The organism is Glaciecola sp. SC05 (genome assembly GCF_041380235.1).
GTDB lineage: Bacteria > Pseudomonadota > Gammaproteobacteria > Enterobacterales > Alteromonadaceae > Glaciecola.
Genome location: NZ_JBGIYY010000007.1, coordinates 1 through 115,343 on the forward strand (window position 1 = coordinate 1; position 115,343 = coordinate 115,343).

Below are 115,343 nucleotides of genomic sequence, written 5' to 3' on the forward strand. Positions count from 1 at the left end.
CAAAGAAGTATATCGCGGTGTCTTCAATTAAGTGCATCAATTAGCTCAGTTATTAATACGCAAAACGGCAATCCATAAACCAAACAGTGCAATGTATGAAACTTAATGTACTAGAGCCCGAGGACGATATTGAGGACCACCAAGCCCAACATTGTCAGAAAGTCAAAATCATCGTTTTCCTTTTTCATTTTATAAAGCGCAAGGTATTGATGCTTTCTCAAAGAGTGCTTGGACTGCGTTAACGCTTGGAATTGCCATTTTTCTTCGCTCATTTTCACAACCCAAATTGCAATGCATTGCATCATATGGCGCGATGTTCTATTCTTTTAGAAGATGTTTACAGTAGCTGAGTTACTTGAATGAGAACGCAATAAATATCGAGAAATAAAATGAAAGTGGTAAACCAAAATAATGCAAAAGTAGTCTTTGGCAACTGCTCATTTAATGTGGATTCTGGGGAATTTTCAGATGGAACACAAACAGTCCGTCTCGAGCCTCAAATCGGCAAATTGTTAGTATATCTTTACTGTAATCAGAACAAGGTGATAAGTAAGAACGAGTTAATTGAATCGCTTTGGGAGAGTCGCGTAGTATCAGACCACGCGTTCAATCGCTGTCTATCTTTATTGCGGCGCACACTCAATCAAGACAACCGCGACGCTTATATAAAAACCGTACCTAAGCGAGGTTACATCGCTTCATTTCCGCTTGCTAATGAAGACTCCACAAGGCTCGACACCATTGATAAGGCAATACACTCGCATTCAAAACGAATGAGTTTGCGCAAGGTATCTGTAGCGATTATCAGCATGTGTATTTTGTCCTTTGCCGCAATATATGTTTTACAGCAACACACTGAAGACACAGTGCATACTAGTTTATCGCCGAGCTCCCAGAGTCAGGTAGCTTATGTTCCTACAGAAAACATGACTGCTTATCGCCTTTATCGCGATGCCTTGTACCAAGTTGAGCAAGAAGGGCTGAGTATGTCGTCTCCTGAATATCTTAACATGCTTGAAGAAGTGGTGAGTATAGACCCCAACTTTGTAAGAGCAAAATCTGAACTCGTTGCGCTTTACAGCTATTTGGACTTTAAAAGATCACCCAAGCGGTATGTTGAAAAAGCCGAAGCCGGACTAGCGAAAATTGCGAGCCTATCGCCTAATTCTGCAGACTTTTATTATGCTCAGGCCGCCTATATTTACTACATCGTGGAGGACTTTAATAAAGCATATTCGATTATTAATTTGGCTGAAAGCTTAAATAATGACGATATTCGCGTGCTGAAGATGAAGTTGTATATTGAACGTCGACTCAATAACTATGAAGCACTCATCAGAACATTAAAAGCAATCAGGATATTAGAACCAAGTAACCCTAAATGGACGGAGGGAATTTTACGTGCCTTGTCGGTTTTACAAGACTACGACGCAATGCAAATTGAAATAGAAACTTATCATGCGCATGCTGTGCTTCAAACCGGTGAAATCGATTTTTATCATCATTTGTTGGACTTTCGTTATCATCGAGACTTGTCTATATTTCAAAGTGCGACAGCACGCTCATGTCAGCACGCAAATCAGATACACTGCGGGTGGATAGCGCATATCGCTAATCGTGATTACCAACAAGCGTTGGCGCTTTTTAAAGACATCGATTTAAACATACCTTTTTATAAATTTCGTTCTTCTCATAGGCTAAAAATGTTTACACTTTGGCTGAAAGACCAAGATCACTACTTAGATGGCTTTATTCCGATATGGTTATCAGAATTTGAAAAGTTTCATCAGGGCAATCAATTTAGAGTTAACGCACCTCTTCGTACTGAAGATATGGTGTTGCTAGCAGTGAGCGGTAGACAAGAATTGGCATTAAAGTCAATTGACCAATACTTTCAACAATTCCCTATCGACTGGGCTGAACGAATTATATCCCGTAGTGAAATTTGTAGAATACTGGGGATGATGGGCGATAGCGAAAAAACGGTACAGTGTATTGAAGAAGGTATTGAGCAGGGGAGTTTAATTTATCCCTTTCTAGAACACTATTTGCCCTTTTACGACGCAGTCAGAGACACGCCAAGGTTCATGGCGATGGTGCAATACATCGACGGTGATGCAATGAAAAATGACGCGATAGCCTTGACTAAATAGAACAGAAACAAGTCCTTTTGTTACTGTTTATTGTGTAAACAAGTTAATGTTTAAACGACTAGGGAACTGTTTATCGTTATCTTCGAGTACGGTTAAATAAAAATGCACATGCAATTAGCATCAAACCAATAACCCCCGGTGAAGATGCCTGAACAATAACTCTATCGACAATATCTAGGGTGACGGAATTTTCAAAAACAGTATCCAGTGATCCGCCCATAAATGTGTCGGTGACGCCATTTCTTCCTACCAAAAACCCAATTATTTCAAAATTTGATTTCACAGAGCCTTGCAAGAAAAAGGTGCCATCATCTTCAAATCCATTTACCAATACCACATAGGTTGGGGGCAGCGCTAAACCAAAGTGCTGATTAATAAAGTCATCTTCGAATACGGATGTAAAAGTACCGCCACTACCACCATAGGTATTGTTATATAAGACCTGAGCAACACCGCTTGGACCTGCTCCTTGGATAATAAAATCGCTACCCTCGTTGCCATAGCAAACGGTCATAAAAAAACCATCGTCTCTGGTCGATGTGCTGCTTGCGTCAGCATCATCACACGACACTAAACTAGCATTCGACATGAGGCTAATACTTAAACTCAGTGCAACTATTGCGCTTTTCAATATATTTTTCATAAATTTCCTTTTTTGTTTTTTATACTGCTCGCGCACCTTACATTTAGCGACCGGTAAAAAACTTATGAAAACTTGATTTTTGTCTGATTTTACCTTGATTGTTGGTTTTTTAGTCCCTAATGCTTAGCGTCAGCCATGCCTTATATGCATTGGGAAGGTGGAAGCGTATTTCAGAGGGCCTGCTGATAAACCCTCTCATCGAAAACAAATGTATGCGTCTACCTAAGCACCACAAGCGGCAGTTGCGTGTAGCCGAGCATTTTTAAGGTATTGCTGCCTAAAAATACTGTCGCCAGTTTAGAGTGAGAAAACGCACCCATTACTACCATGTCGACGTTTTGCTCTTCTTTGTAGGCAGATAGGCTGTCAAAAATATTCCCTTCTAGGTAACTCGCCTTTACCTCAAAGCCATGCTCTTGCAGCATCGCTTCGGTGCGCTTGAACTTCTGTTGTAAGTCACTTTCATTGTTTTTTACGGTCACTAAGTGGCAGGTCATATTATGCAGTAATCCGCCTTCTATAATCCGCCGCACCGCTTTGTCGGCGGTCTCTCTGCCGTCGTAGGCAAGCATAAAACTTTTGGGTTCGGTAAACCCTCTATTTACAATTAACACCGGTGTATGCACGCGGCGAATGACTTGTTCAATATGTGAGCCTAGTGCTTCGAAGTCTTCAGGATGGCCTTCGCCAGCGCGTCCTATCACAATAAAACGGGCGTCTGATTCGAGGTCGCAAATGGCTTCAACAATGCCGCTGTGGCGTTGAGTTTTTTCTATGTTCGCGCAGTTCTTACTAATGGCTATTTCATGCGCATGTTCTAACAGCTCTTTACCATAGGCTAAGGCCATTTTTCCGCGCTGTTCATCAAGTGATGCCATTTCGTTCAATAAGGCAGAGCGGGCACCCAAGCCAATTGCACCACTCAAGTCTTGGTTAGACGGGCAATTGGTTTTTTCAATGGCGTGCAATAATAGTAAGGTCTTATCGAGTTTTTTGGCTGCCCAAACACCTGCGTGACATACGTCTTCTGAAATTGCTGAGCCATCTATACAAGTAATGATTTTATTCATGATGATTTCCTTAGTGGCCGCCCATTAGCTTTTCGACTTCTTTGGGATCGTTGTGAACACCAAACTTATCGACGATAGTTGAGGTAGCTTCGCCCATCCCTATAATTTCAACCTCGGCGCCTTCACGTTTGAATTTAATCACAACTTTGTCTAGTGAAGTGACCGCCGTAATATCCCAAAAATGTGCATGAGTCAGGTCAATAACTACCTTATCAACCGCTTCTTTAAAGTCAAACGACTGGATAAACTGCTCAGATGAAGCAAAGAAAACCTGCCCAACCACCTCATAAACACGTTCATTTTCATTTGCTCTTTGGGTTTTAACCACCATAAAGCGTCCAATTTTGTTGGCAAAGAATAGGGTTGCTAGCAGCACGCCAACAAATACGCCTATGGCTAGATTATGGGTAGCGACTACAACCGCAACGGTTGAAATCATCACAATATTGGTTGATAGAGGGTGATTTTTTAAATCTCTCACGGATGTCCAAGAGAAGGTACCAATAGACACCATAATCATCACTGCCACCAAAGCAGCCATAGGAATTTGTTTGATCCAATCACCTAAGAACACCACCATGATGAGTAGGAAAACACCTGCAACAAAACACGATAAACGCCCACGCCCGCCCGACTTTACGTTGATGATAGATTGACCAATCATTGCGCATCCAGCCATGCCGCCCATCAGGCCGGCGCCAATGTTGGCGATTCCTTGACCTTTGCACTCTTGGTTTTTATCACTCGATGTATCGGTTAAATCATCGACAATGGTGGCGGTCATCATTGACTCAAGTAAACCCACCACAGCGAGCCCAAGCGAGTAGGGTAAAATGATCATTAGCGTTTCAAAGTTTAAGGGGACTTCAGGCCATAAAAATATGGGAAGGGTGTCGGGGAGTTCGCCCATGTCGCCTACGGTGCGAATGTCTAAACTTATGAACATCGCAAAGCCAGTTAGCACCACAATACAGACCAGAGGCGATGGAATAGTCTTTCCGATAACAGGTAAATATGGAAAGAGGTAAATTATGCCTAAGCCTGCTGCAGTCATCGCATACACATGCCAAGTTACGTTGGTGAGTTCTGGCAGCTGTGCCATGAATATTAATATCGCCAGCGCATTCACAAAACCGGTGACCACCGAGCGCGACACAAAGCGCATTAAGCTGCCCAGCTTTAAAAAGCCCGCAAGGATTTGAAATACTCCGGTCAGCAGCGTGGCGGCTAAAAGATACTCAAGTCCGTGCTCTTTAACCAAGGTGACCATCAGCAGCGCCATCGCGCCGGTGGCAGCTGATATCATGCCTGGGCGCCCGCCGACGATGGCGATAATGACCGCAATACAAAAAGAGGCATACAGACCAACTTTAGGGTCAACCCCTGCAATAATTGAGAACGCAATGGCTTCGGGTATTAAGGCTAGGGCAACTACGAGCCCCGCGAGTAAATCCCCTCTAATATTAGAGAACCATTCGAGTTTCATTTTTTCGAGCATAACGAACCTTATTTGATAATGCTGCTGAGCATATGCGCTTAATTTACCTTAACTATAAAACTAGCTTTTATAGTTGAGATAACTTTGTGCTGAATGCGCACTAGATAAATTCACAAGCATTTTTTGAGAAAAACAACTGTCGCAAAGACAGGATAAAAGGGGTGTCACAATTGCGTCTGTGAACCATTGGTGAGTCAAGCTATGCTTGCGTCAAAGGCAAAAAATTTCTTCCCAACTTGTACGGGCGACATTTTACACTGATCAGTGATACTCGCAAGCCCCTATAACTCGCATTTACAGGCAAACAATCGCATATACCCCTTGTTGAGCTATGGTTAAAAGTAAAACTAAAGCGTGTAGTCAAAGGGTGCTTGATGAGGCCAATGCCGTATCCTCAATTAAAACAAACGAGGATAGGGCGCCAAAAGCCTCAGCTATTGAACATCTTTAACAACCTGTATATTCTTTGGCTACGCAATATTTGCGACCTCCTTTAACTATATGGAAACCATATGTTTAACTCACTTAAACCTAAGCGTCTGATTACCCTAACGCTTGCGATATTTTCTTGCATGATAGTGTCTTCTGGCTATGCGGCAGCAGATGACCACGACTCCAAAGGCACAGCATTAATGCGCTACGCCGATATTCATCAGAATCAACTTACCTTTGTTTATGCAGGGGATATTTATACCGCAGACATCAATACCGGTGTATCTAAGCGACTAACGTCGCATGTTGGCTTTGAAACCTTTCCTAAGTTTTCTAGAGACGGCAAAAGAATTGCCTTCTCGGCAGAATACAGCGGCACGCGTCAGGTATATGTGATGGACGTGGATGGCGCTAATTTAGAGCAGTTAACGTGGTATAACGACGTGGGCCCAATGCCGCCCAGAGGCGGGTTTGATTACCGCATTTTTGATTGGTCTCCCGATAATAAAAAGATATTGGTACGCGCTAACCGCTTGGCTTGGGGCGAACGTATGGGGCAACCGTATTGGGTGTATGTAGATGGCGGTATGGAAGAGCCTTTAGCGGTGCCTGAAACGGGTGGCGGCATGCTGTCGCCTGATGGCAGTAAGTTTGTATACACACCCATTGATAGAGAATTTAGAACGTGGAAGCGCTCACGCGGCGGCCGCGTTCAGGACGTGTGGATATATGATTTGGTTAACAATACCAGCGAACAAATTACAACGAACTTTGCTACCGACCATCAGCCTGTCTGGGTGGGTAACGACATCTTTTTTATAAGCGACCGTGATTACCAACTGAACCTGTATAAATACGTGCAAGGTGGTGAGCCAATTAAGGTAACGCACCATGATACTTATGACTCACTATGGGCATCGGCCGGTCCTGATGCGGTTGTATATGAAAACGGCGGGTATTTATGGCGATATGATCCAGCGAGCAATACCAGTACACAGCTAGTCATTCACATTAGCGCGAATCAAGAAAATTTGCTTGCGCAGCGCAAAAACGTCAAGTCTTTTATCGAATCGATGGATATTTCTCCTAACGGAAAGCGCGTGGCTATTGCCGCTCGAGGCGAGTTGTTTTCGGTGCCTGCAAAAACCGGCGAAATTATTAACTTAAGCAACACGCCAACGGTTAGAGAAATTGACGTCACATGGTCGCCCGACGGCATGCACTATGCTTATTTAAGCGATGCTTCGGGTGAATACGAGGTGTATGTTAAGCATACTGCATCGGGGGAAGTGACGCGTATTACTAATGATGGCAGCATGTGGCGCTATGCTCCGGTATGGTCGCCTGATAGCAAAAACATTGCTTACAGCGACACTAATCAAACCTTATGGTCGGTCAATGTTAAAAGCAAAAGAAGCACTAAGTTAGACCGTTCCACACGCAACGACATTGATGACTATAGCTGGTCGCCCGACAGTAAATATGTGGTATATACCAAAACCGAGGTAAGCGGCTACAGCTCTATTTTTGTGTATAGTTTTGATGATAAAAACGTACAGCGCTTAACTAGCGAAGCGTTCAACGATTTCTCACCGGTATTTGACCCCAAAGGTAACTACCTGTTCTTTTTGTCTAACCGTGATTACAATCTGTCGTTTAGCAGCTATGAGTTTAACTACCTGTATCACCAAGCGACTAGAATGTATGTAGCTCCATTAAACAACAGTGTGCCACCGCTCTTTCCATTTGAAAACGATGGTTTGACCAAGCCCGCGGCTAACGATGCTGATAGTAAAAAAGAAGGCAACAAAGCAGTAGAAATCAACTTGCAGGTAGCCGGATTTGACCAGCGCGTAATGGCCCTGCCCGGTAAGTCGAGCAACTATAGCGACTTGCAGACTAATGGTGATGCACTATTTGTAATGGAAAGAGCCGCTAGCGGCAGTACGATACAAATACTCGACCTTAGCAAAGATGAAGCGCCCAAAACGGTATTAGCAGGCGCAAGTGCTTACATGCTAAGTGCCGATGGCGCACATATGCTAGTAAGGCAAGGTGCAGACTACGGCGTGATTGAGGCGAAGGCCGATCAAAGCATGGTCGACAATACCCTTGATCTGACCCACCTAACGCTAAAAATAGACCCTAAAGTAGAATGGCGCCAAATGTATACCGATGCATGGCGCATATTGCGCGATTGGTTTTACGACCCAGGAATGCACGGCAACGATTGGCAAGCAATTCATGATAAGTATTTACCCATGGCTGAAGCCGCCACACATAGAACCGATTTAGACTATGTGTTTGGTGAAATTGCAGGAGAGATGAACGCTGGTCATATTTACGTGAACTCAGGCGATCAGCCAAGCGTTGAACGAAAGCAAAATGGTTTATTAGGGGCTGAATTTAAAAAGCACGAGAGCGGCTACTTTGAGATCACGCGTATTTTCAAAGGCGAAAATTGGACACCAGCACGGCGTTCGCCGCTCACAGAATCTGGCGTAAGAGCACAAGTCGGCGATTTAATACTCGCGATAAATGGCCAAAGCACGCAAAGCGTTAAAAACATTTACGAATTATTGGAGCATACCGCAGACAGAACTATCACGCTTAGCATGAACGACAGTGCTAAAGGTAAAGGAGCATGGCAGGCGCATGTTAAGCCGATTACCTCTGAAGGCGAGCTAAGATATTTAGCCTGGGTGGAAGAACGCAGAGCCATGGTCGACAAGCTGTCAAACGGTCGTATTGGTTATGTGCATCTGCCAAACACGGCTGTAGATGGCAATCGTGAGTTATTCAAGCAAATGCTGCCGCAAATTAATAAAGATGGTTTGATTATCGATGATCGCTACAACGGTGGCGGTTTTATTCCCGACCGAATGATTGAGCTTTTGTCACGCAAAACCATGAACTATTGGAAGCGCAGAGGCCTAGACTTAGACAGCAATGCCACACCGCTAATTGCGCATGACGGCCCTAAAGTGATGTTGACAAACGGGCAGTCGAGCTCAGGTGGTGACGCTTTACCTTATTACTTCCGCAAAGCCGGCTTAGGTAAGATCATTGGCACGCGCACGTGGGGTGGATTAATCGGAATCAGTGGCAATCCGTCGTTAGCCGACGGTGGCTCAATTATCGCCGCGACATTCCGCTTCTTAGACACTGAGGGCAACTGGGCAGTCGAAAACGAAGGTGTCTCGCCCGACATTGAAGTGATTGACCGACCTGAGCTTGTCGCTCAAGGCATCGACCCATCTATTGAACGAGCGGTTCAGGAGCTGATGAAGGATTTACCGGTCAATCCGCGTAAATTAATCACATCGCCGCCCGCGCCGTCAGAGTTTTGATGGGCGCGCCGCGTAAATAGAAGCACTTCTTTTTAACGGCATAGCACTTACTGGATGATGATCGTAAGCGCTATGCCAGTTGATTATTTGACACTGTCTTTTTCACTGCGCATAGAAGAGCCGCCAGTCACAGCAATACGCATAGCGGTCTCTACATCTATATCAAGAGGCTGGATTTTATCTGCCGGCACGTAAATCGTGTAGCCGCCAATTTGATAACTCAAGGGCATGTAGACTGGCTGTTTGTTCTGGTCGGGGAACAGTTTATCTGCCACGCTAGTGCTGGTAATAAAACCAATCACGTGAACATTCGGGCCTATTTCAACTGACACAGGTTTACGGTCGCTTGGCTGATCGCTTCTTTTGAATAACTCCACCGCATCAGTGATTGCGCCATACAAGGTTTTGATAAACGGCAGTCGCTCCATAAAGCGATTGCTGTATTCGAGCAATACTCTCACGACATATGCATTTACCACTAGGCCAACTGCCGCCAAGACAAGCAAAGTGGTGACGATCCCCAAGCCAGGAAAATAATAATCAGATTTAAAATAAGCCGCTAAGGTGACCTCTACCGTAGTCACTAACCAATACAAAAAATACAGCGTTAAGGCCAGGGGCAAGACGGTTAACAGTCCTTTTAAAATGAGTATTAAAAAACGATTTAGCATGAGGTATTTGGCCTTTATCAACAATGTAGCAATACTAGCAGGTATATTGCAGCGACTTGAATAAATTCAACGAGGATCAGTGTGAATAAATTCAGCGAGGATCAGCGTGAATAAATTTAATCCTAAAAAATTGCTAAATAGCAAATGGACGGCAGTAAAGCCTACAAACAAAGAGCGCCATTTTATGATCACGAAAGTGAAATTTGACGATGAGGGCGAAATCGAAGCTTGTGTGATTGAAGCTCTGATGTCTAAACGAAGCAATGATATTGACTACAATGAATTAAAAGATAGCGATAGATGGTTGCAGGGCTGGCAGTAAATGTCGCACAAGTCAGCCCGCGATGGCGATCATGTTGATTATCCATGAGGCGCGGTTTCTATGGGGCACTAATATAGGCTAACTCGCATAAGGCTTAAGCCAATTTGCGATCGCATTAAAAACATCGGGGTCGCTGAGCATTGCATTGTGACTGAGATTGTATTTCAGCCATTTATGATGTTCAGGGATAGCCAGTGTTTTGCTAGCCTGCTTGCTGATACCGAACGCACTGTTCAGCGTGACTAAGCCATCTCCAATGGTTTGTTCGGATACTTTATTGGGCGTTTTATTCAATACGCCAGCGAGGGCATAAAATCGAATATTATCAGGTATAGGTGTGAACGCGTCTTGCGATGCGCTTATTTTGCCGTGTCGCAAGTCTTCTATGCCTTGGCTTCGAATGCCAGTTAAGCGAGTAAACGGCGCTGCATATGGACTGAGTGTGAGCAATGAGTCTATGACTGCGCCGCCTTTCTCTAGCATGGCACCGGTATGAGGCGTGCCAATTGAAATGATGCTAGTTGTCTTAGTCAACCATTTTTTGTGATGCTGCGTACCATAAAAATGCGCACTGCGCGCTACAAGGCCACCCATACTATGGCCCACTAAGGTTAGATCTGTAATGGATGTTGGCCACTCTTCTATCAGCATGTCTAATTGCTGTGCCAACATCTCGCCATTGCTAGCAATCGATTTGCCGGTGTTGTAATGCAGGTAAATAGGCGTAAACCCGAGTGCTTTTGCGAGTTGTTCACTTTGATTGGTATCGTTTGCTTCCCAGCCATAATGGCTCATGCAAAGCCCATGAATAAAGAGCATTATTTTATTTGAACCCGAGCTCTGCCCTTGGAGTTTTAAGGGGCTTTCGGCTTTATTAAATTGCAAAGGTTGTCTGTCAAATATAAAGCGCATGTCTATCGCTAAAGCGTTATTTTGCTCTACTAGTTTGTCGCCATACACTCCATTGATCACTGACAAAAACACATCATGAGTAGGAGATGATTGCGTTGAATCACCTAGAAAAGGCGCAACCGCTTGCATAGCAAGGTCAAAACTTGTACCGACAGTTTTGCTTGTACTACGAATGGTTTTATAAACTAAGCTGCTTATACCAGAAGTGCTGGTGGCCTTTGATTCCCCTATGGGCGGGTGCACCCGCTCAATAGTATTGTGCATGGATTCAACTAGCTTGCTAGTGCCTAGTGTTGAGTTGACTATTATGGCTGTTAAACCTCTCAGATCTTCTAAGGTTTGTCTACTTGGCTTTGCCATTAATGTTAGCTCATATTTTTAATCCAGTTACCTAGTTATACATAGGTTTTGTTAAATAAGGTAGGGCGACCATGGTGACAAGAGCGCGATCGCTAAAAATTAGGGTAAAAGCAAGCTAGCGATCAGATGAATCGTTTAAAAAATGTATACCAACAATAAAGAATCATACTTCTAATTAGATTTTTCAAGTCCACGGCGGAAATACTCAACGAAATCAGAAGTAAAGTATCATACTTTTTTTCAACTGACAGGCCGTTTTGGGCAGTTAGGCGACGTAGAGGTTTTCTTGTATTTGGTATCGAGATAGTAAAAAGGTGATACTATTTTCAATGATATCTGAGATGACCTTACTGTTATTCAAAAATTGATGATCAAACTATTTTTCTCGATAGCTGACGTTCAATAACTAACGCTTTACCAATGGACTGCCGCAGCGGAGCGTAGGCAGTCCCGTGGAAGCCACGCAGGTCGTTGCTGGAACGCAATTTAATAACTTGTTAGGCATTTATTACCACGCACCTTCGTGAAAAAAGGTACCTTTGCACTCTGACGGTACTGAATTGTATCGCCATGAGTTAACAATGCTGCTAGAAGGCTTAGTAATAAGTACCCAATGACATGTGGATTTACTTCCAGTAGCACTAGTTTCGTAGTCCGTAGATATGAAATATTCCCTATGTTCATCATCAAGTTCTACGACTTTCTCTAATTTAACATATGGGTAAGTAGTATATTTTTCGGCATCTAATCCTACTATTCTATCAGCATACTTTTTGAAGCCTTCCTCATAGAATAAAGGATTTAAAAAAGAGCAGCCAGATAAGAAAATCACCAAACACAACACTGAAATTTTCAAATAAACTCTCCTAAATGCCTAACACCTTACATAATCGGTTTGGTGGCGCTTTTCCACCAAATCCGTCTTAATGTTTTTGTTAGGTGTCGCGTTCAAAACATCATTCATCTTTTTTATTCATTGAACAGTTTTTTATTGAGCTTTATTGCTAGATAAACAAACGATACAGGTATCCCAAGAATTACCAGTAGCACAAATAAAAAAAAGCCCCATTCAAGTAAGCCTCTTATAATATTAGAACTGAATAGCGCTGTCACTAATCCAAATGAAGAGAAAACAAAAAGAAACAAATAGCGCTTAAATGATTCAGACTTTTTACGCTTTTTATAAATTGACACGAGGCTCCATACGAAAGCTATCGGAATTAAGCCAATCGTTATAGGGAAAAAAAGAACTAATATTTCGCTACCCATAGACACCTAACAGTTCAGGTTATGTGGTGAAGTACCGCTAGGTACTTTGTCCACATCAACAGGTTGTTCTGTGGCTACGTGATATGCACTATCCATGTTACTCATAAACCTTATTCGTTAACCATGTGATCTTTAAATGTTTATCTTATACCCCACGGGCTTAATTCGATGTTTGACTCTACACTTTAAGCTTCTGCGGTATCCGCCTGTAAACTCCGTTTTCTGCGTGTACCGCAGAAGCTTAAAGCGTACGTAAAAAGCTCAAACTTTTCTACTGGACCTTTTGACAGATCTCGATGCTTGCATACATCCTTATTCAAAATGTTCAGTGCCCGTGGCACAGAACGCCCGCAGCTGCGGGCGCCTTGTAGCGACGAAGGCGCGGAAAGGCGCTCCGACAGACTGCGTTTGTGTACGCCCAGCATGGGCATGAACTAATGAGGTGAAAGTCCTCTGTAGGAAAGTCACCGTTTACTTAACTTATTGGTTATTAGACGATAACTACTAGCGAATGGCAAGGGCTAAACCGCGAGGGATAGTCTGAAGGAAGCCGGACGCAAATCTGCGAGCTGATGAATAAGAACATCATATGAGGCGTAGGCTGGAGGCGAGTTGGCACAAGACAACGAAGCCATGTGACTTAACGGCCACCGTAAATGATGCAGCAGTGCAGGGAAAGTTCATGCTCTTATCTGGGGAGATCTGCTTAACAAGCGATCGGTAAACCACCAGTCAGGCTCTGGTATATAAGTGCCTTGGCCTTTGAGTCTCATCAACTCAAAGGAGCGAATTTGATGAAAACCGACAGCGCTTTCAGGGGCAACCTTGCAAGTGATTAAGCAGAAGTCAGCAGACGGCATAGTAGCCAAACGCCCATCGTAATGGTTGGGACACGGTGAAGTCGGGGCCCGACCCGCCATAAACATTTAGAACAAAGGAGGAGCCTTATTGAACTTGAATACACGAATACCGACCGGTAATGACGTGACTCAGCGTATTGATGAGCAGCCAGCCTTTAGTGCAGATCTACTTGGACTCGCACTTCAATCAGCCAATATTATGGCTGCATGGAAACGAGTTCGAGCCAACAAAGGGGCCGCTGGCATTGATGGCATGTCCATTGATGACTTCCCCGCTTGGGCGAAAGCGGGTAACTGGAAGCGTATTATGGCTGAGCTTCGCTCAGGACAATACCAACCTTCGCCTGTTAGGCGTGTGGAAATTGATAAACCCGATGACGGTAAACGCCAGCTGGGCATTCCCAACGTTGTCGACAGGGTTATCCAACAAGCTATTGCTAAAGTGTTAACGCCCATTTTCGACCCAACCTTCTCAGAGAATAGTTTTGGGTTTAGGCCATATCGAAATGGTCAACAAGCGGTGAAGCAGGTACAAGACATCATTAAAACGGGACGCCGTTTTACTGTGGATGTCGATCTGTCTAAGTTCTTTGACCGCGTTGATCACGATTTACTCATGACCTACCTTGGCTATAAAGTGAAGGATAAGGGACTGCTTAAACTGATTAAACGTTATTTGCGAGCTGGGGTTATCGATAACCAGTTTTATAGTGAAAGTCGAGAAGGTGTTCCTCAAGGCGGGCCTTTATCGCCTTTATTGGCGAACATCATGCTCGACCCTTTGGACAAAGAGCTTGAGAAACGAGGTCACAAGTTTGCTCGCTACGCGGATGACTTCACCATATTGGTAAGCTCTCCTCGTGCGGGAGAACGTGTGCTGAGCAGTATCAGCAGATTCCTGAGTCACCGCCTGAAACTGATCGTTAACTCGGTCAAAAGCCACGTCGTTAAGACCAATGAAAGCAAATTCCTTGGATTCACATTCAAAGGAGGACTCATTCACTGGCACCCGAAGACTGTGCAGAAGTTTAAGCAACAAGTCAGACGGTTAACGAATCGCAATTGGGGCGTATCGATGCGTTACCAGCTCTTTAAACTCAGCCAATATTTACGTGGTTGGATAAACTACTTTGGGATTGCTAGTGGGTATCAACGATGTGTAGATCTAGATCATTGGATCAGGCGCAGAGTACGAATGGCCTATTGGCGACAGTGGCGAAAGCCGCGAACCAAAGTGAGTAGTTTATTGAAATTGGGCGCGAACATACATGCCGCAGTAACGAGTGGCACCACCAGTAAAGGGCCATGGCGCAGCGCTAAATCACCAGGGATTAATCAGGCATTATCGCTTGATTACTTAAAGTCTGAGGGGCTTTATTCGCTAAGTGATGGTTGGATCGCGCTTCACCATCCTAAGTGAAACGCCCTGTGCGGAGCCGCATGCAGGGTGTTGTGAGGGCTGGAGGTTAGAGACCTCTGGCTACCCGATTATGTTTCATTCTACAATAGACACCATAGTTTTAAATGAACCAAAGTCATAGTATTTAGTTGGCATACTAGCGCATTTATATCGAGCTCCAACATGCAAATCATAATTACTTAATGGATCAAATATAATGTAAGAGGAGTAGAGTTCAATAGCCTCTGAAGTATTCGCCAATTCGCTACGCAAAATAAGCATGTCATCTGCTAGCAACATTGTTTCAATAGCAATGATACTGCATTTCTCTACTTGGTATGGAACGCTAATTTGAAAATTACCTTCAAAATTCTCCTTCACTGTCAAACCAAACTCTTCCAAATCTTCTGATGATAGTTTTGAAACAACAGAGCCCGCTATGCAAAACACAGTGACAAAGCTTAAACCTAAAAAAAGCAATGGCCGCAATTTATTCATCTTGAAACATAACGCAAAGCTTTGCGGCAATTTTGGAGCCGCGAAGCGGTGGAAAAATTGTCCGCCAACAGCGTCTTGTTAGGCATTATTGGGCCCACATAAATCGTGTTCGTTGAATAAAATGGCCAGTTTTTCGAAAGATTTCTGATAGCTGACATCTCCGTTATCCAACAGCGCTCGGACATCATCTATAAAGTCCCATAACACTCGCCTCCAGCTGAAAGAGCTGTGATTCAACGAATCCTGAAGAATCAGCGTAGAGGTCAAAATAGTGTTTGAGATCACCGTGATCTGTGAGGGAAACCTAGGCGATGGCTGAAGCTTTGTAATGGTGTAAAAGTTTTGCTCACCATCATTGGCCATAGGATGGACGTGGGTTGAGGCATAGTCGTAGCCGTATTTGTATAGAAATTCCATTCCCATGTCTTTAGCGACATCCTCCGCCTTCGGGCGCCGCCACTTAGGCTTATCCTTTTCGAGAGCTTTGATGCGTGCCTTTTTCTCATCACTAATTTTATATACCCAGCCTACAGCCTGATCCTTGAAAAGGTCATCGCTTTTTACACGGTTTTGGCTCTTGAATTGTTCGAAAAACGACCAGTCATCGAAGGCTTGAAAGTCGTCATTCACTCCGAGGCTGTGCAAATGAAACATTCTATCAACCAAGGCTCGATGTATAACCCAGGCATTTTGAGTGTCACCGTTATCCCAAAGAGAAAAAACGCTTCTAAGGGTCATGGCTGAGCGGGCAACGAAGTTCCTGATAATTACGTTCTTTGTGTCACAGTCGTGTTTGGCGAACGAGAAAAGCACCATTCCACTAACCGCATAGAGTGCATCTGCAGCAGCTCGGTAAACCTCAATGGTTTGATACTGCTTCTCAGCCATATCTTTGCCTAACTTATTATTATGCAGACCGCATTGTAACAACGAGATAGTTTCATTTCACACAGCCCTCATACTTGATTATTTTCAATAGCTTACTATTTTTTCGGTGATAATTTCTACAACTTTTTATGCGTTTACGATGCATGCATAGTAACCCCGCTTGTCGCTTACTAAGAAATACAATAAAAACAATAAGCTAGACTAAAGTAGCAACTAAATCAGTGTGGTTACTATGCGTGCATCGTAACCACATTATGCGTAAATACGGCGAATACAGGCCCTGTCTGAACAACAGGCTTATTCTACCTTTTGTGAAATGTAGATTACTATGACGGGTGTTTAGACGAATGACCGCTTTCCCAGTTAACATGGTGGTATTCCGGCTCAAAAATTTTTTTAAAATTCAAACAGGATTAGTACTTTAAAAGCCTATGTAGTAATGAGCGGCATACGGCCGCTTATGCCGTATTCCCGTCACTTCCCAACCAAAGATTTCAGAGCTTGTTAGTATGATCTTTATTGTCAATCTACAAAACATAGCATTCAGAGTGCAGTAAACTCATTGTTGTCTTTTGTTTTCGTATTTTTTCCGAATCATTTTTATCCGACTACTATCTGTGTCCTTGTGAGGTATCTTTACCGAGGGCAGTAAAGCCAAAGCTATCAATACAATTGAACTGATTATTCCTATGATGCCCAGTACCTCGGTAATTAACCCATGTTTTTGGTAAAGTTTATAAGCATTAAAACCAAGTAGTAATGATAGCAAGGTCACTAAAGTAGCGAAGCCGTATGTTATTATATTTTTCATTAGCATTCTCAATAAAACGGGCGCCTCTACACATCAAAGGCGCTCGCTTTCAAAGCCCAGCTTAGTGCTGACTAGATATTGTAAAATAAAGTGTAAACGCGGCAGCACCGGTTCCAAATCAAGCGCCGAAGCCTTTTGCTGCTATTACGAGCAAGGGTGCAATCCCACCACTGACATTTTCTACTTCATTTGTGTTTATTTCGGTCATAAAATTTTCCTTGTATTATCTGAGTTTGTGCATCGCCATATGAGCGATACCCATTGCAGCGATTAAGCCCACATCTATTGCAATAACTCCCACAATAAATGGCACAACTCCTCCATTTACATCTTGAACTTCTGTCATATTTAACTCTTTCATATCTTCTCTCCTTGAGATAGTTTTGAATATTTTTAGAGGGATGACTCCTCAATGTATTGATACCCTGCTGCTTGAACTTGATCAGGTTGTGGGTATTTACTCAATTGCCATTTTTACTTTATTAATCGCCTCTATCACGAAAGGCACTTCGTTTGCGCTTATATTCAGAAGGTTAGCAGACATATACTCGGGACTGTCATAAAGCTCGCGTATTGCTGCGTCGACAGTTTGTATGAACTTCTTCGACGCTTCATTTTTATTGCACATCATATACACTTTTATTACAGGCTCGATACCTGCAATTCGATATGACACTAAGCCCATACTCCTTAAATTACCTTCAATATGAGCGAGCTCCGCCGGCGGCATAATGGCGAAGTCTGCTCTAGAATGAACGACTAATTTTGCCAAGTTAACATGCGAGGTCATTCCCTGAACAAATGCCTTGTTCTTGTAAGCTACCTTATTTAACGCGTTATCAAGATAATCACCGTGACTAATATTTTCCCAAAGTATTATTTTAGCCTCGGGATAAAAATCAAACAGTGCTGGTATTTGTTTTACCTCCCCTTCTTTATTGAGAAGAGAAGGATGCAGAGGCTCCATATCTTCCCTTAAAAAGAGTCTATGGGTTTGCATAAAACCAATTGGTAGCGAAAAATAGTACTTTGATTCGCGCTCTGTGGACTTAAGTTTAAACAGCGCACATACTGAGCTTTTTGTCTCTTCTTCAAATTTTATGTTTAAGCGAGCAGTGGGCAAGAATTCAATATTTACGTTGCTAGGCAGTCGGTTAGCTACTGCAAGCATAGCTGCAGATATTGCATTCTTTGGGTCTTGATTTGTATATGCTTCTGTAAAGTAGATGTCTTCATAATAAACATGCATAGGCGTGTTCGATACTGAGTCACTAGCATTTGATTTATAGGCAATGAGGTTTATGGCGCATATAGCGGCGCACAGCAGCTTTTTTTGTATGAGTCTGGTCTTCAATATAAACCCTACGTTTTTTCACCAATGTTTTTATAAATATCGGCAATTAAGTTCGATACCTGCGTGTCATCCTATGATATTTTTAGCCTTAGTATCCATGTTTTCTCATAGACATCATAATGCAGCAGTAACGGTCACTTCTACCAGAATAACGTCTCTTGCCATGGTAGCCTGAACACACGAACGAGCAGGAGCTTGTCCTTCAGGTATCCAATCACTCCATAGCTTATTAAATAATGGCACGTCGCTATTATCCTTTACATGAATAAGGGCATATAAAATCTTTGACTTGTCGGTGCCGGCTTCGGCTAAGTGCTCGTCTATTCGCGCAAATACTGACGTGGTTTGACCGGCCATATCTTCAGTTAAATCAAGGCCTACTTGTCCACACAGATACACCGTTTCGTTATGGATGACGATTCTACTTAACTTTTCACCGCTGCGTTTACGAACAATATACATCGAATACGTCTCCCATCTTATTTAAGGTAATACACCTTTTTTGCTAGTTTAGTAGAGGGATAGGAAAAAAACGAATTGAAATAGACAAGTTGAAATTAGTATCCGATTCATCTTGTTTAGAGGAACCGTGATTAGGCTTAAACATGTAGGGTGCAAACTGTTTTTTAATGAGTTCAAATAAATAGTTTGATTAGGTTATGGCTCGCTTATTAACAATCTCGAAGATGATATCGACCGCTGATTTTGTATGCGTGATAAATAAGATAGTGCTACTCTGATGCCGTGGATTCTTTAAAGTTAGAAATTTTAACTTCATTAATAATAAAAATAACATGTCAGTTTGTATAAGGAACTTACCTATGAAAAAGGTTTTACAGTGCATTAGCGCCGGTATACCTCTGTTGATGACGAGTGTTGTCGCTCTCGCTTCCCCGACTAAAATGCTTGAACAACCCGACCTTTCTGCGCAGCATATTACCTTTGTGTATGCCGAAGACATTTGGCTCGCCAATCGTGACGGCAGCAACGCCAAACGCCTTACCGCCGACAGCGAAACTCAAATGCGACCGCACTTTTCGCCAGACGGCAAGCAAATAGCCTTTACTGCGAACTATGGTAACAACGAAGATGTGTATGTGATTTCTATCGATGGTGGCGAAGCCACAAGGCTCACGTGGCATCCAAGTGACGATGTCGTCGAGGGTTGGTCTAACGACGGTAAACGAGTGGTGTTTACCAGCATGCGAGAAGTGAATCACAACCGCTCCCCACAAATGTTCGAAATAAGCGCTGAGGGCGGTCATCCTGCTAAGATAATGGAAGCCCGCGCGGTAGATCCTGTATGGGCGCAAGATGGAGAAACCATCGCCTATCGGCCTTTTCATAAGGCGCATCGAGGCGCCAGTGGCTGGCGTCAACATCGCGGAGGCACTTCACCCCCTGTGTGGATTTACAACACCAAAACTCATCAAACCACCGAAGTGCCCAAACCTAACAGTAACGACTTTGAACCAATGTGGGTAGGTAGCGACCTGTATATATTATCAGACCGCGACGGCTCGGTTGCGCTGCATCACTACACCCAAAATGGCGAAGTTAAGAAAGTGTTAGACACCAAACCTTGGGATATCCTCAGCGCCAATGCTCATGGCCCTGAAATTATTTTTGATGCCGGGGGCGAACTGCTAATGCATGACACCCGCACCACGCAAACCCAAACCTTGGCAATTAACATCAATCCTGATTTACCTCAGCGTCGAGCGACTTGGAAGGATGTAAGCGGCAACATTGAATTTGCTGCTTTATCACCTACCGGAAAACGTGTTGCCATAACCGCTAGAGGTGAAGTGTTCACCGTTCCCCTAAAAGACGGCACCACTCGCAATGTGTCGCAAAGTGATGGGATAAGAGAAATGACCGCAATTTGGTCGGCCGACGGCAGTACCATTGCCTATTTATCAGATGCCTCTGGCGGATATCAATTGGTGCTTAGCGATCAATTTGGTAAGCAGCAAGATCGTAGCTTTGCCATGACCGATGTAAAAACCAACTACTTTGACTTAGTGACCTTTGCTGACGACGACAGCAAAGTGGTATATCGCGATAGCCATCTAAATTTGAAGTACTTTGATTTAGACAAAAAACGCTCTTATGTAATTGGCACCGATCCTGTGCGAAAAGGCTTTGTAGAAGGGTCTCAACAGGTTTCCATTTCGCCTGACAGTAAATGGATCGCTTATTCGCTAATCGGCCCAAGCAACAACCAGATATTGTACCTCCATAGTTTTGAATCAGGTAAATCTACCGCCGTTACCGATGGTATGAGTGACGCGGGTCAACCCGCATTTTCGGTGGACGGCGAGTACCTATATTTTTCAGCTTCGACTAACCGAGGTCCAACGGCAGCCAATATAGATATGTCTCAGCAAGAAAGGCCTTACCGAGCCGCCTTGTATGCTCTGGTTTTATCATCGGAAGGTAAATCGCCTTTGCTGCCAAAGTCAGATGAAGAGAGTGAGCTTAGTGAAACGGCCAACTCAGATAAAAACAAAGATGATGAAGCAAAAGCTACGCGTATCGATTTAGGCGGCATAATGGAGCGAATTGTAGCCTTGCCCTTAGCTGAGAAAAACTATAGCAGTCTTGCTGTCGGGCACGACGGCGCTTTGTATTATATTGAAAAGCCTCAGCCCGGCTCTGGTTTATCGCCCACAGGCCAAATCCCTGACAAAAGTAATTTACTGCGTTTTGACATGGCTGAAAAGTCTGCAGCGCAGGTCGTCAGTGATGTTGAAGACTTTATTTTTAGCCATGATGCCAAGACAATGCTCTATGTCGCTTCAAACGGCCAATGGCAAAGTGCTGACGTAGGAGAGAAAATCGAAGGGAAGGCACTCAATACCTCAGAGTTAAAAATGCGCATTGATCCCGCAAAAGAATGGGCACAAATATTTGAAGATGCTTGGCGCATGCAGGTTGATTATTTTTACGCTGAAAATTTACACGGTATCGACTGGCAAGGTGTATACAAACAATATCGTCCTTTGCTTGAGCATGTGGGTACACGCGCTGATTTAAATAAACTCATTGTGGCGATGATTGCTGAGCTTCAAGTGGGTCATAATCGTGCCTATGGCGGCGATTACTATCGGCCCTCAGCGGTGAATGTTGGTTTACTTGGCGCCGATGTGCGCTTTGAAAACGGCGCTTTCAGATTAGCCAACATTTATACCGGCGAAAAATGGAATCCGTTCTTTGATGCGCCTTTAGGTATCCCAGGCATTGACATTAATCAAGGAGATTACATTCTAGCGGTGAATGGTAAGACCTTTGCTGCGGGTGACAATTTTTTTGCTGCCTTTGAAAATACCGTAGGTAAGCAAGTGAACTTGTTAGTGAGCGCAGATGCCAAAGGCAAAAATGCAAAAGAAGTAACCGTTGTGCCTATGGGCAATGAGCGTAATGCAAGGCTATGGTCATGGATTGAGGCAAACCGTAAATATGTAGATGAGCAGTCTGACGGGAAGGTGGGCTACGTATATGTGCCCAACACCGATAGTGCAGGCTTTACGTTTTTCAATCGTATGTTCTTTTCGCAGTTGGATAAAAAGGCCATCATTATTGATGAACGCTTCAATGGCGGCGGGCAAATTGCAAACTACATCACTGATGTACTTTCAAGCACCTATTTAGCCGGCTTTAAAGACCGCGATGGTAAAATATATGGCTCGCCAGTAGGAGCGTTAGATGGCCCTAAAGTAATGTTAATTGACCAAGATGCAGGCTCTGGTGGTGACTTTTTACCCTACGCGTTTAAATACGAGGGTATTGGTAAACTGATTGGCACGCGCACTTGGGGGGGCTTAATCGGAATTTCACACAACCCACCATTTGTAGATGGCGGATACATGTCGGTACCCTTCATTCGAATCTTTGATACCAAAGGTGAGTGGCTGGCTGAAAATACCGGTATTGCCCCTGATATCGAAGTAAAATTGATGCCAGCAGATGTGAATAAAGGCAAAGATCCTCAACTCGACAGAGGCATTCAGCAGATGATGGAGGAGCTTAAGACCTTTACACCTATTCGCCCCAAAGAGTCACCGAAGATTCCAACAGAATTGGGATTGTAAGTGACGCTTTCGATTTAAAAAAGCAGGTAGTACTCTATCATCATATGCTACCTGCTTTACTTAGCCGACTGCTAATGTGTATTGTTGGCGGCTTCAATCTCTGCATTTAATACATCTTCGCGCTGGTAAACGGGAAGCAGCTGTTGATTGTACTCAGGGTGTGGGTCTTTGCTATGCAAGCCATCATCCGGGCATGGAAATTCATGCTCGGATGAGGTCATGCATAAACCTTGAGTTTGCGCGTCTTGACTCACTAAGTTGTTATAATTAGCGCAAGCAGAGTTAAGCAATACGCATGCGATCATGGTTAATTTAGCCGCTTTAGCTTGTATTTCTTTTAAGTGTGGCACGTTTATTTCTCTCTATTTTTGGACATTTAGATACCACTTAAAACGTCTTTTAAGAACTTCGTTTTGCAACATAACACAATCTTCAATTTATGCAGCTCAAAATAGGATGAGCTAGTTAGAAGTGTCTAAAAATTTTACATGTTTATAAATGCTAAGGCTTCAAAGATTTTAATTTATTGAAATCTATATAAAAAAAATTTAGGCATGATTTGTGCGATAAGCTAATTTAAAGAGCGTTATTTAGACAGTGTGCGCGTCATCCTTGCAGGATAGCTACCGCGTGTCTTATGCGAATATGAGTACTTAAATACTCATGGTTAGATGAAAAGTGTTGTATGCGATAGGGAGAAGTATATGTCTAGTGAGCTTGATTTTGATTATCTGAGCAAGTTGTACCAAACAGACCCAGAAAAATTTGAAGAGTTAAGAGCAAAAGAAATCGAAGCGCTGATTGAAAGCGCTTCGAGCAAATCGCAAACGCGCCTAAGAGGTCTTCAATTTCAAATTGATGCACAACGCGAGATCCACAAAAACTCATCTTTAGGTGCCTGTATAGCAATCAGTAAAATGATGCATGAATCATTTGAGGAGCTGAGGTTTCATCTTAATGAAGCGGCTAACATTAAAGACCCGCTAAATCATCAGCCTTTGCAATATGAAGCAGGAGCATCCGTCGATGCTAGTTCAGCTAAAGTGCTGCAATTCAGCAGATAATTTAAAAAGCACCCATACATAACATGTGTGGGTGCTTTACTTCTTATTTAAGACGATTTGACCTTCGCAATATACGCTTCTACTCGCTTGTTCAGCAATGGCATAGGCATTACTCCTGCACCAATTAGCACTTCATGAAAATCTCTTATATCGAACTTTTCACCAAGAGCTTGCTTCGCTTGGTCGCGTAGATCGAGCATGGTATTCATACCAATTTTGTAGCTAAGCGCCTGCCCAGGTAATACAAAATAACGCTCTACTTCGGTGATAATATCTAGTTCGGATATAGGGGTGTTTGTTGCAAAGTAATCGATAGCTTCTTGTCTTGTCCATTGTTTGTGATGAATGCCTGTGTCGACCACTAGGCGCACTGCTCGCCATAATTCACTTTGCAACCTACCGGCATTATAAAGGGGCTCTTCACTCATGCCCATCTCACTAGCAAGGCGCTCTGCGTATAAGGCCCAGCCTTCAGTGAACACTGCTAAACCGCCAAATTGACGCATTTTAGGCACGTTCTCAAATTCTTGGGTTCTGGCGATCTGAAAGTGATGGCCGGGTACACCTTCATGAAAGGTAATACTGCGAAATACATACTTTTGTACGCTGGCCATGTCGGCTAAGTTAGCGTAGTAAATGCCAGGGCGAGTGCCATCTTGTGATGGGCGATTATAAAATGCGATGCTGGTAGAGTTTTCACGCCATGGTTCTACTCGTTTGACTTCAAACTCTGCTTTTGGAAGAGTATGAAAGTATTGATCGGCAATCGCAAAGATCTTATCGGTATCGTCTCTGGCCTGTTGTAAAAATGCCTCGCGGCCTTCATCTGTGTTTGGATAGTAGTTATTTGGGTCGTTTCGAATGAATTCAAAAAAGTCTTGGAGAGAACCCTCAAATTCGATAGTTTCCATTATCTCGCGCAGCTCAGCGTGAATGGTCTCAACGTCGGCTAAACCAATATTATGGACTTCTTCAGCACTTAGATCGAGAGTGGTGAAGCGTCGAACTCGCATATCATAGAAGTTTTTTCCATCGGGCAAAGCCCACACGCCGACATTTTTATCCTGCATACTTTGCTGCTTTAATGTCTCATCTAAAACTGCTTGATATCCTTCAGCGAAAGGCCCTTTGAGTGCATTGACAGCTTGCTCAATAAGTGTGTCCTTTTCGCTTTGTAAAATGTCTAAGTCAGCCACTTTATCCTTAAAATCGCTATATAAAGGATGCATCGCTTCGCTGTTATCAAGCGGTTGACCTGCTAGCACGCTGCCAATGTCTTTGACCATGTCAGGAAAAGAAAATGCCGGCGGTATTACACCAATCTCGGCTCGGTCTTGCATGCGAGCGGTCATGTCCATCATCAACGGCTTAATACCTTTGAGACGAGCGATATAGTTATTCGCATCCTCAACCGACTCAATCGTATGATTATTTTTTAATAGAGTAATTGGACCCATATATTGGCCATAAAATTGGTCGGCTACATACACATGGCGATTAAACAGCATTTCGTTTATATCAGCTTCAAATTTGGCAAGTGCGATATCGTAGTTAAGCTGTCCTTCAGTGCTAAGCTTGCTGCGATCAAATGTGTCGACAAGCGCCGCTTGGTCGCTTTGCATTTGCGCGATCCTCTCAGCTCTCGCTGCATCGGAGTTGTCGGTCCATTTGTCGAGACCTCCCAAATCGATTCCCAGCACCGACTGATAGTTGGGACTTTGTTTAACGTTCCGGTCAAATATGTCATCTAAAAAAGTAACTAGTCGCGCATCCTCGGCTTGCTGCGCTGCTACTTGAGATGTCTGTTCAGTAGCAAGGCTTGTATTTTGGGGCTGGCTGCAGGCAGCCAAACCTATACACATTGTTGCTATAGTTGCTAAGTATGTGAGTTTGTTCATTGTATGTGTCACCTTATTTAGTTGTTATTTTGCACATGAACTTTTAATGCACCCCATACTACTTGATTAGCAGACAAAACCAAAGAGGCCTGAATCAACGTATAACAGCTAAAATTACATCGAGTTAAGGCGTAATAGGCACCACGCAATTGTTTAGATTCGAGTCTATTTAGTGATACGCAATTGTGCATAGGCCGCTAATGCCGTACTTATTTTAATTGCTACTTAAGAGAACACATATGTCTGCTGCCAGCATAGATTTACCCGTCGATAAGCTCAAATATTGGACTGAGAACCACCCACAGCGCGAGGTGTTATTTCAGCCTAAAGATGGCAATGTTACGGCATTCACGTGGCAGCAAATCCATGACCAAGCAAATGCTGTAGCGAGTCAGTTAAAGGCGTTGGGTTATGTGCAAGGTGATAAAATTGCAATACTCTCTAAAAATTGTGCGCAGTGGTTTATTGCCGATTTTGCCTTAATGATCGGGGGCTATATCAGTATTCCGATTTACCCTACCGCAAATGCTGAAACTATAGAGTTTGTGTTGCAACACGCTGAGTGCAAAGCTATTTTTATCGGTAAGCTAGATGACTTTGCAACTCAAGAGCCCGGCATAGTCTCAGGCGTTAAGCGCATTGATATGGGTTATCCAACCATGACGGTTGAGCACACTTGGCAGGACTGTATTTCATGTGAACTAGATGCTATTAAGGCGGATATTACACCTGATAGTGTGATGACTATATTATACACATCAGGCAGCACCGGACAGCCAAAAGGAGCGATCCATTCTTATCGCAGCTTTGTTAATGTGGGGCTGCATTTGGGACAACGTGTGGGTACCACGCAAGATGATCGCTCCTTGTCATATTTGCCCTTAGCACACTGCACAGAGCGAGCCTATGTTGAATCGACGTTTTTGAGCTTTGGCGCACAAATTTATTTTGTAGAGTCTTTAGATACTTTCAGTCGTGATCTGCAGCGCTGCTCACCTACAGTATTTGGTTCAGTGCCAAGGTTATGGACCTTGTTTCAAAAAGGTGTGCTGCAAAAAATGCCGCAGAAAAAACTCGACCTGCTGTTAAAAATTCCATTTGTTAACTCAGCCGTGAAAAAGAAAATTAAAGCGGGTTTGGGATTGGGCGATGCAAAGGTATTTTTGAGTGGTTCTGCACCCATTTCTGAGAAGATTTTGGAGTGGTATCAAAAGTTGGATATCAATATTGGCGAAGGTTGGGGAATGACCGAAACGTTTGCTGCGGGCACCACGCCTAAAATGGATAGACCGATAAAGTTTGGCACTATATCGCTGCCAACAGAAGGTGTTGAATTGCGTATTGCAGGAGACGGTGAAATTTTAATGAAGACCGACTCGAATATGCTTGGCTACTACAAAGACGATGCCAAAACACAAGAAACGCTGATCGATGGCTTCGTGCAAACTGGGGACTTAGGGGAATTAGACGGAGAAGGTTATGTCAAAATTACGGGCCGTAAAAAGGATATTTTCAAAACTGAAAAAGGAAAATACGTTGCACCGGTGCCGATTGAAAAGCTATTTGCAGAAAACGAATATATTGAACAAATGTGTTTAATGGGCACAAGCTTAAAACAACCGGTATTGATTGTGAATTTAAGTCAGCATGCAAAAACGCAAAGCAAAGAGCTAATTACAGAGTCGCTTGAAGCAACCCTTCAACATGTAAACACATCATTAGAAAAGCATGAAACCGTAGGACATATCATTGTTGCAAATTCAGACTGGACGCCAGAGTCTGGCGAGCTAACGCCCACTTTAAAAGTAAAAAGGCATGTAATTGAAAAGGCGTTTTTAAGCCGAGCACAGCAGAGCCACACTTATAAAGTCGATTTTATGTGAATGCTGACACCCCATATTAAATTGCTTATTTCGAGCAATGTTATTATGAAAGTGCCAAATCAAGCTATCAAAGTAAAACTCACCATCCTTTATGTAAAGCACGCTTGACATCTCATGCAAGGAGAGTATGCTCTCTTGAAAGTAAAGTAAACCATACATTATATCAAGGTGAGTATACAAATGAGCAATCTAAATATGTCTGATAATAATCTCAAAAATCGTATGAAAAAAAGTGCATTTCAATTGATGATCTGGACCAGTGCATGGGTCATCAGTTTGGCCCTTGTCGCATTTGGACCCAAATTTATTTGGGATTTCAATACCGCGGCTACGACTGTTGCCATTTGCGTCAATGTGTTAATGGGTATGCAAATGATCATCGCCAATAAACGGCATCTAGAAGATATGGATGAAATGCAACGTAAAATCCAATTTAACGCTATGGCGATTTCTTTGGGCACCAGCATGGTGTTTGGTGCTGTTTATGGCTTGTTAGAGACGGTTAAAATAATCAGCCATGCGCCTAACCCGTCTAACATATTGTTTGTTATGGGTATCAGTTACGGCATTGCAATATTTTTCAATTATAGGAAATATCTATGAAGAATAGGCTTAAAGTATTGCGCGCTGAACGCGATTGGACACAAGCCGATTTAGCCGATGCGCTTGATGTAACTCGGCAAACCATCAATGCTATCGAAAAGGGTAAGTTTGACCCAAGCTTACCGCTCGCATTTAAAGCAGCAAGATTATTCAAAATGCCAATCGAAGATATTTTTGATGACGAGCAAGGATGAAATGACAGAAGAGCAGCGGGTGGAATAGAGTACCGTGGATGACAATAAATGGTATGTGTAAGTCGAGCGAGACTTTGGATTAAAAGCCAGATAGCTAAACCTTGTTTCAAGCCGCACACAATATTGCTTTGATGTTAAAACGGTGTGCGGTAAGGTAGCGCCTGATTATCTAATAATGTTGGTTTTATCATGAATATAAAGTCACTTGCCACATATTGCTGTTGGCTTGCATTAGTTACGTTTGTCAGTGCATCAGTTTTCGCCGACGACCATGACGCAAAGCACTCTGAAAAGCACATCACACCTGAAGATTTATGGCAGCTTAAGCGCATTAGCCCCATCGGTCTTGACCACTCTCGCAGCCATGTATTTTACCGCGTCACCATACCGAATATCGAAAACAATGGCTTTGATAGTAAGGTCTATAAAGTGTCGATAAATGGCGGGCATAGCCAATTAGTTGAGAGCTATCAAGGCTTGGTGCCTGATAAGAATCTATCTCCCGATGGTACAAAAAAGTTGTTTCATGAAGCGGTTAAAATAGACGCAGTTTTAGGTACCGACCGCTACCAACACTTAACGGCATCAGATGCCTACGTGTTTGATGACTTAAATTATCGCCACTGGGATACGTGGAACGACGGTAGTTTTAAACATGTGTTTTATCAAGACTTAGTCAGCGAAGAAAAAACCGACATCATGCTCAACCAGCCATACTCTTCGCCGCAATCTCCCTTTGGTGGTGACGAAGACTACATATGGGGCCCAGAAGGCAAGCATATATATTATGTGAGCAAAAAAGTGCAGGGCGTGGAATACGTTACCAGCACTAACACCGACATCTATCGTTACAGCCTTGCAAGCAAAGAAACAGTCAATTTGACTGCAGATAATCCTGGCTATGATAAGGAGCCTGCCTTTTCATCTAAAGGGCAACTAGCTTGGTTACGCATGAAAACGCCAGGTTATGAGGCCGATAAAAACGACATTATGATCATGGTCGGCAACACGCCCGTGAATATTACTGGCCATTGGGATGAAAGTGTACAAAGCTTTTTGTGGAGCAATGATGCGAGCCGAATTTATTTTACGGCTGCCACTGCTGGCACCATTCAGTTATTTCAGGTTTCACTGCCTAATAAATTAAGCGCTAAAACTGATAGCAAAGCGTTTGCAATAGAACAACTCACCCAAGGTCAATTTGACGTTAACAGCATAGTGGCTGAAGTAGATGGTAAGTTGATAGTAACGCGCAATAGCATGAATGCCGCAAGAGAGATTTATACGTATCATTTAAAAGAAAAATCCTTGCAGGCGCTTACCACAGTCAATGATGCGTTTTATGCTTCTAAAGAGCTACCCACCGTTAAGAAACGTACGGTGAAGACGAAAGACGGTCAAGATATGTTGGTGTGGGTAATTTATCCTCCAGGGTTTGATGAAAGCAAAAAGTATCCAACGCTCCTTTATGCCCAAGGTGGTCCGCAGTCTCCCTTATCGCAGTTCTATTCCTTTCGCTGGAACTTTCAATTGATGGCGTCGCAAGGTTATATCGTGGTTGCCCCTAACCGTCGTGGCATGCCCGGTCATGGCGTAGCGTGGAATGAAGCGATTAGCAAAGACTGGGGCGGTGGCGCCATGCAAGACTATCTCGATGCTATTGACGATATCTCTGAAGAATCGTACGTTGATAATGAGCGACTTGGTATGATTGGTGCGAGCTTTGGGGGGTACTCGGTATTTTATTTGGCGGGTCATCATGACAAACGCTTCAAAACCTTTATTTCACATGATGGTGTTTTTGATTTCAGGAGTATGTACGGCACCACCGAAGAGCTGTTTTTTGTGAACCACGATATAGGCGGGCCATACTGGGACAAAGACAACGCCGCCGCACAAAAGTCTTACACAGACTTCAATCCAAGTAACTTTGTGCAAAACTGGGATACACCAATGCTGGTGATCCACGGGGGTAAAGATTACCGAGTGCCAATCGGGCAGGGCATTCAAGCCTTTCAAGCCGCACGTTTGCTGGGCCTTAAAAGCCGCTTGCTGTATTTCCCAGAAGAAAACCACTGGGTGCTGACTCCGCAAAACGGCCTAGTTTGGCAGCATGAGTTTTTTAAGTGGTTAAAAGAAACATTATAGTTTTTATTGGGCGCACCCTGTTATCGGGTGCGCGCCAGTTAATTACTGCATAAACTGCAAATGATTTTTAAAAAGCTGAGTTAAACAGCGTTGACTTATATGCAAATGAGCAGTTTGTTCATCAATTCATACGTTCGTGAAATGAGCATTAAAATCAAGTTTTTGAGGTTTAGTATGGCAACATCAAGACGAGCTATTTTTGTTGCCGAACTTACTATCAAAACTTTGCGCGCCTTCTCATGCTTATACCCAAAAATGACAACAATACCAAACTTGCTATAGATGGCGCACTAACAGGGGTGACTGGTGTCCCAACAAACATCTGTGCATAATCGAATCCTCCACCCGACTGCACCACATACTCAGGCAACCAATTCCCATTGGCGTCAAATACGCTGGCACGAGTGATAATTGTATTGCTCAAGTCATTTGTCATCCTTAAATCAATTGAACCGGCATCTATGCCCTCTATTTCAACATTGAACAATTCACTGTAAGTCCAATCAAAAAATATAGCAGAGCCCTTCCACAAAAGATCTTCAAACACAACACTAGCATTCAAATTGGCGAATTCGTCTACGTTGCTGCCAAATACGCCGTTTGAATGGTAACTTGAGGTACTCTCGACTTGCCATTCTTCACTCGCTTGTGCCCGAGAATTCGCAATACGCGAAAAAAACGAAGAATCTGTAAAATAATTGGCTGTTGTTGCGCCACCTTGGCTTGGGTCCAGATAGTTTACGGTATTGAATAAGTCGCCCGTTAAATCGACTTGAAAACGCACATACAGATTCGTGGGAACAGGATCCTGACTGGGCACGAGACGGCGCACCGTGATGGTGTCATCGTAAGAGATAGTGCTTTGCATATCGACGTTTAAGTCTGTAAAACTAGGACTATTCATAAAATCGTGTTTTATGCTCAAATCTGCGTAGGTCTTGAGTCTGCCCTGATCAATGTTTACTTGCCAAAATGCAGAGGCATTATCAATGCCTTTGTCAGCCAGTTCGAAATCAAACTCAGAGGTACCACCGGTATTACTGCCATTATAAGAGGTGCTTAAATCTTTGCGTGGATCCGGCACGTTTGGGGGATTCAAAGGAATGTATTTACCGCTGACATTGACACTTTGGTTAGATGTAATTACCAGAGCAGCATTTGACACGCTGATGACGCTCAAAAACAAAAAAGCGAGATAGAGGGTTTTGTAGCTTATGATTTTCATTTTCAAATCCTTTTAATATCTAAATTTTTACTTTAGTGAGATTAAAACTAGTCAACAAAAATGGCGCATTGTCTTTTTTGATTGACTCCTATATTTGAATAACGAAAAACACCTAAAAAAACGGACATTTTTTGTAAGAAAGGCCTAAGAACAGCCAACCCATTGGGAATAGCTTGGCCTTTCACATGTTGTTGAATACGACGCAGGATCATGGGCTTACTTCTTCATCTTCTAAATAATAGAGGGTGATAGGTTTAACACAAGAGCCGTAGATTTCTTGGCGGCTCTGATATTCCTGTGCGAGTGACTCGCGTAATGCCGGCTTGTCATTTTCATCAACAACAAGGCCAATGGCTTCTATTTGCCAAACAACCTGGCCTGCTATTGCTTCCATCAAAAAACTTTTTTCATCTAACTCTGAAATTATGTCGAAGTAGCGCAAGCGTTCGCTTTTAGATAGTTCAATGTTTTGTCCTAGTACTTTAAAGCGTGCTTGTAATGTTTGTATTTCACCTTCAAGCGTTTCGAGGTCTAAAGTTTGTTTAAACATTACATCAATTTGATTTTTGCGATCGTTATCCATCAAATTAAAGGTGCCGCGGGCCAGTTCGGCATTCCAAACGCGTGAACCCCAAATTCGGCTCGGCGAGCGTAAAACGGGTTTGAAAGCGCGTTGCGATGAGTTTTGGTCATCGCGAAAAAATGGTGTCCAAGATTCATCAAATGCTAGGAGTTGTTCATCCAAATTACGCAACTGCTCAATCCTGCAATCACTAAAAGCCACACGCTCTTTTGCGAAGAAGTAATTATTGCTTAAATCAATTTGCAAGGCAGATACCGCTCTAGCTAGTTCTTTAAGCCCTTGGCGCTCTTCACTCCAATTAGTGATTTGAAAGGCAATGAGAATACCGGCAACAACAATGACGAAATCAATGCCAACGGCAAACCAGTTCTGATCTTTAACATGTTTTGTGATGCGGCGTAAGATCATGGGTTTGAATCCTCTAACATAAGTGTAAGATTAACATTAGGAAGAGTAATCGGTGCAAAGCAATCTCCATAGGCAAGGGGATCATTCGCGTTTGCAACACGTAAACGGTCATAAAATTCAGACAAAGTGTCAGGTGCTATTTTCACCATTGTTCTCCTTTGTTAATGAGGAATAAAAGTCAATATTTTGGACACCGTACACGCTACATGTGAGGGCGTTCTAGCACAATAGCCAAATATTTTATTAACGCTTTATTAACGCTCTATGGATTCTGTTACCCTATCATTGCGTGTATGCTGTTAGAAATTCAAGAAAAATGTGTATTTGAATGCAATCCAATGCAACTATCTCAAGTGAAAATGTAAACCACGCATCTTCGAATGACACGAGTTTTTTTGGCCATCCAAAAGGCCTAGCTTATCTTGCCTTTACAGAAATGTGGGAACGCTTCTCATACTATGGCATGACCGCATTGCTTGTTCTTTACATGGTGCAAGAACTGTTATTGTCCGGCCATATTGAGAATGTGGCTGGCATGGCTGTGCTTCGTGGCACGCTTGAAAGTGCGTTTGGTGCGCTTTCAACCCAGGCGCTGGCGAGCATGGTTTTAGGGCTTTACGGAGGACTTGTGTACTTGACTCCGATCATCGGTGGATGGCTATCAGACCGATGGTTTGGCGCTAAACGCATGGTACTTATCGGCGTATTTTTAATGACAGCAGGCCATGCTGCTATGGTATTCGAGCAGAGTTTTTTAGTCGCTCTACTACTCTTAATTTTAGGCTCGGGTGCACTCAAAGGTAATATTGCAGCGCAGGTAGGGCAGCTGTATGCACCCAACGAAGAATCTAAACGATCACGCGGATTCACAATATTCAGCACCTTTATCAATGTTGGCGCGCTTACTGGGCCACTTGTGTGTGGCCTGCTTGCGCAAGTTTATGGTTGGCACTACGGGTTTGGCGTTGCTGGATTGCTTATGCTCGTCGCCTGCACGGTCTATCTTAAGGGTGCAAAGTACCTTCCGGACGAGCGACCCAAAGGCCTTGAAAAAACGATTTATCCACCTCTTTCTGCTAAAGAACGAGTCACCATATTACTCATACTGCCTATATTTTTGGTCAATGTGCTGGGCCATGCTGTTTATTTCCAGAGTATTAACGTAGGTCTTATCTGGATTTCTGAGCACGTTCACCTCGACACTTTTATGGGTGCAGTACCAACGCCATGGTTTTCATCTGTTGATCCCCTTGCGGGCATAATTGCCGCGCCAATTCTTGTTATTTTATGGCGAGCGCAGTCTCTGCGTGGCACCGAGCCAAGTGATCTTGGCAAAATCGGTATTGCCATGGTCTTTATGGCATCCGCCATGCTGGTATTCTCAATCGGTGCTCACTTAGCGGGAGATAGCAAAACATCGATACTATGGCCAGTGATTGCCTATATATTCTCGGGTGTTGGCTTCTTGTGGTATTGGCCGACTACTTTGGCCTTTGTGTCGCGTAGAGCCCCCAAATCGATAAACGCAATGATGCTAGGTATTATCTATCTCTCATTGTTCTTCGCCAGTTTCATCTCAGGATACATAGCCACTTTCTATGAAAGCTTGGGCCCAACAATGTTTTTCTTAATCAATGCGGCACTACCTTTTGTAGCCGGACTGTTTATTCTTCTATTTGGAGGCAAGTTAACGCGCGCGTTTGATGCAAACAAACAGGAATAGACACCGATTGTTTTAGTTGCGACTCAAGACGCTGAGAATAGGATGAATAAAAACTATAGACTGTGTCCGACGATAACAATGTTTGATACTTTTAATCGGTAAAAAAGCTGTGAGAATTTATACTCACATGATTGAAAAGTGACAATTGCAGTCGTAAAAGCATAGCAGTTTTCAACACAACCTAGGTCATTCCTGGGGGCGGCCAGAAGGGCTAGACGAAAAAAGCCTTCATTGGGCAAATTTAGCGCAGTAATCAGACTTAGCCTGCATGGCGTCTCTCATTGATTGAGCTTCGCGAATGGCTATTAATACTGGAGAGTCTTTATGGGGGATATCGGTAACCTTGCTGTTTATATCAAGCAAGTCTATGTCATGCATTAAGTTGCGAAGCTCAAGGTTTGCAATTTTAATGGTTTGTCGCTGTCTTCGGTTGGGCGCTTTGAATAGTACATTAATGTCGCCATCGCGCTCATACCTTTGACCATGCGCAGCGTAGCCTCTACTTTTTAGATACTGCAGGGTTTCTATAATTCGGCTGTTTAAACGCGCTGAATCGCGCCCCTCAATGTCATCTTCAGCGATATTCATGATCGCAATATCCATTCCGGTAATGATGCCTATTTCATTGCTTGGCATGACTCCATAATTAGCAAGCGTTTTTAGTGCAGCAGTATTATGAGTCGCTGCCGCTAAGTCGGCTAGGTTTTCAAAAGAGTCATGTATACCTTGGACAAATACTGGCATTGCATCGAGTCCTTGAGTATTGGCAAACAAGGGGGCTAGATACTCTATTGGTAAGTCTTGCAAAATACCGATCGCTGCATCGTCGACCGTAAATGCTCGAGAATAGACAGCCTGCGTAAACTCTTTAGCACTTAATACCTGTGCAGACATCACAAACAAAATAGAGGGAGAAATGACATTACTTATTTGAAGTCGTACTAACGATTCGAGATAGGTGTGAAAATTGTCATTGTTGTCTAAAAGCGCATATACGTCTTGTTTATTTATGGTGTCTTTTAGTGTGAGCGGTATCCCCGAGGGACTGTCGAGTTCATTGAACTTCAGCAAAGTATCCACAAGCATATCGATAGAAAAATTGCTGGGTAAGTCAATAACTGAAAGTCCGTTCCAGTTGCGCAGTTCATTGGGTGACGACACAAAACGGTATCTATCACGCTCAATGTTGATTCGCGCACGTAGCAGTAAATCGTCAAAGCCAGCATAGAAGGCTTTATATTGTGTTTGATAGCCTAAAAGTGCTCGTTTGCTTTTACCTTGTCTAATCGCCTTCTCTAGCGCGCTTACTATCACGTTGTTAACGTCGGCCACCTGTCGGTTGAAGTTATCGGTGCGCCTTTGGCACTGTGCGGGAGTATATGCTTCAGCTTGGTTGTCCTGCTCAGGCACTGCGCTAATCAAGGGCATATTGATTGGTGGCTCTGAAAAATCCGCTGGAGTGCTTGGCGCCTTGCCATTAAATTTTGTGTTTATTGATGATTCAGCAGGCAATAGCATCAGATAAACGAAGTATGCAAGCAAAGTAACCATAATAAGTAGTGCAGACGTCTTTTTCATATGGGCGTTGTTCTCCTTGCTTGCTTTTAATGTCTTATCCTTGCCATGCAGTTAAATGATTGTTTGCTTTATTATTCTATCTCTACTTGCTAATTGAAGCCGACCATTGAATTAGTGTACTCGCCATCTTTTTATCAGAGCGTATTACAAGCGCTTGTTTAACACTAACATCAATACATAAGCGAAGGCTCCAAACAACGCTCCGTAAAGAGCAAATTGAATGTATAGAAAGGGCAAAGTTACAAATATCAATCCTGATGCTTCGAGCGGCCCATAACTTACAACTTGCAAAGCTAATAGGGATAAGTAGTATGTCGCAACCACTGCAACTGCAATGAATGCGGAGGCTAAAACGTATTGTGCAATCGTGCTCTTGTTTGCAAACAAACTGTAGATAAACGCCAGTAAAACCGAGGCCCAAGAACATATTGTAACTAAAAACAACATATCGCCAAAAGTGTCTGCAGTGCCTCTAGCGCTTATTATTGCTAAGATCGCTATCAAGCAACAGGTAACCCAAAATATTCTGCTTAACTTCATTATTTTAAATTATTGCTCAGCAAATATATCTGAGAAAAAATAAATAATAGCTGCGCGTTTCCATTCACCTTCAAAAGGTACAATTTCGCCATTGGCGTTTCCGTCAACCCATACCTTTCCGCTGGGCTCAATTAAGCCTACTTGGGTACCCGATCGCCATACTGCACCATTTTCTTCTAATGTGCCGATGTGGTTTCCCCTGAACCACACTTTACCGTCTTTTTCGATAGAGCCTAAGTCGTTGCTGCCCACCCAAATCGTGCCATTGGCCGTGACATCGCCAATATCTCGGTTATTCATCCAGATACTGCCTTTGCGATCAAGTGAGGCAAGCTCAGAGCCGCGATACCATAACTTTTGAGTAATTCCTTTGATGAATTGCTCCCGTACTGGCGCTTTCTTTTTGGGCATCGCAGCCAGTTCGATATGGGTTTGCGCGGCTTGCTCTTGATATCCGCTGAAGTTTTGCTGATTAAAGGCAATCAAGGCAAGATGAGTTTGTCGATTAGGGTTCTTTAGTTTCGGGAAAAGCTCATCGAGTGTTTTACCGTTCATACTGGCTAGTAGCCCTTGCTCTAAGGTGGCGGCATTACGCTCACCATTTTCGCCGTATGCAAAGTTGTAAACTTTCATTTTTTCACTGGCATTAATATTTTCAATTTGCCGAGACAGCTGCACCGCCATCTCTACTTGGCTATTAAATTGCTGCATGACTGCGCTGACGTCTTGAGATATTTGCTCTTGAAAGTTTCCGCTTATCCAAGCTTTTACGCGCTGAGCATCGGCCTTTGACACATTAGGACTGTTCAGTAATGCCAAATCACTTTGTAACTCAGTGCTTTGCAGCGCGCGCATTTTTACGGCCCATTCTTCTACTTCACTGGGGCTAGGATTACTCGATAGCTGGGGTCGGTTTTCACGCTGATATTTACTGAGTATCGCGTCGGGATCAATACTGCTTGATGCTTGCGCAACAGACGAAGTATTCGATGCATCAACCGCTGGCGCTGCTGATTGTTTTGCGTTGGCCTGTTCAGAATTGGTGTTATTGGCGCTTTGCCAAGTCTGGGCCATCTCAACCATGCTTTGTCGCAGACTGCTCCACTTTTGCACGCTTGTAATATAGTCTGGATGGGTTTTTGAATCAGTGGTTTGCAATAAATCTGAGGTTTTGGTGAGTTGTTCACCAATTCGGTTGTACTGACTTACATCACCTACTTTCAGAGTTTTCAGTTTCGTTTCGATACTCATTAATTCGCGCTTTGCCATATTCAATTTGGCGTCCATTTGCTGAGCAAATGCAACAGTGCTCGAGCCAATTATCATTACAAGCAATATAAAATGAGATAAAAATTTAGTTATACGCATAAGCTATGCCTCCATACAAAACTTAATAGGTACTCGGTTATTGATAATAAGATTGTGGGCATTGAATTACAAGCTCTCACAGATAAGCTAAAAATCTAAAGTTATAGCAGTATCAATGCCATGGTTTATAGCTTCCTTGACAATTGGCGGTGAAAAAGTGAATTGAAGCATAGGTCGATTTTATCAACAGTAGGCTGGATAGCTAACGCAGTCGAAGGAATATTCACGCTTAATTTCGATTACGCGCGTATTACCCATATTATAATAATGAAAGTTGGAGAATATTTATGTCAAAGAATGTAGTCATCATCGGGGCCAACCGAGGTATCGGTTTAGAGCTAGTTAAGCAATATAAAGCCGCAGGTCATCATGTTATTGCGATGTGCCGAAAATCGAGCAAAGCGCTAAGCGAAAGCGGCTGCGAGATAGTCGAGAATATCGACGTGACCGACGATGCCTTAGTTGAGAATATTGCCGCCAGCGTGCCGGTAGCAAGTATCGATATTCTTATCCATAATTCGGGTATTTTAGACCCTGACACAATCAATAGTATTGATTTTGAGAGCATGCGTCGGCATTTTGATGTTAATAGTTTGGGAGCTTTACGCACCGTTTTGGGTTTACAGAGCAAGCTGAAAAACGGCAGTAAGATAGGTATTGTAAGCTCTCGGGTGGGCTCTATCGACGATAACACCGGCTCCAACAACTATGCCTATCGCGTTTCAAAAACCGCGGTAAACATGGTAGGGAAGTGTTTAAGTATCGATCTGAAAGACGCGGGTATAGCAGTCGCTTTGCTGCATCCGGGTTACGTGCGCACTGAAATGACAAAACATAATGGGCACATGGATGTCGATGAGTCTGCAAGGGGCTTAATAAAACGTATGGAAGAACTGAGCTTGGACACCAGCGGAATTTTCGTACATACCAGTGGCGAAGTCTTGAACTGGTAAATTGACTTCGCCTTCCACTTTACTGTGGGTCGGATGGGAGGATTATATAGTCTATATTTAAACTTTTAATGTGGTAAAGGTCTGCGCATATAGCAGTGTTGTATCGCGCTCGCCCTTCCCCTGAGTATAAAAAAGCTCCTCATTCTTAAGTGTTAAAACCACTTTAGAACGAGAAGCAGACTTGTATTTTTACTGCTTCATATTCACATCTGAATCAGCAATCAAATAAATCGTTGCGGCATAGGCGGCAACATTCTGTGCAAGTTCATCTGGATTGATTTTGTCTAGCGTATCGTCAGGAGTGTGGTGCAGGTCAAAATAGTCTCTGCCGTTTTGATTGAGACGAATGGTCGGCACACCTTTTTGCTGCATTGGGATAATATCAGGTCCGCCACCGGGCACATCAGAGCCGCCTCTTACTATGCCAATTGGCGAAAGTATTTTGGCGATTTCGTCAATTAACACAGTAGCTTCTTCATTTACGTTTGAGACTAACTGCCAAATAGTTTGTGCTCCAAAGTCAGATTCGGTTGCTACCACGTGATTGTGTAAGTTATCTGCGTGTTTTTCAGCATAGGCAAAGCCACCTAAAAGCCCAACTTCTTCAGCGCCAAACATAACAACGCGAATGGTGCGTTTAGGGCGTTTAGGCAATCTAGATATCAATGTTGCTGCTGCCACCGTGATGCCAATGCCTGCACCGTCGTCTACTGCGCCAGTGCCGTTGTCCCAACTATCAATATGGGCGCCAATCAGCACGATTTCTTCAGGTTTTTCGCTGCCGATTAAATCGAGGATCACATTGCCGCTGCTCACATCTCCTTTCCACTTTGACTCTGAGCTAAGCGACACGCTTAATGACTCACCTAAATTATGTAGTCTGCGGAATTGGTCAGCATCAGGGTTAGAGATGGCAACCACCGGAATAGTTGCCCAGTTGTCGCCATTCTTGCTCATCATGCCTGTATGCGCAAAACGATGCGAACTCGAGCCCACTGAACGTACAATAAGCGCTTCTGCACCAGCACGCTCGGCATGATGATAGCCAATACGTCTGCGCTGGTTTGCCTGCCCATAGCCTGCGCCAGTTTGACTTTTAACCATTTTATCGCCATCAACAAAGGCCACTTTGCCCTTCAGAGAACCATCTTTAGCGGCGGCTAAGGCATGAATGTCTCTAAAGTAGACAACTGAAGCTTCAATTTCCTTTTCAGACGTTGCCGCTCCGCCTAATGCAGTCGCGTGCAGTTCTTGTTTGTAGGGTGTGTTCATCAGAAGATGCAAATGGCCTCTGTCCCAAAACGGCATCGTGAACTCTTCAATGCTGACTTTATCGAAACCAAGTTCTTTGCCAAGCTCAACACCCCACTCAAGAGCACGCTTTTCTGCTTCCGAGCCAGCCAATCGAGGACCGATTTCAGTGGTTAGCGACTCAACTATATCAAAGCCAAGTTCGCTTTTAAGTGCAGTTTCCATAAGCTGCGTAGCGGTCTCTTTTTGTTCTTGTGTAAACGGTGCTTGTTGAGCTGCGGATTGTTGTGAAAGCGATGAAAAGCTGAGAACACTGAGTGCTATGCTAAGCACCAAGCGATGAGAGAAAGACATGATTAACTCCAGTTGCCATGATGTTGGCTGTTTTTAATTATTTGTTAGACTCCTAGTATAGACCAGTTTATGACTATATCGATAAATCGATAGAATTAGGTCGAAAACTAATCAATTTTCAAAGCCAAAGCCAAAGCTCAGGCTCTGAGGCTTATCGTTTGTAAAGAGGAATAAAAATATAGTGGTGCACGTATGAGTAATGAGTATACTGGTTGTACACGCTTATTCTATACACACTGTTCGGGTTATTAATGCAATATTCATCTAGTTATTTTAGGGCGATTCTTAGCGCCACGGTTTTACTTTTGCTTAGCGCTTGTGTGAGCAACCATACCTACACTAAAACCAGCTTTAAATCTGAGCAGAGCTACGCGCCGATGAGCAATGTCTTAGTTATTGCGGTAGGGAAGCATAAAGATAATACGCTTAGTTTTGAGAACATGATGGTAAGTCGCTTGAAAGAGGCGGGAGTAAACGGAGTCAGTGCTCATGCAAAGTTGCCCGATGAGACGAAAGTCACCCGAGATATCGCCGCAAGTTTAACTACTGAACATAACTCTGATATGGTGATAGTGACTCGTTTAATTACTGCGAAATTGAACAGAAAAAAAGTTGAAAATAGAACGGAGTTAGTCGTTGATAGGCCAGTGATTAACACCTTTACAGATATCTTTTCACTTGAGATATCAGAACAGGACGCGTTGCTTCAAAAAGAGCTATCAACCACTGTTATTGTCTCTACAGAAGTATTTTCGGCTACTGACGGAAGTAAGCTTGCTGTCTTTGAAACTGAGGTTGCTGGTGTACAAGACCCTAGCACTAAAATGCATTCTTCTATTGAGCATGTAATAAAAAAGTTAAAGGCAGAAGGGTTTATTAAATAGGGAGAGGCTTTGGCTTCGCTATTTAGCAAACGGCCAAAATTAGAGTGTAAAGGCCGTGTATAGGATGAATCGCGCTATGGGTTCATCCATCAAAATTCCACGTGATTATTTCATTAGATATTTGTTCACTATGTGCTTCAAATACATTGGTCTTTCTGATAAATCTTTCCAATAGGTCAGATTGTCGAAACATACCTAAAAGGTAAACTATGAAAGTATTTCTATTGTTATTAGCATCAGCGTTTCTGGCTGGTTGCTCAGTATTTGGCGATAACGGGGTAGAGAGCGCGCCTTATCAGCTATTGCAGTCAGATCAGGATATGCAAATTGAGGTCCGAAACTATGAATCAATGATACTAGTATCGGCAAGCATGTCGGGCGATGGACGCAATAGTGCGTTTAGAAAACTGTTTAAATATATTAGCGGCGAAAATGCAGGGGCGACTGAGATTGCCATGACTGCTCCGGTTTTTATGGATGAAGATACCGCGAATCAGAAGGGCACTGAGATTGCCATGACCGCGCCAGTTTTTATGAATGAAAACGCAGATGAGCCAATGATGTCATTTGTGATGCCTAAAAGTTTTACTTTAGAAAACACCCCGAAACCGAATGACTCAGAGGTGACAGTAACTGAAATTCGCGACTACCGTGTTGCCGCTATTAAATTTAATTGGACGCTCAGCGACAGTAATGTCGAAGAGCACACTCAAATTTTGAGTAAATGGATTGCTGAGAATGGTTATACAGCTATGAGTGAGCCAGTCCAAGCTGGATACAACGGCCTTTTGACGTTGCCTTGGCTTCGTCATAATGAACTGTTGATTGAAGTAGAATAGTCAATTGCGGGCGGATTCAGCAATCAACTGATGTCTGGAAGTTTAAGCACTTGCATCACTTCGTTAATGTGTTTAGTTTCTGTCGTTATATTTTTAAGGAAGTGAGTTTTTATGAATTTTGCAGAGTTTGCTGAATCAAGAAAAAGCGTTAGAGGATTTAAAAACAAGCCAGTTTCTAAAGAGACTGTCGATGCCATTATTAATGCGGCGAAGTGGGCGCCATCATCTTATAATACACAAACGTGGCGGGTGCACGCAGTGACTGGTGATGTGCTAGACAAAATCCGCGAGGGCAACACTAAAAATACCCTAGCTGGTAAGCCACACGTTCGCGATTTTCCATATAAAGAAGATTACCAAGGCATTCATCGCCAGCGTCAAATCGACGTGGCTATACAATTGTTTGAAGTCATGGGGATCACCAGAGAAGACAAAGAAAAACGTATGGACTGGATGATGCGTGGTTTTCGCCAGTTTGATGCTCCAGTATCTTTGGTGCTTACTTATGATAAGTCCCTAGAGCCCGCTGGTATCACGCAGTTTGGTCTAGGTTCATTGGCTTACGGTATTGTTTTGGCTGCTTGGGATCTTGGTTTAGGGTGTGTGATCAACGGCCAAGGCATTATGCAATCTGCGGTGGTTCATGAACATGCCCAAATACCTGACGATGAGGCGATTATGATATGTATTGCTTTAGGCTATCCTGATGAAAACTTTGCAGCGAATGATGTGCGCTCTACACGTGCAAATAATGAGGATTTTGTGACCTATCACGGTTTTTAAACGAGAGCATGGTAAATGCATTTATCAGACACATAAAAAAACCGGCGCTTGCTACCAAGCGCCGGTTTCTTGCTTTGTATGCTTTTGATTTAGGACTGTTGGCTTAACCATACAACTAAGTTCACCATGTCGTCTGCCGACATATCTCGTGTGAAGGTAGCTTGATATTTACCATTGACTATGAAGTTAGGTACACCCGATAAAAATTGACGGTAGTCTGTCACGGTATTGTTATTGCGCGTCACTAGACTGTTCACGCTAAAGCTTTTTGCTTGTTTGTCAAAATCCTCAGCGGCTACTCCGTTTACTAAAAACACGCTGCGGATATCGTCAATCCCCGTGATCACTGCGCGCTGTTGATGGATATAGTTGAAAATAGCACCGTTCAATTCATCGTCTCTTTTCAAACTACGGGCGATCATCATCGCTTTAGTTGCGGCGTCTTGGACTTCAGAGCCGTTGAATCGCATAAAATTGACGTGAACTTTTTCAAATTTTACGTCTTCATTTAATTGTGTTTTCAATTGCGCCACAATCGGCTCAAAGCTATAACAAGCAGGGCACCAAAATGAAAAGAATTCTTTTACTTCAGGTTTAGCGGTTGCTTGCTCTGCAATGACTGAATAGTGTTTACCTTCTTCCCAAGGTACCATTTGCGCTAAGGCATTAAATGGGATGAATAAGGCAAATAAGAGCCCAATAAAATACTTCTGCATGTTGATTTCCTTTACTAATGAGCCATTATGATTGGCGTAAGTTAAAATAGTTCACAAAATAATAGCATAGCGCAGCAGTTAAGTTGATGCACTAAATTTGCTTTTACGCATTTACACATGGTTCAGCCTAGTTAATTTTGTTTAAATTTAACCTGCAGGCTACCAAGCATAAGCAATACTTAGTAGCGCACGTCTAGACTCACCGCTAAAGCCAACTACATCCTCAAACGATCGATTAAACGCATTGCTTAACCGTAGCGAGAGTTGCACATTTGAGTTGTATTGATAGCGATAGTTGACACTAAATAACCAATAGTTGTCCAAGCTAACAATTTGCGATGGTGACGGGAAAGGCGGAAAGAAGCGGTCATTACGAGAACCCGTGTAGTCAGCCTGCACGTATATCTTATGCTGTTGATTGATATTGTGGGCTATCCAAGCAGAGCCAGAATGCCTTGCTCGGCGCAGTTCAGGGGCGTCAGCTTCGCTTGCATCTAAATAACCATAGCTTACTGCCCACTGCCAATTTTTAATGGCTTTGGAGAATTCAACTTCTACACCTTCTCGTTGGCTGTTACTGGCGCCGTTTTGAGCAGTGAAAAGCCCGGTTTCAGTGTCAAAAACAAAGCCAAGGATTTCATTTTCTAGTTCTGCACGATACCAAGATAGCTGCATCTGATAATCTTGCCAACTAGCATCAATGCCTAACTCAAAGGAATCAGACGATTCTGGTTTCAAGTTTGCGTTGCCTAAGAAAGTCCCTGGGAAAAACCCAAAACGTTCGGTAAACGTTGGGTTTTTCACAGCTTTGGCATAGCTTATAAATGCGCGTAAGCTATCAAATATTTGGTAATTTGCACCAACACGGTAGCTATCTGCATTGTTAAATTCATCGTTATTGTCATAGCGATAGCTAGCAGCAACTGAAAAGTGTTTTGTGAAGGATTTTTGTGCATCGGCAATAAACGATACGCTGCTGTTTGTTTGACGCTGATTTGGATCCCCAAAACCAATTGGACCTGCCTGTTCGAAGCGTTCATCGACCGCTTCGACACCAATGTTTATATGAGAGCGAGTAAATGCAAAGTTATGATTATAAACAAGACGCTGTTTCTCTCCTTTTGTAGAGCCAGAGAACACTTGATTTGAAAAGTTTTGATTTTCTTGTTCACTGTATTGATATGACAGACGTTGGGACCAAATGCTGTCTTGAAATGAATAGTCCCAGTTTAGCCCAACAGACATTTGCTCACCGTTGCTCACATTATCAGCATCGCTAATAAAGCCTGTGTTAAAGTCGGTGCTGTCAAAATCGCTGATATAGTCTACAAGCCTCAAGTTGGCCGAAAAACTATTGTAGGCTGAAAATTCGTAGCCTAACTTGGCATAGCCAGTGGTGTTTTTATAGCCGTCGACTTCATTTCCGGTCCGTGCAATATTTTCGCCTCGCGTGTCAAAATGGGAGGCGCTGATGCTATATCGCCATTTATCTAGGCGATTACCGTAGCTGGCTTGAACCTTTGAGCTTTGCTTATTGCCGTAGCTTAGGCCAATGTTACCCGCACCATGTTGTTCGGGCTCTTTTGATGTGATGTTGATGATCCCCGCAACAGCTGAACTTCCCCATAAAGCGCTTTGTGGGCCCCGTAGAATTTCAATTCGACTGATATTTGCTAGCATCAAATGTGACAAATCGATAAGCCCACCTTGGCCTAAGTCGTTTATTTCAACGCCATCGAGCATGACTAATATATGGTTACTTTCGGAGCCTCTGAAACGAATTTCACTTAGGGTGCCGGTTGGGCCTGACTGCGATATATTGACACTAGGCACAGTGCGCAATAAATCCGTTAGACTCAGGGCGCCGGAGGCTTCAATTTGTGGCGTGTCGATTACACTAATAGCGCCGGCTACAAATGCTTTCGCGATTGGCGTGCGGGCACCACTAATGCTTATGGTTTCAATGGCTTGTGATGAACTTGTCGGAGCGTTTTGTGCAAACACACTGGTGCACACGCTAACACTTAGTGTCAGCGCAATAATCTTTAATTTCATGGTATTCCTTGTCGTTGCTCCCACCGAGCAATGTCAATTGATAAGGTCTGCGAAACGCCTTTTAACGTAAAACGCAGACCACCCTGACAAGGCCGGTATCCGGGCTTACAACACTCAAGCAAAACCTTCCCATGCGGTTAAAAAGCACAGTGGTGGACGTACACAATATTGGTGTATATTTGCTGAATTTGACGATGCATGGTGATGAGGAGACATACTCATACCCATACATTGTCGGTTGCTTACCGTTGCGGGGGCAGCACAGGCGTTTAACCTGTTTCCCGTTTACCTCATATTAACTTTGTAATTGCGCGTTAATGTGAGCACCTTGACCACTCGCACTATACGTAAGTTTCGATATTACACAATGCTAATAAAGGTATGAATTATACGAAAATAAAAGAATAGAAAATGTCATAGCTGAGTGCTCGCTATAAACCCTATGGCATCAGGCTGAGAACGGGCTCATCTAATGCCGCAAACTGCTCTTTAAGCGCTAGAATTTGACCTTCCCAGTATTTATCTTCACCAAACCAAGGGAAGGCTTGGGGAAAGGCAGGGTCTTGCCAGCGTAGTGCCAGCCATGCCATATAGTGCACCATTCGCATCGCTCGCAAAGGCTCTATTAGATGAAACTCTTTGTAGTCTAGTTCGTGAAATTCTTCATAGGCGTTCACTAAAATATCGAGTTGTAAGAGCTGCTGCTGACGATCGCCGCTTAGCATCATCCAGAGATCTTGGATCGCGGGGCCGTTTCTGCAATCATCAAAATCCACAAATATAGGGCCATCGCGCCACAAAATATTGCCTGGGTGCACGTCGCCATGCAGACGAATTGCGCCTGAGCATTTAGCAATGGCTTGGGTATAGTAGCGAGTAGTGCGCTCAATTAATTGCTCAATGATAGTAAAGAACGGCGTGTGTAGATGGACTGGCACAATCTCATGGGATTTGAGTGTGGCAATGGGGGCTTCCAAATGCGTAGCAATGCTTATCGGCGGACGATGCGCAAATTTCGCTAGATGCGCAGTGCGATGCATTTTGCCAATTGTTCGACCGACTGACTCTAACTGGTCGAGGTTGTCTACCTCAAACTGTCGGCCGCCTACCGATGGAAACAAAGCAAATTTGTAGCCGTCGATTTGATGAAGAGATTGTCCATTGATGGTCAATGGAGCAACGACCTGTATATCTTCGTCATATAGCAGTTGGCTAAATTGATGCTCTTCAAGCACCTGTTCGTCTGTCCAACGCAGCGGGCGATAGAATTTAACCACATAGCGCTTGTTGTCTTCGCTAACAAATTGATAGACGCGGTTCTCATAGCTGTTGAGGGCTAAGAGTCCAGATGCGACTTGTACACCAAGACTCTCGATTCCGTCCAAAATCAGCTCTGGGGTGAGTTTCGTAAAATGAAATTCAGACACCGGTGAATATAAACGTTGTAGGCTCTTCAACTTCAATGATATCGCCATTATCGTCAACAGTACTGACATGGAAGCGAATCTTCTGTGTGCCAACTTCTAAATTTTCTGGCTCAGTAGCAACACTTATGGGCAGCGTAAAGACCTCACCACCGGATACCACCACCTCGGCATCACCAAAGTATCTAGCGTTGACTAAACCTTTCACATCTATGGTGTAGGTGCGCAACTGCTGAGACTTATTCAAAATTTTAAGCGTATACACATTTTCTATGAGTCCTTGGTTGGTTTCTCTATCGAGGGAGTTTCGGTCTCTTATAATATCTACTTCAAGCGGCACGCGCATAGCAATGTCGGCAATTAATAATCCAGACATTACCACCAAAACAATGGCATAGCCCACAAGTTTCGAACGGAAAATTTTAGTCGTACCACCTTTTAATTCGTGCTCAGACGTAAAACTAATTAGGTTTTTTTCGTAGCCCATTTTCTCCATAACGCCGTTACAAGCGTCCACACAGGCTCCGCAGTTGATACACTCGTATTGTAAGCCATTACGAATATCGATGCCGGTGGGACATACCTGTACACATAAGTTGCAATCTATGCAGTCGCCTAGGCCTTTTTCTTGCACTTGTTCAGGCGTCATTTTACGAGTACGAGGGCCGCGCTTCTCTCCCCGCTGCGCATTATAGGCAACAGTGTAGGTATCTTTGTCAAACATTGCAGATTGAAATCTTGCATAAGGGCACATGTGGGTACACATGATCTCGCGCATATAACCTGCATTTGCATAGGTGCAGAAGGTAAAAAACAGAACCCAAAATGCTACCCAGAAACCAGTGTCAAAGGTAAAAAAGTCTACAAACAATTCGTCAATTGGAGTGAAGTAACCGACAAATGTCAATGAGGTTAGCAAGGCCACTGTAATCCACGATAAGTGCTTTAAAGATTTCCGAATGAACTTGTCGACGTCCATTTTTCGTTCATCTAGCTTCATGCGTTTATTGCGTGCACCCTCTATTTTTTCTTCAAACCAAATAAAAATAAAGGTCCAAGTGGTTTGTGGGCACATAAAGCCACACCATACTCTGCCGGCAAAAGTAGTAATAAAAAATAAAGCAAACGCCGATACGATGAGCGTGTAGGCAAGGATGGTAAGATCTTGTGGCCATAAAGTAATGGCAAAAAAACTAAAACGTTGTTCGGCGATATCGAGGAGGACAGCTTGCTGGCCTTGATACTGAAGCCATGGGATCAGGGCAAACGTACCTAAAAATATCAGACCAAAAAAACGTCTAATATTCTCGAAGGTACCTTGAACAGCACGCACATAAATGCGGCTTCTAGCTGAGTAGTTGGGTTTAGTCGACGCATCTTTAGGCTTAACAATTTTGACTGGCGTAACGTCTTTGATGCGTATTTTTTCACTCATGCTTGGCTCCTAACTTTCGCAAAGCAATATTATCTATCGAAGAATGTTCGGCGATTATACCTATCTAAGCAATTGATTTGTTAACTGAGATCAATAAATATTCTTGCTTGTGTCAATATACGCAATCTTAGTTATAATTAGGTATAAGTATTCAGGCGGTTTTTTTGTGTAAACGGGTTATACTCTAAACATCAATAGGTGGGAGCAGAAAGCCTTGAAAATATGGCGTTGGATAATCAGTATCATCGGGGTTGTGCTAATAGTAGCTACACTCAGAACAACGGCGGCGCAAAACTTCTTTGGCGGTATTGCAGGGACTGTCGGCGGCTGGTTTAATGCTGTTCTTGATGCACCGGATAGAGCGCGACTAATGGCGCTGCAAGACAAGTTTATGCGCAACAACATGTCATTGAAGCCGCACCAAACTGATTATGTATTTGAAGTCACCGCTTCGCTCGACAGCGTCCGGACCTTTTACGCCTTGTATTGTGTTGAAAATGATAAAAACCCCTATTTATTTGGTAACAACCTCATGAAGTTTTGCTCTGATATACAGCAGTCAGATATATTATTGCCGGAATAAGCAAAAAACTTACAACACGGACTTTGTTGTTCAGAAACTGAACTATTTTTTTTAATATGATTCTTATTAATATCCGAGTAGATAGAGCGATGCCTATACCTGCTCATGATATTGTTCAGGAGAACCAAAATGAAACTTAACAAGTGTTGCACATCCATCACCGCACTGGCGGTATCTTTATTGCTTTTTAGTAATGCACAAGCTGGATCAGAAACGCAGCAAGTCAGCGAAGCGACTAATATTAAGATAGAGTTTATTGAACCGGAATCTTACACCGATATGCGCCCATCTAACGAATCGCGCAGTAGATATCACAAGCATGTATTGAGCAGTATTGAAGAGCACTTTGCCGAGTTGTCGGAAAATTTGCCAGATGGTCAGACACTGGATATTAAAGTCACCGATATTGATCTGGCCGGTGATACCAGAAGCCCTAGAATTCCAGTTGGATCGTTTATGTTTGATGTGCGAGTAATGGAAGACATCTTTTTCCCTCGAATCAAATTTAACTATGTCCTGAAAAATGCCGCGGGCGAGGTCCTGCAATCGGAAGACGTAAATTTAAAAGATATGGCGTATTTGAATCGAGCCGGTGTCGTTAGGCGCAACAGTGGTTCGTTTCCTTACGAAAAATTTATGTTGCAACAATGGTTTAAAGATACCTTTGAATCAAAAGCTCATTCTGCATCATAGTTGGTATAGATTCCCCTTCAGTTGCACCTTACAACCCGATGCCTAGCGGCATCGGGTTTGTTATTGATGGTGAATTAAGCCTCTAAAACAGGCTTGCGACTGACTCCGACTCGCATACGATATACAGAATATTTGTGTTTTCCTTTCTTTTTCGATGCAAAGGCAGCTTTGTCGGCATAGCCCACAATTGTCTTGTAGTTAATATCTTGCTGTAGGTCATTTTCGGCAAAACTAACGATGCCGATTGCCGTAGCAATAGACAAAATATGACCGTTTATGTCCTGTTTAATGTCGAGTTCGGCAAGAATCTGTCGGGCTTTTTTCACGGCATCCACTTCATACGATTTTGGCAACAATAAAGCAAACTCATCGCCCCCTAAGCGTCCAAAGGTATCCGAATCTCGTATTGTGCTCTGTACCACTTCGACAAAGGTTTTTAAGTATTCGTCACCGGTATTGTGACCATATTTGTCATTAATTTCTTTAAACTTATCTAAATCAAAGTACATAAACGCCAGTGGCTCGTTTTGGCGCCTAGCGGCAGCAATTGCCTGTTTGGTTCGGTCACTAAATAAATAGCGATTGGTTGCGCCGGTGAGAGTGTCGTAATGCGCTAAACGCTTAAGTCTGACGTCTTTTTTAAAGTCTCGCCTTAAGGTACTCAAAAGGTACTTTAAAATTTGCGGCGTTAAAGCATCGGTCGGAAAAGCGTCTAAAGTGAAGTGACGATACCCGCTTACGTCAAAGCTATCGAATGATTCAGAGAGAATTAATATCGGGCATGGCAATTCTTTCGCAGAATAGTATTTTGACAGCTGCCGTCTGAGCGCCGGAAACTGCTCTTGAGTTACAATAATAAACGCGGTCGAAAAGCTACACTCTTCAACTTCCAGTTCGTAACCTCGGCCTAAACAAATTACGGTATCTATTTGGCTGGTCATTTTTAGCGCACTGGTCAGCCATTCTCGTTCTCTGTCATTTTCATTGATCAGGAATATTTTCATCAGGTGACTCGGTATTTGCTTGTATCAATCCGTTGATGTTTTTTTATTATTATTCAACACAGATAGTACAAAAAATACACAATATAATCAAAGTTTAAGAATAGATCAGAAAACGCGCTCTTAAAAAAATGTAAACTTCTGTAGACTTATTATCACTTGAAGAGGCTATACTTCTTTGGTGTTGATAACAAAACAGGTTCACAAACAGCCCATGAGCGACCACATTCGTCAAATTTTTAATAATATAAATTGTGTTGAAGTAGACTTTAAGAACGCTTCGCATACAGATGCATTACTGACTTTGCTACAGGTTTATGCGACTGACCCAATGGGCGGCGGCGAGCCTATTGAGTCAAAGGTAACTGCTACGCTCATTACCGAAATGTCTAAGCGATCTCATGTGTTCTCAGTAATTGTTTTTGCCGATAAGGTTTTGGATTCATCACCGTCTGTATCGACTTTACCGATAGCATTTGCCAATTGCATCGAAAGTTTCTCGACGTTTAAAGGGCGTGCAGTGGTCAATATTCATGATTTTGCAGTTATACCCGAAGCCAGAGGGCACGGCATTAGTCAGCGACTGTTGCAATGTATTGAAGAGGTCTCTATTGCTCGTGGTGCATGCAAACTGACCCTTGAAGTACTAGAGGGAAATACAATTGCTAAGAATGCTTATTTGAAGGCCGGTTTTAGTGGCTATGAGCTTGACCCAGCTTTGGGCCAAGCATTATTTTGGGAAAAATCGCTGTAGTTAGTTTATGCGTTTTTTTTCACTAAAAAGTCCAATCCACCGACGATAGCCGCCAACTGGGCTCGATTGCATTGCTCTGAACTGGCTTTAGGACTGTCGGGATATACTTCGGTTGTAGTGACGTATGGGGCTTGAGTAAACCCACCACACAAGTGCAGACTTGCTTTGTCGTATAAAATAACGCCATCTTGAATAACCTTACTGCCGATCAGGTTGCCATCTGTATCTGGCGGGGCAATGTGCGTGACTTTTCTAACGCTATCGATGATTGCGCGTTGAAAGCCTAGTTGCGGGCGAGCACTGTCGCCAACGGTGTAAAAACCGTCAGGAATATTCCAGTTATCATTAATAGTCCCATCTCTAGCCGCCAGAGCGGGTCTAAACTCACTATTGTCAGTATCGGTAGTTTCATGTAGGTCAAAATGCGCCAGCAGTTTGTTTTGAAATGGCTTGATATAGTGCATTATGGCAGTGGCCTCGGGTGACTGGCCACCTTCAAAAAATGAGCGGTTCGGATCCGCGGTATGAGGATTCCAACGATTGATTGTTTCATAACCCCATGGGCTCACACAAGGCGCAACTATAAAGTTAAAGTGTTTTGTATAGCGATGCATTGCCTGTTCTAAAAACAAGATAGTTCCCTGCACGCCACTGGTTTCGTAACCGTGCACGCCGCCGGTAATTAGGACGGTCGGTAAACCAGATTGAGGACGCTTGTTTGTTGCCACATATAGCGGATAGCGCTGAGGATTGTAAGGCAGTGCACCATAGTGAATCAGGTCAAGCTTTTCGTTCAGAGGGTAGAGTTTTTCAAGTACCTCGTTTCGATATGAACGCACGGGGTGTTGCTGAGTTCGCCATTTGTTCTTTTCTAATTGGTCCCAGGCTTTTCCGGGTGTCCCTATTGGATAGGCTGCATGCATGTTAAGAGCTCCATTATGTTTATTTTATTTTGATCGTGTGCTGATCATCGGTAACACGTGAGAGCGTTTTACTACACCATAAGCAAAGCTTGTATCGATTGATGCGATATTAGCAATCTCATGTAACTCATGGCGGACAAAGTGTTCGTAATCATGCAGATCTTTGACGACTACTTTAAGTAAGTAGTCAGAGCGACCAGTCATGACATAGCATTCTAGAACATTGTCGACCAATTTAATGGCATTTTCAAATTTATGCACGACTTCGGCACTGTGACGTTCAAGCTCCACACGCACGAATACAATAATTGGTAGTCCATAGGCTTCGTTGTCGACTTCAACGGTATAGCCTTTTATCATGCCGCTTGCTTCCAATTGTTTGACTCTTCGCAAGCATGGGCTGGGCGAAAGATTGACCTTTTCAGCTAACTCTTGGTTAGTTATGCGCCCATTTTGCTGTAACTCACGCAATATACTTCGATCTATTTTATCCATAAGTCACAATAAATTGGCATAATATGCCAATAAATATAGTTATTGCGCTATATATTGCAAGTTTATTTTGCATGTTTGGTAGTAAAGTACAGGTATGCACAATGAGAGGTGATGTATGTCAGCACATGATAATCAAACAGGATTTGCTACTAAAGCCATTCATTTTGGCTATGATGCACAGCAAGAGGGCGGGGCGCTTAACCCTCCTTTGCATTTGAGTTCAACGTATACCTTCGCTAGCGCCGAAGAAGGGGGGCAGTTATTTTCAGGTGAAAAATCTGGACATTTTTATAGCCGAATTTCTAATCCTACCCTCGATATATTGGAGCAGCGAATTGCTAGCCTTGAAGGCGCTGAGGCGGGCTTAAGCGCGGCATCCGGGATGGGCGCAATTACCTCGGTGTTCTGGACATTGCTAGAGGCCGGGGACGAAGTGCTAGCTGATAAAACCCTCTACGGTTGTACTTATGCATTTTTACAACATGGTTTAAGCAAGTTTGGTATTCAGATTACTTTTGTAGATATGACCGATATTACAGCGGTAAAAGCGGCCATTAGCAAGCGAACTAAAGTCATTTATTACGAAACTCCAGCAAATCCGAATATGCGAATTATGGATATTCGTGCAATTAGTCAGTTGGCAAAATCTGCAAATATAATTAGCATCGTAGATAATACCTACTCTACGCCGCTTATCACTCAGCCCATTGCTTTGGGTGCAGATATTGTGATTCATTCGGCTACAAAATACCTAGGTGGTCACGGAGATTTAGTCGCTGGGTTACTTGTGGGTTCTGCTGACCTGATACATCGTATTCGTATGGAAGGTCTAAAAGACATGACTGGCGCATGCATGTCGCCGTTCACGGCGATGTTAATAATGCGGGGCTTAAAAACCTTAGAGCTCAGGATGCAGCGCCACAGTGAGTCGGCGTTAACGGTATCCGAATTTCTGCTTGCTCACGACGTTGTCGAGACGGTGTATTATCCCGGTTTGGTATCGCATCCTCAACATACATTAGCAAGTAAACAGATGAGTCTATATGGCGGCATGATCGCTTTTGAACTGCACGGTGGAATAAATACCGGTAAAGCCTTTATGGATGCGCTAGGATTGATTCAGCGAGCGGTGTCCCTTGGGGATGCCGAAAGTCTCATTCAGCATCCTGCAAGCATGACCCATTCGGCTTATACACCTGAGCAAAGACACAAGCATGGCATTAGCGATAGCTTAATACGTCTTTCGGTAGGCTTAGAAAGCGTGGAAGATATTATCAATGACTTAGCGCAAGCACTTGCACAAATAAAAAACAAACAGGTGGCCTGAACCACCTGTTAACTTATTATCCAGAGTTCAGGTTTATTATGCTTATGGCGTGCTTATATATAATCAAACTCTTGATCATTGAGCGCCATTAAATCGTCTGCACTGCTATGAATAACCAATTTATGCGCGTCTTTTCTGGGCAGTAAACGCTTCAGATAGAATGCACAGGTTTTTTGCTTACCTTGTGCAATGAGCTCGTTACTTGATTGCTTAGCTGCACTTGCCATGTCTAACCACAAAATCCCTAAAATAATATAGGCACTATAATGTAGATAGTCGGTCGCCGCGCCAGCCACATCGTTTGCTTGTGAACCAAGTAGTGCTGTAGACACTTCATTGAACTCATTTAATAAAGCGTTTGCCTGCTGCTGCATACCTTCATCGGCCATATTGCCGATACGCGACGAAAGCATAGCAAGTGTCGAACTTAACATTTTACCACCGTCGCGGGTGAGTTTACGGCCAATTAGATCTGCCGCTTGAATCCCGTTGGTGCCCTCATAAAGCTGCGCAATTCGAGTATCGCGCACCAGTTGCTCCATGCCCCATTCACGCACATAGCCATGTCCACCGTATACTTGAATCCCTAGATTCGTAACTTCGGTCGCAATATCGGTCATAAAGCCTTTACAAATTGGCGTTAGAAAGGCAATAACCTGCGCCGCTTCATGCTTGCGTTCATCGCTGCAATATTTTTCAATATCCATTTGCTGTGCGTATAGCATAGAGAGCGCGCGACAACCTTCAGTAAAGGCTTTTTGTGTGAGCAACATCTTACGCACATCGGGCTGATGCATTAGTGAATCAGCTTTTGCTTCAGGTTGTTTTGCGCCAGTAGGTGAGCGCGATTGAAGGCGCTCTCTTGCATAGCTTACAGCACCTTGAAATGATGCTTCACAAGTTCCTAAGCCTTGTAAACCGACTTGGAAGCGAGCGTCGTTCATCATCGTAAACATACATGCTAGGCCTTTATTTTCTTCGCCCACTAGATAACCAATCGCACCATCATAGTTCATTACGCAGGTTGGGCTTGCTTTGATACCCATTTTCTTCTCGATGCTGCCAACGCTAAGCGCATTCGCTACTCCAGGTTCTCCCTTATCATCGACTAATAATTTGGGTACTAAGAATAAGCTTATTCCTTTTACGCCAGCAGGTGCATTTGGTAATCTAGCTAGCACCAAATGTATGATGTTGCTGCTCCAGTCTTGATCGCCGCCGGTGATAAAAATCTTGTTGCCGGTAATAATATAAGAACCATCATTTTGTGGAATTGCCTTGGTGTTCAACAACGCTAAGTCTGTTCCAGCATGAGGCTCAGTCAGGTTCATGGTACCGGTCCACTCACCGCTAATCAGTTTTGCCAGATAAGTCTTTTTTAATGTATCAGTAGCATGTTTATCGATAGCAAGAACAGCACTTTCGGTCAGCATGGTAGTTAAGCGCCAGCTTAGATTTGCCGAATTTAACATTTCATGAACGGGTATCGCCGCTGAGTAGGGCAGATCTTGACCTTCAAACTCGGGATTGCCGAGCATGGCGTTCCAGCCGTTGGCGACATATTCCTGATAAGCTGATGCAAAGCCTTCTGGTGTTGTTACTTTGCCGTCGTTGAGCTTGCAGCCTTGCTCATCACCCTCTCTGTTCAAAGGGGCAACCACTTCTTCTGCGAATTTCGCGCCTTGACTGATGATTTCTAGCACCAGTTCGCTGTCCATTCCTTCTGCACCGATTGAGCTATAATGTTCATCGATGTGAAGCCAATCATTTAATAAAAACTGAAAATCTGCTATTGGGGCTTTAAATTGGGGCATAGTAACTCCTAATATCCTATAGAATTATGATACGTGAAAAGCCCAAAAACGCTCAATCACTTGTATTTATGAGAGGTATTTCTGAAATTTCTTCGGATAATACAAAGGCATCACGCATTGAAGCGAAATGGTCTGGATGTTGCCATTGGTCTAACTCAATATCAAATGGATAAATAAATACTATTTTTTGGACGTTTTCGGGATGCCAGGGAGGTGCTTCTATAGCGTCTTCAGAGCCATCAAAGCCTGCTTGTAGATCGCATGCATACAATAAGCTGCCGTCAATTTGGGTTGTTAATAGTTGACCTACTTCAACATTAAAGCCTGTTTGTTGCCACATGGCTTGATGCGCGAAACACTGCGCCGTAGTAATTTGTCCAGCATTAGAACAATTATTTTCCATGTCTGTTGAACGTTTTTGGGAGTAAGCGAGGTCGTATAAACCGGAGTCTCTTTGTATGGTAAGTAAACGTCCTTTTGCCTTAATCACGCAGGCGGCCTGAACATTTGGATCTGTGGGCTTTATATTTTGTCGCTCTGATTTAGCGACTCGGCAGCTTGGTGAGGAAAATGAAACGTCTGAGCAAGCTGTCACCAGCACTAAAATAGTGAAAATAATAAACAGTTTCAATCCATATATCCTATAATACGTAAACAGCGTAAAAATTAACCTCATTAATATTGTTCTCGCGCGCCAATGTTCATAAAACGTGCCGCTAACAGTCTTCACTTAAGTTTGTTGAAAAAGCAGTTGTCAGGAGAAGTATGTCAAAGTTCATCAAGATATCGCCTTTACTAGTTGGCGTTTTAGCACTCGTTGCGTTCCTAGTGTATATCAATTTACCTGAACAAGCACCGCAACAAGGTGGTCCTCGTGGCGGCGGACAGACTCCTGTGGTTGTCACTGCTGCAACTAATCAAGCCTTTCCAGTCATTGTGGAGGCTCTAGGTACGGCTGTTGCAAATGAATCGGTCAATATTACTGCGCAACAGGCTGAAACCATAGAAAAGATAAGTTTTGAAGACGGCGATATCGTCACGGCCGGCCAAGTTTTGGTTGAACTTAACAATAGAGCAGAAGAAGCCAGGGTCAGTGAGCTTGAAATTAACGTTGCCGAAGCGAAACGGCAGCTTAATCGGATTAAAAACCTTGCCAATCAGAGCGCCGCCTCTGAGCAACTGCTCGACGAACAAGAAGCGAGAGTAAAAGCTTTAGACGCCCAACGCGACGTTGCGCAAGCAGATCTTGAAGAACTAATAATACGTGCGCCATTCAGCGGTCGTTTAGGTACACGGATGGTAAGCATGGGCAGTTTAGTACGCCCAGGTGATTTGATCACTACGCTTGACGACCTCAGTGTAGTAAAGGTCGATTTCAGCATATCAGAATTGCATTTGGCCAGTGTAGTGAATGGTCAAACTATTTATGCCAAGTCAGTCGCGTACCCGGGTGAACAGTTTGTCGGCAAGATCACCAATATCGATTCGAGAATCGACCCAATTACACGCTCTATTCAAGTTCGCGCGCAGCTACCAAACACGGAGATGAAGATGCGCCCTGGCATGCTGTTACAAATTAACCTAGAGAAACGTGTGCTCGATGCCTTAGTGATCCCTGAGTCTGCATTAGTTCCAGAAGGTGATTCACAGTATGTGTTTGTGGTAAATGGTGAAGATAAAGCGATTAAGACTTTGGTTAAAGTAGGCGAAAGAAAACCCGGATTAGTGCAAATATTAGAAGGCTTAGAAGAAGGCCAAAAAGTTATTAGTGAGGGAACCTTGCGGGTGCGCAACGGTTCCGATGTTCGCATTTTAGATCTGTAGGGGAACGAGATGTTGATATCTGATTTATCTGTTAAGCGCCCCGTATTTGCAAGCGTCGTAAATTTACTTCTTTTAGTATTTGGTATTGTGGCGATTAGCTTTTTATCGCTACGCGAATATCCAGACATCGATCCCCCCATTGTATCTGTGAATACAAGCTATCCAGGCGCTTCAGCCGAAATCGTTGAAACTCGAATTACTCAGCTAATCGAAGACAGAATAAGCGGTATCGAAGGGATCAAAAATATTTCTTCTTCAAGTCGAAATGGTCGCTCTAGCGTTACCATAGAGTTTAATTTAAGCAGAGATATTGATGCTGCCTCAAATGACGTAAGAGAGCGCGTCTCGCGCGTATTGAACGATTTACCTGATCAAGCTTTTCCTCCGGAAGTTGCTAAATCGAACTCAGATGAAGACGTCGTTGTTTGGTACAACCTGCGAAGTGACAACTTAAACGTGATGGAGCTTACCGATTATGCTGATCGTTTCGTTGTTGAGCGCTTATCAATAGCAGACGGTGTAGCACGAGTTAATATCGGGGGTGGTCGCAGTTATGCCATGAAGGTCTGGCTTGATAGAAATGCAATGGCAGCGCGTGGTATTACCGTCACCGATATTGAGCGAGTTATACGAGCCGAAAATGTAGAACTACCCGCTGGGCGAGTAGAGTCTGAAGAGCGTGATTTCGACGTAAGAGTCGCCAGAAGCTTCCTAACGCCAGATGATTTTGCGCGCCTAACGGTTGCAGCCGGTGCAGATGGATATTTGGTAAAATTGGGTGAAGTCGCTCAAGTTGAGTTAACCGCTGAAGACGATGAAACTGATTTTAGAGGGGATGGCGTTAATATGATTGGCTTAGGGATTGTTAAGCAATCTAAAGCAAACACCCTGGAAGTTGCTCGTGCTGCTCGAGAAGCCATTGAAAAAATCGAATTAACCTTGCCAGATAACATATTTATTGTGCCAAGTTACGATTCGTCAGTATTTATTGAAGAGTCCATTAGCGAAGTATATAACACCCTAGCCATTGCGATGTTAATGGTAGTAATCGTTATTTATGTGTTTTTGGGCAACATCAGGGCGACCTTAATACCTGCTGTTACTGTTCCTGTTTCACTTGTTGCTGCATTTATGGTCATGTATGCCTTGGGCTTTTCAATCAACTTGCTGACATTATTGGCCTTGGTTTTGGCTATTGGTTTAGTAGTTGACGATGCGATCGTTGTCCTTGAAAATATTTACCGCCGCATAGAAATGGGGGAGCCGCCCTTACTTGCTTCCTATAGAGGCGCACGTGAAGTTGGTTTTGCAGTTATTGCTACTACATTAGTGCTGATTTCAGTGTTTTTACCCCTAGTCTTTTTAGAGGGCAATATTGGACGACTGTTTACAGAATTTGCAATCGCTATTGCCGCTGCGGTTGCCTTTTCGAGCTTCACTGCTCTAACACTCTCACCGATGATGGCATCTAAGTTATTAAAGAAACGTGAGCGTAGTTCGGGTTTCGGTGTTTGGGTTGATAACAAATTTAAGGTAATTGAACAAAAATATTACAACAGTTTAGCGACCACCATGAAGCAACCGTTTTTAGTTGCGCTTACCGTATTGGTCAGCATGGGACTTATTTGGCAACTGCAGAGTAAAATACCGGAAGAATTTGTACCGCGCGAAGACAGAGGTAACTTTTTCATATTAATGCAGGCACAAGAGGGTGCTAGCTACGAAAGCAATACAAGAAACCTTGAAAAAATAGAGCGGATATTGCTTCCTTATCGAGACTCTGGTGAAGTGGCTCGAGTCCTAGTAAGGACCCCTGGTTTTGGTGGCGGTGCTGGGATTGCGATTGTTGGCATGGCGGACTGGGAAACTAGAGAGCGCTCAAGCTTTGATTTGATGAATGAAGTAAGCGTTAAACTTGCTGAAATCCCGGATGTGCGAGCGTTTGCTGTTATGCGCTCAAGTTTAGGTGGTGGCGGTTTAGGACGACCGGTGCAATTTGTTTTGCAAGGAAACACCTATGAAGACTTAGTGGCTTGGCGAGATATTATTTTTGAAAAGGCGCGTGAAAATCCTAATTTGGTACGTATGGACTCTGATTATAAAGAGACGTCACCACAGTTACTCATTGATATAGATAAAGACCGAGCGGCAGATTTGGGTGTGTCAATTTCTGAAATAGGACGCACGCTTGAAACCATGCTAGGTCAGCGCAGAGTTTCAACCTTTCTAGACAGAGGGCAAGAATACGATGTCCTCATGGAAGGAAATGAAGATGATTTCCGCAGCCCAAACAGTATTGACAACATCTTTGTTCGATCAGACCGAACCGGTCAACTAATACCGATGGACAACTTGTTGAGTGTGCGTGAGCGAGCCACTTCAAATACCTTAAATCGATATAATCGCATGCGCGCTATCACTATTAGTGCAAATTTAGCCGACGGTTATACTATTGGTGAAGCGCTGGCCTATCTGGAGAATATCGTCGCAACTGAACTGCCTGCTGAGGTTTCTATTGACTATAAGGGGGAGTCGCAGCTCTATCAAGAAGCAGGTTCGTCGTTTATATTCATTTTCTTGCTAGCACTCGCTGTAACTTATTTAGTACTAGCAGCCCAGTTTGAGAGCTGGATCCATCCTTTGGTAATTATGTTTACGGTACCACTAGCATTGGTCGGTGCTTATGTTGGTCTGTATTTAGCCGATATGTCGATTAACATTTATTCGCAGATAGGTTTAGTGATGTTGATCGGGCTTGCGGCGAAAAACGGTATTTTAATTGTCGAATTTGCAAATCAGCTGCGCGATGCAGGAATGGAGTTTGAGGAGGCAATTAGACGAGCATCTACCCAACGCTTGAGACCTATCGTGATGACTGGCTTTACAACGGTGTTTTCCGCGCTGCCCTTAGTTTTGGCCTCAGGACCTGGCTCCGAATCAAGAATGGTAATCGGTATGGTTATATTTGCCGGTGTATTGTTTTCTGCATTCATGACACTGTTCATTGTACCAACTGCATATGCATATTTAGCAAGAGGTACGGGTTCACCTGAAAAACGCAGTCGTAAGTTAGAAAAGTTACAAGAAGAAGTTCCCTATGTGAAAGGGGATGGCACAGCGCAATAGTTTTCATGTTATAAATAGATTGGAATTAAACGGGAGGCGTTGTTTTTACAAAGTCTCCTTTTTTATGAGTTATCCAAAAGCTTGGTGGTGCAAAAATGCAAAGCAATACTTCAATCAAAGTCTTAGATAATGCGAGTAAAGATTTAGAATTCCTAGATTTTTCAGACGCGTTAGCGCCTCATTTTGAGCGAATTAATCGAATATGGATTGAGGATATGTTTCACCTCGAAGATATCGATAAACAGGTGCTGCGCTATCCAAGAAAACATATTATTGAAAAAGGCGGATATGTTTTCTTTGTCAAACATAAAACACTTGGCGTGATTGGAACCTGCGCTCTGCTAAACAGTGGAAACAGCAACTACGAACTCACAAAAATGGGGGTACAGGCCGATTTAAGAGGCTTAAAAGTAGGCGAGAAGCTGCTGGAGTATGTGATTCAACGAGCCCTTTCAATTCCTGCGCAAACGCTATATCTATTAACTAACAAAAAATGTGAAGCGGCGATTCATCTGTATGAGAAGTATAGTTTTGCCCATGATGACGACATTATGCAGTCTTATGGAAAAAACTACGAGCGTTGCAATGTTGCCATGCGTTACATCGCGCCTTAATCGTATTCGTTTCTTATTGCAGCATTATAAGAACAGTAGTTTGATTAATAAAAACGCCAGCATTGAGCTGGCGTTTTCGTCTGATAAATACCTAGTCTTACTACTCGTCTAAAAAGCTCTTCAGTTGCTCTGAACGGCTTGGATGACGAAGCTTACGCAATGCTTTTGCTTCAATCTGACGTATACGCTCACGGGTAACGTCAAACTGTTTGCCGACTTCTTCTAAGGTATGATCAGTGTTCATATCGATACCAAAGCGCATACGCAGGACTTTTGCTTCTCTTGCAGTTAAGCCGGCTAATACCTCTTGCGTTGCATTTTTCAAGCTACCGCCAGTCGCAGAGTCTAAAGGCTGCGTGATAGAGGTATCTTCAATAAAGTCGCCTAAGTGAGAATCTTCGTCGTCACCAATGGGCGTTTCCATTGAAATAGGCTCTTTTGCGATTTTTAACACTTTACGGATCTTGTCTTCCGGCATAACCATGCGCTCAGACAATTCTTCAGGTGTTGGTTCGCGGCCCATTTCTTGAAGCATCTGGCGCGAGATCCGATTGAGTTTATTGATGGTCTCAATCATGTGCACCGGAATACGAATGGTACGTGCTTGGTCGGCAATAGAACGCGTTATGGCCTGACGTATCCACCAAGTTGCATAAGTAGAGAACTTGTAACCACGACGATATTCAAATTTATCGACCGCTTTCATCAGACCGATATTTCCTTCTTGAATAAGATCCAAGAACTGTAGTCCGCGATTAGTATACTTTTTAGCGATTGAGATAACCAAACGTAAGTTTGCCTCGACCATTTCTTTTTTCGCTCGACGCGCTTTCGCTTCGCCAATCGACATACGACGGTTAATGTCTTTAATATCTGGAATGATTAAACCGGTTTCTTGTTCAACGGCATTCATTTTACTAACGCAACGCTCAATTTCTTCTCTGTACTCTAATAACTTAGGCACATAAGCAGCGTTACCTTTTAAGGTTTTAAACAACCATTCGGTAGAGGTTTCATTACCCGCAAACAGCTTGATAAACTCTTTTTTCGGCATCTTCGCGTGTATGACACAAAACTTCATAACCAAGCGTTCTTGGATACGAACGCGGTCCATCATGCTGCGCATGTTTTTAACCATGCGGTCAAATTGCTTAGGTACTAAGCGAAACTCTTTAAATACGTCTGATAGTGCCGCAATTTCTTTTTTGGCTGACTTATGAGCACGGCCTTTTTCTTCAATAACTTTGCGGGCTTTATTGTACTGCTTACGAAGGTCTGAGAATTTCTCACGGGCAAGTTCAGGATCGACGCTATTGTCTTCTTCCTCGTCCTCGTCGTCCTCGTCATCACTATCGTCTTCATCTGCTAATTCTTCTTTAGACAGTTCAGAACCGACGTGAGTGGCGGTAGGTGCTACGTCGTCTTCATTTGGATCAACGAAACCTATGATAATGTCGCTTAGGCGAATTTCTTCCGCTTCATATAAGTCCCATTGATCGAGCAGGTAGGTAATTGCTTCGGGATATTCCGCAACGGAACACTGAACTTGATTGATACCCTCTTCAATACGTTTAGCGATAACAATTTCGCCTTCACGGGTAAGAAGCTCAACCGTACCCATTTCGCGCATGTACATACGCACGGGATCAGTAGTTCTGCCTATTTCACTCTCAACTGTTGCGAGGGCTTGAGCGGCTGCCTCGGCTACCTCTTCATCGGTAGTCGTTTCTTGCATGAGCAGTTCATCGGCGTCAGGTGCTTGTTCAAACACTTTGATACCCATATCGTTAATCATGCTGATAATATCTTCGATCTGATCTGAATCAACGATATCCGCAGGGAGATGATCATTGACTTCAGCGAACGTCAAATAACCTTGCTCTTTGCCTTTGGCAATCAGGAGTTTTATCTGGGATTGCTTGCTTTGCACAATATACCTTACACGTTAGAATTGGAGTCTGATATGGCGATATAATTTGATTTTTCAAGTACTCGATTGTTAAATCGTAGTCTTGTTTATTATTATCACCACATTGAAGCTATACGTTTTTAAATTTATCAACGCTGTTAACAAAGAAACTCTTTTGAAAACAAACACACAGCAAAAACAAAACTATCCAATCAAGTCTTAAAAATCGGCAAGCCACAGTGAACCTAGCAACTTGTCATACCACTTTTCAGTGAGTTCGCCAGTATAGCATAAGCACTGGCTAATTTTCCACCTTAAATATAGTACCTAGATAGGGATGCAAAGTTCAAAATAAAAACTAAATATTAGCTTCTCATCAACTGAAAAAAATACCGTTTATTGCCTTTTTTGCAATAGTAGCGTTAGTTCTTTTTGTTCGCTTGGGCTCAGCCCCGCAGTCTGATTCGCCTTAGCGGTAAGTTCGTCGAGGCGTGCGTCAAAATGTGAGCGGATGAGTTTTTTGAAGCATTCAATATATTCAGCGTCTATGTTTAATTTATCTTCTAGCTGGGTCGCTAATAAATTGGCTAAGTGCTGATAGTGCTGATGCGCCCTGAACGCCTCTAAAACAGAAGCTGTATTGGCATTGGGATGTGTTAAACAATATTGATGTATCTCGATTAACATACCAATCCCCGTGATCCCAGATTTTGCTAGGGATGCTAACTGTATTTTCGGATACTGAGCGGCAAGCGCAGGCTTATCTATCAGCAGTCTTAACATCATCCTTACGTTGGTGAGCATCATTTTACTGGGTGCTCTATATTCACCTTGCTTCGGTTTTTTAAAGCTGTTAGCAGTAGCCACGTTTTTTTCATGATCAAAGGCTTGGCGATTACCACAGTAACGATTTAGCTCTGCAAGCATAAGTTCGCGCTGATTGTCGCCGGCAATTTTTTCAATCAAAGGCATTGCTTGAGCTTTGAATGCTGCCTTTCCTTCGATATTGCCTAATGAGTGATTTTGCATCAGCGCATCAAAAAAGAATGTGGAAAGTGCTACAGCTTGGTCCAATTGCTCTTCAAAAGCCTCTCTACCAACTTTTCTGACCATTGTGTCTGGATCTTCACCGTCGGGTAAAAACAAGAACTTCATAATGCAGCCGTCTTTTAAAAACGGCAGTGCGTTTTCAAGTGCCCGCCATGCTGCCTCTCGACCTGCTCGGTCGCCGTCATAGCAACATACTATTTCACTCGTCGACTTAAACATGGTTTGAATATGCTCTGGAGTGGTTGCTGTGCCCAGGGCTGCAACTGCGTAGGTAATACCATATTGAGAGAGCGCCACCACATCCATATAACCTTCAACTACCAAGATACGGCTGAGTTTGCGGTTTTCTTTGCGAGCTTGATATAAACCATAGAGCTCGTAGCCTTTATGAAATATAGGTGTTTCGGGGGAGTTTAGATATTTAGGCCCATCGCCTTTAATAATTCTGCCACCAAAGGCAACCACTCTGCCGCGTTTATCACGGATAGGGAACATGACACGGTCGCGGAAAAAGTCGTAACGGCGTTTATTGTCATTTTCGTTCGTCAGCTTTAACGATAACAAACGCTTTTGTTTGCTTTGGTCTTCACCAAATGTGGAGAGCACGCCATCCCATTTGTCGGGTGCGTAGCCAATGTCCCAATATTTGACGACATCGCCGCTCAGGCCACGGGACTTTAAATATTCGATCACGTCGTTTGCGTTATCTGCGTGTTTAAGTTGATGTGCAAAGTATCGCGCAACATCCTCCATGAGTTGATAGTCTTTTTCGCGGTCACTTTTTTGCTGCGGGCTAAAGCCGGGTTTATTGCCTTGCTCGCGAGGCACCGTCATACCGCATTCTTTAGCGAGCTCTTCAACTGCTTCAACAAACTCTAAGCGGTCGTACTCCATTAAAAAACTAAGTACGTTGCCTTTAGCGCCACAACCAAAGCAGTAATAAAACTGTTTTTCTTGGCTCACAGAAAACGATGGGGTTTTTTCATTGTGAAAAGGACAGCAGGCCTGATGATTGCGGCCTGCTTTTTTGAGTTTTACACGATTGTCGATAATATCCACAATATCTGCGCGAGATACGAGATCTTCTATAAAATCCTGTGGAATACGGCCAGCCATGATGTAAATCTGCCCCTAGCTGAGCTTTGCTTTGATCAATTTACTCACATTGCCCATGTCTGCACGACCTTGCACTTGCGGTTTCAACACACCCATCACTTTGCCCATATCTTTGATATCGCTGGCGCCAGTTTTTGCTACCGCATCGGCTACTAAAGTTTCGATTTCCTGGTCAGACAAAGGGGTGGGTAAGAATCGTTTGATGACTTCTATTTCAGCCTCTTCTCTATCGGCTAAGTCTTGGCGACTCCCGCTAACAAACTGGACTGCGGCTTCTTGACGTTGCTTTACCATTTTGGTCAGTATTTGCAATACATCGGTGTCGTTCAATTCTATGCGTTCGTCTATCTCGCGCTGCTTTATGGCCGCTAAGGCCATACGAATAGTGCCAAGGCTTAGTTTATCTTTGCCGCGCATGGCCTTTATTTGAGCGTCTTTCAGTTCTTGTAACAATGACATAGTGGCTTCCTTTTTAATCGTCCAGTGGGGCGCGTTGTGTTTCTGTGCCTCGATATTTTGGTCTTGTATATTTTATTTTCTAATAATAGGGATTATTCACACAAAGCAAAGGGAATTCAGGTAAGTAATGTAGGCAAGTTATCAAAAACATGACGATACATACCCTAAGGTATTGTTATGACTTATATAATCTACACACAAAAAAAGGCGTCAAAAGACGCCTTTCTTGAAGAACTTCGAGCTAAGACTAATAAAGTCTAACGCGACGTGCGTTCTCACGCGCCAATTTTTTCATGTGACGTTTTTTGGCTGCAGCTTTCTTACGCTTGCGTTCCCAAGTAGGTTTTTCAAAAAACTCACGACGACGTACTTCAGAAAGTACACCGGCTTTTTCACATGAACGCTTGAATCGTCTTAATGCGATGTCAAACGGTTCGTTATCTCTTACTTTAACAATTGGCATTTAAATACTCACCTCAGAAAATAAATCAACCGGGTATATAGGTAATTTCATACGTAAATTTAATTACCCGGGCTAAAAAATGGTGCGAAATAGTACTCTTTCTACGAATCAGTGTAAACCCCATTTATTAAATTAATAGAGACTTAAAGCAAAAAAATCATATATTTGACCCAGTTGGTGAAATCACCTGTATAATTCCGGCGTTTATAAGTGATTTATGGCCAGAAAGACAGGATACTGTGCAGCGGTGAAAATTAACGGTAACTGCGATAAATTGGCAAGAATTCTAGATAGAGAAATAGATGAAAGTACTCGGTATTGAGACCTCATGCGATGAAACAGGTATCGCAATTTACGACAGTGAAAACGGCCTGTTGGCGCATGAATTATACAGCCAAGTAAAATTGCATGCAGATTATGGCGGCGTCGTGCCTGAATTGGCATCACGCGACCATGTGCGTAAAATTGTGCCATTAGTGCAGCGCACATTGGCCTCGGCTGGTTTGAGTAAAGACGATATCGACGGCATTGCTTACACGCGTGGCCCAGGCCTTATTGGTGCACTATTGGTAGGTTCATCCATGGCCCGCGCGCTTGCTTACGCTTGGGAAATACCCACTGTTGGCGTGCATCATATGGAAGGGCATTTATTGGCACCCATGCTCGATGAGCGAGCGCCTGAATTTCCATTTGTTGCTTTGTTAGTCTCAGGTGGGCATAGCATGATGGTTGACGTAAAAGGCATAGGCGATTACACCGTGATGGGAGAGTCTGTGGACGATGCGGCCGGCGAAGCCTTTGATAAAACCGCTAAATTACTTGGCTTAGATTATCCGGGCGGGCCTCTATTAGCTAAACTTGCTGAGCAGGGCGAGTCAGGCCACTATAAATTCCCTCGCCCTATGACCGACCGCCCCGGATTGGATTTTAGCTTTAGTGGGCTGAAAACATTTGCGGCCAATACTATTCGCAGCAGTGACGGCGAACATCAAACTCGCGCGAATATTGCCAAAGCCTTTGAAGAAGCGGTTATCGACACCTTATTAATTAAATGTCGGCGCGCCTTGAAACAGTCGGGTCATCGTCGCCTAGTTATGGCGGGTGGCGTGGCGGCGAATAAACAATTACGCGCAACGTTTGAAGCCGCTAGTGTAAAAGGCGGATTTGAAGTGTACTACCCAAGTTTTGAATACTGCACCGATAATGGCGCGATGATCGCTTACGCAGGTTGCCAGCGCCTGCTGGCGGGTGAAAGCACGCCTTTGGGCGAAAAAGCCATGCCGCGCTGGCCTCTCGACAGCCTTACGGCCTTATAGATGAAAAACGTGATGATGTCTGAGCCACCGCATTTGTTTGTCATCTGTGATGGAAATAGCGAAGTAGGCTATGGGCATTTTTTTCGCTGTTTACATTTAGTACATGCGCTTAAAGCAAGTTTGCCTACCTTACAGCTCACATGGATGGGAGCGATTAATGAGTCATTGTTAACGCAGATTCACGCTGATTTGTTGACTGAAAAATTCATCGTTGTAGACAATGCAAATGATGCAATGCGTCAAATTTTACCTTCAAATCGGTCATGGGTGTTGTCTGATAGCTATTTGCTAAGCGAGTGCGATCTCGATGCGCTGGCTAATCGGCATTACTTAATTGCCATTGATGATTTTGGCAAGTATTCGCACGCTAAAGCCCAAGCTGTGCTTAACTTTTGTGTGTCAGCCACCCAATATCGTTATCAAGCTATCAATCAGCTCTTGGGTACTGGCTACTTTTTGACAGATCCACGTCTAAATCCAGTGCGTGAATTTAAGCTTTCTATGCAAGCGAGTTTCGAAGCGCCACTGCAAATATTGATTGCGATGGGCGGTTTTGATCGCTTTGACGTGGGAGCAAAAATCGCGCTGGCCATAAGTGAATCTAAACTGAATTCAAACATCACGCTTTTAGGCACAAGCAAGCAGATACTACCCAATTCGATTAATCATCTGACTCGCAGCAAGGATATGGCGCAGCTTTATCGGCAGTCGGATCTGGTCATTTCTGGAGGCGGCTTGATCAAATATGAGAGCGCCTATTGCGCAATATTCAATATTGCTGTGTCCCAAACCCCCGAGCAACTTGCCGAAAGTGAAGCATTTGCTGCGCATAACTTGTGTTTGTCGTACGGATTGGCACAAGATTGGCATAAGGAGTCATTCATAACATGGTTTGAAGCCTTAGATTTGACGGCGCTATGTGCGCAGCTCAAAACGGCCAGTGCAAATGAGTTCGTAAGCAATAGCACCGAAAAGGCCGCTAACGCTTTAGCCATACTGATTGAAAAGTCGGCTAGATAAATACGCTTGACCAACATGATAGCGTTGCGCACCGTTACGTAGCTAGCGCATAAGGCTCAAATCTGGCATAACAAGTATATGGAACGCAGCAATGAGTGAACAAATTAAGCAGCATTATCAGCAGCTATTCGAAAAGCACGGCAGAGATCACAACGCCGTTCAATATAGCTCTCGTGAATCACAATTAGCCCGCTTTGATGTATTGCTTGATATTGCGAAAGATATCGACTCTGTGGCAGATATTGGCTGCGGTTTAGGCGATTTACTGCCGCTGTTACGGCAATCCCATCCCCATGCTCAGTATATAGGCTATGATTTTGTTGATGCCTTCGTTACTGACGCGAGTACACAATATTCCGAAGACAAACGAGCTAGTTTTAAGCAGCTCGATATCTTGCAAGACTGCATCAATGAAAAATCCGATTATGTAGTGCTAAGCGGTATGTTGAATAACTTGATGGAAGATAATGAGTACTTTACTGAAGTGACCCTGCAAAAGATGTGGCAAGCGGCCAACAAAGGTATCGCCTTTAATGCCTTGTCAAATTATGTCGACTACCAAGATGAGGGCTTGTATTACCATGACCCTTTGAAGCTCTTTCATTATTGTAAAACGCATTTATCTAAATACGTGACCTTGCGTCACGATTATGACGTCAAAGAAAACTCTATCCCCTTCGAATTTACGATTTACGTCTTTAAAAAGTGAGCGGTGCAAAATGAAATGCGCGATCATGCAACCCACTTATTTGCCGTGGGCAGGCTATTTTAACCTTATTGCCAGCGTTGATACCTTTGTCTTTTTAGACGATGTGCAGTTTGATCGTCGCTCGTGGCAGTCTCGCAATCGCATTTTTGATGGGGGAAAGGTGGCTTGGCTGAGCTGCCCGGTCAAAAAAGCCCCGCGCGAAACCCTTATTCAAGATTTAAGCCTTAGTGATGATGTCAATTGGCAGCAAGTTCACGCTAAAAAAATTCAGTTAAATTACGCCAATGCGCCGTTTTTCAGCGAAATGGAATCAATCCTCCATGCACTGGTGAATTTGCATTCCTGTAGCCTCAGTAATGTTAACCAAACGCTTATCCGGGAAATTTGCCAGCGCTTAGAAATTCATACCAACTTTGTAAACGCCAGTGAGCTTAAGCTTCCGGGTCAACGCTCAGAGCATCTGCTGAATATTTGCAAATATCTGAGCTGCGAACAATATCTAAGCCCTCAAGGTTCGAAAGACTATTTACTACAAGACGGCACGTTTTCTCACAGTGGCGTAGAACTTGCTTTTCAAAGTTACGAACCACAGCCTTATTCGCAAAAGCACAGCAATGAGTTTGTTAGTCATCTTTCAATCATTGACGTTATTGCCAATATCGGTCTTAACCAAACCAAACAATATATATTAGGGTAGAGCGTATGAAGCCTATCGTACTCAAACAGCACAGCATTGGAGAGGGTTTAGCGCCTTTTGTCATTGCTGAGCTTTCGGGTAACCATAATCAGTCAATTGATCGCGCACTGCAGATTGTTGACGCTGCCGCTAAAGCCGGCGCCCAGGGTGTGAAATTGCAAACTTACACAGCTGACACCATGACCATTGACTGTCAGCAAGCTGACTTTGTTGTGTCGGGCACCTCCGAGCAATGGCAAGATCGCACGCTATACGATTTATACAACGAGGCTCATACGCCATGGGAGTGGCACCAAGCGATTTTTGAGCGCTGCTACGAATTGGGTATGACGCCCTTTAGTACGCCATTTGACGAAACTGCCGTAGACTTTCTTGAATCTTTGAATATGGAAATCTACAAAATTGCGTCATTTGAAATGACCGACATTCCCTTGTTACGCAAAGTTGCCAGCACCGGGAAGCCCATTATTATGTCTACCGGAATGGCTTCGCAGGAAGAAATTGAACTAGCCGTAACAACTTTACGCAAGGCCAACTGTGAGCAGTTTGTTTTACTCAAATGCACCAGTGCCTACCCCGCAAGATATGAAGATGCCAATGCGCAAACCATTCCTTATTTGGCTAAAAAATATGGGTGCTTAAGCGGACTCTCTGATCACACTATGGGAGCCGCAGTGCCGGTTACCGCGACCGCGCTGGGTGCCACAGTGATTGAAAAACACCTTACCCTAGAAAGAGATGATGGCGGTGTAGACAGCCACTTTTCGATGGAGCCACTCGAATTTAAACAGATGGTTGAACTGGTTCAGCAGTCTTATGCTGCTTTGGGTTCAGTGCAAACACAACCGAGCACGGCTGAGCTTGCATGCCGCAATTACCGCCGATCTATTTACGCGGTAAAAGACATTGCTGAGGGTGAAGTGTTTACGCATGAAAACCTACGGATTATTCGCCCGGGTTTTGGCTTAGCCCCCAATGAACTTGACAATGTGCTGGGGAAAACAGCAAGCCAGCCCTTGGTCCGCGGTACTGCGCTACAGTTAAAAATGTTACAGCAGCCATAAACGCATCTCAATTCGGCGCACAGGCATATGCGTGAAGATTGTCATGCAAATGTTTCAACAGCCGATATTTAAAACAATTGAATAATCGTTAACGCTAAGAGGTTAACAACATGATAAACAATCTAGCTATCGTAGGTGCAGGGATCGCCGGAATTTACGCTGCAATTATTAGTAAAACCCTTCGCCCTAATCTTAATGTTGTGCTGATTGAACAAGCACCGACCGTCGGCGGCTTATTAGCGTCTAAAACATTTGGTGAGATGGAGTTTGACTACGGTACTCATGTGCCAAGACTCACCGGACATGACACTATTGATAATATTTTATTTGGCGATTTAGACAAAAAACAATGGCGCCATTTTAATAACATTAATGCCGGTAACGTATCGTTAAACAGCGAGCTGTATACGCGCTCTGCTAACCCCTTTTTAGGCAAGCGAAGCAATCCTAAATATGCACAACATATCGCTCAACTACTCGAAACCCTCGAACGCAAGCCCGGCGAACATTCGAACTTAGAAGAACAGCTCAAACACATGTTTGGAGCTGGTTTTGTAGACGCATTCTTTGCACCTTGCATTCGCAAAAAGCTCGGGGCAGAGCTACAAGATTTAGCGCCCGACACCCACAAGCTGATTGGTTTAGCACGACTGATTGTTGGCGAAACTGAGGCGATGCGCGCTCTTAAAGCAGATGCAAGACTTGATGCGGTGCTCGCGTTCGCTGATCAAACGGATGGTATGTCAGCGCTTACTAACATGTATCCGAGCGATGGCCGTGGAATTGGTTTGTGGATAGAAACGCTGCACAAAAAGATGCTGGCATTAGGTGTACAGATCAGAACCGGCTGCCAGGTAACTGAGATAATGCGCAAGGGTAAAGCGATCACGCATATTTGGCTCAGCGACGGCAGCGAATATGCCATTGATCACATGTGTTGGTGTAGCCCAAATTTTGCTCTTATAAACGCGGCGCAACTTCCGTTTAAGAGTGAATACCGGCCGACTATCCGCCAGACTCGTTTGTATCATTTTGCTTTTGAACAAGCACTCAATGTCCAAAGCAATTACATTGATGTGAATGACCCGCAATATCATAGCTTTCGGATAACGCTTTATCCTAACTTGAGTGGCCGCAGCAGCGGCCCATTCAAGGTAACGGTAGAAGTTATTGAACCGATGAATAACGAATGCTCACCGGGGCAGCATGATATTCATAAGGAGCTTATTGCGATTGGCATAGTAAATGCGAATAACCCCTGTGTATTTAGTAAGCAAGACGTAGTTAAGGCAGGGTTTCCGATTATTACTCCTGCGTTTAAACGAGAGCTTGAACGCCAGCAAGCAGTAGTTAAGTCGCATTTACATAATGTGAGTTCGCTGGGTAAAGCCAATGGGAAGTACTTTTTTATGCAAGAGGTATTGATTGCGGCACACGAAGAAATGATCGCGCTGTTGGGGCTTGATGCTCAAGCTGGTGCAGAAAAACCAGCCAAAAGAGCAAAACCTAAAGCAAGCGCTACTGCTCTGAAGTAGCGCTTAGCGATACGATACCCACGAAATTGGCTTATGACGCCTCTGGATTCGCGTATTGCTGTGGCAAGCAGCTCTCGCTCAGTTCGTTTCAATTGGCATAAAGTCTCTCAGCTGCCTTAATTTGCTATGAGGCAAACGCGCCAGCGGAGCCCAATGCGGGATGGTACTGTAAACTTGTTTGTCGCAATGCAGCGCTACTATCAGCCCATAACTCTCGCAGCCAAATACCCACTTTGCATTCGCAATCGACGTTTCGATATCGTCATAATGGTCAAACACCACATTCAAATCTTGATTTTGCTGGGCCCATATTGCATATTTTTGAATAGTTTCGCTTGGGTGTAAGCGCAAACGAATCTGATCATAAGGTTTGTTGAAGCGATATTTAATGAACTCGCTAAAATAATTAAGGGCTTGAAACTCCTCTGCGATTTCATGCTCACAACCCCAATCCTCAGGCACCGGCTCCAATACATATAATATGTCATTAGTGCGTTCAATCACTGCGCTGCGGGCTTTGTGTGCGGTCATGTCTAGGTAAAAATTGTGTTTCAGCTCAACCGGTATATCTGGAAAGGTCTTTTCTGCTAGCGCTTTGGCATAGGTATCCATTACTTCAATGGCGTTTGGTAATACTTTTTCGCCATGACGTATAAAACGCTGCTCGTAGTTTACCCAATGGTCAACTACGGCTGTTACATGCAATCCAGCGTTTAACGCCATGTTACGTGCGTTGTGCTCGAAGTCACTTGCCCATCCGGTGCCCGAGCGCAACATTTTGCACTTTGAAATAGCATAATGGATGTCACTGCACACCTTATTGCTGGGTACCAATGGTAACCATTTTTTGCATGCAGGGCCTTCTAAGCAATAAAATGCCGCCTCGAAACCCTCTGCGAGCTCTTGCGACATAATAATGTTAGCGGCACCTGCGTCATGGCATGCAATAAAGTAGGGGCGGTCTTCAGACATATAGCGATTTAACCAAATGTTTTCTTGCGCAACAGCGCCAGAAAGGTGTGCAAAGAGGCACAATAATTATAAGTAGATGCATATAAGCAGGAAGCTTGCCAACACTCACAAAGAAATGATGCGCTATACTTGCCGCCGCTTTGTAACCATTTGACGCAGCTGTTAGCTTTAGCGAGTTGCTTGCAAAAGGATATTTCTGGGGCTTACCTTACGCTCGCAAAAGGTCGATAGACTCACTTCATATCCATGCTCTTCTAACCATAATGCCTTGTCCATATTTAGCCATATTTCTAACGGGCGTCTAAACAATGCTCGTACCAAATCTAAGGCCGAGACTTGATGGAAGCGCTGTTCGGCGCGATGCCAGTAATCGCTCCAGTCAATGGCAATAGGCAAGGGGATATTTTTTGCCTTTGCCCAGTGCCGGCAAAATGCTTCAAAATTCATGCGTGACCAACTTAAGGGCATAGAGGGTAGGGGTAAAAAAGCCTCATGCAATAATACATCACGTTGTATCAGATCAAAGCCCAATCGCATGGTTTGCAGGGCTTTACGCTGACGTACCTGTGAGGCTGATGCAGTTACGGTTTCCATTACTGCGGTGTGTAAGTCACTTTTGTTTAACAAAAGATCGTTTTCTTTGCCTTTTTTCGAATAAGGCAGGTAGTGTTCTTTGCTGCGTTTATGATAACAACATGGCGCAAGGTGTATTTTCGGTGTTTGTTGGCTTATACACAATGAGAGTAACCTTTCGTGCAATCCGCCGCATGCATGCAAAGCAACGACATGCGGCTGACCTTCAAAATATCGTTGGCAGGCCTCGCTCATTACGTCAACATGCTGGGCATTTAGGCGCCGATTTTCTCGCAGAGCTCTTTCGTTTGCATGTGCAACCAGATCAGCTTGCCATTCAAGTGATACAACCGGTACATTGAGACTCTGCTCAATATAAAACCCCAAATGTGCCTTTCCTGCACAATAGTCCAATACTGGCGATGTAGTAGCGCCGATACCGGCACAGAATGCCTGAACCTGTGCCCATTTTTTGCCGGGTACACCCGCATGAACACGAGGGTCGACGAGTGCTAATGCGCGGGAGCTTGTGCCAGGCAGTTGGCTAAGTAGATGTAATCTGGTCAATTCAGGTATATACCCCTGAAGACTCTCAATTAGCGGTTCGGGGTCGAAGTGCAAACGTTCAATCTGAGCAAGATCAAAAGATAGCAATCGTTCAGCCAATTCGGGCAGGCAATTCAACCAGCCAATCCCCACATCATGAAAGGCTACTGGCTTCCACAGGTGTTGAGTTTGTTTCAGTATCGCGCTTAGCTCGTTAAATTTCTCATGGGTATCGGAAGGCATTGCTGTTGATTTACTCTTCTTTATCATCGACGTTCTTTTGCTTAGCACTCAAGAGCTCCTCTCCGCTAAACAAACGCAATAAATTGGTGCGATGCTTTGCAATAATAAGTAGGCTAAGCATCGCTACTGCTAGCGTAAACTGGGGTTTGTACCAGTAAGTATAAAGAGGAGCCAAGCTAACGGTGACGATTGCCGCTAACGACGAGTACTTACTGATTTTAAATACGATCAACCAAGTGCTTATGAGCGCGGTTGTTAATACCCAACCGATAGGCATCATCGCGCCAAGGGCGGTAGCGACGGCTTTCCCCCCCTTAAATTGAAAAAATACGGGATACATATGTCCCAGACAAGCACTTATGGCAATCAGACCTATGGCAGATTCGGGGAGGCCGAGTAAATAGGCTGCGTAGGTAGGGACGGCACCTTTCAATATGTCAAACATCAGCACTAAGGCCGCTGCTGACTTGCCGGCTACTCGCAAGACGTTTGTTGTGCCTGGGTTTAGTGAACCTTGCGTTCTTGGGTCTGCTTTATTAAAGACACGGCAAACCAAGACCGCGCTTGAGATAGAGCCGCCTAGATATGCACCAACCATAAAAAAAACAATCCACGTTGTCATGTACTTAGCCGACCTATTCGCGATACACTTGTGCTTAGATTACTAAAAGCTTAACCCGATTGCGACTACATCGCACTATTGAGCGCACCACCAAATAAGTAAGTAAAATGGATAAAGTAATAATACAAGGTCTGACACTGCACTCCCTAATTGGTGTTTATGATTTTGAGCGGCATGCAAAACAACGCGTTATCGCTGATGTAGTGCTATATACAAATTTGACTAAAGCGGCACTCTCTGACGATGTAGCCGACACCTTGGATTATGGTAAAGTCGCTGAGCGTTTGACGCAGATCGCAGATGAGGCTTCTTTTAAACTACTCGAAGCACTCGGTTTGGCAATGATAGACACTATTTTTGCGGAATTTGCGGTGGATAAATTGGAGCTGCAGTTATCCAAACCTGATATTTTAGATAATGCAGATTCGGTAGGCGTGTGTTTTTACAGAGAGCGCCCCTCTGAGTGAGTTCTTCATTGCACAGCATCCTGATAAGCCTAGGCTCTAATATCAATAAAGAGGAGAATACTCGTCTAGGATTAGACGCAATGGCGAAAAGTTTTGGAAGTATTGAGCTTTCCCGAGTGTTTGAAAGCGAGTCTGTTGGGTTCTCAGGTGATAATTTTTTTAATCTAGTGGTAAAAACCCAGACTAGCAAAAGTATTAGTGAGGTGTGTGATGTGCTCAAAACCATTGAGCAAACCTGCGGACGCCTGCGAGGCTCTGAGAAATTTTCCCCACGAACCTTAGACTTAGATTTACTGACCTTTGATGATACGGTTTGCTCTGAGCCAGTCACTTTGCCTCGCGAAGAAATTCTTTATAATGCCTTTGTGCTACAACCGATGGCCGATTTAGTGCCAGACGAAGTGCATCCGCTTACACAAAAAAACTATGCCCAAATGTGGCATGAATATGATAAAACGACACAACAACTATGGCCAGTAGCCTTTACATGGAGTGCGCCCTAAGTCATGACAATTTATGAAATTATTATCCTTGCGATTATTCAAGGGCTGACCGAGTTCTTGCCTATCTCAAGCTCCGCTCATCTGATATTGCCTGAGCAATTATTAGGCTGGCGCAGTCATGGCTTAGCTTTTGATGTTGCCGTGCACGTTGGTAGCTTATTGGCGGTGATGATTTACTTTAGGCAAGATATTGTGCGTTTAACAGCCGCATGGTTTACCCGCGGCTTTAGTTCGCAGCAGAGCACCGACAGCCGCCTTGCTTGGTGGATCATTATTGGCACCATCCCGGCGGGTCTTTTTGGCTTTTTGATGAAAGATTGGATTGCTCTAAATGCTCGCTCAGCCCTAATCATTGCGATCACTACCATTGTATTTGGATTGGCGCTTTGGTACGCCGATGCAAAAGCAACGCAGCGCAAAACTATTCATTCAATTACCCTTAAAGACACCATATTAATCGGTATTGCACAGGCGATCGCAATTATACCGGGTACATCTCGCTCGGGTATTACGATGACCGCTGGTTTGCTGTTGGGGCTTGATCGCGAGTCAGCGGCTAGATTCTCATTTTTACTCTCTATGCCTATCATCTTGGCAGCAGGATTATTTTCTGCACTGGATTTAATCGAATCGAGCCATCAGGTTGATTGGTCGGCACTGCTTTACGGCGCGGGCTTTTCGTTTGTAGCCGCATATTTGTGCATACATCTATTTTTGAACTTTATTTCGCGCATTGGCATGATGCCATTTGTGATCTATCGATTGCTGTTAGGCACGGTATTGTTAATTTTCGTGTTTGCCTGATTTTGTAAATTGCATTGAGTAATGCTCGAGTTATTAAGGAGATGATAAAAATGTCTGAAACTATCTTCACAAAAATTATTAAAAAAGAAATCCCTGCCGATATCCTTTTTGAAGATGAACGAGTGTTAGCGTTTAGTGATATTAATCCGCAGGCACCTATCCATTTTTTAGTGATCCCGAAAAAGCCTATTGCCACGACCAATGACATTGCGTCAGAAGATGAAGCGGTAGTCGGCTATATGCATCGAATAGCCGCAAAAATAGCAGCTGAATTAGGCGTTGCACAGCAGGGTTATCGAACTGTTATGAATTGCAATCAAGACGGCGGGCAAACGGTTTATCACATACATTTGCATGTGTTAGCAGGAAAGCCGCTAGGTTGGCCACCTTACCAACAAACATTGAAAGTCGAATGACAAACACTGTGATTGCATTATTAGACACCAAGCATAGGATGCTTTTACACTTAACAGTGTGGTGAATGAAGGGAGCTCATAATACTCTTTAATAGGAAATTAAGGCCCTTACATGTCTACTCAAAATGCATTGCTAACCATACTGGTTGAAAAAATAAATAACGACACACTGGTGTTGCCAACGCTTCCGGCAATTGCCTTAAAAGTCCGCAAAGCAGCAGATGACCCTAATATCAATTTAATTAAAATGGCTGATGTTATTGGCCAAGATCCTTCGTTAAGTGCTCGTATGATCAAGATATCAAACTCTGCATATCTTGGACGCGAAATAAAGGTAACCTCAACAAGCCAAGCGGTCACCCGCATCGGCTTAATCCAAGTAAAAAATATCGCTACCGCACTCGCGATGGAACAACTATTTGTGTCTAAAAATGTGGTTGTCAAAAAGTATATGGCACAAAAATGGATGGACATTATTAGCATTGTTGGCAATGCCATGGCGACGATGACAATTTATCAAAAAGCCAACAAGGATAAGAGTTTAAGTATCGACACCATGACGCTGACTGCGCTGGTTGCTGATATCGGTGCTTTGCCGGTATTAACTGAAGCTGAGCGACATGACAATGTCTTTGCGAACCCTACATTTTTAGATGTCGCAATAGATAAGCTGGCAGGGCGTATTGGCGCAAGCATTATGCGCGAATGGAAGTTTAATGAAGTATTTATTGAGTGCGCCGAACATTGGCGTGACCTAGACTATGTGAAACCAGAGATTAGCTATATTGATTTTGTCAGAGTAGGGGCGGCACTTGCCAAACTGTCTGATAACCACGACGAAGTGCTAGCGAATGCTCAAGCAAAAGGTGTTTTCAGTGACATCGAAGAGCTTAGAACGCCAGAGTTCGAAGAGCTCAGAGACAATGCAAAAGGCTTGTTCGTATAAGCAAATCAATCTTTAATTAACGAATAAAAACCCCCATTATTGGGGGTTTTTATTTGCATTTGTTATAGCGCGACGAATTTAGGCATCGCTAGATAGCGAAAATATCTTATCGAGGTCTCTAGCGAAGGCGTCTATTTCACTTACAAACAGCGTAAAGTCTGCATCAAGGCGGGCGCTCATTTCCTCTTTGCTGATATCTTCATTTTGCTGAGTCACAAGATCGGTGAATTTTAAGCGTTTAATTGAAAGATCTTCTTCAATTATGCATGTCAGTCTTTCTTGATAAGCAACGGCAATTTTTTGTACCCACTTACCTGCTTGAATGTGCGCTAAGATTTCATCTGCATCTAAATTCTGCTGTTTACAGCGAACAATACCACCATCATCTGCAGGCGATTTAAATTCAGCTTCGTCTAACAATTCAATTCCTTCAGGCGCATCTTTTAATACCCAATCGGTCAGTATTTCTTGCTGCTGTGATTTTGCAAAAGGCACCACTGGTAAAGAACCTAGACACTTCCGTAAAGTTGCTAAAAACACTTCAGCACTGCCGTCAGCACTCGCATCTACTACGACTATCTGCTGGTCGAGACTAATATAACCGTTAATAAACGCGTGCTTGTTGAAGGCTCGAGGTAATAAACGGTGGAGGATTTCTTCTTTTATCTCTTTTTGCGCTTTTTTGGCAACCGGGGTCCCGGTTTCTTGCTCTATTTGTGCGACTTTTTCGGCCAGCTCCGCATTGATGACACTAGCGGGTAAGATTTTGTCCTCGCGCTTTAGCGTAAACCAAAATGCGTTTGAAGCTGCATGATAAAGCTGGTCACCACTTTTACTGCCGCGGCCGATGGGCGAAACAAAGCCCATACTTGATATTTCTTGAGCGCCACAGTGACGAAAGGGCATGGTTTCCATCATCAGTTGAAGCTTTTCGGTGTCTAAGGTAAAAGGTTGAGTGAAGCGATACAGTTTTAGATTCTTAAACCACATAATATTTGCGATGAGCCTAGTTTTTTAGAAGACGCGAGAGGTTATCAAGCTTGCCGACTAGGGTCAAAATCAAATTCGTCTATATACCTCGAATCTGTCATAAATTGAGCAAACTGTGCTTATTCACCGCAATATTAGCCTTAGTCCTTGACATCTTTTGCGCTTTGTTTCATAAAACTGTCACAGATCACTCCAATAATACGGTTAAAATTTGATGCCAAGAGTGAAAAAGATGTCTCACCGAATATTACTAGTGGAAGATGAAGCGCCAATCAGGGAGATGCTGAGTTTTGTATTGGAGCAAGCTGGTTTCGTTGTTGACGAGGCTGAGGACTATGATATTGGCTTAGCCAAAATCAAAGAACCCTACCCTGACCTAATTTTATTAGATTGGATGCTACCAGGCGGAAGCGGGGTGCAGCTAGCCAAAAAACTGAAAACCCATGAGTTTGCTAAAGATATTCCGGTGATAATGCTAACCGCCCGCTCTGAGGAAGATGATAAAATTCGCGGTTTAGAGGCGGGTGCCGACGATTATGTTACCAAACCCTTTTCACCCAAAGAGTTAATTGCTCGAATTAAGGCGGTAATGCGCAGGGTTACCCCAACCTCAAAAGAAGAACCTATTGAGTTTAAGGGCCTAGTGTTAGAGCCAGTATCGCACCGCGTGAGCAGTAATGGCGATTCGGTAGATATGGGCCCAACAGAGTTTAAGTTACTGCATTTTTTTATGACTCATCCAGAGCGCGTCTACAGCCGTGAACTGCTCTTAGACAATGTTTGGGGAACCAATGTTTATGTAGAAGATAGAACCGTAGATGTGCATATACGTCGATTGCGCAAAGCAATATCTAAGCATGGGCACGATGCTATGATCCAAACTGTCAGGGGTTCTGGTTATCGCTTTTCAAATAAAGCATAATTTTCTTATTCTCACAATTAAGGCCCTTTAAGCATGTACTATCCGCAGTCGTGGTCTAAAACGCTGGTGCGTTTTTGTATCTTATTGTGTTTAAGTGTGTCGCTTGGTCTGTATATCGATAATGTGCTTGCAGCAGTACTATTGTTATTTGCTGTTTTGCTCATCAACAATTACATTCATCTTTATCGCCTTACCAAATGGTTATGGCAGAGTCGCACTATGTCTCCCCCAAGCGCACCGGGTATTTGGCACCATCTTTATGAAGGTATATATTATCTGCAGCGCCGCAACCGCAATAAACGCAAAAATCTTGGTGAGCTGGTTAAACGTTTTCGAGAAGGCTCTGAAGCGCTACCTGACGCAGTGGTAGTGATTGATGATCAAGCTCGGATCATGTGGTGTAATCGCAATGCCCGCATTGAACTCGGATTGCGATGGCCCGACGACAATGGCCGGCGCATTGATAATTTAATTCGTCACCCAAAATTCATCGAATTTTTAGAAAGTAACGATTATCAATATCCGATTGAAATACCTGCGCCAACCAATCCGCATAAAACCTTTGAATATCGGATGATGGAATATGGCGAAGACCAGCTGTTGCTAATTGTGCGCGACGTATCGCGTGTATCGCACTTAGAAGAGATGCGCAAAGATTTTGTAGCCAATGTGTCACATGAATTAAAAACCCCCCTCACGGTGATTAACGGCTATTTAGAAGTGCTTAGCACCAGTACAGAAGGGACGCCGCCCATTGTCGGGAAAGCCATCAGCGAAATGGGTACGCAAACCCGTCGTATGCAAAATCTAATAGAAGATTTGTTAATACTGTCGCGGATAGAGTCTAGTTCCGAACGTATTTTTGAAAACGTGATCAATATGCAGGCAATGTTTCGGCAAATAAAGATGGAAGTCCACGCCTTGAACAAAGAGCGTCAACACGAAATCGTATTCAAAATTGACCCTGAGCTCCAAGTATTTGGTGTTGAAAGTGAAATGCGCAGCGCGTGTTCGAATCTTATTTTTAATGCACTTTATTACACGCCAAGCAAAGGTCGTATAGAGGTGATTTGGAAGCCTCGCGCTGGCGGCGCTTATTTTGCGGTGAAAGACAACGGCGAGGGTATCGAAGATAAGCATTTACGCAGGCTCACAGAGCGCTTCTACCGTGTAGATAAAGCGCGCTCTCGAAAAACAGGTGGTTCGGGTTTGGGTTTGTCTATTGTGAAACATGTCCTACATCATCATAATGCGAGCTTAGAAGTGGAAAGTAAGGTGGGAAAAGGAAGCGAGTTTTCATTTTTGCTGCCTCCTGAATTAATAGCCGTGGATCATGCCAATTAATACTCAACACTTAAATTCAGCGTTAGCAAAGTCAGGATGGTTGATTCTTGGTGGAATATGCTTGCTTTGTGGGAATCTGGCATACGCTTTTCAGAAAGATACCGCGAACAATGAATTGCCAAATGTTCGGGTTATAGAGTTTCAAGACAATCAAATCGAACAAACGACGCCTGATCTTCGTGTGCCTCTGAGCAGCACTGCTGATGCAAATATTAGTGGTGAATTTTTATATCATTCGACGCCCGGCGTGTTTGGCAGTATAACCTCTATAGGCTCCGACACCTTGGCAACACTTGTATCGCTGTGGGCTGAACAGTTTCAAACACTATACCCACATGTGAAGTTTCAAATACAGGCGTCTGGCTCGGCTACCGCTTCACAAGCTTTAACCCAAGGAACTGCTAGTATTGGGCCAATGTCCAGGGCATTGACACCCGTTGAGATTCAAGGTTTTACTCGGCGCTATGGCTATCCACCCACAAGCTTAATTGTTGCGATTGACGCGATGGCTATTTATGTTGAAAAGAACAACCCACTCACCGAACTTAGCATGCAGCAAATTGACGCTATTTTTTCAGTAACGCGGTTTTGTGGCGGCAAAAATAACATTCGCCGTTGGCAACAGCTGGGGATTGGTAAGTTTGGTGAAAATCGTGCTATTCAAGTATTTGGACGGAATTCAGCATCGGGTACCTACGATTTATTCAAAAAGCTTGGACTATGTGATGGTGATTATGATGTCCGTGTTAACGAGATGCCAAGTTCGTCGTCAGTTGTGCAATCGGTCGCGTCGAGCATCGGGGGCATCGGCTATGCGGCACTTGGGCATGGTAATACCGATGTGAAAGCAGTCGCGATTGGTCAAGCGGCGGGTCCATTCTACGCGCCATCTGCCGAAAATATTCAAGCCGACCGTTATCCCTTTAGCCGCTATCTGTATATCGTCGTGAATAAAGCACCGGGCACACCATTACCTACCTTAGAAAAAGCGTTTTTAAGTTTCATCCTATCGGAGCAGGGTCAACAGATTGTGCAGCAGAGCAATTATTACCCGGTTAGCGGTAGGCTTTTAGAGCGCCAAAGAAGATTGTTAACAACAAAATAAAAGTTCATAAAAAACAATATTTTAAATAATGTAAATCGCTTACATATTAAACTTTTGTGACACCTTTTGCATGTAACATTTCTGTCACCATTCTAGGTTAATCTCAGTCGCGTTTCATAATATGAATACCTATTCTTTTGGAGAACTCGAATGAAATTTAATGGCCTATTTAAATCTTCCACCCTAGCGGCAGCAGTCTTGCTTGCAGCGTGCGGTGGGGATATTAATATTTCTGAAGGCGATGTAGACAATAGTACTGTTATTAATAATCCGGCACCGGTTACGCCGCCTGTAACACCTCCTGTGACGCCCCCTGTAACACCAACAGGGCCATCTTCGGCATTAGAGCAAGGCTTGGCTACCGATGTTTCTGCAGAGTTCCCACAAATTACCGACAAGCCAGTATATCGTTTAACTGAAAATACGACGTTTACTGAGGATGTTGTGCTCACCAATACAGCGCATTGGGTGTTAAACGGCCGCACCGCTGTTGGCGGCGATAATGAAAACTCTGCTGTATTGTTTATCGAAGCAGGTACCACGGTGTTTGGCGAGGAAGGCGAAGACTTTTTAGTGGTGCGCAGAGGCTCTCAAGTTGAGGCTGACGGCACGGCTGCCGCTCCTATCATATTTACCTCTGTGCAAGACGTGACCGGAGAAGAAACCGGTATCGGTCAATGGGGTGGCTTAGTGTTGCTTGGTCGCGCTCCTGCGAACTCATGCGGTGACCAAGTTGGCGAAACTACAGCGGAAGAACTTGACAACTGTGGGGTCAGTGCAGAGGGTGATGCAGGCCAATTTGGCGGCACAATCGATGATGATAATTCAGGTGTTTTACGATACGTCGTTGTTAAACACGCAGGCCGCACATTGGGCAATGGCGATGAGCTAAATGGTATTTCATTTGCCGGAGTCGGCTCGGGAACAACCGTCGAATATATTCAAGTTCACCAAAATCTTGACGATGGCGTTGAATTTTTTGGCGGCAGTGTGGATGTAAAATATGTTGTATTAACCGATATTGGTGATGACAGCCTCGACTGGTCGTTTGGCTGGACGGGTAAAGCACAGTTTGTCTACATTCAACAAAGTGATTCTGATGGTGACAATGCCATTGAAGCTGACAACAGTGAGTTTGATGCTTCTGCCCGACCACTGACTAAACCCGCTATTGCCAATGTCACTATTGCTGGTGCAAACGCAACTAACGGCGTGCGTTTGCGCGCAGGTACCGCAGGTGAATTAGCCAATGTGCTAGTAACGGGCCCCGCTGGTTACAGTAACTGCTTGCGGGTGAACGGTGATGAGTCTGCCGCCAATGCAGTAAACGGTGAGCTAACGATGACCGGCTCGATTATCGCTTGCGAAGATCCAAGCGACAATTTTAATGCTCAAACTATTGGGTCTGGCACCACTGAAACGTGGTTTTTAGGTCAGACGGCTAACCAAGCCCTTGTGCCAAATGCACTTGGTTTAGGGGCTGATGGCTACACTCCACAAGCGGGCTCGCTGTTGCTTAACAGCGGCGTAAATCCTCGCGACATTCGCACAAGTTTTGAAGACGCTCGCTATGTAGGTGCATTTGATGGTCAAAACAACTGGATGGCAGGCTGGACGGTTGGTGTAAAAGGTGGTTTTCCTGCCGATGTCCAAAACGCATTTGCACAAGGTTTAGCATCTGACGTTTCCAGTGAATTTCCACAAATTACCGATAAACCCGTTTATCGCTTGAATACTGACACCACATTTACTGCAGACGTTACCCTAAGTAATGATGCCCACTGGATATTAGATGGCCGCACCGCAGTAGGCGGCGACAATGAAGACAGCGCGGTGTTATTTATTCAAAGTGGTACGACTATCATTGGTGAAGAAGGCGAAGATTTCTTAGTCGCTCGCCGCGGTTCGCGGATTGAGGCGCTGGGCACTGCCTCTGCACCTATTACTATGACGTCCATTCAAGATGTTACCGGACAAGAGACGGGTATTGGCCAATGGGGCGGCTTAGTCTTATTAGGTAAAGCGCCAGCCAACTCTTGTGGTGATCAAGTGGGGGAAACCACCACCGAAGAGCTTGAAAACTGTGGTGTTAGCGCAGAAGGTGATGCAGGACAGTTTGGTGGCACCGACCCCGAAGATAATTCAGGTACGCTAAATTACGTAATTGTTAAGCATGCTGGTCGCACGCTTGGTAATGGTGATGAGCTCAACGGTATTTCATTTGCAGGTGTAGGCTCACGTACCAATGTAAACTATATCCAAGTGCATCAAAACCTCGATGACGGCATCGAATTTTTCGGCGGAACCGTCAATGTGCGTCATGTAGTATTGACAGATATTGGTGATGATTCATTCGACTGGTCGTTTGGCTGGACTGGGAATGCACAGTTTGTGTATATCGTACAGAGCGATGAAGATGGCGATAATGCTTTTGAATCAGACAACAGTGAGTTTGACGCATCTGCGTTGCCATTAACCAATCCAACCGTGGCCAATGTGACTATTCAAGGCGCAGCAAATACTAATGGTGTGCGATTAAGAGCGGGCACGGCCGGTACGCTGAAAAACTTTTTGATAGTCGGCCCTGCTGGTTATGCTAACTGTTTGCGCATCAATGGCGCAGAGTCTGAAGTTAACGCCACTGCCGGCACGCTGAGTATTAGCAACAGTTTTATAGCCTGTGAAAATGACGCGAATTTTGGCAATGACTTTACCCAAGATATCTTTAGCGCAGATGCGACGAATCGTGTGTTTGCTTCAGCAAGCGAACTTAACTTAGCTGCAGATGGCAGAACACCAGAAGCCACATCACCAGTGTTTGGTGCAGGTGCAGACTTGTCAGGTGATAACAGCTACTTTGTGTCGACAGACTATGTGGGTGCGTTTGATGGAACGAATGACTGGACAGCAGGATGGGCCTTTGGTCTAGCCGGTGGTTTTCCGAGCAATGTGCAAAACGCCTTAGCGCAGGGCTTGGCCACAGATGTTTCTGGGCAGTTCCCAGAAATTACTGATAAGCCAGTATATCAGTTAGGTGAAGATACCACCTTTACTGCGGATGTTACGCTTACTAACGATGCGCACTGGGTGTTAAATGGTCGTACAGCGGTAGGCGGCGATAATGTCGACTCAGCTATTCTTTACATCCAAAACGGCACAACCATCATTGGCCAAGAGGGTGAAGACTTTTTAGTGACCCGCCGCGGCTCAAAAATCGAAGCCTTGGGTACCGCTGATGCAACTATAGTCATGACCTCTATTCAAGACGTTACCGGCCAAGAAACGGCACAAGGGCAGTGGGGTGGTTTGGTGCTGCTAGGTAGAGCGCCGGCTAACTCTTGTGGTGACCAAGTGGGCGAAACAACAGAGGCTGAGTTAAACAACTGTGGTGTTAGTGCGGAAGGCGATGCTGGCCAATTTGGCGGTAACATGCCTAATGATGATTCAGGCACGCTTAACTACGTGGTAGTCAAGCATGCAGGACGTACCCTTGGCAACGGTGATGAACTAAACGGCATATCCTTTGCTGGAGTAGGCTCAGGCACTGTGGTTGACTACATTCATGTTCATCAAAATTTAGATGACGGGATTGAGTTCTTTGGCGGCACGGTTAGTGTCAAGCATGTGGTGTTAACTGCAATTGGTGATGATTCATTTGACTGGTCATTTGGCTGGACAGGAAACGCGCAATTTGTGCTCATTAAGCAAGACGGTTCAGGCGACAATGCCTTTGAAGCTGACAATAGTGAATTTGATGCTGGAGCCACGCCACTAACCAACCCGAACATTGCCAACGTAACCATTATTGGCGAGGCGGGCGCAAACGGAGTGCGCTTAAGAGCCGGAACGGCTGGCTCTTTGTGGAACTTCGCGGTGACTGGCCCAGATGGCTACGATAACTGTTTGCGTGTGAACGGCGACGAGTCGCAGGCTAATGCGACTACGGGTATATTGTTTATGCAAAACTCAGTACTTGCCTGTGGTGATGCAAACTTTGATAGTGACTTCAGCGCGGCATTTTTTAATGACCAAATGAGTAATTCAACGGTTGCAGCCGATAGTCTCGGTTTTGCAAGCAACGGTTATCAACCTACTCCCGGTTCATTACTGCTTGGCCAAGGTGCAGACCCATCAGCAGTTGATACATTCTTTGACAGTGTTGACTATATTGGAGCAATGGATGCTAACAATGATTGGACCGCAGGTTGGGTTACGGTTGGGCTGAGCGACTAGGCTTTATAGGTCTCAGTCTTAGCAATAATTAGCAGTGCAATGTTGAGACGCCGCTCGTTTAAGCCTGAGTTGGCGTCTTTGCTGTTTACACAAAACATGTGTTCATATGATGCGAAACCGCGATTTACACAGAACGCAGGATGGAGTTTTAAAAACATGGGTCTGAATAATATTAGCTTGTTGCCCCTACCCAAGACCATGAAGTCGACACTTCATTTGGCTATTTTATCTGCACTGATGATTGGCAGTTTATCTTCACAGGTATCTGCGCAATCGGATGATGAAGAAGCAATTGAAGAAGTCGTGACCACCGGTACACGATTAAAAGGCAGCGCGACAGCCGTATTACAAGAGCGCCAAAATCAAGCTTTTGTAGCCGATATTTTGGGCGCTGATCAAATTTCTCGGACCGGTGATTCAGATGCCGCAGGCGCATTACGACGGGTGACCGGCTTGACCCTCGTCGATGGCAAGTTTATTTATGTACGAGGCCTCGGTGAGCGGTATTCGAGTACGCAGCTAAACGGCATGGGTGTGCCAAGTCCCGACCCAACTCGATCAGTTGTGCCATTGGATTTGTTTCCTGCCGATATTATTGAAAGTCTGAGTGTGCAGAAATCATTTTCGCCAGATATGCCAGCGCACTTCGGTGGGGGCAATGTAGACATTCGCACTAAAACCATTCCCAACGATTTTGTATTCAAACTTTCAGGAAGTTTAGGGAGCAATACCAATAACCGCGACGACGGCTTTTTTTATAGTGGTGGCGGACAAGACTGGTCTGGCAGAGACGACGGAACTCGAGCACTACCGGCACTCATTGCGAATAATTTAGAGCGTGCGCAGTCAGATGACGGTATTGAAGGTAGTTCGAGGTTTCCGCTTAGCCTCAGTGACAGACAAAACATGCTGAGTTCAATGTTTTGGGAGATTGGCCCAGACCAGCAGAGCATCGATCCTGACTTTGGTTTAGGCATGACTTTGGGCAACGTATACAGTGTTGGTGCAGAAGGGGAAATTGGATTCTTATCTACCTTATCTTACGACAACAGTTGGAAAGTTGAAGAGCAGTTTAACGGCACCAGTTTAGGTACTGTCGGCTGTGAAGATTTGCCAGAAGATAGAGTCAATGACGGTAAATGTTTTGCGCAAAGTTTTGACGGTGTATCTACCGAGCAGAACGTTAACTGGAGTGGCATGTTTAACATTGGCTATGAGTATAACGCTAATCATCGCTTTGACATGACCAATGTATTGCTACACGACATGCGCGACCGAGTGCGGGTGCGAGATTTTGTAGATGCCAATGAGACTATATTTGGCACCACTGAATTGAGCCGAGTAGATATGTTGTTTGAAGAGCGACGCATGAATTCAAATCAAATTCGCGGCACGCACAATTTTCCAGAGTTTAAGAACACATACTTTGATTGGTATTATGGCACCAGTCGGGCAAGTCGCAAGCAACCTGGCAGTTTAGATGTGGTTTTTCAGTTGAACTTTGACGACGGTATGTTTGTTGATCAGCAGTTACAGGACGTATCGGCCACGAGTGTTCAACGAGATTTTCAAACGCTAAGAGATGTATCGGACTCTGCCGGCTGGAACTTTGGTTATCCGCTCTACTTAAAAGACTTAGAGTTGGAATTTAAAATAGGCGGTGATTTTTTTGAAAAAGCCCGTACGGCTGAAAACCTGTCCATCTTAGTACCGCACCGAGCGATTGCCGATAATGCGACATTTGGCAGTCGTATTGATGAGATATTCGCTCCTGAAAATCTATTAAACGCTGATTTTTACAATAGCCAAACGGGAGCAGGGATCTTAGAGTCAGGTGTGGCTGACGGCGATAAATACGCCGCAGGAACAAAAGTAGACGCTTACTATATTATGGCTGACGCGTTCATCAACAATACTTGGCGAGTGAGCGGCGGCGTCCGCTACGAAGATTTTAGACAGATATCTGTGCCGTTTTCAGCGCATGCTAATACCTTTTCAATTGAAGGCGATGAAATACAAGAAATTGCGTTTCAAGAGGATGACTTCTTTCCTTCTTTAGCACTCACCTACTTGATGAGTGAACAGATGCAGTTTCGCTTAAACGTTAGCCAAACAGCCATTCGCCCTGATTTACGCGATATTAGCACGACCTTCTTTATCGATCCGCTCACTGAGTTTTTGGTACGTGGCTCGCCATTACTGCAAAGCTCTAAGTTGGACAATATCGACTTTCGTTGGGAGTGGTATATGGCAGATGGTAACAACGTATCGGTAGCCCTGTTTTATAAAGATATCGATACGCCGATTGAGCTGGTTGAGCTAGGTACCGTAGGGGGTGCTGCGCCTAACCTGCTGACAGCAAATGGCGAGTCTGGTCAGCTTTACGGTATTGAAATGGAGTTTTTGCAAGATTTTGACTTTATCAGTAAAAACCTCAACAATTTTTATATCAGCGGTAACCTAACCCTCTCTGATTCAGAGGTAACCTTGGGCGCGGTTGACGACGATGAAATCTCATTGTTTGAACAACAGGTGCTGGATGCGCTTGATGCAACCAGTGCATCAAACATCGTAACGAATAACCAGCGCCGTTTGGTGGGCCATTCTGAATGGGTCGCAAACCTTCAGTTGGGCTATGACTCAAGCAACGGCGAGCACACCGCTACCTTGGTGTATAACGCTTTTGGCCCAAGAATCATCGTGCCTGGCACCAGAGGCAACCAAGATGCAGAGGAGGAAACCTTTCACTCTTTGGATTTAGTCTATACATACTTTCCAGATTTTAAATCGTCGCTAAAGCTGAGTGTTAAAAATATACTGAATCAGGATAAACAAATCTCACAAGAAGGTTTAGATTTGTTATTTGAACGAGAGGGTATATCGTTTAGCGCAAGTTATTCATGGGAGTTTTAGACTTTAGGCTTACTGCATAAAGTGAAGTGTTGTTTTGTGCCAAAAAAAGGCTGCTTGTGCAGCCTTTTTTATGCTTGGCTTGTTGCTTGCTGTTCTATTATCTGAGCGCTATTGAAGTCGGTTTTTAACCAGGCGTTCATCTTTTCAATGCGCATCGGTTTAGCAAAGAAAAAGCCTTGGCAGCAGTGCAAACCCAATAGCTTTAAATCATCGATTTGTGCTAAAGTTTCAACGCCTTCAATAATTGTCGATGCGCCAAGCTGCCGTGCAATGAAGTCAGCAGCCGACAAAATCGCGACGTCTTTCTCGGTCATATTGACTATAAATGATCGGTCAATTTTTATAGAGTCGAAGGTGATATCTTGAAGCTGTTTGAGAGATGAATAGCCGGTACCAAAATCGTCAATGGCAATCCTGATCCCTTTGTCGCGAAGTGTCTTGATGACTTTCTCGACGTTTTGTTTCTCTTCTAAAATTAAGGTTTCGGTAATTTCCAGCTGCAGCTGATTGGCAGCAAACCCGGTATCTCTTAATGCCTCGTCGATGCTTTCAACAAACAAGTCCTGTTTTAACTGCATAGCGCTGATGTTCACCGACAAATATATATGCGAGGGCGGCTTGATTTTCACAAACTCCTCGCACGATTTTCGCAACACCCACAGCCCGATATCGACGATTAAATCGCTTTTTTCGGCAATGGGGATAAATTCTACGGGGCTTATCAGTTCATCTTTATGCTGCCAGCGCAGCAGCACTTCTACGCCAACGGGCATGTTGCTGACCGAGCACATAATAGGTTGGTAGACTAAAAAGAATTCATTTTTTGCAATGGCCTCGCCAAGTGCTAGTTTGAGGTTTTGTTGTCGTTTGTATTTTTGTTTCAGACTCTCTTGAAAAATAGGTTGGACCTGCACACCCGCATGCTTACTTTGGTACATAGCCATATCTGCATATTGAATAAGCTGATCTGCATTGTCAGAGTGCTCCGGGTAAAAAGACACGCCAATACAGGTACTGACGCTCAGCGTTACGCCACCGACTCTCACCGGTTTAGAAATTTCATTTTGAAGTTTGCAGATAATGTCATTGATATTGTCATGATTGTAAGCTTTTGCGAGCACGACAAATTCGTCGCCTCCCCAACGTCCTAATATAATATTCGGAGACAGGGTTTTTCGCAGTTTATCTAGTCGGTCGGCGATAACTTTTAATACAAGGTCGCCTTGAAAATGACCCATTTGGTCATTGATTTCTTTGAAGTCATTTAAATCTAAAAACAACAGCGCACAACCGGAGTTAGAAGCGTCGCTTTGCAAAAATTGTTCGACTTCATGATGCAGGACTTTTCGGTTATATAGGCCGGTAAGCGCATCTAAGTTAGACAGCCTTAAAATGTCGTCAGTACGCTCCTGAACTTTTTGTTCCAGCTGATAGGTGTATTCGTTTAAGGTTTCTCTTGCCGCGGTCAAGGCTTTATTACTTTCGCTTAAACTTTGTTTTTCGTGGGTAAGGGAGCGTAAAAGCTCATCGTTTTCGGCCGCGATATTCAGTGTTTTGTTAATAAACGCACTGTTGATAGCCGAGGATTTAACCGCCATCACCCAATATCCCAATCCGAGAATCGAGATTAAATAAAAATTCTCAAAATTGACAAAGAAACCGATGATACAAAAGGGCACTAATAGCAAGGTCGCGTAAACCATTACGACTCTTCTTGCTGCGCCTAAAACGGTAATGGCGCCGCCGGTCATGGCGGCTAATATTACCGCATTGAAAGCCAGTTCGAGCAGAGAGGCTTCTTGCATAAAGACGACATTGAAACTGGCCCATATACACCCAGTTGTAAGAATACTGGAGCTAAAATTTTTGAAGTCTTGTTTAGGATTAAGCGAAAAGTCATAGCTAGCTATAGGCTTGCGCTTGGCGTCTATAAAGCGCAACACACATACGCTAAACATGAGCGTAATAAAGGTAACAATGATGTAATTTGGGGCTGTATCAAGTTGCAAAATGCACATCACCGTAAACGCTGAAAAGGTAATGAAAATACTATTGTTAGCGTTCCAATATAGTAATTTTACGCGCTCAGCTAAAGTGTCTGACTCTTCTGTTTCAAGCATCCAGCGCATTTAAAGGCTCCACATATGATGTTTAATTTTAATCAGAATTGGCACTCTTCAATGTTATTGCGTTGACGCCGATCTGACTTATATATTGATAATATCGGCAGTTGGCGACAATCGCCGACTACTTTTTTTGTAAATTAAGTATGCGACTAGAATATTTTATTGATGAGTGGCTTGGTGGCTGTCCTTGTCTTTTCCTAAAGCCTATTTGTAGATTAACTCAGGAGCTCAGTCGTTAATTTGATAAGATTACCGTGGGCCTTGCCAATATTGCTGCAGCCCATCCTGTAGCCTAATGAACGCGTCAATAGGTGTGTGCTGCAGTGCATGTAAGGTATATGCAAGCGCTTCAATCGTGCTGTAGCCATTGTCAAAGGATTGTTTTCTAATATGGTAGCGAGAAGGCTCACTTACATCGAAGGTGGCGGCGTTGAGGTGCTGCAGCCATGGGTTACCTAAATAGATTTTTTTTGCTTTTCGCCAGCTGCCATCAATCAGTATAATATGGCTTGTTTTTACTTTTAACTTTTTGTTTTTACTAGCAATATTAATTGCATTTTTACAAGGGTACACTAGCAGAGTATCTGGATGTTGTTGTATTTTTCTTCTCAGAGCAAGAAAGTCTGATGTATGTTGCCCTATAAATATTTCAGTTTTTGGGAGTAAAAGTGGGATCAGCCGCGCAGTGTTTTTTGCATGTTTTACCTCACTTGGGTCTTGCATAATGCTTATATGTAGGTCGCAATCCACCTCCTTTATGTATTCACATACGCAGGTCTTTAGTGGATATTTGCAATAAGAGCAATGTAATCGCTTGGTCATTTAGTTCGTTTGTAGTCCTAGCCGCTGACCTTATTGTTTAGCCTATTCGTGTTAACAATCCATATATCAGACTTCGTCTTAGGGCGACACCAACGATGCTGTTGGCATCACACCCTTTTTACTAATTCGCTGCGGCGCAACAACTTAAATGTTCATATCTCTACTATTAGAAATAAAACCGTAGCGCAGCAGAGGCGGTTACAACGGAGGTGTTGCCCTCAACACTGTCAAAATCGGTGTAAGAAACACCAGACATTACCTTCAATTTATGGCCATAAAAGTAATAGTTAAGCCCTGCGTATATTTCTTGATGGCGATCACCGAATTCAAAGCCCTCAGGAACGGCTCTGCGGTCATATCGATTTAATAGTCGAATGCCATTTGCTTCATTAGAGCCAGACCATGTATAGCGCCCAACCAATTGTAAACGCTGCGTGAGCATATAGTGCGGCATAATGACTATGCCGAATAAGTCACCTCTAGCCTCGGGCAAGCCGGCGGCATATATTACATCGGTAATTAAACCCCAGCGGCCGGAGCGGGTTGAAGAGTTCAACGAAATTACATGACGATAGGGTTCAACATCATTGTTGTTAGGGTCACCAGGATTATGCAGATAGTCTAAACGTATCTCTGTTATATCGGTTATTTGATTCGCGATATTTGCTTGAAACATCGTTGCACCGTCGAGTGAGGGTAAACGAAGGTCTTCTTCGGTACTGCCTTTGAGTATGCCGCCGCCGAAGGTCCAAGCGTCTTTTTCATGTTCAATATAGGCCCCGCCCACATTATCCATGAAGAAACGTGATGCGAGCAAAGAGCGCTCAATGGTGAGGATATTGTTTGACGATGTACTGTCTTCACGAGTTAGCGCATTTCGGCGCAGTTTGCCAACAGACAGTTCGGTGTTGTCATCGATTGCGTAAGATAGTGAAATGAAGTCGAAATTCTCTATAAAGTCATCGCCGCTTTGGCGACCCATATTAAAATCAAAAGACAATTCGAGTTTGTCTGTAAAAGCAACATCAAGGCCAAGGCGAATGCGGCGGCTTTCAGAGTCAGTGGCGGCATCTCCGTCACCATCAAATTTAAAAACTTGCCCATGGTAACGGCCGCGAGCTTTAATAAAGGGAAAACGCTCGCCACTTTTACTGCCGTAAAGCACCGCTGAATCCCATAATCCGTCAAAAACATCGGTTTGTGGGTCGCCCGCTACCGGCTTTTCGGCGTAAGCGTTCGCTGAAAATAGGAGTGCGGCTATGACCAAGGATAGCGTGAGATTAATGAGCTTATTTGGCCAAAAATGAAAAGTTATTTGTCTAATTTTCTGCAAATTTTGAATATACATCATAATCCGATTTGTTGATGAGTAGGCATTTCACTATCACGCAATGATATACGAAAAATACCTAACTTAGTTTACTTTATAGAAAACAAAGCATAATTTTGTGCGGTTTATAAAGTGCCTGTCCACTCCTTATATTACCCCTATCCTTTGTATACTGCCACGAGTGAATTATGACAGATTTATGAAGACATCAGTTTGCACTCGATTTGTAATAAAACTGTCACAGATACTGCATATCCTTCGTTGCCATAAATCAGGTTAGATTACGTCAGTAATTAGCCCTAAATGTTCACATAATCATTAGGATTTTGTATGAAGGTGTTAACTCCTATTTTTCTCTTGCTCACGTGCTTGTCGTTTGCTGACCTAGCGCAATCTCAAGAAGATCAATATCTTGAGCCAGCAAAAGAAAGCGCAGACCAAATAAATGAATCAGCGAGGCAGTCTCAAAATACTATCGACGGCATTGCCGGCCAGATTGACGGTAAACTGCAGCAATACAAAACCTTAATCAAAGAAATAGAAGGTCTCGAGGTATATAACGGTCAACTCAGAAAACAAATTCTGAATCAACAAGAGGAAATGCAAAACCTCAACGATGCCATAGACGAAGTCAGTGTCATTGAACGTCAAATCACCCCACTTATGATGAACATGATCGATGGCTTAGAGCAATTCGTTGCTCTTGACGTGCCTTTTTTAGCCCAAGAGCGTGAAGACCGCATTGCCGATTTAAACGCAATGATGGACAGAGCTGATGTTTCGCCGTCTGAAAAATTTCGTCGCGTCATGGAAGCCTTTCAAGTAGAAATGGACTATGGTCGCACAATCGAAGCATATTCAGGGTTACAGAGCATCGATGGCCAAGAGCGTGAGGTACAGTTTTTACGCATCGGTCGCACTGCTTTGCTATATCAAACAAGAGATGCCTCACGTCAAGGCGCTTGGAATAAGCAAACCCGTCAATGGGAAGAACTCGATTCAAGCTACCGCACGCAGATCACAAAAGGCCTGCGCATCGCTAAAAAACAACTCGCACCCGATTTATTAATGGTGCCTGTGGCAATTACAGATTAAGGAATGAGACAAATGACATCATTAATACATTCATTGGTCAGTAAGGTAGCGATTGTTGCACTTATCGGCGCTTGTGCATTAGGTGCTAGTGCACAAGAAAATGCAAGGGCATTAGATTTAGACGCCCTATTAAAACAGCTTGAAGAAGGTAAGTTTTCGCAGTCTCAACAAAATCAAGCCCGCGAACAAGACTTTATTGCCCAGCGTTCAGAGCAAGACCGTGTCTTGCGTGAGACCATCGAGGCGCGTGATGCAATGTTGCGTACTTCAGAGTTACTCGAAACCAATTTTGAAGAAAACGAATTTAAATTGGCCGACCTTAACGGTGCTCTCGACAATCGCCTAGGTTCATTAAAAGAGCTGTTTGGCGTGCTTCAGCAAGTGGCTGGTGATACTAAAAATAAATTCTACAACTCGGCGATATCGGCTCAGATTCCAGATCGTGCGAATTTCTTAGATGAAATGGCCCAATCGATGGGTTCGTCTTCTAAGCTTGCATCAATTGAAGAAATTGAGCGCGTGTGGTTTGAAGTGCAGCGTGAAATGACTGAATCGGGCAAGGTAACTCGCTTTAACACGGAAGTGGTTGAAGCAGGTGGCCAGAAGGTCAACAAAACAGTCACCCGAGTAGGGCCATTTGCGCTAGTTGCCGATGGTAAATACCTCGAGTTCAATGGGGTAACAGGCAACGTTTCTGAGCTTGTCCGTCAGCCCGCTGAACGCTTTTTAACGTCTATTTCCGAATTAGAAGCTTCTAATGGTGAATTAGTCAGATTCGGTCTTGACCCAACAGGCGGTTCAATCTTAGGCCTATTAGTGCAGGCGCCCAGCCTCAAGGAGCGCGTAGAGCAGGGCGGTCTAGTCGGATATATCATTTTAGTGGTCGGCGCAATTGGCTTGCTGCTCGCCATTGAGCGTTTGATTAGCCTGTCGATTATCCGTACTAAGGTGAACCGTCAGTTGAAATCGAGCACTTTTAAAGATACCAATCCCCTTGGCCGCATCATGCAAGTGCGCGATAAATATCCGCATGCAGATACCGAATCGTTAGAGCTGCATTTAACTGAAGCCATTTTAGGAGAGGTGCCTAAGCTCAGCCGCTTTTTAACCATCATCAAAATTATTTCAGTAGTGGCGCCACTAATGGGTCTACTGGGGACCGTAACGGGCATGATCAATACCTTCCAAGCGATTACCTTATTTGGTACCGGCGACCCTAAATTGATGGCCGGTGGTATATCGCAAGCACTTGTGACTACGGTACTTGGCTTGGTAGTGGCCATTCCGATGACCTTACTGTATGCGATACTCAATACGCGCAGTAAAAATGTAGTGTATATCCTTCAAGAGCAAGCTTCAGGGGTGATTGCCGAGCGAGCCGAGAAGCAAACTCAACTCAGTAAAGCCAACTAATTGCGATTAGCTGGAGACCACTATGATTGAGTTTTTCGAAGCCATACGAGATTTTACCGAAACAGGGGGAGATGTTCTCCTAGTTATCGGTTTGCTAATCTTTGTAATGTGGTTGCTTATTTTAGAAAGGGTGCTGTATATCAATATCACCCACAAGCAGCTTAAAAAAGAGGTGCTTGCAAACTGGCGCGCTCGCAAAGACCGCTCATCTTGGTTTGCGGAGCAAATTCGTCAGGCAAACATTTCGCGATTGTCTATTAAGCTAAATGGCAGTATTCCCATTATTCAGGCCTTGGTTGCGCTGTGTCCGCTGCTGGGTTTAATGGGCACGGTAACGGGGATGATTGAAGTATTTGACGTCATGGCCATCTCTGGCTCAGGTAATGCCAGATCAATGGCATCGGGCGTATCAAAAGCAACCATTCCAACTATGGCAGGCATGGTAGGGGCATTGTCAGGGGTATTTGCTTCTGCTTATTTGACGCGAACCTCAAAAGCCGAACGAACGCATTTAGAAGACGCCCTACAGCTTAATCGAGACATTAACTAAGCGCTGCATATGCATGCTTGGTGAGGAAATATCATGAAACAACATTTTCAAAATTTAGTAGATGAAGAAGAAGCGAATATCGATATGACACCAATGCTCGACGTGGTGTTTATCATGCTGATCTTCTTTATTGTGACAGCGTCTTTTGTGAAAGAGGCGGGTATCGACGTGAACCGCCCAGATGCTTCTACTGCAGTTAAAAAAGACAGAGCAAGCATTTTAGTCGCGATCAGCGATAAAGGCGAAATCTGGATCAACAAGCGCCGTGTGGATGTGCGCGCGGTGCAGGCAAATATTGAACGTTTGCATGCCGAAAACCCGCAGGGCACCGTTGTGATTCAAGCAGACAAAAAAGCCACAACCGATGTGTTAATTAAAGTCATGGATGCTTCGCGAGCAGCGGGTATTTTGGACGTCTCTATTGCGACACAAGAGCCTTAAAACATGTTTAGAATCGTTATCGCCTTAGTATTAGCTGCTGCAATCACCTTAGGACTGTTTTTTTTAATGCAGTCTTTGATTCAAAGCGGCGGCAGTGCGTTAACCGATCCGCCAAGGGGCAGCGTGCTCGATTTTGTGAGAGTCAAGCAAGACGAACAGGTTGAGCAAAAAGAGCGCAAACCTCAAAAGCCACCCAAGCCACAAGAGCCGCCTCCGCAAATGGAGACCCCGCAAATGGAAGCATCCACGCCAGACGGTGACGGCGGAGGCTTAGATTTTAGTGCAGACGTGAGCAGCGATATTGGTTTGGAAGGCGGTTTAGCCTTAGAATCGGGTGACGGCGAATATGTTCCCATCACCAAAGTAGCTGCAGTCTATCCACGTAGGGCCCTTCAGCGCGGCATTCAGGGCTATGTCATTGTTGAATTTACGGTCACCAAAACCGGTGCAGTCAAAGACCCAATAGTCATTGAGGCCGAGCCACAAGGCATATTTGAACAAGCAGCTATGGATTCGGTGCTTAAATTTAAATATAAGCCGCGGGTCATCAACGGTGAGCCAACAGAAGTGGCTGGCGTGCAAAATCGTGTAACTTTTAAGATAGATGGATAATGAAGATGAAGTTACTGCAGTGCTTTTTATCTAAATCACGTCTTATACTTTGCTCTTTATTAATTTTCAGCACTACGGGCACTGTTAGCTCCGTTGCAAGCCTGCTAATTACGTCCACCGCAGTCGCTCAAGAAGAGACCAAATTAGGAGACAGGAAAACACGCCGCACACCTGCCCTACGAGCTACCGTATACGAACAGCTTGCCCGTGCGCAAAGCGCCGGTGACGCTGGCAATGTTGAAGACGCCATCGCCATATTAGACCTCGTAAAAAGTAAAGCCGACAGCATGAACAGCTACGAACGGGCGATGATGTATAATTTTTATGGCTTCATTTATTACAACGAAGAGCGGTTTGACGAAACGATAGAGGCCTTTCAGGCGGCGATTGAAGAGCAGCCCATCCCAGTGAGTTTTGAACAAACCACGATTTTTAGTTTGGCGCAGCTGAGTATGATGCAGGGCCAATACGACAAGGTGGTGGGTTATTTAGAGCGCTGGGAAAGTTTAAACGACGGTAAAATTCCGCCTAAAAATTATATTTTAAAAGCGCAGGCGCTGTATCAAAACAAACAATTCAGTGACGCTGCTCGCTATATCGAAGAAGCCATTGTTAATCACGAAGAAGCAGGTTTTTTACCTGATGAAAATTGGCTAACACTGCAGCGCGCCATCTATTTTGAAATGAAGGAGCCCGAAAAGGTAAAAGACATTATTGCCAAACTTATCAGGCTTTACGATGAGCCAAAGTATTGGATACAGTTAGCGGGCATGTACGGAGAACTCGGCCGCGAAAAAGAGCAGTTAGCAACCATGGAAGTAGCTTATCAGCGCGGGTTTATTAACTCAGCCTCTGATACCTACAACTTAGCCCAACTCTATTATTATCATGGCGTGCCTTACAAAGGTGCAAAGTTAATGGAAGATGCCATTGCATCAGGATTGCTCGAAGAAAATTTGCGTAATTTGAAGTTTTTGGGCCAATCGTGGCAGCGTGCCAAAGAAGAAGAAAAGGCAGTGCCGGTTATGCAGCAAGCCGCGCAAATGTCTGATGACGGTAAAATAGACGCGCAGCTTGCCCTGCTATATTTCAACCTAGAACAGTACGATAAAGCTATTGATGCCGCTAACGTGGCCATTCAAAAAGGTGACCTGGATAACATCGGTAATACACATATGGTCTTAGGTCTAGCTTTGTACAATACGCGTCAGTTTGCCAGAGCGCTCGATGAGCTCGCAAAAGCGGAATCATTTGCAGGAAGCCGCGGCGCCGCAAGGCAGTGGTCGAAATATGTTGAAAAAGAGAAGTCGACCTATGAATCTCGGTTGGCGATTGAGGGCGCGCCTTAAGTGCTTAAATTAGAAGTTAAGACCGATAGCGCCTAGGCTTTTTACCATAAAGTACTCTGTTTTTTTGTAATTCACTTCATTAGTACAAACCTCCCGTACGACCTTAATTGTCAACTCTATGTCTACAATTTTTCTACGATGAAAATTAGAGCATGGCGAATGGTCAAGCTTTGTCGGGATTAGCCGATATTTTTTAAATGATATGTGTTGAGCAAACCCGCTCCTCATTTGAAAAAGTGACGCCAACAACGATATGAAATTAATATTAACAATGAAAATAGTGATGGCACTTGTCATGTCGCTATGCGTTGCAGCCTCAGCAACGGCGCAACTCAATGGCACTGTGCATATCGACAATGCTTTTGAAGCCTATATTTCCACAGATGATTCTGTGCAGGGCACATTGATTGGCTCTGGTACAAATTGGCCCACCGCGTATTCATTTACCACGACTTTAACGCCAGGACAGGATTATTATTTACACATTCGTGCAGTCGATACGGGAGGAGTCGCAGCGTTTCTAGGAGAGTTCGAACTAACAGGCGGCGAACACACATTCGAAAATGGGTTAACAACCCTAATTACCGATACGCTTCACTGGCGTGTGAGCACAACAGGCTGGAGTAACTATCTAGCCGTTTCAGGATATGGTCTCAATGGCGTGAGCCCTTGGGGTAATCGACCATCGGTTGACGCCAATGCGCAGTGGGTATGGTCAGCAGACAATAACATCGATAATCTAAATTTTTTCACCACCAAAATCACAGCTACCAATAAAGAGCCTATTGCTAACTATCGCTTTGATGAAAGCCAATACACTAATATTGCCAATGAAGTGATTGATAGTATTGGCGGTTTTAACGGGCGCGCAAGCGGCGCGCAACCAATTGCGGGTAAAGTGTGCAACGCCGTTGACCTTTCGGCTGTTGGCACCAATGACTTTGTGATTTTAGATGAACGCATTCTCAATAATAAAACAGACTTTACCTTGGCGCTGTGGGCAAAAACCGCAAAAACAGGCAACCAAAGCTTTATTTCAGGTGCGCAGTCTTCGAACTTTAATGAGCTCATTTACTGGTTTCAAAACGATGGAACGTTTCTTCCCTATTTGTTTAACAGTGCTGGTGCATCTATAGTCGTCGATTCTATTGCTAATGATATTTGGACACACTTTACTCTTACGCGTGAAGGTTCACAGCTGTGTTTATATAAAAATAGTACCTTAGAGGGCTGTGTAACAAGAGGTACTGACCCACTTGATATTGAAAGCTTAATTTTGGGGCAAGAGCAAGATACTGTTGGTGGAGGTTTTGTGGCTTCGCAGGCCTTTGATGGCTTAATTGACGAGCTGCTGGTCTTTGACGGTGCAATCACTGGCAGTCAAGTAACAGAAATATTTACTAACCAAAACGAAGGTTGGCTCTACGATGGCAGCGCTCCCTCGTGCCCGGTTGAGACGATTCAAGTGCCAATAGTGGAATATCGATTTGACGAGTGCTTTTACACGCAGTTAGCGGGTGATGTAGCAGACAATAGCGGTAATTACAGCGGACAATCCAATGGTGTTGCCGCTCCGGTGTTAGATGCAGTAGTTACAAAGTCACTCGACCTTAGCGCGAATACTGATACTGACTGGGTCGCTGTGCCATATACGGCGGTTGATGGATTAGACGATTTTTCGATGTCTTTATGGTTTAAAACAAATGTGACGAAAGCTCAACAATCCCTATTTCATGCTTTAGGTGCGAATGCTACTGACGACGAACTTGAAATATATTTACGCAATGACGACGCCGTTGTGGTTAAAATTATGGATACTGAGCATGTGCTTAGCAGCAGTGTCTTGCTTACCAATAATACATGGCGTCAACTAGCGATAAATAGACAAAATGAAGAAGTATGTTTGTATATCGACGGCGTAAAGCAAGACTGTGACAACACGGTAAGTCTAGGTGCCTTGGCGGTCGATAACGCCAATTCAGTTGTGATTGGTCAAGAGCAAGATCAAATTGGCGGCGGTTTTGATGTGGTTCAAGGTTTTGAAGGTTTCATGGATGAGTTTAAGATTTTTGATGTGAAACTGTCGGGAAGGCAAATTGCTGAGCTTTATCAAAACGAAGCAGCGGGTAATAACTTTGACGCTAGCATTCGACCTGCAGTGCGCTGCCCTTTATCTTGCGGAATTGCAGGTACATTGAATGCGGTGGGCATACGTATCGGTGGGGGCGGCACAGACACTCAAGTTAATACTACAACTGAAGCAATTAACATTTATGATGCATGGTTGGCTGCGGGCTCGCCAGCGACAGGCTTGATTGACGGCGGTACTTACAACGTTAATGCGAGTGGCACAAGTACCGTAGACCGCGTTGATTTTGGTGGCAACAATAGACGATTTTCAGGTACGCTTCCGTACCCAGGATTCGCTTCAGTAGGCGATCAAAGTTCAGAGCACTTTTTGGTGCAAGCATCGGGCACAGTTAACCTTCCCGCTGGGGAGTACAGCATATATGTTGAAAGTGATGATGGCTTTACATTTGTTTTAGATACCGTATCGGGAGACCAAGTGGTATTTAATCGATTTAGCGGCTCTTCTGCAGGCGCTAATAATGAGTTACGTTTTGAAAATCCTACCGGAAACTCCCAAACAGGTGGTTCGTTTACTCTGACGCAAGACTCTGTTTTTGACATGAGCACTATATTTTATGAGCGCACCGGTGGCGACTTTATGGAAGTTTCTATTACTAACCATATTGTTACATCAGGATATGACAGCCGTTTCGAAATATTTAAAGAGGGTGCTCTAGGGGGGAAAGTGAGGTTTGGATGTCCCGGCGTATCTCAAATCAATCATTTCCAAATCATTCACGATGGGCAAGGTCTAAGCTGTGAAGCCGAAACCGTTACCATCAACGCTTGCACAAACACCTACGATGGCTCTTGTTCCCTGAGCAACCAAGTGATCACCTTAGATGTTACAGCGGCAGGTTCAAATACAGTGACCGAAAGTATTAGCTTCACCGGTACCGGAACCGCTTCTCTTGCATACACGCTTGCCGAAACCGCTGTGTTGTCTATAAACAATGCCTCAATCGCTGCCAGCAATCCAAGCGTTTGTTTCGACGGCAGCACTACAAACTGTAATATTGTGTTTGAGGATGCGGGCTTTCGATTTTTGGATGGCAACACGGGTACCTCTGAAATTATATCCAATCAAGTGGCTGCCACCAGTTTCCCTTTGAGGGTGCAGGCAGTAAGAAATAGTAATGGTGTTTGCACCGGGCTGTTTAATGGCAATACATCAATCGAGCTATCTCAAGAAAATGTTAACCCAGGCGGAACCGGTGGTTTGAGTTTTAGTGTGAATGGCAGCAATATTGCCAAACACCCTGGCGCAAGCACCACGACCTTAAATTTTGGAAGCGACAGTATTGCAGTCATCCCAACGCCTGTTTATTTTGATGCGGGCCAGATACGCCTGCACGCCAACTACAATGTGGGCGGTATAAACCTGTCGGGCAGCAGTAATGCGTTTTGGGTGAGCCCTGCCGAATTAGTGCTTAGCGCCAGTGTTGGCGCCACGGCGTTAAATGGTGCGTCGGCAACATCCACTCCTGTGCATCAAGCGGGTGAGGATTTCACCCTTAGTGTCAGTGCTTTAAATAGCGCAGGCGCTATTACGCCAAATTACTCACCTGGGCAAATACAGTTCTCTTTAGCGCGCACCGGACCTACTCTAAGCGGCAGTGTAGACGGCGCTTTAAGCTATGCAGCTGGCACAACGATGATGGCCAATATCAGCCCGAGCTTCCAAGATGTAACGCTGAGCAGTTTTACCGCGGGTGTGTCTGCTTACAACGCGGCGCAATATTCAGAAGTCGGCTTATTAAATTTAGACGTGCAAGACCGAGATTATGGCAACACTGGCATTGTTGTGCAGGCTACGCCTATCGATATTGGACGGTTTGTGCCCCATTATTTCGGACAAACTGTGGTCGAAGATGGACTTTTTCAGGCGCGCTGCGGCACCAGAGTAGCCTTTGCTGCATACAGCGGGCAGCGTTCAGAATCTAACTCCAGCATTGGAGCTATTTCATATTTAAGCAATCCGATACTGGCCATTACTGCCTATAACAAACAGGGGGCTATCACGCAGAATTACTTTGAAGATAGCCAAGGTAGCGCGAATGACTACATGAAACTTAACGCCGCAGATATTAGTATCGGTCTGCCAACATTTGATCAAGTGGCAACTGGCGTAAACGCTAGCTTGTTGCCCATTACTGCGAATATGAATATCGGCACCTTGAGTCAAAATGACTTAAGTGCTTTACCGGCTAGCGTCCCCTTACCAAGAGGAGTGCTGCACTATCAGTTTTCGAGCAGCGATAGCTTCTTTTACAACCGTTCAGCTAACTCAAAAGTGCAGCCATTTCGGTCAGATATCGATTTTCCGGTAACCATCATCAGAGATGCTGACAATACAGACGCGCTGTCTACAGTGGCGGCCTCGCCAATCGGAGTTGAGATCCGTTTTGGTCGCTTGACACTTGAAAACAGTTTTGGTCCTGAGACCTCAAACATTCCACAAGTTATGCGCCTTGAACATTATAACGGCAGCGATTTTGTGACTTCGTCAGATAATAGCTGTACTTCTTATTCGGGAGCCAATATCTCGTTGAGTAACATTAGCTTAGATCCCGCTTTAACCAGTATATTGGGGGCAGCGGGTCATTTTATTAATGGCAGAACGCAGGCTCTTCAATACCAAGCGCCAGGGCTGGGTAATCAGGGTCAAATAGGCGTAATTTACGACACTTATGATTGGTTAAAGTATGACTGGGACAATGACGGTGTATATGACAACAATCCCTCTGCAGTAACGACCTTTGGACTGTATCGAGGCGATGATCGCCTGATCCACTGGCGCGAGAGATTTTAGAAACAAGCAGCATTTCTGTAAACTGCTTGTTGCGGCTAGTAGGAACTAAAAACGTTTAAAAACTGTGACTAGGTGCAGCGATGCTGTTACTCACAATGTTACTGCTCAGCGATTTGGCTGAGCAGTATGATTGACGAGTTTACTTGGAAGGATTGACCAAATATTTTTCGCCCGTCTTTTTTGCAAAATAGCGAGCTATGTGTTCTGGCTGCATAACGTCAGTAAGCGAAATTTCATCACTAAACTCAAGTGCAAAAGTGGTATCTATTTCGTCGGCAACACGTTTGTGTAATGCCAACACCTCTTTTATCTCTAGTTTTGACAAGAAACGCATCAGCAACCAGCCACCAATATTCCAAGTCATACCGTAAGCTCGATTAAGCACCGTGGGTGAGAAGTCCAAATTACCGTAAATATAAACTTGCTTATTCTCTGGAGACCCATAGGTGTTGAAGCCAGTAATATCTTTGCTGCCAACCATTTCCATCGCGGTTAGTATATCGCTGACCAAGTCGCCTCCCCCAATGGCATCAAAAGCAAGCGTTGCGCCTGTGTCTTTTATAGCCATGTATAAATCTTTTTTGAAGCTTTCGGTGCTAGAGTCAAGCACGTATTTTGCGCCTAAGGCTTTAAGCATTTCGACTTGTTCTGGCTTTCTTACAATGTTGACAAGATCAACATTTTCAGCCAAACAAATCTTATTTAGCATTATGCCTAAACTAGATGCTGCTGCTGTGTGCACGAGTGCGGTGTGACCCTCTCGGCGCATAGTTTCGACCATAGAAAGCGCAGTGAGTGGATTAACAAATGATGATGCCGCTTGTTTTGCAGTCGTGCCATCGTTGTGGACAATACATGCTTGCACAGGCACGCAGCAATACTCGGTATAGGTCGCTCCAGACAATACACCAACGACTTTCCCCATTAAAGCTTGTGCCTGAGGGCTATCACCAGCCGCTACTACAGTGCCTGCGCCTTCGTTGCCCACCGGTAAGGTTTGGTCCCAGCGTGACTTCACGCGGGCTACCATAGCCGGATGAATAGGAGCGGTAAGTTCACCAGTGCTTGCATTTAGTTTTGCTTCAGCTAAGTTCGCGGGGCCAAACATCGGCCACATATCAGAAGGGTTAATTGGCGCCGCTTCAATTTTCACAATCACTTCATGGGGCTTAGGCTTAGGTACGTCCACTTCTTTTAATGAAAAGGTAAGGGTGCCCGTTGATGATATGTGAGTGAAAAGTTGTTTGCTTTTATTCATGGTATGGTCTCGCAGTGTGATTCACTAAAATTAGCGTGTTGTTGGTGTGTACTTAAAAATAACATGCAACGCAATGCTATGCGAGTGTTGCAATCCCGCCTGGACTTTTGTGCAGAATATTCCTTGCCTTATCTTCATGCGATGTTGCAAACTGAAACCACAAAAAAGTTGTCTAGGAGGCGGGATGTTAAGTAAGCAACAGCAGCGTAATTTTGAGCAGCAAGGCTTTTTGGTGTTATCAGAACTATTTAACGACGAACAAATTGCCATACTTAAATCAGAGGCGCTTGGCATCGTCGATGCTTTTGATCCCGAATCAAGCCGTTCTGTTTTTTCAACTCAGACTGAATCGGACAAAAATAGAGACGACTATTTTTTGAGTTCAGACGATAAAATTCGATGCTTTTTTGAAGAAGATGCCTTTGCTAAAAATGGCGAGTTGAATCAAGAAAAACATCTGAGTATTAACAAAATTGGGCATGCTTTGCATGTGCTCAATCCAGTCTTTAAAGCCTTTAGTCAATTGCCCGTGATTGCCAAAATTGCTATAGATTTAGGTGTTAATTCCCCTGAAATTCGTCAGTCGATGTATATTTTTAAGCAGCCTAAAATAGGTGGGGTGGTACGTTGGCATCAGGATGCCACCTATTTTTATACAAGCCCACAATCAGTGCTTACGTTTTGGTTTGCGATTGAAGATGCGACCTTAGAAAACGGCTGTTTACAGGTTGATAAGCAGGGCGCTAAATTTCCATTAAAAGAACAGTTTAAACGATTTGAAGATGACAGTACTCAGCTTCAAACACTCGTTGATATAGATTGGCCGACTCAAGATAGAGCGCTTCCCCTCGAAGTTAAGGCCGGTTCATTAGTGGTATTTAATGGTGTCTTGCCGCATTTTAGTGAGGCTAATCGTTCGGCAAAGTCTCGACATGCTTTCACACTGCACATCACATCTGCCGATGCCCAATATAGCGAGTACAATTGGCTGCGGGCAGCACCAACGGCTATTAAGGCTTAGATAGATTAAAGCGCTCTTTACAAAAAAAGCCTTTAACACCTGATACTCAAAAGCCGACTAAGACTTTAGCGCCAGATCAATGTTTTCTTATTGCATTGTTGATAGGCTTAAAGTTATTCAGGTCGACTTAGATCACAGAGAAAATCATGCAATCAGGTAAATCTCAGTTAACCCAACATGCGGATTGGCCGACACTCGTTGAGTCAGGCAATCGAATATTTATAGGGTCGAATGCAGCCGTACCAAATGCTTTAATCGAGCGTCTTATTGATGATGCTAAGCAATTGAAAGATCTTGAGATGGTGCACATTGTCACTATTTCAGATAATAAATGGGCGCTACCTGAACATAAAAATCGCTTTAAAGTGAACACGTTTTTCATTCATGGCGATGCCGTCCGATTAGCTGTTGAAGAGGGTCGTGCAGACTATACCCCGTGTTTTTTGTCTGAAATTTCTAGCTTGTTTACTGACGAGACCTTGCCTATCGATGTTGCTTTGATCATGGTTTCACCTCCCGATGAGCTGGGCTATTGTTCATTGGGTGTATCGGTTGATATTGTGATGTCGGCAGCGCGTAGCGCTAAATATGTGATCGCGCAAATCAACCCCATGATGCCCCGTACTGCCGGTCATTCGTTTTTGCATATTAGCGAGTTCAGCGCTTGTGTAGAACAAGCTCAGGCTATTCCGGAAGTAGCCGTGGCCCAAGTATCCTCGATTACCGAGCGCATCGGCCAATACGTGGCTATGTTAGTTGAAGACGGTGCGACGCTGCAGTTAGGCATTGGCAAAGTACCTGATGCGGTCACAAGGTACTTAAACCATCATAAGAACTTAGGGGTGCACTCAGAAATGATAAGCGATGGTGTCATGGAATTGATGCAAAAAGGAGTGGTGACTAATCGCGCTAAAACCTTTCACCCGGGTAAAACCGTGACCAGCTTTTGTCTTGGCAGTAAGCGTTTATATGATTTTGTGCATAATAACCCGCACGTTGAATTTTACCCGAGCTCGTATGTGAACAAGCCCGCCAATATCGCCAAAAATCAGAACATGGTGTCGATAAATAGTGCCATAGAAGTCGACCTGTCTGGACAAGTAGTGGCCGATTCTATTGGTTATCAGTTTTACAGCGGGATTGGCGGGCAAGTTGATTTTGTGACGGGGGCATCAAAAAGCAAAGGGGGAAAATCGATTATCGCCCTGCAGTCCACTGCAAAAAATGGCAGTGTTTCTCGCATAGTGGCAAGGATGAGCGAAGGCGCAGGGGTGGTGACGTCAAGAGGCAATGTTCACTATGTTGTTACTGAATTTGGCATTGCCAGTTTAAAAGGCAAAAGTGTAAGGGAGCGGGCCTTAGAATTAATTCGGGTTGCGCATCCGAAGTTTAGAGAAGCCTTGTTAAGCAATATCCGTAAAAGCCTATGGGTGCCTGATTATCAAAAAAACTTTCCGACGGATATCCCAGAGCTTGGAGACGTACAAATAAAACGAATGCAAATACACGGCGAAACATTTTATTTGCGAGCTCTCAATCCTGCTGACGAGCGTCGTTTGCAAGAGTTCTTTTATTCACACACCAAAGAGACTATTCGGCTTCGCTACAACTATATTCCCCAAGGCATGACCCGCGAAAAATCCTGTGATTTGGTAAGTGTTGATCAAAGCAAAGATATTGCCCTTACCATCGTAAGGCAGGAGGGCTCGCGCAATATCATTGAAGCAGTGGGGCGCTACTATTTATATCCTGAAGAAAACATCTGTGAAGTGGCCTTTGTTACTCGGGAAGATCATCAAGGTAAAGGTATGGCAAAAATTTTGTTGGATAACATGGTACAGATTGCAACATCAAGAGGTCTGACAAAAATGTTTGCCATTGTTAAATCAGAAAACAAACCTATGATTTCAGTATTCGAACAGTTTGAATTTAAGCGGGTGTTTAACCCTGATCCCGGTGAAATTGAACTGATCCGATACTTAAAGGAGCCATCATGACCATCACCATAATCGACAGCCCTAAGTGTGCTTTGCATAACATGGACCCCGATCACCCTGAACATCCAGCCAGAATGCACAGCATCAACGACCAAATTATGTCATCTGGATTGGAGCTGGTAGTGAGATTTGCCGACGCTAAACCGGCACATTTTGACGAGCTTTTATATGCTCACGATCGCGATTTTGTGCAAAATATATTTGATAAAGCGCCCACTGGCATAGATGAGCGGGTGTGGATAGATGACGATACGATAATGATGGTGCACACTCTCGACGCTGCTTTACACGCCGCAGGAGCTGGTATTGTAGCGGTTGATATGGTGCTGGCAAATGAAACGCAAAGTGCATTTTGTTTAGTTAGACCGCCCGGACACCATGCTTCACGGGCAAGCTCCTCTGGCTTTTGTTTATTCAATAATATTGCAGTTGCCGCACTGCATGCCTTAGAGCACCGAGGGTATCAGAAAGTGGCGATTATTGATTTTGATGTTCACCATGGTAACGGCACCGAAGACATCTTTAAAGACGATGAACGCGTGATGTTTTGTTCATCTTTTCAGCACCCGTTTTATCCATTCTCGGGTGATGCCCCAACCCGCAGCGGGATTATCAACGTACCAATACCCGCAGGCACAAAAGGCAGCGAATATCGAAGTTTAGTGAATCATTGGTGGCAAGCGCTTGATGACTTTGCGCCGCAGTTGATTTTTATTTCAGCAGGTTTTGATGCTCACGCAGAGGACGATTTAGGACATTTGCGCTTGCTAGAAAACGATTATATTTGGCTAACTGAAAATATAAAAGCCATTGCCGACCGACATTGTAATGGTCATATCGTCTCTATGTTAGAGGGCGGTTATGCCTTGAGTGCCCTTGGGAGGAGCGTTGTGGCTCATATGAAGGCATTGATCGGATAATATTGAGTACCTTTCTTTAGTTTTTCCGTAGTTAAAAACACATAATTTACATTGCATTGTGCGCGCGCTTTACCGACAATCGTTGGCCCGTATTAATGTTGCGAGAAAAATAAGGTTAGCTATGCAGTATTCATCACTTGGTCGCAGTGACTTATCGGTTTCGCGTGTTTGCTTAGGCAGCATGACTTGGGGTATTCAAAATACCCAGCAAGATGCAGACGAACAAATCCAGTATGCCTTGGAAAAGGGCGTGAACTTCATTGACACCGCCGAAATGTATCCGGTCCCCCCAAATGCAGAGACCTACGGTGATACAGAAAGAATGATAGGTGACTGGCTTAGTCGTCATTCGAATAAACGCAAAGATATTATTATTGCCAGTAAAATTGCCGGTGCTGGTTTTCCATATGTCAGAAACGCATCGAATATTTCAAAAGAAAGCATTCCGCTCGCATTGGAAGACTCCCTCGCAAGATTACAGACCGATTACATCGACGTCTATCAACTGCACTGGCCAAATCGGACATCCCCTCATTTCGGTAAACATTGGCCTAATCAATTAAAACCCACAGAACTAGACGTGACTAAAGAGCGCGAGGGTATGCGTGGCATAGTCGAAGCACTAGGTGAGGCGATCAATAGTGGCAAAATTCGACATTGGGGTTTGTCTGACGACACGCCGTGGGGTATTCATACTTATTTAAATCTGTGCGACGAGCTTGGCGTGCCTCGTCCAGTCTCTATTCAAAATGAATTTAACTTGCTGCATTTAAAAGACTGGCCTTTTTTAATCGAGTCCTGTGTTTATGAGGAGATTGCTTATCTTCCATGGTCTCCCCTAGCGGGAGGATTACTCTCGGGTAAGTATCTCGGAGGTGCCAGGCCAGAAGGTAGCCGCTGGACATTAATGCAGCGAAACGGATTGTTTAGAAATACCGAAAATTCAGAGCAGGCTGTTAAACAGTTTTCTGAACTGGCAGCAACTCATAGCATGACGTCGAGTCAACTTGCATTAGCGTGGTGCGATCAAGTAGACGGAGTGAGCTCAACGATTATTGGTGCGACGAGCATGAACCAACTACAAGAAAATATAGAAGCTTTTGATTTGACTCTGTCACAGTCTTCTTTAGATGACATCGATGCGATAATAAAACGCTATCCAATGGCATTTTAATATTTCCTTCATATTAATGATGTAAAACCGAAGTCATTCGAAATGGGAAGTTTTGATGAAACCAAGCACTCAGTCTGCTGACCCTATGAACAGGCTACAGGCATGGCCTAAACCAATACGCTGGTCGATATTGGTGTTGCTGATTTTTGCAATGCTGACGGCGGTTAGCTTAATTGGTGGAGGGTTCAAAACCGCTACCGAAGATCATGCGCGAACGCTGTTTGAGTTTGCCGGCAACCCATTTATGGGCTTGATTATTGGCATGGTAGCAACGGCGCTAATTCAGTCTTCAAGTACGGTATCATCGATTATTGTTGCCATGGTAGCCGGTGGATTGCCGATACATATCGCGATCCCGATGATGATGGGTGCCAACATCGGCACCAGCATTACCAACACTATCGTTAGCCTTGGTCACATCAAAGACAAACAAGAATTCCAAAGAGCGTTTAACGCTGCCACTATCCACGATTTTTTCAACATCTTCGCTGTAGTTATATTCTTGCCATTAGAGATTATGTTTGGATTTCTAGAGTATTTGAGTGCGGCGCTGGTTGGACTATTTACGCTAGGTAGCTCTGCGGATGTTGGCTCTTTTAACCCGGTTAAGTTTGTAACTGGCCCGGCGGTTGATGCGGTTAAGTTATTGAGTTCACAATTTCCGCAGCTGTATGATGGTCTGTTTCGAATTGTGCTGGGCTTAACTCTGATCATATTGTCAATCACGTGGATGGGGAAGATCATGAAATCTCTCATGGTCGGGCGTGCCAGAGATATTCTTGAGAAAAGTTTAGGCGGTGGGTCAGTTGCAGGTATTGCCTCTGGCACTGTTGTGACAGTTTTGGTGCAATCTAGCTCTACTACAACGTCTTTAATGGTGCCACTGGTGGGTAACGGCATCGTCACGGCTCGTGCCATATATCCATTTACCTTAGGTGCAAATATTGGCACATGTATTACAGCCATTATTGCGGCCTTGGCTGTAGATGGGCCGAATGCTGGCTTAGCATTGCAAATTGCCTTTGTGCATTTTTGCTACAATGTGCTAGCGGTCGTAACCATTTACGGTATAGCGTTTTTGCGCGAGTGGCCGCCTAATTTGTCTTACCAACTCTCACTGAAGGTTGCTGAACAAAAAATGTATGGCGTTGCCTATATTGTCGGGGTGTTTTTTGTGGTGCCTTTAGCGGTTATTCTTTTGTTAAGCTAGGAATAAAAAAAAGCTGACCGAAGTCAGCTTAAGCTTGGGAAAGTCAGGGGCAAGCCCTGTGTCAATTCATGTAGTTAATACAATCATTTTATGCGCATTCACGCACTTTCAAATTAGCGGATGGTCTATAAGACCATGGTTCTATCTTTACTAAAGAGATAGCTAATTCAGCGAGATTATGTGAGCTTTGTAAGATAGCTTTTCTACGTTACTACCAAAGTCTCATTTTGGTTTTAAGTAAGAAGTCTATTGTTAAGCTTGTAATAACAACGCATTTTACGGAGGCAGAATCAATGAGTGCCAAAATATATCCAGTGCCCGAGACACTGTTACAAAACCCACATTTTAGCGACAAAGAATATCAAGCGATGTATCAAGCATCTGTTAATGATCCCGAAGCATTTTGGCGCGATCAGTTGGGCGAACTAGATTGGTATCAAAAACCAAGCATTATTAAAAATACGAATTTCAGCCCACAAAGCTGTGAAATTAAATGGTTCGAAGATGGCACACTAAACGCCAGCTACAACTGTATCGACCGTCATTTAGAAAAAAATGCGAAGAAAACTGCGATTTTTTGGGAAGGTGATTCTCCAAAAGATGCTGAAAAGGTTAGCTATCAGCAGCTACATTATGAAGTATGTAAACTGGCGAACGGATTAAAAAAGCTAGGGGTTAAAAAAGGCGATTGCGTTGCGATATATATGCCAATGATCCCGCATGCTGCATATGCCATGCTCGCATGCGCCCGAATTGGTGCGGTACATTCGGTTATTTTTGGTGGTTTTTCACCTAACGCGATTGCCGATAGAATTAATAATAGTGATGCTAAGGTCGTTATTACAGCGGATCAAGGTCGAAGAGCCGGCCGCTGCACAGCGTTAAAAGCAAACGTTGACGAAGCCATAGCAAACGGTGCTTGCCCAACAATAACTGCCGTGTTGACTCACAAGCTCACTGGCGGTGATATTGCTTGGAATGCTGATGTCGATGTTTGGTGGCATGAACTGATTGACGATTGCTCTGCACAGTGTGAACCAGAAGTGATGAACGCTGAAGATCCTTTGTTCATTCTGTATACCTCTGGCTCTACCGGTCAGCCTAAAGGCGTAGTTCATACAACCGGCGGCTATTTACTGTACACGGCGATGACCTTCCGCTACGCATTCGATTACAAAGAAGATGACATTTACTGGTGTACAGCCGATGTGGGCTGGATCACCGGTCATAGTTATATGACTTATGGGCCATTAGCCTGCGGCGCAACACAGGTATTCTTTGAAGGCGTACCGACATATCCAGATGTGCGTAGAATTGCACAAGTAGTTGAAAAGTATAAGGTTAATAGTCTATATACTGCGCCGACTGCGATTCGCGCGCTGATGGCACATGGTGAAAAACCTGTGGAAGGTTGTGATTTATCTTCACTTCGAGTGCTTGGTTCGGTGGGTGAGCCTATCAACCCTGAAGCTTGGGAATGGTATCATCGGGTCATTGGTCAGGGACGCTGTCCGATCATCGATTCGTGGTGGCAAACCGAAACCGGCGGCATGATGATTGCACCGCTACCGGCAGCGACACCGCTTAAACCTGGTTCGGCAACAAGACCTTTATTTGGAGTACAGCCTGCTATATTTGATGCAGATGGAAACGAACTTGAAGGTATTGCTGAAGGAAATTTAGTGATTAAAGACAGCTGGCCATCGCAAGCAAGAACGGTATTTGGTGATCATAAGCGCTTTATTGAAACCTACTTTAGTGCATATCCTAATGTTTATTTCACGGGTGATGGTGCAAAACGTGATGAAGACGGTTTTTACTGGATAACTGGACGTGTGGACGACGTACTGAATGTATCGGGCCATAGACTCGGTACCGCAGAAATAGAGTCCGCCCTAGTCGCACATCCAATGGTAGCTGAGGCTGCGGTAGTTGGTTATCCCCATGATATCAAAGGCCAGGGCATTTATGTCTATATTACGCCTAACGAAGGAATCGAGCCTAGCGATGAGTTAACGGCCCAGATCCGTACTTGGGTGCGCAAAGAGTTAAGCCCGATAGCAACTCCTGATTTGATTCAGTGGACGACTGGTTTACCTAAAACCCGTTCAGGCAAAATCATGCGCCGTATTTTACGCAAGATTGCCGCGAACGAACATGACCAACTGGGCGATACGTCTACTTTAGCTGATCCGTCGGTGGTAGATTCACTTATCGATTTGCGCCTAAATCGATAAAACATTGTTGTTTAATATGAAAGGAGGCTGAAGCCTCCTTTTTTAAGGGCAATATTAAAACTTTCTTCTTTGTAAACATCTTGTTAATATCGAGAAACTCACCGCTTTTGATTTAGAAGGACCTAGCTATGGTTACCCTATTGATCGCCGACGACCACCCTTTATATCGGGATGCGTTAAAAGGTGCTTTGTCTATGGGTTTTGATAACCTCAATATTCTCGAGTCTGGGGACCTGAACTCAACCGTTGCGGTGTTGCAAGC

95 protein-coding genes and 1 riboswitch (1 of these 96 running past the window's edge) are annotated in these 115,343 nt (G+C 44.0%); of the genes, 52 read left to right on the forward strand and 43 right to left on the reverse strand.

The annotated features are described in order from the left end of the window. Positions 1 to 110: 110 nt before the first annotated feature. Positions 111 to 272: a hypothetical protein gene (locus AB9H30_RS07740; RefSeq protein ID WP_371194085.1), complete on the reverse strand. Its 162-nt coding sequence runs from the start codon at positions 270 to 272 to the stop codon at positions 111 to 113. 117 nt (positions 273 to 389) lie between these two features. Between AB9H30_RS07740 and AB9H30_RS07745 the strand changes: the two genes are divergently transcribed. Next, the gene (locus AB9H30_RS07745) at positions 390 to 2,153 is read left to right on the forward strand and encodes a winged helix-turn-helix domain-containing protein (RefSeq protein ID WP_371194086.1); all 1,764 of its coding nucleotides are present in this window, start codon (positions 390 to 392) and stop codon (positions 2,151 to 2,153) included. A 76-nt stretch (positions 2,154 to 2,229) separates the two neighbouring features. Here the strand turns inward: AB9H30_RS07745 and AB9H30_RS07750 are convergent, their stop codons facing one another. The 3 genes from AB9H30_RS07750 to AB9H30_RS07760 all read right to left on the reverse strand — a co-directional run bounded on the left by AB9H30_RS07750 (position 2,230) and on the right by AB9H30_RS07760 (position 5,364). Then, positions 2,230 to 2,796: a hypothetical protein gene (locus tag AB9H30_RS07750; protein ID WP_371194087.1), complete on the reverse strand. Its 567-nt coding sequence runs from the start codon at positions 2,794 to 2,796 to the stop codon at positions 2,230 to 2,232. 218 nt (positions 2,797 to 3,014) lie between these two features. Continuing rightward, positions 3,015 to 3,866: a universal stress protein gene (locus tag AB9H30_RS07755; protein WP_371194088.1), complete on the reverse strand. Its 852-nt coding sequence runs from the start codon at positions 3,864 to 3,866 to the stop codon at positions 3,015 to 3,017. 10 nt (positions 3,867 to 3,876) lie between these two features. After that, entirely contained in the window at positions 3,877 to 5,364 is a 1,488-nt protein-coding gene (locus tag AB9H30_RS07760; RefSeq protein WP_371194089.1) for a SulP family inorganic anion transporter, read from the reverse strand. 512 nt (positions 5,365 to 5,876) lie between these two features. On the opposite strand from AB9H30_RS07760, the gene AB9H30_RS07765 reads away from it, so the two are divergent. Beyond that, on the forward strand, positions 5,877 to 9,146 hold the full coding sequence (locus AB9H30_RS07765; protein ID WP_371194090.1) for a PDZ domain-containing protein: 3,270 nt from the start codon (positions 5,877 to 5,879) through the stop codon (positions 9,144 to 9,146). Positions 9,147 to 9,229: 83 nt separating this feature from the next. Here the strand turns inward: AB9H30_RS07765 and AB9H30_RS07770 are convergent, their stop codons facing one another. Continuing rightward, positions 9,230 to 9,817 carry a DUF502 domain-containing protein gene (locus AB9H30_RS07770; protein WP_371194091.1) on the reverse strand — a complete coding sequence of 196 codons (588 nt, stop codon included), beginning with the start codon at positions 9,815 to 9,817 and terminating at the stop codon, positions 9,230 to 9,232. Between the two features lie 106 nt (positions 9,818 to 9,923). On the opposite strand from AB9H30_RS07770, the gene AB9H30_RS07775 reads away from it, so the two are divergent. Next, positions 9,924 to 10,139: a TIGR02450 family Trp-rich protein gene (locus AB9H30_RS07775; RefSeq protein ID WP_371194092.1), complete on the forward strand. Its 216-nt coding sequence runs from the start codon at positions 9,924 to 9,926 to the stop codon at positions 10,137 to 10,139. A 78-nt stretch (positions 10,140 to 10,217) separates the two neighbouring features. On the opposite strand, the gene AB9H30_RS07780 is transcribed toward AB9H30_RS07775, so the two are convergent. Both AB9H30_RS07780 and AB9H30_RS07785 read right to left on the reverse strand, forming a co-directional pair. Next, on the reverse strand, positions 10,218 to 11,411 hold the full coding sequence (locus AB9H30_RS07780; RefSeq protein ID WP_371194093.1) for an esterase/lipase family protein: 1,194 nt from the start codon (positions 11,409 to 11,411) through the stop codon (positions 10,218 to 10,220). Positions 11,412 to 11,919: 508 nt separating this feature from the next. Further along, complete coding sequence (locus AB9H30_RS07785) at positions 11,920 to 12,267, reverse strand: hypothetical protein (RefSeq protein ID WP_371194094.1); 348 nt, start codon at positions 12,265 to 12,267, stop codon at positions 11,920 to 11,922. A gap of 1,361 nt (positions 12,268 to 13,628) precedes the next feature. Between AB9H30_RS07785 and ltrA the strand changes: the two genes are divergently transcribed. After that, positions 13,629 to 14,960, forward strand: a complete 1,332-nt coding sequence (gene ltrA / locus AB9H30_RS07790; protein ID WP_371194095.1) for a group II intron reverse transcriptase/maturase — start codon at positions 13,629 to 13,631, stop codon at positions 14,958 to 14,960. A gap of 75 nt (positions 14,961 to 15,035) precedes the next feature. Here the strand turns inward: ltrA and AB9H30_RS07795 are convergent, their stop codons facing one another. The 6 genes from AB9H30_RS07795 to AB9H30_RS07820 all read right to left on the reverse strand — a co-directional run bounded on the left by AB9H30_RS07795 (position 15,036) and on the right by AB9H30_RS07820 (position 18,952). Continuing rightward, positions 15,036 to 15,437: a hypothetical protein gene (locus AB9H30_RS07795; protein WP_371194096.1), complete on the reverse strand. Its 402-nt coding sequence runs from the start codon at positions 15,435 to 15,437 to the stop codon at positions 15,036 to 15,038. A gap of 78 nt (positions 15,438 to 15,515) precedes the next feature. After that, positions 15,516 to 16,325 (reverse strand): DUF5677 domain-containing protein, encoded by an 810-nt coding sequence (locus tag AB9H30_RS07800; protein ID WP_371194097.1) that lies wholly within the window; start codon positions 16,323 to 16,325, stop codon positions 15,516 to 15,518. Positions 16,326 to 17,254: 929 nt separating this feature from the next. Next, positions 17,255 to 17,344 carry a class IIb bacteriocin, lactobin A/cerein 7B family gene (locus AB9H30_RS07805; RefSeq protein ID WP_371194098.1) on the reverse strand — a complete coding sequence of 30 codons (90 nt, stop codon included), beginning with the start codon at positions 17,342 to 17,344 and terminating at the stop codon, positions 17,255 to 17,257. Between the two features lie 15 nt (positions 17,345 to 17,359). Continuing rightward, positions 17,360 to 17,497, reverse strand: coding sequence for a class IIb bacteriocin, lactobin A/cerein 7B family (locus tag AB9H30_RS07810; protein WP_371194099.1), 138 nt, complete (start codon positions 17,495 to 17,497; stop codon positions 17,360 to 17,362). A 96-nt stretch (positions 17,498 to 17,593) separates the two neighbouring features. Beyond that, positions 17,594 to 18,490, reverse strand: coding sequence for a hypothetical protein (locus AB9H30_RS07815; protein WP_371194100.1), 897 nt, complete (start codon positions 18,488 to 18,490; stop codon positions 17,594 to 17,596). Between the two features lie 114 nt (positions 18,491 to 18,604). Further along, positions 18,605 to 18,952, reverse strand: coding sequence for a RidA family protein (locus AB9H30_RS07820; RefSeq protein ID WP_371194101.1), 348 nt, complete (start codon positions 18,950 to 18,952; stop codon positions 18,605 to 18,607). 359 nt (positions 18,953 to 19,311) lie between these two features. Between AB9H30_RS07820 and AB9H30_RS07825 the strand changes: the two genes are divergently transcribed. Further along, positions 19,312 to 22,584: a S41 family peptidase gene (locus AB9H30_RS07825; RefSeq protein ID WP_371194102.1), complete on the forward strand. Its 3,273-nt coding sequence runs from the start codon at positions 19,312 to 19,314 to the stop codon at positions 22,582 to 22,584. 71 nt (positions 22,585 to 22,655) lie between these two features. Here the strand turns inward: AB9H30_RS07825 and AB9H30_RS07830 are convergent, their stop codons facing one another. Then, the gene (locus AB9H30_RS07830; protein ID WP_371194103.1) at positions 22,656 to 22,934 is read right to left on the reverse strand and encodes a hypothetical protein; all 279 of its coding nucleotides are present in this window, start codon (positions 22,932 to 22,934) and stop codon (positions 22,656 to 22,658) included. A gap of 354 nt (positions 22,935 to 23,288) precedes the next feature. Here AB9H30_RS07830 and AB9H30_RS07835 point away from each other — a divergent pair, with 354 nt between their 5' ends. Then, positions 23,289 to 23,648, forward strand: a complete 360-nt coding sequence (locus AB9H30_RS07835; RefSeq protein ID WP_371194104.1) for a DUF3135 domain-containing protein — start codon at positions 23,289 to 23,291, stop codon at positions 23,646 to 23,648. Between the two features lie 47 nt (positions 23,649 to 23,695). Here the strand turns inward: AB9H30_RS07835 and AB9H30_RS07840 are convergent, their stop codons facing one another. Continuing rightward, positions 23,696 to 25,546: a DUF885 family protein gene (locus AB9H30_RS07840; protein ID WP_371194105.1), complete on the reverse strand. Its 1,851-nt coding sequence runs from the start codon at positions 25,544 to 25,546 to the stop codon at positions 23,696 to 23,698. 239 nt (positions 25,547 to 25,785) lie between these two features. On the opposite strand from AB9H30_RS07840, the gene AB9H30_RS07845 reads away from it, so the two are divergent. The 4 genes from AB9H30_RS07845 (at position 25,786) to AB9H30_RS07860 (ending at position 30,374) form a co-directional block, all read left to right on the forward strand. After that, positions 25,786 to 27,429, forward strand: a complete 1,644-nt coding sequence (locus tag AB9H30_RS07845) for an AMP-binding protein (protein ID WP_371194106.1) — start codon at positions 25,786 to 25,788, stop codon at positions 27,427 to 27,429. Between the two features lie 180 nt (positions 27,430 to 27,609). Continuing rightward, on the forward strand, positions 27,610 to 28,032 hold the full coding sequence (locus tag AB9H30_RS07850; protein WP_371194107.1) for a hypothetical protein: 423 nt from the start codon (positions 27,610 to 27,612) through the stop codon (positions 28,030 to 28,032). Further along, positions 28,029 to 28,226: a helix-turn-helix transcriptional regulator gene (locus AB9H30_RS07855; protein ID WP_371194108.1), complete on the forward strand. Its 198-nt coding sequence runs from the start codon at positions 28,029 to 28,031 to the stop codon at positions 28,224 to 28,226. The genes AB9H30_RS07850 and AB9H30_RS07855 overlap by 4 nt, the downstream gene beginning before the upstream one ends. A 189-nt stretch (positions 28,227 to 28,415) precedes the next feature. Next, positions 28,416 to 30,374 (forward strand): alpha/beta fold hydrolase, encoded by a 1,959-nt coding sequence (locus tag AB9H30_RS07860; protein WP_371194109.1) that lies wholly within the window; start codon positions 28,416 to 28,418, stop codon positions 30,372 to 30,374. A gap of 217 nt (positions 30,375 to 30,591) precedes the next feature. On the opposite strand, the gene AB9H30_RS07865 is transcribed toward AB9H30_RS07860, so the two are convergent. The 3 genes from AB9H30_RS07865 to AB9H30_RS07875 all read right to left on the reverse strand — a co-directional run bounded on the left by AB9H30_RS07865 (position 30,592) and on the right by AB9H30_RS07875 (position 32,739). Then, positions 30,592 to 31,599, reverse strand: a complete 1,008-nt coding sequence (locus AB9H30_RS07865; protein WP_371194110.1) for a hypothetical protein — start codon at positions 31,597 to 31,599, stop codon at positions 30,592 to 30,594. A 208-nt stretch (positions 31,600 to 31,807) separates the two neighbouring features. After that, positions 31,808 to 32,590: a hypothetical protein gene (locus AB9H30_RS07870; protein ID WP_371194111.1), complete on the reverse strand. Its 783-nt coding sequence runs from the start codon at positions 32,588 to 32,590 to the stop codon at positions 31,808 to 31,810. Next, the gene (locus AB9H30_RS07875) at positions 32,587 to 32,739 is read right to left on the reverse strand and encodes a hypothetical protein (protein WP_371194112.1); all 153 of its coding nucleotides are present in this window, start codon (positions 32,737 to 32,739) and stop codon (positions 32,587 to 32,589) included. Before AB9H30_RS07875 ends, AB9H30_RS07870 begins: the two co-directional genes overlap by 4 nt. A gap of 179 nt (positions 32,740 to 32,918) precedes the next feature. Here AB9H30_RS07875 and AB9H30_RS07880 point away from each other — a divergent pair, with 179 nt between their 5' ends. After that, positions 32,919 to 34,313 (forward strand): peptide MFS transporter, encoded by a 1,395-nt coding sequence (locus AB9H30_RS07880; RefSeq protein WP_371194113.1) that lies wholly within the window; start codon positions 32,919 to 32,921, stop codon positions 34,311 to 34,313. 228 nt (positions 34,314 to 34,541) lie between these two features. On the opposite strand, the gene AB9H30_RS07885 is transcribed toward AB9H30_RS07880, so the two are convergent. The 3 genes from AB9H30_RS07885 to AB9H30_RS07895 form a co-directional block, all read right to left on the reverse strand. Then, positions 34,542 to 35,891, reverse strand: coding sequence for a hypothetical protein (locus AB9H30_RS07885; RefSeq protein ID WP_371194114.1), 1,350 nt, complete (start codon positions 35,889 to 35,891; stop codon positions 34,542 to 34,544). A 144-nt stretch (positions 35,892 to 36,035) separates the two neighbouring features. Further along, positions 36,036 to 36,395, reverse strand: a complete 360-nt coding sequence (locus tag AB9H30_RS07890) for a hypothetical protein (RefSeq protein WP_371194115.1) — start codon at positions 36,393 to 36,395, stop codon at positions 36,036 to 36,038. A 45-nt stretch (positions 36,396 to 36,440) separates the two neighbouring features. Beyond that, a complete protein-coding gene (locus AB9H30_RS07895; protein ID WP_371194116.1) occupies positions 36,441 to 37,799 on the reverse strand; it encodes a hypothetical protein in 1,359 nt (452 codons plus the stop codon). 287 nt (positions 37,800 to 38,086) lie between these two features. Here AB9H30_RS07895 and AB9H30_RS07900 point away from each other — a divergent pair, with 287 nt between their 5' ends. Beyond that, positions 38,087 to 38,752 (forward strand): SDR family oxidoreductase, encoded by a 666-nt coding sequence (locus tag AB9H30_RS07900; protein WP_371194117.1) that lies wholly within the window; start codon positions 38,087 to 38,089, stop codon positions 38,750 to 38,752. 189 nt (positions 38,753 to 38,941) lie between these two features. Here AB9H30_RS07900 and AB9H30_RS07905 read toward each other — a convergent pair whose 3' ends face one another. Next, positions 38,942 to 40,357 (reverse strand): M28 family peptidase, encoded by a 1,416-nt coding sequence (locus AB9H30_RS07905; RefSeq protein ID WP_371194118.1) that lies wholly within the window; start codon positions 40,355 to 40,357, stop codon positions 38,942 to 38,944. Positions 40,358 to 40,608: 251 nt separating this feature from the next. Here AB9H30_RS07905 and AB9H30_RS07910 point away from each other — a divergent pair, with 251 nt between their 5' ends. The 3 genes from AB9H30_RS07910 (at position 40,609) to AB9H30_RS07920 (ending at position 42,863) form a co-directional block, all read left to right on the forward strand. Further along, complete coding sequence (locus AB9H30_RS07910) at positions 40,609 to 41,241, forward strand: hypothetical protein (RefSeq protein ID WP_371194119.1); 633 nt, start codon at positions 40,609 to 40,611, stop codon at positions 41,239 to 41,241. 209 nt (positions 41,242 to 41,450) lie between these two features. Continuing rightward, on the forward strand, positions 41,451 to 42,080 hold the full coding sequence (locus tag AB9H30_RS07915) for a heme-binding protein (RefSeq protein WP_371194120.1): 630 nt from the start codon (positions 41,451 to 41,453) through the stop codon (positions 42,078 to 42,080). Between the two features lie 111 nt (positions 42,081 to 42,191). Then, a complete protein-coding gene (locus AB9H30_RS07920) occupies positions 42,192 to 42,863 on the forward strand; it encodes a nitroreductase (protein ID WP_371194121.1) in 672 nt (223 codons plus the stop codon). Between the two features lie 89 nt (positions 42,864 to 42,952). On the opposite strand, the gene AB9H30_RS07925 is transcribed toward AB9H30_RS07920, so the two are convergent. The 4 genes from AB9H30_RS07925 to ccoG all read right to left on the reverse strand — a co-directional run bounded on the left by AB9H30_RS07925 (position 42,953) and on the right by ccoG (position 48,493). Beyond that, positions 42,953 to 43,579 carry a thiol:disulfide interchange protein DsbA/DsbL gene (locus AB9H30_RS07925; protein ID WP_371194122.1) on the reverse strand — a complete coding sequence of 209 codons (627 nt, stop codon included), beginning with the start codon at positions 43,577 to 43,579 and terminating at the stop codon, positions 42,953 to 42,955. A 159-nt stretch (positions 43,580 to 43,738) separates the two neighbouring features. Continuing rightward, entirely contained in the window at positions 43,739 to 45,634 is a 1,896-nt protein-coding gene (locus tag AB9H30_RS07930) for a TonB-dependent receptor plug domain-containing protein (protein ID WP_371194123.1), read from the reverse strand. 72 nt (positions 45,635 to 45,706) lie between these two features. Beyond that, a riboswitch (cobalamin riboswitch) is annotated at positions 45,707 to 45,980 on the reverse strand. 94 nt (positions 45,981 to 46,074) lie between these two features. Beyond that, positions 46,075 to 47,061 carry a serine/threonine protein kinase gene (locus tag AB9H30_RS07935; protein WP_371194257.1) on the reverse strand — a complete coding sequence of 329 codons (987 nt, stop codon included), beginning with the start codon at positions 47,059 to 47,061 and terminating at the stop codon, positions 46,075 to 46,077. After that, on the reverse strand, positions 47,054 to 48,493 hold the full coding sequence (gene ccoG, locus AB9H30_RS07940; protein ID WP_371194124.1) for a cytochrome c oxidase accessory protein CcoG: 1,440 nt from the start codon (positions 48,491 to 48,493) through the stop codon (positions 47,054 to 47,056). Before ccoG ends, AB9H30_RS07935 begins: the two co-directional genes overlap by 8 nt. Positions 48,494 to 48,707: 214 nt before the next feature. Between ccoG and AB9H30_RS07945 the strand changes: the two genes are divergently transcribed. Next, positions 48,708 to 49,076, forward strand: a complete 369-nt coding sequence (locus tag AB9H30_RS07945; protein ID WP_371194125.1) for a hypothetical protein — start codon at positions 48,708 to 48,710, stop codon at positions 49,074 to 49,076. Positions 49,077 to 49,205: 129 nt separating this feature from the next. Further along, positions 49,206 to 49,769, forward strand: a complete 564-nt coding sequence (locus AB9H30_RS07950; RefSeq protein WP_371194126.1) for a DUF3016 domain-containing protein — start codon at positions 49,206 to 49,208, stop codon at positions 49,767 to 49,769. Positions 49,770 to 49,843: 74 nt separating this feature from the next. Here AB9H30_RS07950 and AB9H30_RS07955 read toward each other — a convergent pair whose 3' ends face one another. After that, the gene (locus AB9H30_RS07955; protein ID WP_371194127.1) at positions 49,844 to 50,773 is read right to left on the reverse strand and encodes a diguanylate cyclase domain-containing protein; all 930 of its coding nucleotides are present in this window, start codon (positions 50,771 to 50,773) and stop codon (positions 49,844 to 49,846) included. A 211-nt stretch (positions 50,774 to 50,984) separates the two neighbouring features. On the opposite strand from AB9H30_RS07955, the gene AB9H30_RS07960 reads away from it, so the two are divergent. After that, positions 50,985 to 51,524, forward strand: a complete 540-nt coding sequence (locus AB9H30_RS07960) for a GNAT family N-acetyltransferase (RefSeq protein WP_371194128.1) — start codon at positions 50,985 to 50,987, stop codon at positions 51,522 to 51,524. A gap of 5 nt (positions 51,525 to 51,529) precedes the next feature. On the opposite strand, the gene AB9H30_RS07965 is transcribed toward AB9H30_RS07960, so the two are convergent. Beyond that, positions 51,530 to 52,447, reverse strand: a complete 918-nt coding sequence (locus AB9H30_RS07965; protein WP_371194129.1) for a M14 family metallocarboxypeptidase — start codon at positions 52,445 to 52,447, stop codon at positions 51,530 to 51,532. Positions 52,448 to 52,471: 24 nt separating this feature from the next. Next, positions 52,472 to 52,942: an Lrp/AsnC family transcriptional regulator gene (locus tag AB9H30_RS07970; protein ID WP_371194130.1), complete on the reverse strand. Its 471-nt coding sequence runs from the start codon at positions 52,940 to 52,942 to the stop codon at positions 52,472 to 52,474. Between the two features lie 115 nt (positions 52,943 to 53,057). On the opposite strand from AB9H30_RS07970, the gene AB9H30_RS07975 reads away from it, so the two are divergent. After that, complete coding sequence (locus AB9H30_RS07975) at positions 53,058 to 54,269, forward strand: methionine gamma-lyase (RefSeq protein WP_371194131.1); 1,212 nt, start codon at positions 53,058 to 53,060, stop codon at positions 54,267 to 54,269. 53 nt (positions 54,270 to 54,322) lie between these two features. Here the strand turns inward: AB9H30_RS07975 and AB9H30_RS07980 are convergent, their stop codons facing one another. Further along, complete coding sequence (locus AB9H30_RS07980) at positions 54,323 to 56,083, reverse strand: acyl-CoA dehydrogenase family protein (RefSeq protein ID WP_371194132.1); 1,761 nt, start codon at positions 56,081 to 56,083, stop codon at positions 54,323 to 54,325. 52 nt (positions 56,084 to 56,135) lie between these two features. Beyond that, on the reverse strand, positions 56,136 to 56,714 hold the full coding sequence (locus AB9H30_RS07985; protein WP_371194133.1) for a hypothetical protein: 579 nt from the start codon (positions 56,712 to 56,714) through the stop codon (positions 56,136 to 56,138). A gap of 134 nt (positions 56,715 to 56,848) precedes the next feature. Between AB9H30_RS07985 and AB9H30_RS07990 the strand changes: the two genes are divergently transcribed. From AB9H30_RS07990 to AB9H30_RS08000, 3 genes are all read left to right on the forward strand, one after another. Next, on the forward strand, positions 56,849 to 57,907 hold the full coding sequence (locus tag AB9H30_RS07990; protein ID WP_371194134.1) for an efflux RND transporter periplasmic adaptor subunit: 1,059 nt from the start codon (positions 56,849 to 56,851) through the stop codon (positions 57,905 to 57,907). A 9-nt stretch (positions 57,908 to 57,916) separates the two neighbouring features. After that, the gene (locus tag AB9H30_RS07995) at positions 57,917 to 61,033 is read left to right on the forward strand and encodes an efflux RND transporter permease subunit (protein WP_371194135.1); all 3,117 of its coding nucleotides are present in this window, start codon (positions 57,917 to 57,919) and stop codon (positions 61,031 to 61,033) included. A 95-nt stretch (positions 61,034 to 61,128) separates the two neighbouring features. Then, entirely contained in the window at positions 61,129 to 61,647 is a 519-nt protein-coding gene (locus AB9H30_RS08000) for a GNAT family N-acetyltransferase (RefSeq protein ID WP_371194136.1), read from the forward strand. Between the two features lie 100 nt (positions 61,648 to 61,747). On the opposite strand, the gene rpoD is transcribed toward AB9H30_RS08000, so the two are convergent. The 4 genes from rpoD to rpsU form a co-directional block, all read right to left on the reverse strand. Then, the gene (gene rpoD, locus AB9H30_RS08005) at positions 61,748 to 63,580 is read right to left on the reverse strand and encodes an RNA polymerase sigma factor RpoD (RefSeq protein WP_371194258.1); all 1,833 of its coding nucleotides are present in this window, start codon (positions 63,578 to 63,580) and stop codon (positions 61,748 to 61,750) included. 372 nt (positions 63,581 to 63,952) lie between these two features. Continuing rightward, a complete protein-coding gene (gene dnaG / locus AB9H30_RS08010) occupies positions 63,953 to 65,722 on the reverse strand; it encodes a DNA primase (RefSeq protein WP_371194137.1) in 1,770 nt (589 codons plus the stop codon). A 15-nt stretch (positions 65,723 to 65,737) separates the two neighbouring features. Further along, positions 65,738 to 66,181 carry a GatB/YqeY domain-containing protein gene (locus AB9H30_RS08015; RefSeq protein ID WP_371194138.1) on the reverse strand — a complete coding sequence of 148 codons (444 nt, stop codon included), beginning with the start codon at positions 66,179 to 66,181 and terminating at the stop codon, positions 65,738 to 65,740. A 247-nt stretch (positions 66,182 to 66,428) separates the two neighbouring features. Further along, a complete protein-coding gene (gene rpsU, locus AB9H30_RS08020; protein WP_006013751.1) occupies positions 66,429 to 66,644 on the reverse strand; it encodes a 30S ribosomal protein S21 in 216 nt (71 codons plus the stop codon). A 302-nt stretch (positions 66,645 to 66,946) separates the two neighbouring features. On the opposite strand from rpsU, the gene tsaD reads away from it, so the two are divergent. From tsaD to AB9H30_RS08050, 6 genes are all read left to right on the forward strand, one after another. Further along, entirely contained in the window at positions 66,947 to 67,960 is a 1,014-nt protein-coding gene (gene tsaD / locus AB9H30_RS08025) for a tRNA (adenosine(37)-N6)-threonylcarbamoyltransferase complex transferase subunit TsaD (RefSeq protein WP_371194139.1), read from the forward strand. Beyond that, complete coding sequence (locus tag AB9H30_RS08030; RefSeq protein ID WP_371194140.1) at positions 67,961 to 68,980, forward strand: hypothetical protein; 1,020 nt, start codon at positions 67,961 to 67,963, stop codon at positions 68,978 to 68,980. Positions 68,981 to 69,071: 91 nt separating this feature from the next. Next, positions 69,072 to 69,689 carry a trans-aconitate 2-methyltransferase gene (locus AB9H30_RS08035; protein ID WP_371194141.1) on the forward strand — a complete coding sequence of 206 codons (618 nt, stop codon included), beginning with the start codon at positions 69,072 to 69,074 and terminating at the stop codon, positions 69,687 to 69,689. A gap of 25 nt (positions 69,690 to 69,714) precedes the next feature. Beyond that, positions 69,715 to 70,386: a WbqC family protein gene (locus AB9H30_RS08040; protein WP_371194142.1), complete on the forward strand. Its 672-nt coding sequence runs from the start codon at positions 69,715 to 69,717 to the stop codon at positions 70,384 to 70,386. A 5-nt stretch (positions 70,387 to 70,391) separates the two neighbouring features. Continuing rightward, entirely contained in the window at positions 70,392 to 71,450 is a 1,059-nt protein-coding gene (pseI, locus tag AB9H30_RS08045; RefSeq protein ID WP_371194143.1) for a pseudaminic acid synthase, read from the forward strand. Positions 71,451 to 71,560: 110 nt separating this feature from the next. Beyond that, on the forward strand, positions 71,561 to 72,985 hold the full coding sequence (locus AB9H30_RS08050; RefSeq protein ID WP_371194144.1) for an NAD(P)-binding protein: 1,425 nt from the start codon (positions 71,561 to 71,563) through the stop codon (positions 72,983 to 72,985). A 78-nt stretch (positions 72,986 to 73,063) separates the two neighbouring features. On the opposite strand, the gene AB9H30_RS08055 is transcribed toward AB9H30_RS08050, so the two are convergent. The 3 genes from AB9H30_RS08055 to plsY all read right to left on the reverse strand — a co-directional run bounded on the left by AB9H30_RS08055 (position 73,064) and on the right by plsY (position 75,941). Next, a complete protein-coding gene (locus tag AB9H30_RS08055; protein ID WP_371194145.1) occupies positions 73,064 to 73,957 on the reverse strand; it encodes a hypothetical protein in 894 nt (297 codons plus the stop codon). A gap of 168 nt (positions 73,958 to 74,125) precedes the next feature. After that, a complete protein-coding gene (locus tag AB9H30_RS08060) occupies positions 74,126 to 75,346 on the reverse strand; it encodes a methyltransferase (protein ID WP_371194146.1) in 1,221 nt (406 codons plus the stop codon). After that, on the reverse strand, positions 75,330 to 75,941 hold the full coding sequence (gene plsY / locus AB9H30_RS08065) for a glycerol-3-phosphate 1-O-acyltransferase PlsY (protein WP_371194147.1): 612 nt from the start codon (positions 75,939 to 75,941) through the stop codon (positions 75,330 to 75,332). The genes AB9H30_RS08060 and plsY overlap by 17 nt, the downstream gene beginning before the upstream one ends. Before the next feature lie 107 nt (positions 75,942 to 76,048). Here plsY and folB point away from each other — a divergent pair, with 107 nt between their 5' ends. The 5 genes from folB to AB9H30_RS08090 all read left to right on the forward strand — a co-directional run bounded on the left by folB (position 76,049) and on the right by AB9H30_RS08090 (position 79,077). Continuing rightward, positions 76,049 to 76,408: a dihydroneopterin aldolase gene (folB, locus tag AB9H30_RS08070; RefSeq protein ID WP_371194148.1), complete on the forward strand. Its 360-nt coding sequence runs from the start codon at positions 76,049 to 76,051 to the stop codon at positions 76,406 to 76,408. Continuing rightward, complete coding sequence (gene folK / locus AB9H30_RS08075) at positions 76,405 to 76,911, forward strand: 2-amino-4-hydroxy-6-hydroxymethyldihydropteridine diphosphokinase (protein ID WP_371194149.1); 507 nt, start codon at positions 76,405 to 76,407, stop codon at positions 76,909 to 76,911. The genes folB and folK overlap by 4 nt, the downstream gene beginning before the upstream one ends. A gap of 3 nt (positions 76,912 to 76,914) precedes the next feature. Further along, positions 76,915 to 77,715: an undecaprenyl-diphosphate phosphatase gene (locus AB9H30_RS08080; protein WP_371194150.1), complete on the forward strand. Its 801-nt coding sequence runs from the start codon at positions 76,915 to 76,917 to the stop codon at positions 77,713 to 77,715. A gap of 50 nt (positions 77,716 to 77,765) precedes the next feature. Continuing rightward, the gene (locus AB9H30_RS08085) at positions 77,766 to 78,131 is read left to right on the forward strand and encodes a histidine triad nucleotide-binding protein (RefSeq protein WP_371194151.1); all 366 of its coding nucleotides are present in this window, start codon (positions 77,766 to 77,768) and stop codon (positions 78,129 to 78,131) included. Between the two features lie 112 nt (positions 78,132 to 78,243). Continuing rightward, positions 78,244 to 79,077, forward strand: coding sequence for an HDOD domain-containing protein (locus AB9H30_RS08090; RefSeq protein ID WP_371194152.1), 834 nt, complete (start codon positions 78,244 to 78,246; stop codon positions 79,075 to 79,077). A 78-nt stretch (positions 79,078 to 79,155) separates the two neighbouring features. Here AB9H30_RS08090 and rdgC read toward each other — a convergent pair whose 3' ends face one another. After that, positions 79,156 to 80,067 carry a recombination-associated protein RdgC gene (rdgC, locus tag AB9H30_RS08095; RefSeq protein WP_371194153.1) on the reverse strand — a complete coding sequence of 304 codons (912 nt, stop codon included), beginning with the start codon at positions 80,065 to 80,067 and terminating at the stop codon, positions 79,156 to 79,158. Positions 80,068 to 80,299: 232 nt separating this feature from the next. Here rdgC and phoB point away from each other — a divergent pair, with 232 nt between their 5' ends. The 5 genes from phoB (at position 80,300) to AB9H30_RS08120 (ending at position 90,584) form a co-directional block, all read left to right on the forward strand. Beyond that, on the forward strand, positions 80,300 to 80,989 hold the full coding sequence (phoB, locus tag AB9H30_RS08100) for a phosphate regulon transcriptional regulator PhoB (protein WP_371194154.1): 690 nt from the start codon (positions 80,300 to 80,302) through the stop codon (positions 80,987 to 80,989). A 33-nt stretch (positions 80,990 to 81,022) separates the two neighbouring features. After that, positions 81,023 to 82,333 carry a phosphate regulon sensor histidine kinase PhoR gene (gene phoR / locus AB9H30_RS08105; RefSeq protein WP_371194155.1) on the forward strand — a complete coding sequence of 437 codons (1,311 nt, stop codon included), beginning with the start codon at positions 81,023 to 81,025 and terminating at the stop codon, positions 82,331 to 82,333. After that, positions 82,323 to 83,438 (forward strand): PstS family phosphate ABC transporter substrate-binding protein, encoded by a 1,116-nt coding sequence (locus tag AB9H30_RS08110; protein WP_371194156.1) that lies wholly within the window; start codon positions 82,323 to 82,325, stop codon positions 83,436 to 83,438. Before phoR ends, AB9H30_RS08110 begins: the two co-directional genes overlap by 11 nt. A gap of 150 nt (positions 83,439 to 83,588) precedes the next feature. Further along, positions 83,589 to 87,671, forward strand: a complete 4,083-nt coding sequence (locus AB9H30_RS08115) for a hypothetical protein (RefSeq protein WP_371194157.1) — start codon at positions 83,589 to 83,591, stop codon at positions 87,669 to 87,671. A 237-nt stretch (positions 87,672 to 87,908) separates the two neighbouring features. After that, positions 87,909 to 90,584: a TonB-dependent receptor domain-containing protein gene (locus tag AB9H30_RS08120; protein WP_371194259.1), complete on the forward strand. Its 2,676-nt coding sequence runs from the start codon at positions 87,909 to 87,911 to the stop codon at positions 90,582 to 90,584. Between the two features lie 68 nt (positions 90,585 to 90,652). Here the strand turns inward: AB9H30_RS08120 and AB9H30_RS08125 are convergent, their stop codons facing one another. From AB9H30_RS08125 to AB9H30_RS08135, 3 genes are all read right to left on the reverse strand, one after another. After that, complete coding sequence (locus AB9H30_RS08125; protein ID WP_371194158.1) at positions 90,653 to 92,713, reverse strand: putative bifunctional diguanylate cyclase/phosphodiesterase; 2,061 nt, start codon at positions 92,711 to 92,713, stop codon at positions 90,653 to 90,655. A 246-nt stretch (positions 92,714 to 92,959) separates the two neighbouring features. Next, complete coding sequence (locus tag AB9H30_RS08130; protein WP_371194159.1) at positions 92,960 to 93,532, reverse strand: tRNA-uridine aminocarboxypropyltransferase; 573 nt, start codon at positions 93,530 to 93,532, stop codon at positions 92,960 to 92,962. A gap of 166 nt (positions 93,533 to 93,698) precedes the next feature. Further along, the gene (locus tag AB9H30_RS08135) at positions 93,699 to 94,883 is read right to left on the reverse strand and encodes a porin (protein WP_371194160.1); all 1,185 of its coding nucleotides are present in this window, start codon (positions 94,881 to 94,883) and stop codon (positions 93,699 to 93,701) included. Between the two features lie 309 nt (positions 94,884 to 95,192). Between AB9H30_RS08135 and AB9H30_RS08140 the strand changes: the two genes are divergently transcribed. The 7 genes from AB9H30_RS08140 (at position 95,193) to AB9H30_RS08170 (ending at position 105,264) form a co-directional block, all read left to right on the forward strand. Further along, positions 95,193 to 95,957 carry a DUF3450 domain-containing protein gene (locus AB9H30_RS08140; protein ID WP_371194161.1) on the forward strand — a complete coding sequence of 255 codons (765 nt, stop codon included), beginning with the start codon at positions 95,193 to 95,195 and terminating at the stop codon, positions 95,955 to 95,957. Between the two features lie 12 nt (positions 95,958 to 95,969). After that, on the forward strand, positions 95,970 to 97,370 hold the full coding sequence (locus AB9H30_RS08145) for a MotA/TolQ/ExbB proton channel family protein (RefSeq protein WP_371194162.1): 1,401 nt from the start codon (positions 95,970 to 95,972) through the stop codon (positions 97,368 to 97,370). 22 nt (positions 97,371 to 97,392) lie between these two features. After that, complete coding sequence (locus AB9H30_RS08150) at positions 97,393 to 97,920, forward strand: MotA/TolQ/ExbB proton channel family protein (protein ID WP_371194163.1); 528 nt, start codon at positions 97,393 to 97,395, stop codon at positions 97,918 to 97,920. 33 nt (positions 97,921 to 97,953) lie between these two features. Then, positions 97,954 to 98,361, forward strand: coding sequence for an ExbD/TolR family protein (locus AB9H30_RS08155; protein WP_371194164.1), 408 nt, complete (start codon positions 97,954 to 97,956; stop codon positions 98,359 to 98,361). A 3-nt stretch (positions 98,362 to 98,364) separates the two neighbouring features. Beyond that, positions 98,365 to 98,973, forward strand: a complete 609-nt coding sequence (locus AB9H30_RS08160; protein WP_371194165.1) for an energy transducer TonB — start codon at positions 98,365 to 98,367, stop codon at positions 98,971 to 98,973. A 5-nt stretch (positions 98,974 to 98,978) separates the two neighbouring features. Beyond that, positions 98,979 to 100,322: a tetratricopeptide repeat protein gene (locus tag AB9H30_RS08165; RefSeq protein WP_371194166.1), complete on the forward strand. Its 1,344-nt coding sequence runs from the start codon at positions 98,979 to 98,981 to the stop codon at positions 100,320 to 100,322. A gap of 295 nt (positions 100,323 to 100,617) precedes the next feature. Continuing rightward, positions 100,618 to 105,264 carry a DUF6701 domain-containing protein gene (locus AB9H30_RS08170; protein WP_371194167.1) on the forward strand — a complete coding sequence of 1,549 codons (4,647 nt, stop codon included), beginning with the start codon at positions 100,618 to 100,620 and terminating at the stop codon, positions 105,262 to 105,264. A 139-nt stretch (positions 105,265 to 105,403) separates the two neighbouring features. Here AB9H30_RS08170 and AB9H30_RS08175 read toward each other — a convergent pair whose 3' ends face one another. Continuing rightward, on the reverse strand, positions 105,404 to 106,522 hold the full coding sequence (locus AB9H30_RS08175) for a zinc-binding dehydrogenase (protein WP_371194168.1): 1,119 nt from the start codon (positions 106,520 to 106,522) through the stop codon (positions 105,404 to 105,406). 184 nt (positions 106,523 to 106,706) lie between these two features. Here AB9H30_RS08175 and AB9H30_RS08180 point away from each other — a divergent pair, with 184 nt between their 5' ends. The 7 genes from AB9H30_RS08180 to AB9H30_RS08210 form a co-directional block, all read left to right on the forward strand. Beyond that, a complete protein-coding gene (locus tag AB9H30_RS08180) occupies positions 106,707 to 107,543 on the forward strand; it encodes a phytanoyl-CoA dioxygenase family protein (protein WP_371194169.1) in 837 nt (278 codons plus the stop codon). Between the two features lie 146 nt (positions 107,544 to 107,689). Continuing rightward, complete coding sequence (locus AB9H30_RS08185; protein WP_371194170.1) at positions 107,690 to 109,540, forward strand: GNAT family N-acetyltransferase; 1,851 nt, start codon at positions 107,690 to 107,692, stop codon at positions 109,538 to 109,540. Then, positions 109,537 to 110,460, forward strand: coding sequence for a histone deacetylase family protein (locus AB9H30_RS08190; RefSeq protein WP_371194171.1), 924 nt, complete (start codon positions 109,537 to 109,539; stop codon positions 110,458 to 110,460). The genes AB9H30_RS08185 and AB9H30_RS08190 overlap by 4 nt, the downstream gene beginning before the upstream one ends. A gap of 121 nt (positions 110,461 to 110,581) precedes the next feature. After that, positions 110,582 to 111,634 (forward strand): aldo/keto reductase, encoded by a 1,053-nt coding sequence (locus tag AB9H30_RS08195; protein WP_371194172.1) that lies wholly within the window; start codon positions 110,582 to 110,584, stop codon positions 111,632 to 111,634. A gap of 55 nt (positions 111,635 to 111,689) precedes the next feature. Beyond that, positions 111,690 to 112,844 (forward strand): Na/Pi symporter, encoded by a 1,155-nt coding sequence (locus AB9H30_RS08200; protein ID WP_371194173.1) that lies wholly within the window; start codon positions 111,690 to 111,692, stop codon positions 112,842 to 112,844. Between the two features lie 293 nt (positions 112,845 to 113,137). Continuing rightward, positions 113,138 to 115,081, forward strand: a complete 1,944-nt coding sequence (acs, locus tag AB9H30_RS08205) for an acetate--CoA ligase (protein WP_371194174.1) — start codon at positions 113,138 to 113,140, stop codon at positions 115,079 to 115,081. A 128-nt stretch (positions 115,082 to 115,209) separates the two neighbouring features. Next, positions 115,210 to 115,343, forward strand: the 5' portion of a protein-coding gene (locus AB9H30_RS08210) for a response regulator transcription factor (RefSeq protein WP_371194175.1). The gene runs 520 nt beyond the window's last position; only the first 134 of its 654 coding nucleotides appear in the window; its start codon is at positions 115,210 to 115,212; the stop codon falls past the right edge of the window.

Coding starts and splice junctions, on each gene's coding strand:
- AB9H30_RS07970 (WP_371194130.1), bottom strand. CDS start 52,942: ATGGATAAAATAGATCGAAGTATATTGCGTGAGTTACAGCAAAATGGG.
- rdgC (WP_371194153.1), bottom strand. CDS start 80,067: ATGTGGTTTAAGAATCTAAAACTGTATCGCTTCACTCAACCTTTTACC.
- AB9H30_RS07740 (WP_371194085.1), bottom strand. CDS start 272: ATGAGCGAAGAAAAATGGCAATTCCAAGCGTTAACGCAGTCCAAGCAC.
- AB9H30_RS07770 (WP_371194091.1), bottom strand. CDS start 9,817: ATGCTAAATCGTTTTTTAATACTCATTTTAAAAGGACTGTTAACCGTC.
- phoB (WP_371194154.1), top strand. CDS start 80,300: ATGTCTCACCGAATATTACTAGTGGAAGATGAAGCGCCAATCAGGGAG.
- AB9H30_RS08160 (WP_371194165.1), top strand. CDS start 98,365: ATGTTTAGAATCGTTATCGCCTTAGTATTAGCTGCTGCAATCACCTTA.
- AB9H30_RS07900 (WP_371194117.1), top strand. CDS start 38,087: ATGTCAAAGAATGTAGTCATCATCGGGGCCAACCGAGGTATCGGTTTA.
- AB9H30_RS07780 (WP_371194093.1), bottom strand. CDS start 11,411: ATGGCAAAGCCAAGTAGACAAACCTTAGAAGATCTGAGAGGTTTAACA.
- AB9H30_RS08055 (WP_371194145.1), bottom strand. CDS start 73,957: ATGTCTGAAGACCGCCCCTACTTTATTGCATGCCATGACGCAGGTGCC.
- AB9H30_RS08085 (WP_371194151.1), top strand. CDS start 77,766: ATGTCTGAAACTATCTTCACAAAAATTATTAAAAAAGAAATCCCTGCC.
- AB9H30_RS08035 (WP_371194141.1), top strand. CDS start 69,072: ATGAGTGAACAAATTAAGCAGCATTATCAGCAGCTATTCGAAAAGCAC.
- AB9H30_RS07760 (WP_371194089.1), bottom strand. CDS start 5,364: ATGCTCGAAAAAATGAAACTCGAATGGTTCTCTAATATTAGAGGGGAT.
- AB9H30_RS07840 (WP_371194105.1), bottom strand. CDS start 25,546: ATGAACAAACTCACATACTTAGCAACTATAGCAACAATGTGTATAGGT.
- rpsU (WP_006013751.1), bottom strand. CDS start 66,644: ATGCCAATTGTTAAAGTAAGAGATAACGAACCGTTTGACATCGCATTA.
- AB9H30_RS07845 (WP_371194106.1), top strand. CDS start 25,786: ATGTCTGCTGCCAGCATAGATTTACCCGTCGATAAGCTCAAATATTGG.
- AB9H30_RS07965 (WP_371194129.1), bottom strand. CDS start 52,447: ATGCATGCAGCCTATCCAATAGGGACACCCGGAAAAGCCTGGGACCAA.
- AB9H30_RS07805 (WP_371194098.1), bottom strand. CDS start 17,344: ATGACCGAAATAAACACAAATGAAGTAGAAAATGTCAGTGGTGGGATT.
- AB9H30_RS07955 (WP_371194127.1), bottom strand. CDS start 50,773: ATGAAAATATTCCTGATCAATGAAAATGACAGAGAACGAGAATGGCTG.
- AB9H30_RS08050 (WP_371194144.1), top strand. CDS start 71,561: ATGATAAACAATCTAGCTATCGTAGGTGCAGGGATCGCCGGAATTTAC.
- AB9H30_RS07750 (WP_371194087.1), bottom strand. CDS start 2,796: ATGAAAAATATATTGAAAAGCGCAATAGTTGCACTGAGTTTAAGTATT.
- AB9H30_RS08030 (WP_371194140.1), top strand. CDS start 67,961: ATGAAAAACGTGATGATGTCTGAGCCACCGCATTTGTTTGTCATCTGT.
- AB9H30_RS07870 (WP_371194111.1), bottom strand. CDS start 32,590: ATGATCTTACGCCGCATCACAAAACATGTTAAAGATCAGAACTGGTTT.
- AB9H30_RS07810 (WP_371194099.1), bottom strand. CDS start 17,497: ATGAAAGAGTTAAATATGACAGAAGTTCAAGATGTAAATGGAGGAGTT.
- AB9H30_RS07755 (WP_371194088.1), bottom strand. CDS start 3,866: ATGAATAAAATCATTACTTGTATAGATGGCTCAGCAATTTCAGAAGAC.
- AB9H30_RS07795 (WP_371194096.1), bottom strand. CDS start 15,437: ATGAATAAATTGCGGCCATTGCTTTTTTTAGGTTTAAGCTTTGTCACT.
- AB9H30_RS07825 (WP_371194102.1), top strand. CDS start 19,312: ATGAAAAAGGTTTTACAGTGCATTAGCGCCGGTATACCTCTGTTGATG.
- folB (WP_371194148.1), top strand. CDS start 76,049: ATGGATAAAGTAATAATACAAGGTCTGACACTGCACTCCCTAATTGGT.
- AB9H30_RS07920 (WP_371194121.1), top strand. CDS start 42,192: ATGAATTTTGCAGAGTTTGCTGAATCAAGAAAAAGCGTTAGAGGATTT.
- pseI (WP_371194143.1), top strand. CDS start 70,392: ATGAAGCCTATCGTACTCAAACAGCACAGCATTGGAGAGGGTTTAGCG.
- AB9H30_RS07990 (WP_371194134.1), top strand. CDS start 56,849: ATGTCAAAGTTCATCAAGATATCGCCTTTACTAGTTGGCGTTTTAGCA.
- AB9H30_RS07835 (WP_371194104.1), top strand. CDS start 23,289: ATGTCTAGTGAGCTTGATTTTGATTATCTGAGCAAGTTGTACCAAACA.
- AB9H30_RS07860 (WP_371194109.1), top strand. CDS start 28,416: ATGAATATAAAGTCACTTGCCACATATTGCTGTTGGCTTGCATTAGTT.
- AB9H30_RS07885 (WP_371194114.1), bottom strand. CDS start 35,891: ATGAAAAAGACGTCTGCACTACTTATTATGGTTACTTTGCTTGCATAC.
- AB9H30_RS07915 (WP_371194120.1), top strand. CDS start 41,451: ATGAAAGTATTTCTATTGTTATTAGCATCAGCGTTTCTGGCTGGTTGC.
- AB9H30_RS08115 (WP_371194157.1), top strand. CDS start 83,589: ATGAAATTTAATGGCCTATTTAAATCTTCCACCCTAGCGGCAGCAGTC.
- AB9H30_RS08080 (WP_371194150.1), top strand. CDS start 76,915: ATGACAATTTATGAAATTATTATCCTTGCGATTATTCAAGGGCTGACC.
- AB9H30_RS08130 (WP_371194159.1), bottom strand. CDS start 93,532: ATGACCAAGCGATTACATTGCTCTTATTGCAAATATCCACTAAAGACC.
- AB9H30_RS08125 (WP_371194158.1), bottom strand. CDS start 92,713: ATGCGCTGGATGCTTGAAACAGAAGAGTCAGACACTTTAGCTGAGCGC.
- AB9H30_RS07995 (WP_371194135.1), top strand. CDS start 57,917: ATGTTGATATCTGATTTATCTGTTAAGCGCCCCGTATTTGCAAGCGTC.
- AB9H30_RS08175 (WP_371194168.1), bottom strand. CDS start 106,522: ATGAATAAAAGCAAACAACTTTTCACTCACATATCATCAACGGGCACC.
- AB9H30_RS08090 (WP_371194152.1), top strand. CDS start 78,244: ATGTCTACTCAAAATGCATTGCTAACCATACTGGTTGAAAAAATAAAT.
- AB9H30_RS08135 (WP_371194160.1), bottom strand. CDS start 94,883: ATGATGTATATTCAAAATTTGCAGAAAATTAGACAAATAACTTTTCAT.
- AB9H30_RS08015 (WP_371194138.1), bottom strand. CDS start 66,181: ATGTCATTGTTACAAGAACTGAAAGACGCTCAAATAAAGGCCATGCGC.
- AB9H30_RS08200 (WP_371194173.1), top strand. CDS start 111,690: ATGAAACCAAGCACTCAGTCTGCTGACCCTATGAACAGGCTACAGGCA.
- AB9H30_RS07820 (WP_371194101.1), bottom strand. CDS start 18,952: ATGTATATTGTTCGTAAACGCAGCGGTGAAAAGTTAAGTAGAATCGTC.
- AB9H30_RS08110 (WP_371194156.1), top strand. CDS start 82,323: ATGCCAATTAATACTCAACACTTAAATTCAGCGTTAGCAAAGTCAGGA.
- AB9H30_RS08120 (WP_371194259.1), top strand. CDS start 87,909: ATGATTGGCAGTTTATCTTCACAGGTATCTGCGCAATCGGATGATGAA.
- AB9H30_RS07855 (WP_371194108.1), top strand. CDS start 28,029: ATGAAGAATAGGCTTAAAGTATTGCGCGCTGAACGCGATTGGACACAA.
- dnaG (WP_371194137.1), bottom strand. CDS start 65,722: ATGGCTGGCCGTATTCCACAGGATTTTATAGAAGATCTCGTATCTCGC.
- AB9H30_RS08140 (WP_371194161.1), top strand. CDS start 95,193: ATGAAGGTGTTAACTCCTATTTTTCTCTTGCTCACGTGCTTGTCGTTT.
- AB9H30_RS07975 (WP_371194131.1), top strand. CDS start 53,058: ATGTCAGCACATGATAATCAAACAGGATTTGCTACTAAAGCCATTCAT.
- AB9H30_RS08190 (WP_371194171.1), top strand. CDS start 109,537: ATGACCATCACCATAATCGACAGCCCTAAGTGTGCTTTGCATAACATG.
- AB9H30_RS07875 (WP_371194112.1), bottom strand. CDS start 32,739: ATGGTGAAAATAGCACCTGACACTTTGTCTGAATTTTATGACCGTTTA.
- AB9H30_RS08155 (WP_371194164.1), top strand. CDS start 97,954: ATGAAACAACATTTTCAAAATTTAGTAGATGAAGAAGAAGCGAATATC.
- AB9H30_RS07910 (WP_371194119.1), top strand. CDS start 40,609: ATGCAATATTCATCTAGTTATTTTAGGGCGATTCTTAGCGCCACGGTT.
- AB9H30_RS08195 (WP_371194172.1), top strand. CDS start 110,582: ATGCAGTATTCATCACTTGGTCGCAGTGACTTATCGGTTTCGCGTGTT.
- AB9H30_RS07745 (WP_371194086.1), top strand. CDS start 390: ATGAAAGTGGTAAACCAAAATAATGCAAAAGTAGTCTTTGGCAACTGC.
- AB9H30_RS07850 (WP_371194107.1), top strand. CDS start 27,610: ATGAGCAATCTAAATATGTCTGATAATAATCTCAAAAATCGTATGAAA.
- AB9H30_RS08185 (WP_371194170.1), top strand. CDS start 107,690: ATGCAATCAGGTAAATCTCAGTTAACCCAACATGCGGATTGGCCGACA.
- AB9H30_RS08040 (WP_371194142.1), top strand. CDS start 69,715: ATGCAACCCACTTATTTGCCGTGGGCAGGCTATTTTAACCTTATTGCC.
- AB9H30_RS07925 (WP_371194122.1), bottom strand. CDS start 43,579: ATGCAGAAGTATTTTATTGGGCTCTTATTTGCCTTATTCATCCCATTT.
- AB9H30_RS08170 (WP_371194167.1), top strand. CDS start 100,618: ATGTCGCTATGCGTTGCAGCCTCAGCAACGGCGCAACTCAATGGCACT.
- AB9H30_RS07930 (WP_371194123.1), bottom strand. CDS start 45,634: ATGAAATTAAAGATTATTGCGCTGACACTAAGTGTTAGCGTGTGCACC.
- AB9H30_RS08145 (WP_371194162.1), top strand. CDS start 95,970: ATGACATCATTAATACATTCATTGGTCAGTAAGGTAGCGATTGTTGCA.
- AB9H30_RS07980 (WP_371194132.1), bottom strand. CDS start 56,083: ATGCCCCAATTTAAAGCCCCAATAGCAGATTTTCAGTTTTTATTAAAT.
- ccoG (WP_371194124.1), bottom strand. CDS start 48,493: ATGAGTGAAAAAATACGCATCAAAGACGTTACGCCAGTCAAAATTGTT.
- AB9H30_RS08180 (WP_371194169.1), top strand. CDS start 106,707: ATGTTAAGTAAGCAACAGCAGCGTAATTTTGAGCAGCAAGGCTTTTTG.
- AB9H30_RS08060 (WP_371194146.1), bottom strand. CDS start 75,346: ATGATAAAGAAGAGTAAATCAACAGCAATGCCTTCCGATACCCATGAG.
- AB9H30_RS07765 (WP_371194090.1), top strand. CDS start 5,877: ATGTTTAACTCACTTAAACCTAAGCGTCTGATTACCCTAACGCTTGCG.
- AB9H30_RS07905 (WP_371194118.1), bottom strand. CDS start 40,357: ATGTCTTTCTCTCATCGCTTGGTGCTTAGCATAGCACTCAGTGTTCTC.
- AB9H30_RS08150 (WP_371194163.1), top strand. CDS start 97,393: ATGATTGAGTTTTTCGAAGCCATACGAGATTTTACCGAAACAGGGGGA.
- AB9H30_RS07865 (WP_371194110.1), bottom strand. CDS start 31,599: ATGAAAATCATAAGCTACAAAACCCTCTATCTCGCTTTTTTGTTTTTG.
- AB9H30_RS07895 (WP_371194116.1), bottom strand. CDS start 37,799: ATGCGTATAACTAAATTTTTATCTCATTTTATATTGCTTGTAATGATA.
- plsY (WP_371194147.1), bottom strand. CDS start 75,941: ATGACAACGTGGATTGTTTTTTTTATGGTTGGTGCATATCTAGGCGGC.
- tsaD (WP_371194139.1), top strand. CDS start 66,947: ATGAAAGTACTCGGTATTGAGACCTCATGCGATGAAACAGGTATCGCA.
- AB9H30_RS08165 (WP_371194166.1), top strand. CDS start 98,979: ATGAAGTTACTGCAGTGCTTTTTATCTAAATCACGTCTTATACTTTGC.
- phoR (WP_371194155.1), top strand. CDS start 81,023: ATGTACTATCCGCAGTCGTGGTCTAAAACGCTGGTGCGTTTTTGTATC.
- AB9H30_RS08000 (WP_371194136.1), top strand. CDS start 61,129: ATGCAAAGCAATACTTCAATCAAAGTCTTAGATAATGCGAGTAAAGAT.
- AB9H30_RS07800 (WP_371194097.1), bottom strand. CDS start 16,325: ATGGCTGAGAAGCAGTATCAAACCATTGAGGTTTACCGAGCTGCTGCA.
- AB9H30_RS07960 (WP_371194128.1), top strand. CDS start 50,985: ATGAGCGACCACATTCGTCAAATTTTTAATAATATAAATTGTGTTGAA.
- AB9H30_RS07950 (WP_371194126.1), top strand. CDS start 49,206: ATGAAACTTAACAAGTGTTGCACATCCATCACCGCACTGGCGGTATCT.
- acs (WP_371194174.1), top strand. CDS start 113,138: ATGAGTGCCAAAATATATCCAGTGCCCGAGACACTGTTACAAAACCCA.
- AB9H30_RS07880 (WP_371194113.1), top strand. CDS start 32,919: ATGCAATCCAATGCAACTATCTCAAGTGAAAATGTAAACCACGCATCT.